Source organism: Mesoterricola sp. JemC181 (assembly GCF_055384585.1).
In genome coordinates this window covers 2,071,439-2,182,093 of the sequence record NZ_AP045076.1, presented here as the reverse complement: position 1 = coordinate 2,182,093, position 110,655 = coordinate 2,071,439, and the positions used below count along the sequence as shown (strand labels likewise).

Genomic DNA, 110,655 nt, shown 5'->3' with positions numbered 1-110,655 from the left:
ATGGCGGCGGGGAAGTTCAGGGCGTTCATGGCCGGCAGGTTCACGGCGTTGACGGTCTGGGGGGTCATGACCCATTCGCCGCGGTCCACGGGCCTGCCGAGCTTGGCGAGGTTCCGGCGGTACTCGAACAGGTCGGCGCGCTCGGCGTTGCCGAAGGCGTCGCCGGGCACGACCTTGAGGCCGGCGTAGTCCGCCCAGCGGTCCGGGTAGCCCACCCCCACCTTCAGCACGGCGAGCTTGGCCTTGGCCTTGGCCTTGGTCCCGGGGGCCATCCACTCCAGGGCGTCGATGCGGCGCGCGAAGGCGGCCAGGATGTTCTTGACCATGGCCTGCGCCCGGGCCTTCTCGGCGGCGGGGAAGTGGCGCCTGACGTAGAGCTTGCCCACGGCCTCGCCCAGGGCCGCGTTGGTGGCGTCCACCCCGCGCTTCCACCGTTCGCGCAGCTCCGGCGTGCCCTGGAGCACCCGGCCGTGGAAGGCGAAGGACGCCTCCACGAAGGCCCGGGACAGATTGGGGGCGGCCTTCTCGATGGCGTGGAAGGCCAGCCAGTCCTTCCAGACATCGAGCGGCTCGGCCGCGACGAGCGCCGACAGCCCGATGAGGGCCGGGGGCTGCCACACCACGAACGTCCGGCGCCCTTCCAGCCCCGCGGCCCGGAAGAAGGCCTCCCAGTCCAGCCCCGGGGCCCGGGTGCCGAAGTCCTCCCGTTTCCAGTGGTTGTTCCCCTTCTGGACGTCGGCGGTGTCGAGGTTGTCCACGTGGATCCGGGCGATGCGCCCCTCCAGGGCCAGGATGCGCGCGGCCCTGGCGGCGGCGTCCTCGATCCCGGCCAGCCTCAGCATCGTCTCGATGTGGGCCAGGTAGTGGGACCGGGTCCCCTTCATGACCTCCGAGTCCGACAGGTAGTACTCCCGGTCCGGAAGGCCCAGGCCCCCCTGGAGGAGGAAGGGCGAATAGCGGGCGGGATCGTCCAGGTCCTGGGCCACCCACAGGCCCAGCAGGTTCGGGGTGGCGTAGTCGGAGTTGTTGAGGACGTCCACGTCGGCGCGCAGGGTGCGCCCCAGGGCCCCGGCCAGGGCCCGGGGGCCGTCCACGGCCCGGATGCGGGCCAGGGCGGGCTGGAGGGGCCTCGCGCCCAGCGCCTCGATGGCGGCCTCGTCCATGAAGCTGGCGTAGAAGTCGCCGATCTTGCGGGCCTCGGTGCCGGGCCGGGCCTTGACGGCCGCCTTGACGATGGCCGCGGTGCGCAGGGCCGTGAGCTCGGCCAGCTGGGTCCCGACGCCGGTGGAGCTGCGGTCGGGAGGGATGGCGGCGGCGCGCAGCCAGGCGCCGTTGGCGAAGGCGAAGAAGTCGTCGCCCGGGACCTTCGTGCGGTCCATGCCCTGGAGGTCCAGGCCCTGGGGCCCGGCGTAGGCCACGAGGGCCGGAAGCGCGGCGAGGACCGGGAGACGCACGGTCCTAGTCCCTCACGATGCGGGTGCCGACCTTGGCGTAGTCCTCCCGCTCCAGGGCCTCGGGGCTGGTGATCAGCACCTCGTGGCCGCCGGAGGCCAGGAAGGCCAGGGCGGATTCGATCTTGGGTCCCATGGAGCCGGCGGGGAACTGGCCATCCGCCAAGTGCTTGGCGGCCTCGGTGGCCGTGAGCCGGTCCACCCAGCGCTGCGTGGGCTTGCCGAAGTCCAGGGCGACCTTGGGCACGCCGGTGAGGATGACGTAGGTGTCGGCCTTGAGCTTTTCGGCCAGCAGGGAGGAGAGGCGGTCCTTGTCGATGACGGCCTCCACGCCCACCAGGTACCCCGAGGCGTCGCGGATGACCGGGATGCCGCCCCCGCCCCCGGCGATGACGCAGTGGCCGGCCTCCAGCAGGAGCTTGACGGCCTCCAGCTGGACGATCTCCACGGGCTTGGGGCTGGGGACCACCTTGCGCCACCCGCGTCCGGAGTCCTCCTTCATGTGCCAGCGCTTCTGGGCCTGCAGCTCCTTGGCGCGGTGCTCACGGTAGAAGGGGCCCACGGGCTTGGTGGGGTTCTGGAACCCGGGGTCGTCCTTGTCCACCACCACCTCGGTGAGGATGGTGGTCACGGGCACCTGGAGGTTCAGGAAGCCCAGGCGGTTGATGAGCATGCGCTCGATCATGTAGCCCATGGAGCCCTGCGTCATGGCGTCGCAGATGTCGAGGGTGTAGGGGGGGATGCGGTTGGCGGCCTCCTCCTGCTGGATGAGGATGTTGCCCACCTGGGGACCGTTGCCGTGCACCACGCAGAGGGCGTAGCCGGCCTTGATGACGTTGCCGAACATCTCCGCGGTCTGCCTCGCGTTCTCCAGCTGCTCCTCCTGGACTCCGAGCTGCTTCTCCTGCAGGAGCGCGTTGCCGCCGATGGCGATGAGAGCGATTTTGCGGGTCATGGTCATCCCAATGAAAACGTTGATTCTACTTAGGCCTTCCCAGGAAGCAAGGACCTAGGGCACAACCTCCCCGGGCCCGGGGGACATTCGCCCCTGACGGATCGCCGGATCCAGGGTAAAATCCAGGTTTTCTGCGGATTCCCATGCACATCCAAGAACTGATCCTCCGACTGCAGCGCTTCTGGGCCGACCGGGGGTGCCTCATCGGCCAGCCCTACGACCTCGAGAAGGGCGCCGGCACGATGAACCCCCTCACCTTCTTCGGCGCCCTGGGCGCCAAGCCCTGGAACGTGGCGTACGTGGAGCCCTCACGCCGCCCCAGCGACGGCCGCTACGGCGAGAACCCCTTCCGCCTCTACAAGCACCTGCAGATGCAGGTGCTCCTCAAGCCCTCCCCGGCGCGGGTGCAGGACCTCTACATCGAGAGCCTCGAGGCCATGGGCGTGGACCTGCGCAAGCACGACCTGCGCTTCGAGGAGGACAACTGGGAGGCCCCGACCCTGGGCGCCTGGGGCGTGGGCTGGCAGGTGATGCTCGACGGCATGGAGATCACCCAGTTCACCTACTTCCAGCAGGTGGGCGGCATGGACTGCCGGCCCGTGTCGGCCGAGATCACCTACGGCATCGAGCGCATCTGCATGTTCCTGGGCGGGCTGGACAACATCTACGACATCACCTGGGGCAACGTGAAGACCGACGACGGCACCTTCCCGGTGTCCTACGGCGCCGTGCGCCAGCGGGAGGAGTTCGAGCTCTCCGCCTACAGCTTCGAGCACGCCGACCTGGACCTGCACTGGAAGACCTTCGAGGCCTACGAGAAGGAGGCCTGGAGGCTCCTGGACGGCCACGGCCACTTCCTCTCGGGCTACGAGCAGGCCCTCAAGATGAGCCACACCTTCAACGTCCTGAACGCCCGGGGCGCGGTGTCCACCACCGAGCGCGCCGGCCTCATCAAGCGGGTGCGGGACCTCACCTGCGCCTGCGCGAGGGCCTTCGCCGCACATGAAGCGGCCGGGACGGAGGTGAAGGCATGAGAGAGCTCCTTCTGGAAATCCACTGCGAGGAGATCCCCGCGCGCTTCCTCTCCCCCCTCTCCACCGAGTTCGCCGACGGGCTCCAGGCCTGGATCAAGGAGAACCTGAAGGTCGAACTGCCCGTAGAGCGCTTCTATTCGCCCCGCAAGCTGGCCTGGCGCGTGCTCGAGCTGCCCGAGCTGCAGCCCGACCAGAGCGAGGTGCAGGTGGGCCCGCCCCAGCGCATGTGCGTGGACGCCGAGGGCCGGCCCTCCCAGACCGGCCTGAAGTTCGCCGAGAAGTGGGGCGTGGACTTCGGCGAGGTGAAGTTCGAGCAGCCCGCGGGCAAGAAGGAGCCCGTGGCGGTCGTCACCCTGGTCAAGCGGGGCCGGCCCACCATGGACCTGCTCGCCGAGGTCCTGCCCCGCCTCGTCGCGGGCCTCCACGTGCCCCGGGCCATGCGCTGGGGCTCCTCGGAGTTCGAGTTCGTGCGGCCCATCCGCAGCGTCGTCGCCCTCTACGGGCAGGACGTGGTCCACTTCGAGCTGGACGGCGTCAAGTCCGGATTCTCCACCTGGGGCCACCGGCTCTTCCACATGGACCACCCGGGCAAGGTGACCGTGGGCTGGCCCAAGGCCTACGAGGCCGTCCTCGAGGAGGCCGGCGTCGTGGTGGGCTTCCAGGAGCGCCGCGACCGCATGGCCAGGCAGATCGACGAGCTGGCCCTCGCGGCCGGGGGCCGCGTGGTGGCCGACGAGGAGCTGCTGTCCACCCTGGCGGAGATCGTGGAGTACCCGCGCATCGTGGCGGGCTCGTTCCCGGTGGACTTCCTGGACCTGCCCAAGGAGGTGCTGGTCGTCTCCCTCAAGGAGCACCAGAAGGCCTTCTGCGTGGAGGACGCCTCGGGCGCGCTGCTGCCCTGCTTCCTCACCGCCGCCAACCGCCCCGACGATCCCGACGGCTTCATCAAGAGCGGCAACGAGTGGGTGCTCCGGGCCCGGCTCTACGACGCCCGGTTCTTCTTCTCCGAGGACCGCAAGGCGCCGCTGCGCGACCGCATGGAGCGGCTCAAGCACCTCACCTTCCAGCGGGAGCTGGGCAGCTACTTCGACAAGACCCAGCGCATCGCGGCGCTCAGCTCGGCCATCGCCAGCGCCCTGGGCCTGGACGGCACCGACGGCCGGCTCGTGGCCGAGAGCTGCAAGTGCGACCTGGTGACCCTCATGGTCGGGGAGTTCCCCGAGCTGCAGGGCATCATGGGCGGCGAGTACCTCAAGCGCGAGAATGCCCACCCCAAGGTGTGGCAGGCCGTGAAGGAGCACTACCAGCCCATCTCCGCCGACGCCCCCATCCCCGCCTCCGACCTGGGCGGCGTGCTGGCCCTGGCCGACAAGCTGGACACGGTGGCCGGGTGCTTCTCCATCGGCATCATCCCCACCGGCTCCAAGGACCCGCTGGCCCTGCGCCGCGCGGGCCAGGGCATCGTGCGCATCCTCTTCGAGAAGGGCTGGAACCTCAACCCGGTTCGCGCCGCGGCCCTCGCCCTGGACGAGGTGGGCGCCAAGGCCACCCGGCCCAGGCAGGAGACCCTCGAGGCCCTGGAGAGCTTCTTCCGGGACCGCGTCGCCTACCAGCTGGAGCAGGCCGGCTACGCCGGCCCCGTGCGCCGCGCGGCGCTGGCCGCGGGCTGGACCGACCTGGTGGACCTCAAGGCCCGCTGCGAGGCCCTCGCGGCCTTCGGCGACGACCCCCGGTTCCTCAGCCTGGGCCAGAGCGCCAAGCGCATCGCCAACATCCTCAAGGACGAGACCCCCGGGGACCTGGACGCCGCACGGCTCCAGGAGCCCGAGGAGAAGGTCCTCGCGGCCACCCTGCCGGGCCTGGAAGGCGATCCGGACCACGCGTCCCTCCTGGCCGCCCTGGCCGGCCTGGCGGAGCCCCTGGAGGCCTTCTTCAACGCCGTGATGGTGAAGTGCGAGGATCCCGCCCTCCGGGCCGCGCGCCTCGCGCTGCTGCACCGCCTTCGCAGGGCCTTCCTGCGGGTGGCGGACTTCAGCCTCTGGCAATAGGCGCTTCCGCACGTCCCCAAAGCCGTCCTCCGGCCGGAGTGGAGTATCCTGGCTCCCCGGGGGAGGCTCCATGGCCCAGCGGAACAAGGCATTCCAGGAAAACGCCGCCGGCGCGATGTTCGTGGACAGTTCCTGCATCGACTGCGGCACCTGCTACACCTTCCTGCCGTCGGTCTTCCGGGACGCGGGGGAGCACAGCGTCGTGCACCGCCAGCCCGGGGACCCCGCGGAGCGCCACCGGGCCCTGATGGCCCTCCTGGCCTGCCCCACCGCCTCCATCGGCACGTCGGAGAAGGAGGGCATGGCCCAGGCCATGGCGGGCTTCCCCGACCCCGTGGAGGACGAGGTGTCCTTCTGCGGCTTCACCTCCGAGAAGAGCTTCGGCGCCTGGAGCTGGTTCATCCGCCGGGAAGCCGGGAACGTGCTCATGGACTCCCCCCGGGCCGTCCCCGCCCTCCTGGCGCGCCTGGAGGCCCTGGGCGGGGTGGACCTGATGGTCCTCTCCCACAAGGACGACGTGGCCGACCATGCGCTCATCCATGAGCGCCTGGGCTGCCGGCGGGTCATGCACCGCGCCGACCTGGCGACTCCCCTGGAGTGGCCCGTGGAGGGCGAGGACCCCGTGGCCCTGGCCCCCGACCTGCTCCTCATCCCCACCCCCGGCCACACCGCCGGGAGCGTCTGCCTCCTCTACCGGGAGACCTTCCTCTTCACCGGCGACCACCTGTGGTGGAACCCCCGCCGGGGCAGGCTGTCGGCATCGAAGTCCTTCTGCTGGCACAGCTGGCCCCGGCAGCTGAAGAGCCTGGAGCGCCTGCTGGACTTCCGGTTCCGGTGGGTGCTGCCAGGGCACGGGCAGAGCTACCGGGCGGAAAGCCCGGAAGCCATGCGCCGGGACCTGGAGACGGCCATAGGCCACCTGAAAAGGCTCTGATCACCTGGACAGGTCCGGCTATTCCTTGCGCTCCCGCTCCGCCTCGCCGTACACCCCGTGGGGCAGGTCGAACTGGACGATCAGGTACCCGGCGAGGCCCGCATCGGCCGCCACCAGCACCCGGCGGTCCATCACGGCGATCTGCCAGGGTCTCCGGAGGTTCGCGCAATCCCTGAGGGCCTTCTGCCGGGCGAACGCATGCAGGGGACCCGGGCGGTTGTATTCCAGGGGATTCCCCTGGTGGATCCTGTGGAGGGTCCGGTCCGCGAGGTTGAAGGCCAGGATCTGATCCCCCCTAGGCTGGCAAATATAGAGGATCCCCGCCTGGAAGGCGAGCCCCTGCGGGTTGTCGAGGCAAGGGACGCCCTCGGCGATCCGGGTGGGCGCCGGGGGCGCCGTCACGAACCGGCTGCCGTCCAGGGAGCTCAGGACGGTGGTCACGGCGCCATCCGGCCGGACCCGGCGGATCGCATTGATGTCGCTCACGTAGAGGTCGCCCGAGGCGGCGTCCAGGGCGGAGCCGGCGATCCAGCCGAAGCGGGCGCTGGTCCCGGCGCCATCCTGGGGCGCCAGGACCCCGTCCCCTCCGCCGGCGAGCAGGGTCACCCGCCCCTCCGGGTCGATTCTCCGGATCCGCTGGGGCTCCAGGACCAGGATGTTCCCCGCCGAATCCAGGACCGTTCGCGCAAGATGCGAGAACTGCATGGACGGTCCAGGCCCTTCGGGCGGCAGGCTGGGGCCGCTGAACAGGGGCTGGGAGCTGCCGGCGATGGGCCAGACGGTCCCGTCCGGGTCCAGGCCGCAGATATAGGTCTCCTCCTCCATTCCATGGACGCGGGTAAGGACCGCCACCATCCGCCTCCGGCCGCCGATGGGGCTCCCGGCTGGCCGGACGCTCACATCCACGCACCGGAACGCCTGGAACCCATCGGCCTCCATGGAGGGCAGCCCCGAGGCCAGCTGCCCCCGGAAGCGGATGGGGGTGAGGGACCCGGGCCCATCGATCCGGCAGAGGCGGTCCGCCGTGACGGCCAGGCTTTTCCCATGGAGTTCCCTCAAGGCGGGATCCGGGTCGCCCACCATCTCGATCTTCATGAGGCTCCCCAGATAGGACTTTTCCAGCAGGGAACCCTGCAACTGCCCCGCCACCCCCGTGACCGTGGGAACATCCACGACGGGTCCGAACACCTGGGGCTGGGCCAGGGTGTTCAGCCCCGTCTGGACCTTGTGCGGAACCCCTTCGCGCGGCAGGACCCTCAGGGTGTAGACGGCGCTTTCCCCCCGGGCGGGGTCCGTGACCCGCACATGGACCACCCGGGGCGCCAGGACGAAGGGCGCCTGGTAGGCCATGCGGGCCCGGCCCTGGCCGCTGACGAAGCGGCCCCCGTCGGGCTCATCCAGGGTCCAGTGCCAGGCGCGGGGCCTGCCGTCGGCATGGGCCGCCGTGAAGCCGCAGGTGAGCCTGGAGAGCACCTGGTTCGGCGCGTTCGGGCCCACGGGGACGCCCTTCTGGGTGGCCAGGGCGATGGTCACCTGGCCCCAGGCGGGGGAAAGCGCCACGAGGGCGCCGATGGCGGGGAGGAAGGATCTTGGGTTTCGCATGGTGAAGGTTTTCTCCGAAGTTCCGTTATAAATGCTTAGTATCGGAACCCGGTTCCCCCTCCCGCGAAAAAATCACTCCTCCCGGCGCACCTCCACGATCTCCCCGCTGGTGTCGGCCAGCAGGCGCTGGAAGGAGGGATCGGCCCGCAGCACGTCCTCGGGACGCTCCCGATTCTCGGTCTCATAGGTGATGGCGGTGCGCGTGAGGCCCGGCAGGACCTGGCGCAGGGCCTCCAGGAGGTGGGGGTTGGAAAGCTCCCGCTCCAGGTCCTGGGCCGTGTTGCGCACGTTGGGAGGGAAGAGCCACTGGAGGACGCCGTCCTGGAACGTGAGGGCCGTGGCCATGTGCGGCAGGGAACCCAGGGTGCGGGGAAGCCCGCCGGGGGCCTGGCGGAGGGCCTCGCCCACGCCCTTGCGCAACTGCTCGAGGTTCCCGGGGTCCTTCACGGGGGCCGGGGCTGCGCTGGGGGAGGGCGCGGCGGAGGGTGCCTCAACCTGCCCGGATGTCGGGGCGGCCGTCATGGCGGGCCGGGTGCCGGGAGCGGGCGACGGAGGGACCGGAGGCGTGGGCCGGGCAGCGGGCGTCTGAACGGAAGCCTGGCCGGAGCCGGGGGCAGGACGAACGGGCGGAGGCGGCGCCATGGGGGCGGCGGCCATGGCCGTGCCGGTCACGGGCAGCGGCCTGGTGCCGCCGGGGCGGGCGGCGGGGGCGGGCTGGCCCTTCACCATGGCGTCCAGGGGAGCCAGGTGGGGCAGCTGCGCGGCGGTGAGGAGGGCCAGTTCCACCACCACGTCGGGCAGGCTGGTGTCCCGCAGGTCCCGTTCCCGGGAAAGCAGCAGCTGGAGCATGCGGGCCCAGCGCAGGAGGTCCTGGGGGCCGGCCCCCTGGCGCACGTCGGCCTCCATGCGGTCCCGGAAGGCCATCATGAGCTCCCGCCAGAAGCTGATCCAGTCGGTGCCCAGCTCGGTGAGGGCCCGGCAGTTGTCCAGCACCGCCCCGCTGTCGGCCGCCAGCAGCGCCTCCAGCATGGCCTGCACCCGCACGGCGGGCACGATGCCCAGCTGTTCGCGGACCATGGCCTCGCCCACGTGGCCTTCGCCGGCGGAGATGACCCGGTCCAGGGTGGTGAGGGCGTCGCGCATGGAGCCCTGCCCCGCCTCGGCCAGGAGGCGCAGGGAGCCCTCCTCCCAGGTGACCCCCTCCTGCTCGCACACCCACCGCAGGCGGGCTTCCACCATGGCCACGGGAATGAGGCGGAAGGGGAAGATCTGCACGCGGCTCTTGATGGTGTCGGGCACGTCCTGCAGCTCGGTGGTGGCCAGGACGAAGACGGCGTGGCTTGGCGGCTCCTCCAGGATCTTGAGCAGCGCGTCAAAGGCGCTGCGGCTCATCATGTGCACTTCGTCGATGATGTAGACCCGGTAGCGGCAGAAGGCGGGCCGGGTCTGAACCTGCTCGCGCAGGGCCCGGGCGTCCTCCACGGAGGAGCGGGAGGCGGCGTCGATCTCCACGATGTCCATGTTCTGGTCCGGCTGCTCCGACGCCCTGCAGGAATCGCAGACGCCGCAGGGCTCGGCGGTGGGGCCCTCCATGCAGTTGAGGGCGCGGGCCAGGATGCGGGCGGTGGAGGTCTTCCCGGTGCCGCGGACGCCGGCGAACAGGAAGGCCTGGTGGTGGATGGCCCCTCCGCTTGCCTTGGCCTTCTTCAAGGCGTTGGCGAGGGCGCGGACGCTGGCCTCCTGCCCCACCAGGTCGGAAAGAATGCGGGGACGGTATTTGAGGGCGAGTGTAATCATGGAACCGTCATTCTCCCATGATCCCGCGTCGCGCCGACATCACATGCTCTCGAAAAGGCTGCGGTGGGCGGCGACGAGGGGGCGGCACGGCGGCACGACCCGGGTTTCCTTGGCCTCCCGCCTCCGGGACCGCGGGAAGGTCGCCTGGAGGACGCCCGCCACCTGCGCCACGTAGTCCCCATCCAGGATGAACAGCCAGTCGTTGCGGGCCAGCACGTCATAGAAAGGGTCGTCCTTGAGCAGGCGCAGGCCGCCCACCCAGGCCCCGGAGGCCCCGCTGTCCTTGGCCCGGCGGGCGAAGGCTTCGGGGTTGTGCACGGGCATGAGGGGGGCCACGGCCAGGTTGACTTCGATCCCGGCCTTGGCCAGGCGCTCCATGGCGGCCCAGCGGGAGGGGATGGGCGGGGACCGGGGCTCCACCACCTGGCGCACCGTGTCGTCGTCCGTGGGGATGGAGAAGCCCACCCGCACCCGGGGCCCGAAGGCCTTGAGCAGTTCCAGGTCCTGCAGCACCAGGGGGGAGCGGGTGTGCACCAGCACGCGGGTGGTGGGGCACTTCAGGAGCACTTCCAGGCAGGCCCGGGTGAGGCGGAACTCCCGCTCCAGGGGCTGGTAGGGGTCGGTGGCGGAGGCGAGGAACACCGTCTGGCCGTGCAGGCGGTGACGCTGGTTCCAGAGGAGTTCGGGGGCGTTCAGCTTGGGCACGGCCCAGGTGCCCCACAGGGCCCGGTCCACGGGCTTCCCCTTCTCCCCGGGCAGGGCCTGGGGGTAGTCCCGCACGTAGCAGTAGCGGCAACCGTGCTCGCAGCCCCGGTAGGGGCTGAGGGCGAACCCGAAGCCGTAGCGGTCGTCCTTCTGGGGCCGCAGGATGCTCCGGGCCTCCTCGGGCTCCACCTGGAGGTCGTGGAACAGCTCCCTGGGATGCTCGAGGGCGAGAAGCGGCGGCGTCATACCTGTATGATTCGCCTTTTTTTCGTGGCGTCAAGGGTGCATTCCGTCACGACCCCCGCCAGCCCGTTGACGCGGCCCCCTCCAGGCAGCCTAGACTTCCTTAAATCATTATCCAGTTTGCGATTACCGGAAGGATGGCCCATGCGTCAACTCAAAGGCAAAGCCGTGGTCGCCCAGGGGGGCGGTCCCACCGCCGTCATCAACCAGAGCCTGGTGGGCCTGGTGATCGAGGCCCGGAAATGGCGCTACATCACCAACGTCTACGGCGCGCGGTTCGGCGTGAGCGGCATCATCAACGAGGACTTCCTCGACCTCTCCCAGACCACCACCCACAACCTCGAGATGGTCGCCGCCAGCCCCTCCTCGGCCCTGGGCTCCACCCGGGTCAAGCCCGACGAGGCCTACTGCGCGCGCATGGTGGAGGTCTTCCAGAAGCACGGGGTGCGGTACTTCTTCTACATCGGCGGCAACGACTCCGCCGAGACCTGCCGCATCGTGGCCACCTACGCCAGGCTCGTGAACTACGAGCTGCGGGTCATCCACATCCCCAAGACCATCGACAACGACCTGGCGGTGACCGACCACTGCCCGGGCTTCGGGTCCGCGGCGCGCTTCGTGACCTCGGCCTTCGCGTGCCTGGACCTGGACAACTTCGCCATCCCCGGCGTCTTCCTGGGCGTGGTCATGGGGCGTCACGCGGGCTGGCTCACGGCGAGCTCGGTCATGGCCCGGCGCGACCCCAAGGACGGGCCGCATCTCATCTACGTGCCCGAGCGGGTCTTCGACACGGACCGCTTCCTGGACGACGTGGAGCGCGTCCATTCCGCCTACGGCCGCTGCGTGGTGGCGCTCTCCGAGGGCATCGTGGGCGCCGACCACCGGCCCGTGCTCACGCACCTGCAGCCCGAGTCCGAGTTCGACGCCTTCGGCAACGTGCAGCTCTCCGGCCGCGGCACCCTGGGCGACGCGCTCTCCGACGCCATCAAGCAGCGCCTGGGCATCAAGCGCGTGCGGTGCGACACGTTCGGGTACCTCCAGCGCTCCTTCCTGGGCGTCATCTCCGACTCGGATTCCAGCGAGGCCCGGGACGTGGGGGAGACCGCGGTGCACTTCGCCTTCAACCGCCAGGTGAACGGTTCGGTGGCCATCCGCCGCACCGGGGACTACTCCGTGGACTACTTCCTCACGCCGCTGGAGACCGTCGCCGCCCACACCAAGCTGCTCCCGCCCGAGTACCTCAAGGGCGACAGCGACATCGACGAGTCCTTCCGCGACTACGCCCGGCCCCTCATCGGGACCATCCCGCACTTCGACCGCATCATCGCGCCCAGGGTCGATCCCGCGAGCGCCGAAGCCTGAAGGAGTCCGCCATGATCCGCCTGTCCCTCGCCCTCTGCGCCGCCCTCCTCGCGGGCGCCCAGGAACCCCTGAGCCTCCCGGCCGTCCCGGCCGAAGGCCCCTCCCTCGCCTCCGCCCTCAAGGGCCGCGCCACGGTGCGCCTCCTGGCCGGACCCGCGCCCGCCCTGGCCGAGGCCGGCCAGCTCCTGTGGGCCGCCCAGGGCGAGAACCGTCCCGGCAGGCGCACCGTCCCCTCCGCCAAGGCGAAGTATCCCCTTGAGCTCTATCTCCTCACCGCCGATGGGCCGGGGATCAAGGCGGGCTTCTACCACTACCTCCCCGCGGGCCACAGGCTGGCCCGGCTGGGCGACGCCGCCCCGGAGGTCCTGGGCCGGATCAAGGGCATGCAGCCCTGGATCAAGGACGCCCCCGCTGTCTTCGTGGTGGCGGGCGATCCCACCCGCCTCGAGAAGTCCGGCACGGGCCCCGCCCTCGCCTTCACCTACTACGAGGCCGGCTCCGCCGCCCAGGCCCTCCTCCTCCAGGCCACGGCCCTGGGGCTGGGCGCCGGCACCGCCGCGGGCGTGGATCTGGCGGCCGTGGGGGCCGAGCTCAAGCTGCCCGCGGGGATCCAGACCCTCATGCTCCTGCCTGTGGGACATCCGAAGCGCTGAGCGCGCCCAGGCGCTCCTGCAGTTCCTCCATGCTGAAGGGCTTGGACATCAGGGTGACCCGGGGCCAGGCCTCGACCAGATCCAGGGCGGTCTGGTCCACCCGGCCCGTGGCCAGCAGCACGGGCACGTCCGGCCTGAGGGCCCGCAGGAGCGGGAGGGTTCCGGCCCCGCCCAGCCCGGGCATGTTCATGTCCAGGATCACCACGTCGGGGCTGCTTGATTCAAGCAGGGCCAGGGCCTCCTCGCCGCTGCGCGCGGCGGCGATGCCGTGGCCCAGGATGCCCAGCAGGATCCCGGTGGACGTCTGGATCAGCTCGTCGTCGTCCACCAGGAGCACCTGGAGGGTCCCCTGGCCGGGGCGCGCCGCGGACGCGCCGGAGGCGGCGGAGGGCGCGGGCGCGGCCTCGCAGGCCGGGAATCTCATCGCCACGAGGGTGCCCTGCCCCGGCCAGCTCTTCAGCTCCAGGACGCCCCGGTGGGCCTTCACGGTGCTGTAGACCAGGGACAGGCCCAGCCCGGTGCCCTTGCCCACGCCCTTGGTGGTGAAGAAGGGATCCAGGGCCTTCTCCAGGACCTCGGGGGCCATGCCGGTGCCGGTGTCCTCCACCTGGACCTCGATCCAGGCGTCGCCCACGTTGCGGGTGCGCAGGGCCAGGGTGCCGCCTTGGGGCATGGCGTCCACGGCGTTGACGCAGAGGTTCATGAACGCGTGGGCCAGGGCGCCGGGATCCCCGCGCATGGGCCTCAGGGCGGGCGCCAGGGCCAGTTCCAGCTGCACCCGGGAGAGGGTGGTGCGCTCCAGGATCCGCACGTTGTCCATGAGGACCGCGTTCACGTCCAGTTCCGTGTCCTCCGCGAGGCTGCGCCGGGCGAAGGCCAGGAGGCTCTTCACCAGCTCCCGGCCCCGCACCGCGGCCCTGGTGATGGTGTCGAAGGCCTGGTGGGCCGGGCTCTCCGGGGGCTGGACCTCCAGGTGGGCCGTGGCCAGGCCCAGGATCGCCCCCAGGACGTTGTTCATGTCGTGGGCAACGCCTCCCGCGAGGCTGCCCAGGCTTTCCATCTTTTGGGCCTGCTGGAGCTGGGCCGACAGGACCTGGCGCTGGGCCTCGGCCTGGCGGCGCTCGGTGATATCCAGGATCAGGGCCACGAAGTAGTCCACCCCGCCCCCGGGCGTCCTCACGCAGCGCACCGCCAGTTCCGCCTCCAGGATCCCTCCGTCCTTCTTCAGGAACCGCTTCTCGAGGGCGTAGCCTTCCAGTTCGCCCCGCATGACCTGCTCGAAGCGGACCTGGTCCGCGGCGAGGTCCCCGGGATGGGTGAGATCCGCCCAGCTCCTGCCCTTGAGCTCCTCCCGGCCGTAGCCCAGCATGTCGCAGAGGTGGTCGTTCACCTCCAGCCACCCCTTTTCCGGCGAGGTGATGCAGATCCCGATGAGCGGGAGGTCGAACCAGGCGCGGAAGCGCGCCTCGCCCTCCCGGGCGGCCACGGCCTTGATGCGCCGGGCGGTCTCCCGCTCCAGCTCGCGGGTGGACGCCTGGAGCTTGTCGGTCATGGCGTCGATGGATCCGGCCAATTCCCCGAACTCGTCCATGGGGCCGGCGCCGAAGCGGAAGTCCAGGTCGCCGTCGGCAACCCTCCTCACCCCCGCGTGAAGCGGCTCGAGGCGCCTCCGGATGAGCCGGGCGAGATGCGTGGCCGCGAGGCTGGTGACGACGGCCAGGGCGGACGCGAACAGGCCGATGATGATGGCGAGCCGCCGGTAGGCTTCCTCCACCCGGGCCCCGGTGCCCCTTTCAAGGTTCGCGGCGAGACCGTTGTAGGTGGCGGCCTTGAGGAGCATCTGGCTGTAGAGCCTTTTGTCGAGCTCCTCCAGGATCTCCCGGTTCCCGCCGGCCCTCTGCAGGGCGCCGGTGTTGGCCACGATGCGCTGGAAGATGGAGGCGTTCTCCTTCAGGATCACGCGCAGTTCCTCGATCGTGCGCGCATCCCCCTCCTCGCGGAAGAGGGCGCCGGCCTTGGCCAGCAGCGCCTCGCCCTCGTCCAGGTGAAGGAACCACTGGCGCCTCGCGCGCTCCTCCCGGTGCAGGAAGTACTGGTCCCGGGCCGAGTTGCGCTCAAGGAAATTGACCTTGACGGCGTTGGCCAGGAGGTATTCGCTCTTGGCGCGCCGGAAGGCCAGCAGGGACCCCGCCACCACCGGCACCATGAGGAGGAGGGCCGCCAGCGTCGCGGCGGAGATGAGCCTCAGGCGGGACGCGATGCGCATGCCGGGCTACCGCGTGAACCGCACGGCCTCGGGCCGCACCGCCCGGAGGCTGTCGAGGTGGATGTAGTCCCGGTAGTCCGGCATCGCCTTCCGCTCCGCGAGGTTGTTGTTCATGGCCCACCGCGTCTCGTCCTCCAGGGTGATCAGGAGGGTCTGGTCCAGGAGGACCCGGTAGCGGAAGCTGTTCCACACCTCCCGCACCAGCTCCGGGGCCGTGCCCGTGGCCTTGGCCACGATGGCCTGGGCCTCCCCGGGATGCTCCTTGACGAAGCCTTCCGCCCGGATCAGGGCGCGGAGCAGGCGCTCCGCCGCCGCGGGGTTCCGGCGCACGAAGGCCTGCTGGGCGGCGATGTTGAACGTCTCGGTGAAAACCTCCCGGTCGAAGATCAGGATCCCGTTGGCGCCCAGCCGCCGCTTGATGATGGCCAGGGGGTAGTTCCAGGTGCAGGCCGCGTCCACCCGCCCCTCCACCAGCGCCCGCTCCATCTCGTCGGGCGCCATGGGCACCCCGTGGATGCCCGTCCTCGGGAGCCCGACGGCCAGGAGGATGGCGTCCATGAAGACCTCGGACGTGGTCCCCGGCGTGAAGGCGATGCGCTTGCCCCGAAGGTGCGCGGGTTCGGAGATGCCCGCGTCCCGCCGGGCCACCACGGCATTGTTCATGGTGGAGGCCTCGATGTTGGCGATGACGGTGATCCTCTCGCCCTTGAGCACGCTGAACATGAAGGGCGTCTCGGCGACGGTGGCGAAATCGGCCTTCCCGTCCACCACGTCCTGGAGGCAGGCCTTGCCGTAGCTGTGGATGACCGGGCTGACCTCGAGGCCCTCGGCGGCGAAGTATCCCTTGGCCGCGGCCACGTTGACCAGGGTGCTCTGGGGCTGGACCGTGTAGGCGAGGGTGATGCGGTTCCCCGGACCCCCGGCCGCGGACCGCCGGCACCCCGGGGCCGCGCACGCGAGAAGGCCGCAGATCAGCAGGAGGGCGTGGGAGAGGACGGTCCGGAGGGCCATGGGCTGCCTGTAAAGTGTTGAGCAGCCTGGATTATGAACTATCTTTTTGGTCCAGAAAGGGGAAAGTTGAGTTTTCCAAACGGGGAACCGCCCCGCCTTTCCGGCGGGTCATGGGAAAGCCGGGGATCGCCCGGGACCCCGCGGATGCGTTCAAGAACCCGCGGGTGCCCCCGGATCATCCCCCTCCGGGCGGATCAGGCCCAGGTCATCTCGGCCGTGAAGTGCCGCAGGTACTTGGTCTGCTTGGCGATGCGCACGCCGCGCACCTCGTGGGCCTTGGCCTTGAGTTCGCAGATCACCTCGGCGGCGAAGTCGAAGTGGCTCTGGGTGTAGACCCGGCGCGGGAAGGCCAGGCGCACCAGCTCCATGGGGCCGTAGTGCTCCACCCCGTCGTCGTCGCGGCGCCCGAACATCACCGAGCCGATCTCCACGCCCCGGATGCCGCCCTCCAGGTAGAGGGCGTTGGCCAGGGACCAGGCCGGATAGTCCTGGGGTCCCAGGTGGGGCAGGAACGCCTTGGCGTCGATGTAGACGGCGTGGCCGCCGGTGGGCTCCACGATGGCCACGCCCCCGGCCAGGAGCTTCTCGCCCATGTACTCGGCGGTGCGCAGGCGGTAGCGCAGGTAGTCCTCCTGAAGGACCTCCTCCAGGCCCACGGCCAGGGCCTCCAGGTCGCGCCCGGCCAGGCCCCCGTAGGTGGGGAAGCCCTCGGTGAGGATGAGGTTGTTGCGCGCGGCCTCCACCCAGCGTTCGTCCTTGAGGGCGATGAAGCCCCCGATGTTGACCATGCCGTCCTTCTTGGCGCTCATGGTGCAGCCGTCGGCGTACCGGAACATCTCCTGGGCGATGCTCTCGATGGTGCGGTCCTGCATGCCCTCCTCGCGGAGCTTGATGAACATGGCGTTCTCGGCGAAGCGGCACACGTCCAGGATGAGGGGCTTGCCGTAGCGCTTGAGGAGCTCGCTGTAGGCGCGGATGTTGGCCATGGACACGGGCTGGCCGCCGCCGGAGTTGTTGGTGATCGTGAGCATGCCGAAGGGAACGCGGTCCCCCTTGGTCTTCAGCAGGTCCTCCACCTTGCCCAGGTCGATGTTGCCCTTGAAGGGGTGGATGGTGCGGGGCTGGGTGCCTTCGGGGATCACCAGGTCCGCGGCCTCGACGCCGCCGAACTCCAGGTTGGCGCGGGTGGTGTCGAAGTGCGTGTTGTTGGGGACGATGTCGCCGTTCTTCGTGGCCACGCCGAAGAAGATGCGCTCGGCGGCGCGGCCCTGGTGCGTGGGGATGATGTGGGGGTAGCCGGTGAGCTTCTGCAGCACGGCCTGGAGGCGGAAGAAGCTGCGCGCGCCGGCATAGCTCTCGTCGCCCTCCATGATGGCGCCCCACTGCCTGGCGCTCATGGCGCCGGTGCCGGAGTCGGTGAGGAAGTCGAGGATGACGTCCTGGGCGCGGAGCTTGAAGACGTTGAGTTTCGCGTCGGCCAGGAGCACGTCGCGCTCGGCGCGGGTGGTCATGCGGATGGGTTCGACGCTCTTGATGCGGAAGGGTTCGATCATGGTCTTGGGCATGGGTACCTCGGAGGGTGGGTTCGTGGAGGAAGGGGGGACGCGGCTGCTCAGAGCGCCCTATCCTCGCACGCGGAGCGCGCTTCGTGCTCCGCCCTCCGCTGCTTGCTCCGGCACCCAGGAATCATTCAAGCCTCCGCGAGGATCCGGAGGCCCTGGAGAGCCTTTTCCATGGTCAGGAAGACCGGCAGGCCGGCCTTCATGAGCGCTTCGCGGTACGGTTCGTAGAGGGCCCCGCCCTCCACCGCCACACCCACGCGCTTGCCCGATTCCCGCGCCAGGGTGGCCAGCGCCCCGGCGAAGGCATCCATGCCGGCGGGATCCGTGGTGTCCAGGCGCCGCGTGAAGGGCACCAGGCCGATCACCAGGGTGTCGGCGGCGGTGGCCGCCACCAGGCGCGCCGCGGCAAGGTACGCCGCCTCGTCGGCCATGGGCGTGACGTCCAGGGGGAGCCTGGGGTTCACCAGCTCCGAGAGCTTGTGGGCCTCCAGCAGGGCCTTCAGGGACACCACCTCGTTCTCCGCCAGGACGTGGCCCGTGACGGCCCCCTCCAGCAGGTCCGCGCTCGCCACGCTCTCGTAGCCGGCGTTGCTGATCACCGCCACCCGCGCGGGCTTGCCCGCGGGGAAGGCCGACACCCACGCCAGCGCGGCGTCGAAGACGCCCATGCTCTCGCACACGATGATCCCCGCGCGCTTGAGGAGGGCCTTCTGCAGGGCCCAGTCCCCGGCCAGGGCCCCGGTGTGGCTGCTGGCGGCCTTCTGGCCCTCGCTGCTGCGCCCGCCCTTGTAGAGCACCACCCACTTGCCCTTGGCGATCACCTCGCGTGCCGCCAGGGCCGTGGCCAGGAGATCGCCGGGCTGGAAGCCCTCCACGTAGGTGGCGATGACCCGGGTCTGTTCGTCCCCGCCCAGGGCCGCGATGAAGTCCGAGAGGCGCACGTCGATCTGGTTGCCGATGGACACCGCGTAGCGCAGCGGCAGCCCCGGCGCCGAGGACAGGCGCGAGATGAGGAAGGCCCCGCTCTGGCTCACCAGGGAGAGGGAACCGCCCCTGGCCTCCACGGGCAGCTTCTCCTGGGGGATGAACAGGGTGTTCACCCTGCCGTCGCTGCTGAGGAAGCCCAGGCCGTTGGGTCCCACCAGGGCCGGCGTCCACAGGCCCCGGGCCCGGCGCCGGGCCAGGAGGTCCGTGAGGAAGGCGCCGCGGCCTTCGGTGTCGGCGCCGTCGCCCACGCCGCCGGGGACCAGGTACACCACCTGGGCGCCCCCGCCCTGCTCGCAGAGCTGCTGGATGGCGGCCACCGTCTGGGCAGCGGGGAGGCAGAGGATGAGCATGTCCACGGGCCGCGCGGCCAGGTCCTCGATGCCCCCAAGGCAGGGAAGGCCGTCGATCTCGGCGGTGCCGGGCTTGATGGGGAGGATGGCGGCGCGGTCAAGGGTGGAGGTGAGGAGGTTGTCGAGGATCATGCGCCCCGGAGTGCCGGGCCGGGCGGAGATGCCGGCCAGGGCGACGGTGCGGGGCTTGACCAGCAGGTCCAGGAGGTGGGCGGGAGGCAGGCCCTTCGGGGCGGCCGGAGCGGCCTCGCCGAGGCTCCCCACGCCGTCCAGGGCCACGGGCCGGCCCTCGGGATCCAGGACCACGGGGTTCATCTCGAGGAGTTCGGCCCCGCGGCTGTCCAGGAGGTCCGCCAGCGTCCACAGGCCGCGCAGGTAGGCGAGCACGGCGCCCTCGGTGGTGAGCGCCTTGCCCTGGCGCAGGGTGCCCAGCCAGACCCGGCCCAGGTAGTGGGCCTTGAAGTCGGCCAGGGCCTGCTCGGGGGTGACCAGGGCCAGCGGCCACAGGCAGGGGCGGATCTCCTCGGCCCAGGCGTTGGTGTGGAGCCCGCCGATGCCCAGCACCACGGTCCACCCGGCCTCGGGGGTGCGGCGCAGGGCCACCAGGGCCTCCGTGGGCAGGCCCGGCACCTTGCGGAAGTCAACCATCTCCACCACCAGCATGCCCACCCAGGGCCCCCCGGCGGTCTTCTCCATGTCCTGGGCGTGGGCCCACGCCGTCTCCGCGTCGAAGGCCTCGAACCGCACCAGGCCGATATCCGACTTGTGCCACACGTCCTGGGCGACGCCCTTGAGCACGACCTTCTCGCCGGCCTTGAAGGGCAGGCGGTCCACGTCCTCGCGGGTCCGGACCAGACCCCGCCGCAGCCCCGGCAGGCCTGCCAATTCCAGCAGGTCGTAGGCTTCCAGCTCGTGGATGAAGGTGCTCATGAAGACTCCGGGCAGCAAACGGGATTATCCCTGGCCCGGCAAGTGCAGGGGGTCACGAACGGGCCTGCGGCTTCGCCCCGGCTGTCCTCTGCTCCAGGTCGTCGAGGAGGTCCTTGTAGTAGCTCGCGTCGGTGTCCGTCTCAACCCCCGCGCCCGTGATGGAACCCGTCGTCGTATCCATCCATTCCTGGTGGATCAGCATCCGGACCACGGCGGTGCCGTCGGGCTGGGGCGTCACCAGCATGGATCCGCCCACCTTGACGATGTGCTTCGAATCGGAGGTCCGGCCTTGAAAGACCCGGGCGAAGCTGATGATGCCCAGGGAACTCTCGGCGGACCGGATGACGTACTGGTGGTCGAGGAGGACCTCGATGGCCCTGGTCATGAGCCCGGCCGCAGGCAGGGTCCGGCAATGGGCCTGCAGGGTGGGAGGCGGCGCCCCGGCCAGGGCGGCGGGGTGGGAAAGGGCGATTCCCAGGGCCAGGAAGGCGTGCAGGGGGAGGCGGGTCATGGGACACCTCGTTCCGGGAAGGATCGTTGAAGGGTAGACCCCCGCCGGCACTGAAGGTTGACTAGCCCCCGAAGCTGACCCACCCGGCCCGGCCCGGGATCTCGATGCGGGAGAGCTCCCGCGCGGGAGGATTCGCGGCCTTCAGCTCCGGCACCCAGTCCGCGTGCGTGCGCACCCGCACCTCCCGGTCCCGCAGGCCCTGGAGGAAGGCCTCGAAGGTGCCGGCCAGGGCGCCCCCTTCCACCTCGGTGTGGAGGGCGTAGACGTTGAGCGCGTCCTCCCGCAGCAGGGACCAGACCTTCTCGTTCACGTCGGCCGCGGTCATGCCGTCCAGGCCCAGGTACTCGTCCAGGGTGGGCAGCGTGGTGGGCACCTGGAGGGTGGCCAGGGTGCGGCCCTTCACCACGGGGTAGAAGGGCGACAGGCCCCGGCAGTCCCCGGCGTAGTCCAGCCCGTACTGCTCCTGGATCTCCAGGGTGGCGTCGTTGCAGCGCCAGGCGGGGCTCACCGCGCCCCGGGCGGCCTCGCCGAAGACCTCCCGGAAGGCGGCGTGGGCGTCCCGGAACCAGGCTTCCAGCCACGGCCGGGACTTGCGGTCCAGGAGGTCGTGGTACTGCACGTGGTCCCAGCCGTGGATGGCCACCTCGTGCCCGGCCTCGCGGGCGCTGCGGATCTCGGCGGCGGCGCGCTTCCAGATGATGGGGGCCGGCAGCAGGACCCCGTACATCATGGTCTTGAAGCCGTAGAGCTTCGCCCCGCCGGTGCGGCGCATCTTCTCCAGGAAGCCCTTGCGGAAGATGCGGCGCAGGGCCTTGCCGGAGTTGTCCGGCCCGAAGCTGAAGTAGAAGCTGGCCTGCATCTTCTGCTTGTCCAGCATCCGCAGCAGGGCGGGAATGCCCTTCAGGGAGCCCTCGAGGGTGTCCACGTCCACGCGCAGCGAAATCGTCTTCATGGGATCGATTCTACGCCGCCGAACCCTCTTTGAGGATCTCTTCGAAGCGCCGGAACAGGTGGGCCCGGGGGCCCTCGGGCACCTTCTTCAGGCGCATGCCGGCCTGGTCCGGGGTCCTGCCGCCCTTGTACTGGTTGCAGGGGAGGCAGCAGGCCACGAGGTTCTGCCAGGTGGAACGGCCACCCTGGCACAGGGGGACGATGTGGTCGATGGTGTCGGCGCGGTTGTGGCAGCCCTCGTACTGGCAGGTGTAGTGGTCCCGCCGCATCACCCTGCGGTCCAGGCGGCCCATGAGGAGCTTGCTCTCGGAACAGGCCTGGGCGTGGGGGAAGATGATCAGGAAGATGGCCCCGAACGGGTCCACGGAGCGGTCCAGGTTGGCGGGGTTGAGCACCTGGGCGCGGCCGGCGGCCACGGCCCGGATCGCCTTCCTGCGGGCAACCTCCATCATGGGCACGTAGTTCCTGTCCACGGCGATAATGGTGTTTGTAAGCGCTTTAGGCTGCAACGCTTGCCCCCGTTTCCTATCGTTTTATTCCTGGCCGGCTCCTGAACTAGTAATCCGATTACCCCGGTTGCCCGGGATGGTATGTGCCTGACCTAGTCTATCCAAAAGGGCACGGCCGGGATACGGCAGTCTTCCTGCGGGGGCGGTATGCTTCGGGAATGGGGATCTTCAATTTCATCTACCGGACCCGTCTCTCCCGAACCCTCCGCCTGATCCGGGTGGGAAGGCCGCCCACCGCGGACCCCCGCGGCCTTCCGGCCATCCCGGTCCCCGCCGCCCGGGTGCGGTGCCTCCTGGAGCCCGCGGCGCTGCGGACCGCGCTCCTGGAGGGCATCGCCGCGGCCCGGCGGCGCATCTACATCACGGCCCTGTACCTCCAGGACGACGCCGCGGGGCGGGAGATCATGGATGCCCTCCATGCCGCGGCCCGCGCCCACCCGGGCCTGGAGATCCGGGTCCTGGTGGACTGGCATCGCGCCCAGCGGGGCCTCATCGGCAAGGCCCGGAGCCGGGGCAACGCCGCCATGTACGAGGCGTATGCGGCCCGGGAGGGCTCCGGCGTGGCGGTCCTGGGGGTGCCCGTCCAGACGCGCGAGGTCTTCGGCGTCCTGCACCTCAAGGGCTTCATCCTCGACGACACGGTGATCTACAGCGGGGCCAGCCTCAACGAGGTCTACCTGAACACGTCGGGACGCTACCGGCTCGACCGCTACCACGTGATGGAGAGTCCGGCCCTGGCGGACTGCATGGTGAACTACCTGCGCCGGGTGGTGGCCAGCCCCGCCGTGACCTCCCTCACCCAGCCGCACCCGCCCGCCACCCGGAGCCTGCGGGGCGCCATCCAGGCCTTCCGCCGGCACCTGCGGGGCGCCCGCTACGAATTTGCCGCGGCCCGGCCCGGCCCCGGGGAGGTCGGCGTCACGCCCCTCTCGGGCTTCAGCCGCTCGCGGAACCCCCTCAACGACACGCTGATGGCCCTGGTCCAGGCCACCGAGCGCAGCCTGACCCTCTACACGCCCTACTTCAACCTGCCCCGGCCCCTGGCCCACGCCGTCTCCCGCCTGCTGGACCAGGGCCGGGAGGTCACCATCGTGGTGGGGGACAAGACCGCCAACGACTTCTACATCCCGCCCGGGGAGCCCTTCCGGTTCATCGGCCTGGTGCCCTACCTCTACGAGGCCAACCTCCGGCGCTTCACCCAGAAGCACCGGGAGGCCCTGGAGAGCGGGCGCCTGATCATCCACCTCTGGCGGCACGACGGGCATACCTTCCACGCCAAGGGCCTCGCCATCGACGGCCGCATCGCCGTCCTCACCGGCAACAACCTGAATCCCAGGGCCTGGAACCTCGACCTGGAAAACGGCCTGGTGATCCGGGACCCCGAGGGCCTGCTCGCGCAGATGCACGCCCTGGAACGGGAGACCATCCTGGCGCACACCACCCGGCTCCGCTCCAGCCAGGACCTGGAAACCCTGGCCAGCTATCCGCAGCCCGTGCGCAAGGCCCTGAAGCGCCTGAACCGGATCCAGCTCGACCGGTTCGCGAACCGGCTCCTCTGACCCCGGGCGCCCCCAATCTGATGGAATGCTCGCCCCGGCCCGGATTCGGAAGCGACTAAGGGTTGGGATCAATCAAAATAGACCCTGGCATCATTCCTGCTCCCTGGAGGGTTCCCATCGTTCCACGTCCCGGTGGGCGAACCAACGACCCCCCAAGGAGACACCATGCCGCTCATCAACCTCGTCATCATCCTGTGCGTGGTCGGAGTCCTGCTCTGGCTCATCAACACCTACATCCCCATGCAGTCGACCATCAAACGGATCATCAACATCGTGGTCATCATCGCGGTCGTGATCTGGCTGCTGTCGGTCTTCGGGATCATCTCCAACATCGGGGATGTGCGGGTGGGACATTCCGGGCGTTACCGCTAGCATTTCAGCTTCGCTTCACCGGCGCCGGCATGGCCGGCGCCGGTTCTGTCCCGGAAGGAATCGAGGGCGGTCAGGGACCGGGTTCCGGCTTAGGCTTGGTCTTCCGGGAGAGGAGGACCGGTTCCGGTTCCTCGGCGAGGGGATCCACGACGGACAGGTACCTGGGAAGCCGGAGAGGGGCCTGGGGCGCCTCGGGGAACCCATGGGCCCCCGTCTTCGGGTTTGGCGGGATGGCGTGGAGGCTCCCCGGGGCGACGGCGACGGCCGGGTCCGAGGCCGTCATGGGAAGGCACAGGAGGAGAAGCAGGTGATGGGTGCGCATGGGGACCTTTCCTGGATGGATCGCCGGGTGATCGGGACGGCCCCTTTCTTCCTGGGCCAGGCAGGGATCGCACCTTTCGGGCCACATGAATAAGTTCTTTATTTGCATTTTTTAATGCAGAATGCCCCGCCGGCGGGAGGTCGTGTCCTTCAATTCGGAGCCCCGCCCCTTTCACATTGATCGACCCGCCCGGGAAACGGGGTCTTCGGGTCGGCATAAATTATTGGATAAGGACAGGTTGGACCGATGGCACGGCACGTGCTCCTCCAGGGTCTTGGCAAAGGAGCCACCATGAAGAAGACCCTTCTGCGACTCGCCCTTCCCGCGGCGCTGGCGATTTTCGCCTGCGCGCCCGGATACACCCTGGTGCCGCAGCCCCAGGGCGACGAGGGCGTGCGCATGTCCCACGACGCGCCGCCCCGGGCCAGGCGGGAAACCCGCCCCGTCCGCCCCGGCCGGAACCACATGTGGATCAACGGCTACTGGGAACGCCAGAACGACCAGTGGGCCTGGGCCGGCGGCCGATGGGAGGAGCCCGCCCGCAGGGGCTCCAGGTGGATCAAGCCCAGGTACCACCATGAGAAGGACGGCTACCGCTACGAAGCAGGACGCTGGTCCAAGTGATCCATCCCCCCATGGAAGGCAGGCAATCCCCATGCGGGTCCTGTACCCCCTGATCCTTTCGGCCGGACTCCTGTGCGCACAGGCCCCCTCCGCGGACAGGAATCCCCCGTCGCCATCCCCTCCCGGGGCAACGGGCCCCATCGACCGGCCCTCGAACCTTCCCAGGCTGCTCCTGTCGGACACCCGGCGGGTCCTGGGCTCCAGGTGGGACCACCAGGACTGGCTGCTGGCGGGGGCTGGCGCCGCCGCCATCCTCGGCACGGCCCTCCTCCTGGACCATCCCCTGGACCGGTCCATGGCCCGCTCCGGCAGTCTCCACGACTGGGACCGCGCCGCCAAGGCCGTGGAGCCCCTCGGCAGCGCTCCGGGCGCCCTGATGGCCATCGGCGTCTACCTCGCCGGCACCGCCTTCCATGCTCCCGAAGTGCGGGCCACGGGCACCGACGCCATGCTGGCCGTCGCGATCTCGGAACTGGCCTTCGTGGTCCCGCTCAAGCTCCTGGCGGGCCGCTCCAGGCCCAGCGCCAACCGGGGAACCCATGACCTCCATCCCTTCTCCGGGGGAGCCTCCTTCCCTTCCGGGCACACGACCGTATCCTTCGCGCTGGCCTCCGTCATCGCCGGGCATGCGGACCGGCCCTGGGTCTCCTGGACCGCCTACGGCCTGGCCGGCCTGGTGGGCGTGGCCCGCATGGAGCAGCGCAGCCATTTCCTTTCGGATGTCACGGCGGGCGCCCTGGCCGGCGCCTTCGTGGGCAAGGTGGTCGTCGCCCACAACCAGGGGCTGCGGCATCCCGGAATCACGGTGTCCCTGGCGCCCGCCCTCCTCCAGGGGGGCTACGGGATGACCCTTGCGGCCCGGTTCTGATCACCGGGTCGCGCCGAACCCCGCGAAGCCCAGAAGGCTGTACACAAGGGCCACGGTCCCCACCGTCTGCCGGCTGTCGACGCGGTCCGGGTAGTGGGCGTCCCGCCTGGAGGCGATGTACTGGATGCCCAGGGCATGGCGGTGGTAGATCCGGAAGGTGAGGCCGAGGTTGAGGCGCTCGATGGCCTCCCGGCCGCCGGGGTCGTTGCCCCCGGTGCCGGTGATGTAGTAGCGCCGCCCCGTCAGATCGAACATCACCACGTCGCCAAGGATGAACCGGAAGGCGGCCAGGCCCTGGGGCGCGATTCCGAAGTGGTAGTCCCGGTCCCCCACCTGGGCGACGTTGCCGGCCGCGGCGTAGCCGAAGCCGCCGAGGAGGGAGCCCTGGAAGGAGATCGCCGGGGCCGGTTGCCACTGGAGGGTGGTGCCCACCGAGACCGAGGTGCTCGCCACCCGGAAGATGGTGGGCGCGATGTAGTCGTAGCCCCCGTAGAGTCCCCAGATGCCCTGCAGGTCGTCCCCCAGCTCGTAGCCGGTGCCGTAGAGCAGGCCCCGGATCATGATGCTGTCGACGGGATTGCTCATTTTGCCGAGGGTGCGGAACTCGAACTGGAAGTAGTCGAAGGGCCGGTCATAGGTGTACGTCCCCTTGCCGGGCAGTCCGTAGTCCAGGGAGAAGTCCAGGGTGGCCTCGTTGCGGCGGGTGGTGGTGGCCACGCCCTGGCTGACCAGGTTCGAGTGGAGGCTGCCGCCCAGCTGCAACCGCCACCGGAGGGCGGGATTGTTGCTGGGGAACACCGGCTTGAACCGGGTGCCGAAGGCGAAGCGGTTGATGGCCGCCGCCGGGGCCAGCAGCGCGGCGGCGGTCCGGTTCCAGAACCCGGGGTCCCTGCCCTTGCTCTCCAGCATGAGGTTGGAGAGCCGGAAGAGCACCTCCCCGAAGAAGCTCCCGCCGATGCCCGTGGCGATCTGGTCGTTGTAGGACGGCTTGGTGGTCTCCCCTCCGGTCTCCCACAGGAAGCTCCCGGCCTGGTCGTAGAGGAGCGCCTCCCAGTAGGTGAGGCCCGAGGACCGGGCGAAGGTGTGGTAGACGGTGCCCGTGTAGGGATGCATGAACTGGTTCATGGCGAAGGCGTCGGTGTCCACCACCCAGGGTCCGTGGAAGGCGTGGTCCCGCATGGAGGTGAAGGTGGAGCTGTAGACCCGCTTGCCGTCCTCGCGGTCGTTGGGGTGGGCGAGACGGTCGAAGCCGTTGAGCGCAAGGAGGAAGGACGGGATTTCCAGGGCCGGTACGAGGTAGCTCTTCCGGGCGCCGGTCTCCCAGGACATGGCCCCGGGGACGGTACGGCCCTGTTCCTTGAAGGCGCCCTGCCGGGTGATGGAGATGTCCTGCCGGTGGTCCGGCGCAGACTCGGTCAGCTCGATGACGTCGCCGGCCTTCAGGTCGGCATAGCCCTCCTTCGAGACCACGACGGTGAACGAGCCCGGTCCCGGGAGGCGCACGGTGTAGCGGCCCTCCGCATCCGTGGTGGCGGTGCCCCCCACCGCGCTGGTGCCCGCGGGCATGACCGTGACCAGGGCGCCCGCCACCGGGGCCTGGCTGGACCGGTCCTTCACGTAGCCCGTGATGTCCCCGGCCCGGGCGGCGCTCCAGGCCGAGAGCGCCACCGCGGCGTGGAGCACCGGGATGAGGAACCTGCGTTCGATCCGTCTGGTTGGCATGCCTCGACCTTCCCGCCCTCGGGCCCGGCTCATGCCGACCCAGGGGGAGAGCAGGTTCCATGCCAGCGGGAAACCGCGCTGTGGCGGGCTTCCACGATCGATGATCAATCACATTGACGGGGCGCCGCCTTCATTTCGAGAGAGGGAGGCTCCAGGTGGCGGTACGCTCGTCCCCTTCTCCGTCCAGCTCCAGGTCGGCCACCCAGTCGGTGGGCCAGGGGCCGGGGCCGCCCGCCCATTCCACCACCAGGTAGTCGGCCGGCGTCACGGTCTCCTCCAGGCCCAGGGTCCAGGCGCCGGCCTCCCCAAGGCGGTACAGGTCCAGGTGATGGATCTGCGCGCCGGGGCAGGCGTAGCGGTGGAGCACGGCGTAGGTGGGGGAGGCCACCTGGTCGGGGTCGCCCCCCAGGCCGGCCACGAAGCCGCGGGTCCAGGTGGTCTTGCCGGCGCCCAGGGGGCCCCGCAGGAGCCACGTGCCGCCCGGGGGCGTCAGCCGGGCCAGCTCGGCCCCCAGGGCCTCCGTGGCCCCTTCCTCCCGCAGGAGGCGTGTCTCAGGCATGGTCGTCCTCCGAATGGATGTCCCGCAGCAGCGCGGCCAGGGACGGGCCCAGGTCGCGGATGAGGATGGGCCCCGGCCCCAGCCGGTCCGCGGCGGCGCCGTGGAGCCAAACCGCGTCCGCCGCGGCCTGGCGCAGGGTGCGCCCGGCGGGGTTCCGGCGCCAGGCCGCCGCAGACGCCGCCACCATGCCGGCCAGGAAGTCCCCGGAGCCGCCCGTGGCGAGGCCGGGATGGCCCGTGGGGTTCACCCAGACCTCGGCCAGGCCGCCGCCGGCCACGAGGGTCTGGGCGCCCTTGAGGACGAGGACTCCCGGCCCCAGGGCCACCTCCCGGGCCCGGACCGTCCGACTGCCGCCGGGCCCGAAGAGCCGCTCGAATTCGCCGGGGTGGGGCGTGATGACGGTGGATTCCCGGTCCATCCAGCGCGGGCCCTCCCCGGCCTTGAGGGCCGAGGCGTCCACCACCAGGGGGCCGTCCCAGGCGGGCACGTCCGCCACGCCCCCGGGACCCGCGAGCAGCGTGTCGACGCCTTCGGGCACGGCGCCGTCCCAGGCGCGCACCATGGCCTCCGGCACCTGGCAGGCCACCTCGGCGCGCACGGCGGCGTCGGTGAGCACCGTCACCAGGCCCGCCCCCATGCGCAGGGCGCCCAGGGCCGCCAGGACGGCGGCCCCCGACATCCCCGGGGTGCCGGCGCGGATGGCAACATGGCCGAAGTCCCGCTTGTGGCCGTCCCAGCGCGAGGGACGGGGCCGGGGGCGCTCCAGGAGACGCATCCCGGCCTCGGGGGCGCCGTGCAGGGGGATGGGGACGAGGGTGATCTCCCCGCAGAAGTCCCGGGCCGGGCGAAGGCCGTGGCAGATCTTCAGGTGGCCGAAGGCCGCGGTGCGGGTGGCCCGGATGGCGGGGCCGGCGGGTTCTGCCGAGCCCGGGTCGAGGCCCGAAGGCAGGTCCAGGGCCAGCACCCGGGCCCCTTCCAGGGCCTCCACCCAGGCGCGGGCGGGACCCTCCAGCGGCAGGCGCGTGCCCAGGCCGAAGAGTCCGTCCACCACCCAGCCCCGGAAGCCGGCGGCGGCCTCCCGCGGGTCGGCGGCGTGGCGGAAGGTACCGCCCAGGCCGGTCCACAGGCGGGCCTGGAGAGCCGCGTCGCCCTTCCAGGCGGGTGCGGGGTCCAGCGTCCAGACCTCCACCTCCCGGCCGCGGAGCCGCGCCAGGCGCGCCAGGGCCAGGGCGTCGCCGCCGTTGTTGCCGGGACCGGCCAGCACGTGGAGGGGACCGCCGGCGGGCAGCAGCTCCAGCGCGCCCAGGGCCGCGTGCTCCTGGAGCACGAGGGAGGGCACGCCCCAGCCCTGGATGGACCTGTGTTCCAGGTCCCTCATTTCCTGGGCGGTCAGAAGCGGGATCATGCGGGTCTCCAGGATGAGCTAGGATAGATCCACAATCCCATGGAGACCAGCGTGCGAAAAGTCCTGACCGTCCTCTTCCTGGCCCTGCCCCTCCTCGCGGCCAAGCCCAAGGTGGAGATCACCACCACCGCCGGCGCCTTCACCGTGGAGCTCGAGCCCGACGCGACGCCCGTGACCGTGGCCAATTTCATGAACTACGTGAAGAAGGGCTTCTACCCCGGCACCATCTTCCACCGGGTGAAGAAGTCCGCCCCCGCCATCATCCAGGGCGGCGGCCACACCCCCGACCTGGCCAAGAAGCCCACCGACGCCTCCATCAAGTGCGAGGCCGACCTGGCCAAGGCCAAGGGGCTCAGCAACGTGCGCGGCACCATCGCCATGGCCCGGGAGAGCCTGCCCGACAGCGCCAAGGCCCAGTTCTACATCAACGTGAAGGACAACAAGGCCCTGGACTTCAAGGCCCGCAACCTCGCCGACTTCGGCTACTGCGTGTTCGGCAGGGTCATCAAGGGCATGAACGTGGTGGACAAGATCGCCGCCGCCAAGACCAGCACCCAGAAGACCATGACGGACGTCCCCGTGAACCCCGTGACCATCACGGCGGTCAAGGAAGTGCAGTAATCCGTCACAAGTGTCCCGCCGCCGGCCCCCCGCGGACCCGGGGGTAAACTATAATCCAGGCATACGCTGGAGTTGAAATGGCCTCTTCCCCCATTCGTGTGATCATCGCCAAACCCGGCCTCGACGGGCACGACCGCGGCGCCAAGGTCGTCGCCCGGGCCCTTCGGGACGCGGGCATGGAGGTGATCTACACGGGCCTGCGGCAGACGCCCGCCCAGATCGTGGCCGCCGTGGAGCAGGAGGACGCGCAGGTCCTGGGGATGAGCATCCTCAGCGGCGCGCACAACCAGATCTTCCCCGAGGTCATGCGCCTCATGAAGGAGAAGGGCATCGACGACGTGCTGGTGTTCGCGGGCGGAATCATCCCCGACGAGGACATCCCCGCGCTGAAGGACCTGGGCATCCAGGCCATCTTCCAGCCCGGGACGAACACCGACGACGTGGTGGCCTTCATCAACAAGGCCCTTGCCTAGTTGTTGATCCACCGGGTCCCCGCGGGGGGCTTGAAGGTGAAGGTCGCCGCGTCGAAGGGCGCGGGCACGTGGGGCGACAGGAACTCCAGCACCTGGTTCGCCCCGGTGGGATCCACCCAGCTGATGCGCAGGGGCATGCCCCCCTTCCCTTCCAGCCGCACCTTGGGCAGCCCGGGCTTGCGGGGCTCCAGGGTGAAGGCGTCCGGCACGGATCCGGCCTTGATCGTGAAGACCTGGTCCAGGGCGGCGGGGTCCAGCAGGACGTACAGGAGGGGCGCGTCCTTGGCCGCGCTGCGCAGGTCCACCTTCTGGGCGGTGCGGGCCTCGGCGTCGTACTGGATGAGCTTGCGGCCGTCGGCCACGAGCAGGAGGCCCTTGCGGTACTCCACCCGAAGGCGACCGCCCTTGGCCAGGCGGAGGATGCCGGTGCGCTTGAGCTTGCCGAAGACGGCGCTGTCGGACTCCTGGACGAAGCCCGCCTCCACGCGGGGGGCGCCGGTGAAGGCCTTCCACCAGGCGGGGGGTTCCGCCGCCGCCAGGGCCTGGGCCCCGAGGAGGGCGGTCGCGAGGGCCAGCACTTGCCGCATGTCAGGACCTCTTGATTTCCACGGAGACCACTCCGGAGGCGCCCCACGCGGGGGCGGAGCGATGAAGGACCGCGGAGCCCACCTCGGTGCCGTTCTGGCGCACCGTCACCACCACTTCCACGTCGCCGTCCATGGCGAAGGGGGAGAGGGTGAGATGCAGGTCCGCATGGGGACGGGCCTGGGGCACCCGGGGCATGGCCACGGCCACGGGGGCCACGGGGGACGAGGCCTTGTGCGGGACCGGGGCTGACGGCGGCTTCAGGTGCACCCGCGGGGCCGCCGGAGCGCCCTTGCCCAGGGCGGGGGAGAGCTTCACGTGGAGGGGCGCCATCACCTGGACGGGCACGGTGCGCACCGGGGCGGCGCCGCCGGAGGTCTCGGCCTCGCCCAGGAGGTCCCGGGCCTGGGCCAGGTCCAGGGTGCTCAGCGCCTCCGGGGGGGCGCCGGACTCCCGGTATTCGTCCGGCATGGAGAACTCGGAGGTGTGCAGCGCCGTGGGTGCGGGCTCCGGAGGGAGCTTCACCCCCGCGGCCTCCACCAGGTGGAGGGCCTTGATGTTGGCCAGGGCGAGCTTCGTGATGCCCCGCAGGGTCTCGAAGACGCCCGTGCCGTCGGAGGCGATGGACTGGAAGCTGGTCTTGCCGTCCGGGTTGAGTTCGCGCTCCAGGACGTCCACGGGGATGATGTTCTTCAGGTCGCGCTTGTTCCACTGGAAGATCAGGGGGATGTCCTTGAGGTCCAGCCCCAGCTCGCGGAGGTTGTCCCGCAGGTTCTGGAAGCTCTCCCGGTTGGCGTCGAGCATGGCGGTCTGGCTGTCCGCCACGAACACGATGCCGTCCACCCCCTTGAGCACCAGCTTGCGGGTGGAGTTGTAGAAGACCTGCCCGGGCACCGTGTAGAGCTGCAGCTTGCTCTTGAACCCGCCCACCATGCCCACGTCCATGGGCAGCAGGTCGAAGAACAGGGTCCGGTCCGTCTCGGTGTTCAGGGACACCATCTCCCCGCGGGCCTTCTGCGACGTGCGGCCGTAGATCGTGTTGAGATTGGTTGTTTTCCCGCACAGGCCAGGGCCGTAATACACAATCTTCGTCGTCATCTGACGCGTGGCGTGGTTGAAAAACACCATTTTCTGGGACTCCGGGCTCAAGGTGAGTGTAACGAGAACCCTTCCCCGCCTTCAATCATTTAGGAAAATAGCTGGGAACGCCCGCCCCCGGCTGGCCGGAAGGCGGGCGTTGGGCCGTGCGACGCTTCAGCAGCTGCGCATGACTCCGACCAGGACACCCTGGATGGCGATGCGCTCGGGCGCGAAACATTTGGGCGAGAGATCGGGGTTGTGGGGAATGAGCCAGACGCCCTGGGGGTCCTTCCGGAACTCCTTCAGGGTGGCCTCCTCGCCGTCGATGAGGGCCACCACGCGGTCCCCGTTCCGGTAGTCGCCGCGGCGCTGGAGCACCACCAGATCCCCGTCCAGGATGGAGTCCTCCACCATGGAATCCCCGCGCACCCGCAGGACGAAAAGCTCCTGCCGTTCCCGGTGGATGCAGTTGGGCACCTCGAGGGGGATGGCCCGGGATTCGGGCAGGAGAGGCTGGCCGGCGGCCACGTCGCCGCAGAACGGGACGGACCGGGCGCGCTTCCCGTCGTCATGGCCCCACTCGCTGGAGGAGAGCTCCCGGGGCGCCGCGGCCGGTTCCTGGGCGAGGACGATGTTGTTGCCCTTCCCATGGCTGCGGTCCAGGAATCCCTTATCCATCAGGTGCTGGACATGTTTATGAATGGTGCTTACAGCGCTGGAACCGACACCCTCGGCGATTTCCTTGAGGGTGGGGCTCCGCTCTTCGGTTTCGAGAAACTTCCGAATGAACTGGAGCACCGCAAGTTGGCGTTTTGTAAGGTCCATTGGCTTCATAACCCATAAGATAGACGAAACCCCGACCCCCGTCAATCCCTTTTTTTTCGCCTCGATGTTCAAAAAAATTTCCATGCCCCCCTCAATCTAATCCGACCAATCTGGTAGTATTTACCGAGGCGCCACCCTGTAAATACCCAGGCGCGCGCCATTGTTCGAGCGTCACAATACCGAATCCCTTGGGGAGGTCGAACCATGCTCACGCAATCCGCCACTCTGGAAGCCGTCGACGGGGGAACCCTGGTCAACGATTTTTCGATCGAGGTGGCCACCGTCAATGGTTCCGGCTCCCAGACCGCGAACATCGTGCTCATGCGCACGATCTTCCAGATGGGCGTCCCGGTTTCCGGCAAGAACCTGTTCCCCTCGAACATCGCTGGCCTGCCCACCTGGTTCCAGATCCGGGCCAACCACAAGGGCTACAAGGCCCGCAAGGCCGGCATCGACCTGATGATCTGCATGAACCCCGAGACGGCCAAGGAGGACGTGGCCAAGGTGCGGCCGGGCACGCTGCTCATCTACGACGATCCGCTCAAGCTGGACGCCCTGAGGTCCGACCTCAGCTTCTGCGCCGTCCCCTTCCAGAAGCTGGTCGCCGCCGCCTGTCCCGAGCCCAAGCTCCACAAGCTGGTGAAGAACATGATCTACGTGGGCGTGGCCGCGCAGCTGCTGGGGCTGGACATGGACGAGGTGAAGGCCGCCATCGCCAAGCAGCTGGACGGCAAGCAGAAGGCCATCGACCTGAACCAGGGAGCCGTGCAGGCCGGCTATGACTGGGCCGCCGCCGAGGCGCCCCGCCAGACCCGCCTGAAGATCGTTCGCGACGACAAGACCAAGGGCCAGATCATCATCGACGGCAACACCGCCTGCGCCCTGGGCGCCATGTTCGCCGGCGTCACGGTTGTGGCCTGGTATCCCATCACCCCCAGCTCCTCGGCCATCGAGAACCTCATCGACTACGCCAAGGTCTACCGCAAGGATCCCGCCACCGGCAAGCTGAACGTCGCCATCGTCCAGATGGAGGACGAGATCGCCTCCGCCGGCGTGGTGGTGGGCGCGGGCTGGGCCGGGGCGCGGGCCATGACGGCCACCTCGGGTCCGGGCATCTCCCTCATGAGCGAGTTCATCGGCCTGGGCTACTTCGCGGAATGCCCCGGCGTCTTCCTGGACGTCACGCGCATGGGCCCCTCCACGGGCCTGCCCACCCGCACCAGCCAGGGCGACGTGGAGCTCTGCGCCAAGTGCAGCCACGGCGACACCCTCCACATCTGCCTCTACCCCGGCACCATGGAGGAGTGCTTCCAGTTCACGTACCAGGCCTTCGACCTGGCCGAGCGCTACCAGACGCCGGTCTTCGTGGTCTCGGACCTGGACCTGGGCATGCAGAACTGGGCCTCGCAGCCCTTCGCCTACCCCGAGGGCGACTTCGACCGGGGCAAGGTCCTGGACGAGGATCAGCTCAAGGTCATCCAGGACTGGGGCCGCTACAAGGATGTGGATGGCGACGGCATCTGCCAGCGCACCCTCCCCGGCACCCCCGGCGGCAAGGGGGCCTACTTCGCCCGCGGCACCGGCCACAACCCCTACGCCCTCTACTCCGAGAAGCCCGAGGAGTTCCTGGCGACGGTGGACCGCCTCAAGAAGAAATTCATGAACGCCCGGGCCTCCGTGCCGGAGCCCCTGCTCACCGGTCCCGGCGTGCAGCGCGGCATCCTGGCCTACGGGTCCAGCGATCCCGCCGTGGCCGAGGCCCGGGACCTGCTGACGGAACTCCACGGCAAGGACACCGACTACCTGCGGGTGAGGGCCCTGCCTTTCACCGACGCCGTGGAGGCCTTCATCGCCTCCCACGACGTGGTCTACGTCGTCGAGCAGAACCGGGACGGCCAGATGACGAACCTGCTGCGGGAGTTCTTCCCCCAGCACTCCACGCGGATGAAGAAGGTCCTGCACTACGACTCGACCGCCATCACCGCCCAGACCATCGTCGACCAGATCAACGCCTCCGAGAACTGAGGGCCCGACCATGACCACCGCCACCATCCCCACCAACAAGATCGGCCTCACCCGGCAGGACTACGTGGGCGCCAAGTCCACCCTGTGTCCCGGCTGCGGCCACGACGCCATCACCGCCCAGATCATCCAGGCCGCCTGGGAGATGAACCTCGAGCCCCACCGCGTCGCCAAGCTCAGCGGCATCGGCTGCTCCAGCAAGACCCCCACCTACTTCATGAGCCAGGCCTGGGGCTTCAACTCCGTCCACGGCCGCGCCGCGGCCGTGTGCACCGGCGCCGCACTGGCCAACCGGAGCCTCATCAACATCCTCGCCAGCGGCGACGGCGATTCCATGTCCATCGGGATGGGCCAGCTGGTGCACATGATCCGGCGCAACGTGCCGGTCGTGTACATCCTGGAGGACAACGGCGTCTACGGCCTCACCAAGGGCCAGTTCAGCGCCACCGCCGACGTGGGCTCCACCCTCAAGCACGGCGACGTGAACGAGATCACGCCCATCGATCCCTGCACCCTGGCCATGGAGCTGGGCTGCGGCTTCGTCGCGCGCAGCTTCAGCGGGAACCCCAAGCAGCTGGGCACCATCCTCAAGGCCGCGCTCGCCTACGAGGGCACCGCCCTCATCGACGTCATCAGCCCCTGCGTGACCTTCAACAACCACGACAGCTCCACCAAGTCCTACAAGAACGCCAAGGACCGGGAGATGCCCCTGCAGGAGCTGGGCTTCGTGCCCTACTACGACGCCGAGGAAGTGGAGATCGAGGCCGGCGAGGCCATGGAGGTGGGCCTTCCCGACGGGTCCCGCCTGACCTTCCGGGCCATCGACAAGGACTTCGACCCCACCGACCGCTTCGCGGCCATGAAGGCCGTGCACGAGGCCCACGACCGGGGCGAGTTCCTCACCGGCATCCTGCACATCAAGACCGGCAAGCCCATCCTCCACGACTTCACCCACACCGTGGAAGACGTCCTGGCCACGATCCCCCAGGGCCGGGTCAAGCCCGGCCCCGAGGTGCTGGCCGAGTGCATGCGGGAGCTGATGTAGCCCCTAGCGCCGCTTGGGCGCCGCGCTGATGGTGAGCGTGGACCTGCCCGTGACCCCGATGTGGATCCCGTCCCGGGCGAGCTCCGGATCGTCCACCTTCCGGAATCCGTTGTAGTAGACGGACGGCACGGAGGGCGGCCGCACGTCCGCGGCCGTCATCCCCATGAACTCTCCCAACTGCTGGGAGTTGGTGGTGCTGTTGGAGCCCATCACGAAGGCCTGGGTCAGCGAAGGCGCCAGATCCAGCCGGAACAGCCGCAGGCGCTCCTGCAGCGTGTCGCCCCACACTTCCACCTGGGCGGATCCCGCCAGCCGCGGTTGCCGGAGCCCCTTCACCCCCGCGACCCGCTTGGCGCGAGGCGCCGGCATTTCCAGGTACCACGGCGTCAGTCGAATCTCCCGGTACGTCGGAGGCCCTTCCGCCGGCGCCTGGAAAAATCCGCCGGCAACCAGCAGAAAGATCAGGAACTTGACAGGTGATTTTCTCATGACCCAAGTGTCCATTCCCGGACGGGCAAGGGCAAGCCCAACCTTTCCCACGCCAAGGCCGAAGCCCCCGCCTGCGCCCCCATTGACGAACCGGCCGCCCCCGGTAGAATGGAACCTCCTGGGGCTGTAGCTCAGCTGGGAGAGCGCCTCGTTCGCAATGAGGAGGTCGACAGTTCGATCCTGTTCAGCTCCACCAAACCTAAACCCTCTAAGTTAATAGCTTAGAGGGTTTTTCTTACCACGCCATGCCTTCCAGCCTGGAAGCCGTGGGGGAGATCAAGGACGTCCCCGCCGGCCAGCCCTCCCAGGTCCTCCTTCGCCGCCCCGCCATCCGCGCGGCCGCGTACCAGCTCATGGCCTCCCGCTACTCCGCGATGGTCAACCAGGTGGCGCTCTACAAGGCCTTGGCAGGCCAGATCCAGGTCCAAAACCGACCTTGGATATTCCCTGCTCCTCACATTTGTGGAAGGAAAAGTTCCGCCGTGAGCAAGCCCCCAGATCCGCCTGCCAGCAGGACCCGACCATCCTTGAGGAGGATGGAGAGGTGGTACGTGCGGGCGGCATTCAAGGGACCGAGTGCCTCCACGATTGAGAGAGCCGGGGCATATCGATAGCCGTTAGGGGTGCCGAGGCCGCCCGTAATCAGCACGGTCCCCTCCGGAAGGAGGTTCGCCCCGGAACCTGCCCCGATCGGATCCGGCAGGTAGCCGGCCCTGCTGAAGGTTCCCGTCTCCGGATCATAGAGTTCAAACAGGGAATAATCCTCAGGAGCTATCGTTCCCATGGCACCCCCGGCGAACAGGACCTTGCCGTTGGGCAGAAGAGTCGCAGTATGGTATGCCCGGCCCACGGCCATGCTTCCCGTACTCACCAGGGTGTCGGCGACGGGATCATAAAGATAGGCTCTCTCTGCGTCCCATGCGCCCCCCCCGGCGAGAAGGCAGCGGCCGTCCGATAAAAGGGTCGCAGAGAAACCCCTATAGCCACGGTAAACGATATTGCTCAATTTGAATGTCCCTGTCTCCGGATCGTAGAGCTCAGCGGTCCAAGGCGTGTACCCGGTTATCTGGCTTGAGATTCCGCCCGTGATGAGAACCCTCCCATCCTTCAACAAGGTGGTCATGGGGGCGCCATTCCGTGGGTCGTTCAAATCGCCGGTGCGGGTCAGGGCCTGGGTGGCAGGGTCGAAAAGATAGGCACGCTCGGAAAGAGGCCAGTGGAACATGTCCGTTGAATACGTCGATTCAGCCAACACCAGCACTCTGCCATCCTTCAGGCAAGTGGCGGCCACGCATGGAACCGGCAGGTCCGGACCTTGGCGAAAGGTGCCGGTGGCAGGGTCGTAGGTCTGTGTCTGGGTGGAAGACCTTCCCGCCACCCATACGTTCCCGGTGGGAAGGAGCACGCCAAAAAGGCTGTCGATCGCCATGGCCCCGGTTGGCACAAAGGGGGAGACCCCTGCGGTGGCCGTGGCCTGAACCCTGTCCCCGGCGGGGTTGACCACGCTGAGCGTGAAGAGGGTGGTGGCATGGACGGGCCCAACCGTAAGCCCGGGCAATCCGCTCGGAATGGGTCCGACGCCCTTATCCACTGCGCCTTCGCCCCCTTCATACGTGGCTTGCAATGTGACCATCCCTCCCGCCAGAACCTTGGCGGGTGTCGCCAGGAACCCGGTGATGCGGGGCGGGGCGACGACCTGGACAGCCACGGTCAGGATGGCGGAGTCCCCGGCACGGTTGGTGACCTTCAGGGTGTAGACGGTGTCCGAGCCGGGAGAAATGGAAGAGGAACCTCCATCGATCACTTCGCCAACACCCTGGTCGATGCTCCCAGTCCCGCCGCTGAATGCATAGGTCAAGATCGCGGCATTGCCGTTGGACAGGATTGGCTGGCTGACCTTGAACGTAGTGATCACGGGAGCGGGGACCACTTCCACCCTGGCCTCCCGGGAAACGGCTTGGCCGGATTGACTGGTTACCGTCAGGATGAAGGTGGTCGTGCTGGAAAGGGGACCCGAGGAATACTCCATTCCGCTTTGGACGGTTCCGATCCCGTTGCCAACCAGGCCGGTTCCGCCCGAGAACTGGGCGGTCAATGTGGTCGAAGCCCCGGCCGTGATGACGGCCTTGGCGGCCGCGAAGGACTGGATGATGGGCGGGGGCGGGGCCGGCGTCCTTCCTCCGCATCCAGTTGCCCAGAGAATCAACAATCCAGTGATGCCCGACAGAAGCTCGGCGGGTTTTATGGACTTCATTGCCAACCTCCAGAACAATCAGCGGGCCGGGAGGCGAACAGGGTCCGTTGGGATTATGAATTATAAACCTGCATGGCAAAATTCGGCAAAGCCTCCCAAGACCACCCTGGTTTACATTTTTTGGAGTTCCCTGCTCACGCTGCCCTGGGTGCTTTATCGGGGACGGCATGGACACTTGCCCTGTTTCAACCCAGCGCCCTCCTCCTCCAAAGCAGCAGGCCGCGAGGCGCACCATCGTCAGGGCGGCCGCAGCGGCGAGGGTGCCGCGCCAGCCCATGCCCAGGACCAGGACGCCCATGGCCACGGCCAGGCAGCCGATCTCCAGGGCCGTGGCCTCGGTGATGATGCGGGTGCGGCCCGCCAGGATCCAGCGGGTGCGCTGCCAGCTGGGGGCGTATTCCAGGACGGGGTAGGCCAGGAGCAGGCGGGAGGGGACCAGGACGAAGGGGAGAAGGGAGGCGTCCAGGCCCAGGATCTGGCGGTACCAGGTCTTCACCAGGGGCGTGAAGACGATGAGCGCCAGCAGGAGGGTGACGGCGCCGGCCAGGAGCCGGGCCGCGCGGCGAACCTGGGGGGAGGGCCCCCCGCCCGGCGCCTTCAGGGCCACGCCCACTTCCTGGAAGGCCACCCCGCCGCTCCGGAAGAAGAAGGGGAAGGACTGGACCACGGGCCAGGCAGCAAGGCACTGCACCGGATAAGCTCCCCGGCCCATGAAGAGGATCAGGATCAAAGGGCCTGGTTGATCCACGCCCTGATGATTTCAGCGACTTCATGGAGCTCCATTCGTTTTCCCCAGAACAAGGGGGCAATCGCCTGGTAGGCCTGCCTGATCAAGGCCCAGGTTGCTCCACCGCAGGGAAGGAAGGCAGGATCCCCGGCAAATTCAGTCGCTTAATGCAGCCGGGGCCGGGGTTCGAAGCCGAGCGCGAACGCGCCGACTCACACCGGCAAAAAAACGGGCCGGGGATGAACGGGGATGGGCGGTAAGACTGTTAGCTTAGTGATTTCGTGCATTTCCGTTCACCCAGGGTTCAGTCCTGATGGTGACGCAAGGCACCATTCGACGGGTTGGGCCCCGCTCTGAACGCTTTACTGTTGGCCAGGGCCTCGTTCTGCGTCATACGCCCCGGGGATTCTGTCGGTGTCGGCAGGGCATGACGCGTTCCTCAAGGAGTTCGTGCAACACCCTTTCGTGGAAGGCGGGGACGGCCCGAGGGGGGGAGAGACGCGATCTGCGTCATTTTCCGCTTGATCACTCTTACGGCATGGACGAACGATAGGCGATCCGGGTCGACCTCCCCCACCAGGGCCGCTTCGTGCATTAGGCCGCGAACGGCGAAATAGGCCATCATCAGCCCGTAGAATTCCTGTCGGACTAGGTCGGGGGTCTTGCTACGAAGGGTGAGCTTCCCGGCTCGGAGATGGGTCTTGAGCCCATCAAAGGCAGTTTCGATCTCCCATCGTTCGGGGTAAAGAGCTGCAAGTTCCGCAGCCGGGGCTCGCGTGGGATCCAGGATGGTCGTGATCAGGCGGTAGACCGGTTCCGGGTTCGGAACACCTGTCAGGGTGTAGTCCACCACCCGGACCACCACCCCATCGCGCTTCTGCTTCTGGTCATTCTGGGACTCATAGACGCGACTAAGGCAACTCCCGTCCTCCAGTTCCTTTTCCCGGGCGAGCACCAGGCTCTTCTTGACGCGCCAAACCAGCTCGGAGCCGGTAGCCCTGGCGGTTTTCCAGGTCCGGAAGCCGTAGAACCCCCTGTCCGCCATACAGAGCATGCCGGGCTGGAGCAGAGGGAGAACTTCTTCGGCCAAGGTCAATTCGCCGGTCAGATAGGGAGCCATCCGGCTGCCGAACAAAACCCGGGTGCCAGTCTCGACTAGGGATAGAAACCGGATGGCCGGAAAAGCACTGTCGCCCTTGGGTCCGGTCTGGACCCCAAAAGCCTCCCGGTTCTCCGCCTCATCAGGTACATCCATCGCGCTGCCATCAAGGCTCACCAGGCGCCATTCGCGAAACCAGGCACCTTGGGTTTCCTCGGTGGCGATGGGCTTGACCACCTCGTCATGGAGAAGCCGGACCGCCTCCCAGCCCAGCCGGGTGCGGGCTTGCGTGATGCTGGAAGGAGCGACGACCCTGGGCTCGGGATGCTTCCCCTGCAGCCATTGAATCCCTTCAAGGAGGCAGCGCAGTACTTCCCGATAGGAGACCTCCATGTATAGGCCAAGGGCGATCACGTAATACATGGCCACATGGGCTGGAAGGTCCCGCTGCCGGGCGCTGGCCTTCCCGGTCCTGTTGAGAACCTCCTCCACCTTGGCCCGGGGGAAGGTCTTGGCTACCACACCAAGACTGATGTAGTCCGCGATACGGCTCCCCACCGGGAGTTTTGCCTCGGTTCTCGCCATGGTCGCCTCTTCTTGAAAAACAAGCATCTATGGCGAATTGTCAATATCTGTACTAATAGTATTTGGATGGGCGGGGATGAAAAAGGGATTCAATCACCCGCAATTCGTCTCCTCCATCTCACCTCGACAGCGGGTGCTGGGGTGGGGACCTCCTACAAATCCAGGCCTTGGGACTTCAACTGCAGAATCCGGGCTTAGTGCGCAGCACTTGGCCTGGACGTAAAACGGGGGCGGTAGGTAGTTCCATCTCAGGGCCGCCCATCCTTCCTGGCAAGAGGATCCCGCCAACCCTCACCTGCGATGACCGCAGATCCCCGGACGCATCCGGGATGTCGGTGCTCTGGATCGGCCGGGTCCTTGAACGCGCCTTCTCCGGCGAGGCGCTCCTCAGCGTGGAGTTGCTCCCCCCGGCTTCGGCGCCGGGAGGTAGAGGACCCTATCCGGCTGTGTGGGCGCATAGGCGTTGCGCTGCGGGATCTCGACCCGCTGGAAGGGCCGGTAGTCCTTGATCGCCCCCACGCGGCCGATGCGCAGGGTTTCGCGGAGGATGCCGGTGCCGTTGTTCGCGTCGCTGAAGAGGTTCTGGCCGTAGCCCACGCCGGCGGAGCCATTGAGATTCGACGAGAAGTATTTGAGCCCGGTGATGTTCTTCCGGGCATCCCGGATCCAGTCGATGAATACGACCGCATGGCCGCCGGCCGGATGGGTGCTGTAGCTGAGGAAGTCGCCGGGGCGCGCCTCCTCCAGGTCCGTGATGGCGCGGCCCAGGCCGTAGCTGACGATGCCGCGCTGCTCGGAATCGCCCGGTCCTTCGATGTACCAGATCTGCAACAGGTTGAACAGATCGTGGAAGGTCATGCCGTTGAAGTCGTCCGGATCCAGGCCCTTCTGGATGTTGCGCAGCTTCATCGCCCGCATGAAGACTTCGAAGGTGAAGCCGCAGCAATAACTTACACGGGATCCGTCCGGATAGGCCTTGGCCACGACCATGCCCTTGAACCACTGGTCCTGGGTCACGCCGTTGTAGATGTCGTATTCCCGGGGTTCCCAGCCGCAGTGATAGGGGTAGGAACCATCGACGGGATAGCCGGAGATGACCTTCATCACGTAGGGACCGAGGGAGCCCTCGGCATCGTCCGCCACCTTCTCCTCCAGGGCGTAGGCCTTGGCCAGGGCCTTGTCCACGGGGGAGAAACCGCGCTCGTCCACGGGATAGGGGCGCGGGGTATAGGTGTAGCGGCGGGCGGCGGGACGTTGGCCGACCGGCTCGGGTTGCCGGCAGCCCAGGAAACCGAGGACGGCGAGGGTGGCGAGCAGGATGGACCCCCGGCCGGCGCGGGGAAGATGCGGAATCGAAGGGAGTCTGGCGTCCATCCGGTCACTTTACCAGCGGCGGCGGGATTGGGGATTCAAATGGCCCGTTTCAGAACCGGACGCCCGCGTAGATGCCGACCTGCGCCTTGGGACCCGAGGCCTTGGCCAGCGTGTCGTTGTTGGAGGTGGCGTCGCCGGCTCCGAGGCTCGTCGAGGTGAGGGGGAAGGCGAATTCCAGGACCACGAAGGGCTTCACGACCGGCGCGGGGAAGCTGAAGCCCGCATGGAGGCGGGCCCAGGGCCGCTGGTAGGTGCTGTCGCCATAGCGCACGTTCGCGCCCTCGAAGCGGTATTCCAGGCCCGCGCCCAGGTCCAGGGGGGCCCGCAGGCGGAGCATGGCTCCGGCCGCATAGTACCCGGCCTTGGAGTTCACGACCTCCGTCGCGTGGGTGGCGGTGTTCGTGTAGGTCTGCTGGGCCGAGACCTTGGGCTGGTAGGCGGCCGTGAGCTGGAGGCTGGCCGGGCCGAAGCCGAGGACCGTGTACCCGAACCTCGCCGCCACGACCGTGGCGGATTCGGTGCTGTAGTTGACCGAACCGGAGGGGGTCGTGTTGGTGAAGGAATATCCTGGACTTTTGTACGTCTGCTGGCCTGCGAAGAGTCCCACTTCGAAGTTCTGGGCCGAAAGGGGGCTGATCGCGAGAAGGGACGCAGCCAGGATGAGCGGAATCTTCATTGATGCCTCCGGATCAGGGGTGGATTCTCGAGTTTTGCACGTTCACCCGCATGGACCCGGGCATTCCCTGAACGGTTGAAAAGGTGGGTTGAACGGAAATCCCCGGGGGCGGAGTATCCTCAATTCAACCCTTGTAAAGGAACCGACATGAGCTTCGATGGAACCTGGGACCTGACCGTCAATTCCCCCATGGGCGCGAAAACCTTCCGCATCGCCCTCACCACGGAGGGCGGGGCCGTCGCCGGGACCGTGACCGCGGACGGCCAGTCCACGCCCCTGGTGGACCCCGTGCTGGAGGACGGCCACCTCCGCTGGTCCATGAAGCTGCCCCGGCCCATGAACATCATGCTGGACCTGGACCTCACCTGCGGGGGGGACACCCTGGCCGGCTCGGCCAAGGCGGGACACCTGGCCATGGGGGTCACCGGGCAAAGGGCCGTCTAGGGAACTTTTGATCAAGGTCCGTACCCCCCGTGGGAAAATGGGGGGACGCAAAGGACCCCAGCCATGACCCACGCCACCGAAGCCCCCGTGATCCGCGCCCCCCACGGCACCCACCTGCACTGCAAAGGCTGGGTGCAGGAGGCGGCGCTGCGCATGCTCATGAACAACCTGGACCCTGACGTGGCCGAGCGCCCCGAGGACCTCATCGTCTACGGCGGCCTGGGCAAGGCGGCGCGGAACTGGGACTGCTTCAACGCGCTGGTCAAGGAGCTCAAGCACCTCGGCGACGAGGAGACCCTCCTGGTGCAGTCCGGCAAGCCCGTGGGGGTGATGCGCACCCACGCCGACGCGCCCCGGGTGCTCATCGCCAACTCCAACCTGGTGCCCAAGTGGGCAACCTGGGAGCACTTCCGGGAGCTGGACCGGAAGGGGCTGATGATGTACGGCCAGATGACGGCGGGCAGCTGGATCTACATCGGGAGCCAGGGCATCGTGCAGGGCACCTACGAGACCTTCGCCGAGGCGGCGCGCCAGCACTTCGGCGGGACGCTGGCAGGCACCTGGACCCTCACCGCGGGCCTGGGCGGCATGGGCGGGGCCCAGCCGCTGTCGGTCACCATGAACGGGGGCGTGGCCCTCTGCGTGGAGGTGGACCGCACCCGCATCGACAAGCGCCTCCAGACCCGCTACCTCGACGAATGGACCGACGACCTCGACGACGCCCTGGCCCGGGTGGAGCGCTACGTGCGCGAGAAGAAGGCCGTCTCCATCGGCCTCCTGGGCAACGCCGCCGAGGTGCTGCCCGAACTGGTGCGCCGGGGCGCGCGGCCCCATCTGGTCACGGACCAGACCTCGGCCCACGACGAGTACAACGGCTACATCCCCGCCGGCCTCTCCCTGGAGCAGGCCGCGGCCATGCGCAAGGACGAGCCCGAGGCCTACGTGCAGCGGGCCCTGGCCTCCATGCGCGCCCACGTGGAGGCCATGCTGGCCTTCCAGGAGGCGGGCTCGGTCACCTTCGACTACGGCAACAACATCCGCGCCCAGGCCCAGCGCGCCGGCTGCGGGAACGCCTTCGCCTTCCCCGGCTTCGTGCCGGCCTTCATCCGGCCCCTGTTCTGCCAGGGCATCGGACCCTTCCGCTGGGCCGCGCTCTCGGGCGACCCCGAGGACATCGCGGTGACGGACCGGGCCATGATGGAGCTCTTCCCCGAGAACGAGGGCATGATCCGCTGGATCAAGGCCGCCCAGGAGAAGATCGCCTTCCAGGGCCTGCCCGCGCGCATCTGCTGGATCGGCGCCGGCGAGCGCCACCTGGCCGGGCTCAAGTTCAACGAGCTGGTGCGGGAGGGCAAGCTCAAGGCGCCCATCGTCATCGGCCGCGACCACCTGGACTCCGGCAGCGTGGCCTCCCCCAACCGCGAGACCGAAGGCATGAAGGACGGCTCCGACGCCGTCTCCGATTGGCCGCTCCTCAACGCCATGACCGCCTGCAGCGGCGGCGCCTCCTGGGTGAGCTTCCACCACGGCGGCGGCGTGGGCATGGGCTACTCGCAGCACTCCGGCGTGGTCATCGTGGCCGACGGCACGGAGCGCGCGGACCGGTGCATCCGGCGGGTGCTGTGGAACGACCCTGCCATGGGCGTCTTCCGCCATGCCGACGCCGGGTACGAATCCGCGAGGGAGCACGCCGGGAAGATCGGGCTGCACGTGCCCATGGGCTGAGCTACCGCGTCAGGGTGAAGTGGTCCAGGACCGCTCCGTCCGTGCCGACCTGCCTGAAGTCCACCTTGTCCCCGGTGATGTCCAGTTGCGAGAAGCAGGTGGTCCGCCAGCGGAGATGCACGGGGTAGGGCTTGGGCGGCGTCTGGCCGGGGTAGTCGGGGTGGCCCGGCGGGTAGGGGTAGTCCTTGGGGTTGGCCCCCCCGGCGCCGGTGACGATGTGGATGACGCCGTTGGCCTTGGTCGCGCCGTTCTGGCCGGTGAAGGCCGTGTCCTCCACGAGGTTCGCGGGGTTGCCGAAGTGGGCCCTTTCGGTGGCGCCGGCGGGCCTGGGCGTGAAGCGCAGGGGCCGGGTGCGCTGGTAGCTGTGCAGGTGGCCCGTGAAGACCAGGGAGACCCGGCGCTTTTCCAGGATGGGCCAGATCTGGCGCATCCATGTCTCGGTGTACTTCCAGCCCGCTTCGTGGCCCACGTTGAACGCCGGGTGGTGGAACACCACGAAGCGCCAGTCCGCGCCTTGGGCGGCCTCCAGGTCCTTGTCCAGCCAGTCCTTGAGCTGCTGCACCAGGACGTCCGCCTCGGGGGTGCGGTCCTGCCAGTGGTGGGCCGGCAGGGTGCGGTGGGAATAGGCCCACTGGGAGTACAGGTTCGAGTCCAGGAAGGTCCAGTGCACGCCCCCCGAGTCGAACGAGTAGTTCGCCATGGCGGGGAAGCGGTCCCTGGCGGCGGCCAGGAACCCCGCGAAGAGGGAGGGCGGGCTCAGCACGGGGGTCATCATCTTGTGGGCGTTGGCGGGGTCGTGGTTGATCCCGAACGTGGGCCCGTTCAGGGGCTGGCTGAAGTAGTAGTAGTAGGCGAGGCCGTTGGGCCTGGGCGTGAAGCTGAGGTGGCCGTTCCTGAACTCGAAGACGCGGTCGGTGTCGTTGTTCCCGAGGCACGCGGCCGTCACGGTGTTGCGCAGCACGGTCCCGCCCGCGGAGGCGCCGGGATCGGCGTTGAGGTTCGGGAAGAAGAGCTCCCGGTACTGGCCGGCATGGCCCTCCATGTTGACGATGTCCCCCGGGACCACCAGCAGGTCCGGATGGGCGGCGGCCATCTGCCGCGCCAGGGCGCGGAAGGCATCCTGGCTTGCAGGGCTCGTCGTGACCAGGTCCCCTGCCACCACCACCCGCTGGGGCTGGCCTTTCGCCTTCAGGGCCGTGCCGTGGTCCTGGAAGACGGCATGTCCGTCCCGGGTGACCTGGTAGGCGAACTTCGCCCCCGCCTCCAGCTTCGTCAGATCGGCCGTGTACACGCGGTGGTGGGGTTCGGAGGGCACGTCGACCTTCACGAAGGAGACCGGGCCCGCGGACCGCCACTGCCCCTTCCGGAGCACGTTCACGGCCCACGCCGCATCGGCGTCCCGGGTCTGCCAGAGCAGGGCCAGCCGGTTGGGGGACGGGGCCGGCCCCAGCTGCAGGTAGGGGGGCACCAGGAAGGCCCCGGGCACGGTGAGCACGGGAATGTCGCTGGGCTTGGGATGCGTGGCCGGCGGGGTCCCGGGGGTCCGGGGGTTACCGGGGGTCTGGGGAGTCCCGGGAGTCTGGGGAGGCTCGGGGGTCGGGGGAGGCTCGGGAGTCTGGGGAGGCTCGGGGGTCGGGGGAGGCTCGGGGGTCGGGGGAGGCTCGGGAGTCCTGTGAGTCTGGGGGTCCCGGGTCGCGCGGGAACCACCTCCGCCGCAGGCGGAGGCAAGGAGCAGAAGGGAGAGGGGGAGGAGAAGGCTCTTCGACATAATAAATTATTATTTTTATGTTGAGTGCGGGTCAACCCTTAAAATTTATTATTTTGCCTTATTATTGTAATTATGTATTGAGATTACCATCACCGATGCATGAATAGATTAAGCATATGCTTGGACTACCTGCCGCCGGAGAATGAAGGCCACACCCGGAGCCGCCATGATCATCCCCGACATCGACGACCTGATCCTGGAGCACGACGACGAGTCCGGCATCGAGGAGCTGGGCCGGCGCGTCCTGGCCCGGGGGCCCTGGACCACGGTGGCGTTCCTCGTGCGCACCCGCGCGCCGGAAGGCGCCTGGGAGGGGCCCCACCTGTGGCTGCACCGCTACCAGAAGGCGGCCCAGGGCTGGAAGCTGGTGAGCCGGTTCCGCACCACCGAACCCGAGCAGCTGGATGCCCTCCTGGGCGCGCTCGAGGGCTGGCGGGAGCTCATCGCGTCCCGCTGAAGGGGCCCCTTCCCCCTTCCCAGGTGAAGCCCGCGCCGCCTCGTGCGATGCTGGAGGGTTCAGGAGTCTCCATGGCCGTCGCCCTCAGTCTCGTCAAGGTCACCAAGCGCTTCGGCGCCCAGCCCATCCTCGAGGGGCTGACCTTCGGCCTGCAGATGGGGGAGAAGGTGGGCCTCATCGGGCGCAACGGGGCGGGCAAGTCCACGCTCTTCAAGCTCCTGGCCGGGGAGGACACACCCGACGAGGGCGAGGTGGTCCTCACCCAGGGGCTGCGGGTGGCCCACCTGGCCCAGGACCCCCACTTCGCCCCGGACGCCACGGTGCGCAGCGCCCTGGAAGCGGCCCTCCGGGACCACCGGGCCCTCATCGCCCGCCACGGGGAGATCCACGAGGCCCTTCAGGCCGCCACCCCCGACCAGGCCGAGCGGCTCCACATGGAGCTGGACGGCGTGGAGCACCACCTCCACCACATGGGCTGGGACCTGGAACCGCGGCTCAAGGAGGCCCAGACCACCTGGGGCCTGCTGGACCTGGAGGCCACGGTGGAGTCGCTCTCCGGCGGCTGGCGCAAGCGTGTGGCCCTGGCCCAGGCCTGGCTCCAGGACCCGGACGTCATGGTGCTGGACGAGCCCACCAACCACCTGGACCCCGAGCAGGTGGAAAAGCTCGAGCTCTGGCTCCAGGGATTCGGCGGCGCGCTGCTGCTCATCACCCACGACCGCCACCTCCTGGACGGCGTCGTGGACCGCATGCTGGAGCTGGAGAACGGCGGCGTCACCAGCTACGACGGCTCCTACAGCGACTACCTCCTGGAGCGCAGCGACAAGGAGTTCCGGGAGGCCCGGCTCACCGAGCACATGCAGAACCGCCTGCGCCGGGAGCTGGCCTGGCTCCGCCGCGGCGCCAAGGCCCGCACCCGCAAATCCAAGCTGCGCATCCAGGACGTGCTGGACCTGGGCGACGAGGTGAAGGACCGCACCCGCCTGGAGCAGCGCACCAGCCTCACCTTCGCCGGAGGCGCCAACCGCTCCGATTCGCTCCTGTCGGCCGAGAACATCCGCTTCAGCTACCCGGGCGCCGGGGTCGAACTGGCCGGGGGCATCGACCTGGTGCTCCAGCGCCGCCAGCGCATCGCCTTCCTGGGCCCCAACGGCTGCGGGAAGTCCACGCTCCTGAAACTCCTGCTGGGCGAGCTGGAGCCCACCTCCGGCACCATCCACCGCCACCCCAAGCTCTCCATCTCGGCCATCTCCCAGGGCCGGGGCGAACTGCGGGCGGACCTCTCCGTGGCCGACAACATCGCCGAGCGCGCCTCCATGGTCAAGGTGGGCGGGCAGGAGCTGCTGGTGCTGGTGTACCTCACCCGCTTCGGCTTCCCCGCCGACCAGCAGAAGCGCATGGCCGGGACCCTGTCGGGCGGCGAGCGCAACCGGCTCCTGCTGGCCAAGGCCATGCTGCTGCCCTCGGACCTGCTGGTGCTGGACGAGCCCACCAACGACCTGGACATCCCCACGCTCCAGAACCTGGAGGAGGCGCTCCTGGACTACCCGGGCTCGCTGCTGCTGGTGAGCCACGACCGGTTCTTCCTGGACCAGGTGGCCACCCACACCCTGGCCTACAACCCCGAAGGCGAGCCCCGGTGGGAGATGTACGAAGGCAACCCGTCCTCCGTGCGCCGCCTGCGCGCCGAGCGCGCCCAGGAGGCCCCGAGGGCGGAGGCCCCGGGCAAGGCGGCCCGGGCCGAGACCCGGGAGGCCGGCAAGCGCAAGGCGGGCCTCTCCCAGAAGGAGGAGCGGCGCCTGGCGGAGGTGGACGCCGCCATGGCCGCGCTCCACGCCCGCATCCAGGAGCTGGAGGCCGCCATGGCCGACCCCGCGGCCTTCATCACCGCCGAGGCCCCCGGCCACAAGGCGCTGCGCGACCGGGACGAGGCCAAGGCCCGCCTGGAGGAACTGGAGCTGGAGTGGCTGGAGCTGGAGGAGAAGCGGGGCTGAAAATCGCCCGCCTTTTCCGATTCCGCGCATGATGGAGGAACGAAAGGCCACCATGCCCCTGCCCCTCCTCCCCGAAGACATCCGCGCGGATCTCGCCGAAGCCGCACTCAAGGGCTTCTTCCTGGTCACCGCCCTGTGGCGCCTGGACCAGCGCCAGGAGATGGCCCTGCTGGGCCAGCCGCCCCGCGCCACCTTCTTCGCCTGGAAGGAAGGCGGCCGGGCCGCCCTCGGCCGCGACACCCTCCAGCGCATCTGCTGCATCATGGCCATCTGGAAGGGCCTGAAGCTCCTCCTCCCCGAACCGGCCCGGGCCCTGGCCTGGATGCGGGAACCCAACGCCAGCCCCCTCTTCGAGGGCCTGGCCCCCCTGGACCTCATGACCCGCGGGCGGGTCCTGGACCTGGCCGACGTGCGCCGGCTCCTGGACGCCCACATGGGCGTCGGATGACCGACCACGTCGCGCTCCTGCGCGGCGTCAACGTGGGCGGCAAGCATCCGCTGCCCATGAAGGACCTGGCCGCGCTCTTCGCCGGGGCGGGGTGCGCCGACGTTCGCACCTACATCCAGTCGGGCAACGTGCTCTTCACGGCGGAACCCGCCCTGGCGGCGGAGCTGCCGGAGCGCATGGCCGCCGCCATCCTCGAACGCTTCGGCATCCCGGCCCCCGTGATCCTACGCACCCGGGACGAGCTCCTCGACGTGGTGCGGCACAACCCCTGGCCCGGCGACGAGGCGATCCTCCAGGTGCTGTTCCTGGCCGGGGCGCCCCGGCCCCTGGACTCCGGCTCCAACGGGGAGGACAGCTTCGCCCTGCGCGGCCGGGAGGTGTACCTCCGCCTGCCCAACGGCGCCGCCCGCACGAAGCTCACCAACGCCTGGTTCGACAGCCGCCTGGGCACCACCTCCACCGGCAGGAACTGGCGCACGGTGACGAAGCTGCTGGAGCTTTTCTAGCGCCCGCAGGGCCTCCCGGCGCCGGTTCCCACGTAGGCGCAGGACGTGTCGTCGCAGCAGGTCATGCACACCCGCTTGCAGGCCTCGAAGCCCGTCAGCTCCACGTCCGGGGACAGGAAGCCCGGCTTCGCCGGCTCCTCCCGCATGAGGTCGGTGCTGAGATACTTCTTGTTGTCGTCGGAGAAGACCGTCACCACCACGGCGTCCGGCCCCAGCTCCTCCTGCACCTTGAGCGCCCCCAGGAAATTGGCCCCGCTGGAGATGCCCACGCCCAGGCCCAGGCGGCCGGCCAGCAGCTGCGCCATGAGGATGGCGTCGCCGTCGTCCACCGCGATGATGCCGTCCAGGTCGCCCAGCTTGACGATGGACGGGATGAACTCGTCGGAGATGCCCTGGATCCGGTGCTTGCCCACCTTGTGGCCGGTGCTCATGGTGGGGGAGTTGGCGGGCTCCAGGGGGTGGAGCTTCACGCCGGGGTGCATCTCCTTCAGGAAGGCCCCCACGCCCATGATGGTGCCGCCGGTGCCCACGCCCGCCACGAAGGCGTCGGGGGTGAGGCCCTGGAACTTCAGCTGCCACCAGATCTCGGGGCCCGTGGTGGTGCGGTGGGCCTCGACGTTGTCGGTGTTGGAGAACTGGCAGGGGAGGAAGCAGCCCGGGGTGGAGGCGGCCAGTTCCTCGGACAGCCGGATGCTCCCCAGGAAGCCGCCCTCCTCCTTGCTCACCAGGCGGATGGCGGCGCCGAGGCTGCGGATGAGGTCCTTGCGCTCCTGGCTCATCCAGTCCGGCATGAAGATCGTCACCGGGTGCCCCAGGGCCCGCCCCAGGGCCGCGAAGGAGATGCCCGTGTTGCCGCTGGTGGCCTCCGCGAGGGCCGCCCCCGGGGCCAGCACGCCGCGCTGGTAGGCCATCTTCAGCACGTGCAGGGCCATGCGGTCCTTGATGCTGCCGGTCATGTTGAGGTTCTCGGCCTTGGCGAAGATGCGCCGGGGCCGGCCCTTGTACGTGAAGTGCACGGCCAGCAGGGGGGTGTTGCCCACCAGGTGGCCCAGGTCGTGGATGCGGCGGGGGATGTCGAGTGGGATCACGGTGGCCTCGGGCTTCCAGCGTCCCAGGGAAACAATCGGAATTGCCATGCACACAATGCAGTAAAAATTGCCGCTTTCTTTTCGTTTTTTTTGCGCCATATTTAAGCGCTCGGAGGTCGAGCGTGCTGGCGATGTGGGTTCCCGAAATGCCGTTCCAGATGGCCTGTCAGGCGGACGCAGGCCTGAAGGAGCGGCCTTTGGCTTTTCTCAGCCCCGGCGCCCAGCGCACCCCCTGCCTCTGGCTGGTGAACCGCCTGGCCCGGGCCGAGGGGGTGGCCCCCGGCGAGCCCATGGACCAGGCCCTGCGGCGCCTGCCCGGCCTGCGGGTGCTGGACCCGGCCCCCCAGACCTGGTGGGAGGCCCAGGGGCTCCTGGGCGAGTTCCTGCAGCACTGGAGCCCCCAGGGCCTCCTGGGGCGCATGGGCGAGGCCCTGGTGGACCTGCGCGGCACCGCCCGCCTCTACGGCGGGCCCCGGGACGCCGCCAGCCGCATGCAGCGGGACCTGGCGCAGTCCATGGGCTGGACCAGCCAGGGGGGGCTCTCCCAGAGCGCCACGGCGGCGCGCCTGGCCACCCGCACCCCGGAGGCCCTGGCGGAGGTGCCCGACGGCTCCGAGCAGGTCTTCCTGGCGCCCCACCCCCTGGGCCGCCTGCCCGACATCACCCCCCGGGTGCGCTACCGGCTCCAGCGCCTGGGGCTGGCCCGCTTCGGGGACCTGCAGCCGGTGCCCCTGCCCACCCTCAGCCAGATCATGCCCGAGCCCGACGCCCGCCTGGCCCTCTCCCGGGCCCGGGGGGAGGACCGGCCCCGCCTGCCCATGCTGGCCGATCCCCTGGGGGAGTCCCGCCACCCCTGGCGCCTGGAGCCCGCCTGCCTCCCCGAGGAGGTCCCCCTGGCCTTCTGGTGCCTGGAGCGCTTCTGGAACGACGGCCGCTCCCCCCGGCAGCTCACCCTGCGCTGGTGGGACGTGGACGGCGTGGCCCACCGCTGGCAGGCCCCCGCCGAGGCCCTGGCCGAGCCCGCCATGCTCCTGGCCCGCCTCGTGGAGGCCGCCTTCCGCCAGGGGGCCGAACGCCGCATCCTCGTGCACCGGCTGGAGCTGCACATGGCCTGGGGGCTGGGGCGGAGCCGGGGGCTCTTCGAGGCGCCGCTCACCCGCAAGCTGGGCGCCCTGGAGAACACCCTGACCCGGCTCCGCAGGCGCTTCCCCGACAAGCCCGTGCTGCCCGGCTGGGCCCTGGAGGAGGGTGAATCCGCATGACCTTCCTGCTCGCCGTGACCGACTTCTCCACCGGGGAAGGCGTCTACCCCGCGCCCATGGCCGTGGCGCTGGCCCGGCGCCTGGGCTACGGCTGCGTGGCCTCCTGGGACCACGGCCTCCACGGGTGGCCGCGCCTGCGGGAGGAGGCCCTGGCCGCGGGCCTCGCGCCCCTCCTGGCCTCCCGCTTCACCTGGCGGGGCCTGGACTTCGGCGCCCTGCCCCACACCGACCGCGGCTACGCCGAGCTGTGCCGCCTCCTCACGGACCAGGCCCACGGCCGCGAGGGGGACCCGCCCCGGGACTGCGTGCTCCTGGCCGAGACCCTGGAGGGCCAGGAGTACCTGGCCCGGGAGGGCTTCGCGCCCTATCTCCTCGCCCACGCCCGCAACCGGATGGAGGCCATGGCCGCCGCCTCCCGGGGCCTCCCCGCCGCCGCGCCCCAGGTGCTACGCTTCCGCCGCGAGGCCGGCCTGGAGCTGCACCGCCTCAAGCGCGCCATGGCCGAGCGCTCCACGGTCACCCGCGTGGAGCCTCTGTGGGAGCCCCGGGACGCCGCCGTCACCCGGGCCTCCTGGGAGACCCGCTTTCCCGGCGCGGACCCCGCCATCACCCGGGCCTCGGAGGGGATCCTGGAGAAGGTGCGGGCCTGGCGCATGCACTGGGGCGACTGGGTCATGCCCCGGCCCATGTGCGCGCCCGACCTGGACCTGGACGAGGAGCTCAAATCCAGGCTCCGCCAGGGCATCCCGAAGCGCTACGCCGCGCCGCCCCCGGAGCTGGAGGCCCGCATCGACCTGGAGCTCGACCTCATCCGGCGCAAGCGCTTCGCAGGGTACTTCCTGGCCGTGCACGACATCATCCGCGAGGCCAGGGCCACGCGCACCTGCGGCCGGGGCTCGGGGGCGGCCTCCATCGTCAGCTACCTCCTGGGCATCACCAACGTGGACCCCATCGCCACCAACCTCATGTTCGAGCGGTTCCTGTCGGATGCCCGCGTGGACCCGCCGGACCTGGACGTGGACTTCGCCTGGGACGAGCGGGACGAGGTCATCGCCTCCGTCTTCCGGCGCTACGGGCAGGAGCGGGTGGCCATGGTCTCCAACCACGTGTACTTCAAGCCCAAGGGCGCCCTGCGGGACGTGGCGCTGGCCCACGGGCGCCCCGAGGCCGAGCTCAAGGTCCTGGCCCGCTTCATCCGCGGCTGGGACGAGGGGATGCAGGGCATCCAGGACAACCCCGCCTGGGCCCCCATCCTCGCCCAGGCCGAGGCCCTGCGCGGCCACTTCCACCAGCTCTCCGTGCATCCCGGCGGCACCATTATCGCCCCGGGGGCCCTGTGGCACCACGTGCCCTTCCAGCCCGCTCCGGCCAAGGAGGGGGTGTCGATCACCCAGTGGGACAAGGACGGCGTGGAGGACTACGGCCTGGTGAAGATCGACCTCCTGGGCAACCGCAGCCTCTCCGTGGTGCGCGACGCCCTGGAGGTGCTGGGGGACCGGGCGCCGGCGCCGCTGCACTGGAACCCCCGCCTGGACCCCGCCACCCAGGGCCTGCTGGCCAGGGGCGACTCCATGGGCGTCTTCTACGTGGAGAGCCCCGCCACCCGCCAGCTGCAGCAGCGCGTGGGCAAGGGCGACTTCGAGACCCTGGTCATCCACAGCTCCCTCATCCGCCCCGCGGCCAACCGCTGGATCGACACCTACGTCCGGCGCAGCCGCGGCGAGGAGGCCTACGCGCCCAGCCACCCCGTGCTGGGGTCCCTGCTGTCGGACAGCTTCGGGGTGCTGGTGTACCAGGAGGACGTGGTGCGCGTGGGCATGGCCATGGCGGGATGGAGTCACGAGGAGGCCGACAAGCTCCGCAAGGTCCTGGGCAAGGACGACTGCTCCGTGAAGCTGCCGCTGTTCGAGGCGCGGTTCCGGGAGGGCTGCGCCGCCCAGGGCATCCCCCCGGCCGTGGTGGACGAGGTGTGGGACATGGTGCGCACCTTCCGGGGCTACTCCTTCTGCAAGCCGCATTCGGCGTCCTACGCCCAGGTGAGCTTCGAGAGCGCCTGGCTCAAGGCCCACCACCCGGCGGTGTTCTTCGCGTCGGTGATCACCAACCAGGGCGGCTTCTACGCCCCCATCGCCTACCTGGGCGACGCCCGGCGCCACAACCTGGTGGTGCGCGGCCCCGACGCCAACCTGTCGAAGTGGGAATTCGCGGCCGAGGGGGACCGCGGCCTGCGGGTGGGCCTCATGGCCGTCAAGGGCGCCCAGCGCGGCGAGGTGGAGGCCCTGCTGGAGGACCGGGAACGCCGCGGGCCCTATGTGAGCCTGGAGGAGCTCCTGGAGCGCGTGAGCCTCTCCGTGCCCACCGTGGAGGCCCTGGGTTCGGGCGGCACCTTCGACCGCTGGGCCCCCGACGGCGACCGCACGCGCCTCCTGTGGACGCGCCTGGGCGGCATCCCCGAGGGCGTGCGGCCCCGCCCCACCGACCCCTTCGACCGCGCCTCCCTGGAGCTGGAGCTCCTGGGCCTGACCCTGGAGATCCACCCCGCCGCCCTCCAGCGGGCCCGCCACGGCGGCGCCCCCCACCGCGCCGCCGACGTGGCCCGCCCCGGCCACCAGCTGCGCTTCTGGGCCCTGGTGGTGGCCGAGAAGACCGTGCGCACCGAGAAGGGCGACCTCATGCAGTTCGTCACCTTCGAGGACGAGACGGCGCTGTGCGAGGCCGTGGCCTTCCCGGACGCCTACCGCAAGCGGAGAAGGCCCTTCCGCGTGGGGGACATCCTGCCGGTGGCGGGGAAGAGCGTGCGGCAGGACGGGCTGGTGGTGCTGGAGGTGGCGTAAACGCCCGGGTACCATGGAGCATGGAAAACGCCCACGCCCCCTATGAACTGTCCCTGGACGTCCTGCCTGAGGACATCGACCAGCTCAACCACGTGAACAACGTCGTGTACCTGCGCTGGGTGCAGGAGGCCGCCATCGCCCACTGGACCGCCAAGGCCTCCCGGGAGGCCCAGGAGGCGCTCTTCTGGGTGGTGGTGCGCCACGAGATCGACTACAAGCGCCCCGCCCTGCCGGGCGACGGCATCATCGCCCGCACCTGGGTGGGTCCGGCCAGCCAGCGCACGTTCGAGCGCAACACGGAGATCCTCCGGGCCGGCGACCGCACCCTCCTGGCCCGGGCCCGCACCCTCTGGTGCCCCATGGACCTGCGCACCGGCCGGCCCACCCACGTGAGCGACGAGGTGCGGGCGGCCTTCTCCGTGGAGCCGGCGGCCGGGATCTGAGCCCGGCGGGTCATCGCCTGGGTGGAGCGGCCTCCGGGAGCAGCGCCATGGGGCGGCTCTTGAACCGGACGGCCTCCTGTTTCCAGGTGGCCTCGTCCACTTCGGTGAACTCCGGCGGGCTGGCCTTGAAGTTGGCCTTCCACACCCGGAAGAACCGCGCCAGCTTCCGGGGTTCGTCGATTTCCACGGTGACGCCGTATTCGCTGGCCTCCTGCTGGACGTTCAGGGTGTGCCGGCCCGCGGGGATCACCAGGTCCACATAGCCGTCGTTCTTGAGGATCGCCGCCTTCCGCCCGTCCAGCCAGACCTCGTAGTTGCCCAGCGAGAAGTTGATGGTGTTGGGCCGCCGGTAGACGGTCAGCCTCATGGCCTTCCTGAGGACCGGGGCCGCCTGGAGCCAGGCGCCGGCCTCGATCCTTATGTTCTGCCGGGATGCGATGTGCCCCGGGGCTTCCACCAGCAGGAGGGACTCGCCCGGGACCAGGCCCGGAAGGTCCAGCGGCGCACCGGGGCCCGCGGTCCCCTTGAACTCGCCGTCCAGGTAGACCTTGGCCTCGGGCGCCTCCACGGCCACCTGGAGGCCGCCCTGCCGGGGGGAGGCGGCCGGCAGGGGCCTCGCCGGAGCCGGGACGGGCGCCGCCGCCGGGGCCGAACCGGGGCGGAAGAGGAATTCCCCCGTGAGCGAGCTGCTGTCCCAGGGGATCTGCTGATCGGCGGAATCCCGCTTCACCCCCACGCGCACCCGCTTGAAGACCTGCTCCACGGTCTGGCCGGGCTCCCGGAGCGCCTCCAGGAGGTGCTGGGTGTACAGGCCGTTCCCGCCCAGCCCGTCGTTGGCCGTGCTGCCCGGAGCCGTGGCATAGGCGACGAAGCTGCCGGCGGGCGCGTCCATCTGGGCCAGGCCCCGGCTGGAGGACCGGAAGGTCCGGGCGAAGGGGTTGTTCCGGCAGGCGTCCAGGACGAGGATGTTCACCCGGTTCCGGGCCGCCTCCATCCAGCCCAGGACGAAGGCCACGTCCAGGGCCTGCACCGGCACCTCGTGCTCCGCGGCGATGTCGGCCCCCACGGGGATCAGGTAGTTGGAGCCCCGCACGGCCATGCCGTGGCCCGCGAAGTAGAACAGGCCGACGCCGCCGCCGGCGATCTTCCGGCCGAATTCGCGCACGGCCGCGGACATTCCGGCCCGGTCGGCATCCAGGACCAGATCGACCTGGAAGCCGCAGGAGCGCAGCGCCTCCGCCATGGCCCGGCCGTCGTTGACGGGATTCCGCAGGGGCCCCTCCCGGTAGGCGCCGTTGCCGATCACCAGGGCGATGCGCGGTTCGTCCTGGGGCGCCGCCGGGGGCCGGATGGCGATAGCCCGATCGACCGATTGCTGGGCGAAGGCCAGGGACGCGACCAGGAGCAAGGCCAGGGCCCGGAAGCGGAGCATGGTCACCTCGGAGGGAAGGGGATGGCTCCAGCTTAGTCCACCCGGCAAAAAGATGGCCATCCGTCCGTTTTTGTTCATACTTGTTGCTTATGCAACTCCTGATCCCCTGGGAAGAAGCCAGCCTGCCCCTCATGCTCACCGTCGTCCGGAGCCGGCTCCGGCAGGTCACCTGGCGCCTGCTGGCCCCGCATGGCATAACGCCGCAGCAGTACCAGGTGCTCCGGGTGCTCTCGGACGCGCCGGGCCTCTGCCACGGCCAGCTGGCCGGGGCGCTCGGGCTGGACAAGCCCACCGCCACCCGCATGGTCCAGGCGCTCGTGCGCAAGGGCTGGGTGGACGTGCTGCCCCACCCCAGCCACGGGCGCAAGACGCGCCTGGAGCTGAGCGCCGGGGGACGGGCCAAGGTGGACAGCCTCGTGGGGTTCCGGACCGCCGTCCGGGAGGGCCTCGAAGCGGGCCTGGACGATGGGGAGCGCAAGGCCGTGCGGGCGCTCCTCCACAAGCTGAAGAACAACCTGGACCACCTGGACGGGGCCCCGTCCGAACTGAGGTAACGCCCCCATGTGGATCGTCCGGCTCGCCCTGCGCCGTCCCTACACCATCGCCGTCATGTGCATGCTCTTCCTCCTCATGGGCGCGCTCTCCATGCGGCGCATGCCGGTGGACATCTTCCCGGCCATCGACATCCCCGTGGTCACGGTGGTGTGGAGCTATTCCGGCCTGAGCCCCGAGGAGATGGAACGCCGGGTGGTCAACGTGAGCGAACGGGCCATGTCCACCACGGTCAACGGCATCGAGCGCATCGAGTCCCAGAGCATCCAGGGGGTGGGGGTCCTGCGGGTGTACTTCCAGCCGGGCACCGACATCGGCGGGGCCATCGCCCAGATCGGCTCGGTGACCAACGCCATCCTGCGCATCCTGCCCCCGGGCATGACGCCCCCCAACATCATCCAGTTCAACGCCAGCAACGTGCCCGTGGTGCAGCTGACCGCGCGCAGCGAGACCCTCTCCGAGCAGCAGATCTACGACCACTCCCTCAACTTCATCCGCATCCGGCTCTTCACCATCCCGGGGCTGTCCACGCCGGCGCCCTTCGGCGGCAGGGGCCGCCAGATCTCGGTGGACATCGACCCCGCCAAGCTCGCGGCCCGGGGCCTCGGCCCCGCCGACGTGGTGACCGCCGTCTCCTCGGAGAACGTCATCGTCCCCGCGGGCCTGGCGCGCCTGGGCGCGCGCGAGCTGCCCATCCTCACCAACTCGAACCCCTCGAGGATCGAGGACCTCAGGAACATCCCCCTCAAGCTGGTGAACGGGTCGCCCGTGTACCTGCGGGACGTGGCCCAGGTGTACGACGGCTTCACGGACCAGACCAACATCGTGCGCATCAACGGGAACCGGGCCACCTACCTGGCCATCCTCAAGAAGGCCGACGCCAGCACCCTGGCGGTGGTGGACGCGGCGAAGGAGATGCTGCCCGTCATCAAGGCCGCCGCGCCCAAGGGCCTGGAGCTGAACTTCGACTTCGACCAGAGCCAGTTCGTGCGCGGGGCCATCTCGGACGTGGTGAAGGAAGGCTTCATGGCCTCCCTGCTGGTGTCGCTGATGATCCTGTTCTTCCTGGGGTCCTGGCGGGCCATGCTGCTGGTGTGCACCAGCATCCCGCTGGCCATCTTCGCGGGCATCATCGGCCTGAAGCTCTCGGGCCAGACCATGAACATCATGACCCTGGGCGGCCTGAGCCTGGCCATCGGCATGCTGGTGGACGACGCCACGGTGGAGGTGGAGAACATCCACCGCAACCAGGCCATGGGCAAGCCGCTGACGGTGGCCATCCTGGACGGCGCCAGCCAGATCGCGGTGCCGGCCATCGTGGCCACCCTGGCGATCTGCATCGTGTTCTTCCCGGTGGTGCTGCTGGTGGGGCCGGCGAAGTACCTCTTCACGCCCCTGGCCATGGCGGTGGTCTATTCCATGCTGGCCTCGTACCTCCTCTCCCGCACCCTGGTGCCCACCCTGGCCCGCATGCTGCTGGAGCACGACCACCACGCCCCCGGGACCCGCCTGGGGCGCTTCAACGCTTGGCGCGAGCGGGGCTTCACGCGCTTCCAGGACGCCTACGGGCGGCTCCTGGACCGGGTCCTGCACCACCGGGTCTTCGTGCTGGGCCTGGCGGTGGCCTTCGCCGTCCTCAGCGTGGGCCTGCTGGGGGTGCTCGGGCGGGACTTCTTCCCGGCCGTGGACGTGGGCCTCATGAAGCTCCACGTGCGCGCGCCCTCGGGCACGCGCCTGGAGGAGACCGAGCGCGTCATCGCCCAGGTGGAGGACGCGGTGCGCGACCTGGTGCCGGCCCGGGAGCTGGCCACCATCAACAGCAATATCGGCGTGCCCAGCGCCTTCAACATGGGCTTCATCCCCACCGACAACGTCACCAGCCAGGACGCGGACGTCTCCATTTCCCTCAAGCACGGGCACCGGCCCACCGCCGCCTACATGAAGGCCCTGCGGGAGGAGCTCCCCAAGCGCTTCCCGGGCGTCGGCTTCTACTTCCAGTCCGCCGACATCGTGAGCCAGGTGCTCAATTTCGGCATCCCCGCCGCCATCGACGTGCAGGTGGAGGGCCCCAACCTGGCCGCCAGCGCCGAGGTGGCCCGGCGCCTGGAGGCCGGCATGCGCCAGGTGCCGGGCGCCGTGGACGTGCGGCTCAAGCAGGTGGTGAACGCCCCCGGCTACCGGGTGGACGTGGACCGCCTGCGCGCGGCCCAGCTGGGCCTGAACCAGCAGGCCGTGGCCAACGGCCTCCTGGTCTCGCTCTCGGGCAACGGCCAGCTGGCGCCGTCCTACTACCTGGACCCCGTCACGGGCGTGAACTACACCGTGGCGGTCAAGACCCCCCTGTCCCGCATGGCGACCCCGCGGGACCTCATGGCCACGCCCTTCAGCCTCCCGGGGGGCTCGGCCCTGCTGCAGACCACGACGTTCCAGGGCGCCGGGCCCGCCTCGCAGCCGCCCTCGGAGCCCCTGTCCAACTTCGCCTCCCTCAACAGGATCAACGTCGCCAGCGAGATCAACCACTACACCGTGCAGCGCGTGCTGGACGTCATGGCGGGCGTGGAGGGCCGCGACCTGGGCTCCGTGGTGGGCGACATCCGGACCCGGATCCGCGACCTCGGCCCCCTGCCCCCCAACACCCGGATCCGCATCCGCGGCCAATCCGAGGTGATGGTGGAGGCCTTCGTGAACCTGGCGGGGGGCCTGGTCATCGCCATCGCCCTGGTGTACCTCCTGATGGCCGTGCTCTACCAGAGCTGGCTGGACCCCTTCATCATCCTCTTCGCCGTGCCGGGCGCCCTGGTGGGGATCCTCTGGATGCTGGCCTTCACGGGCACCACCCTGAACGTGGAGTCCCTCATGGGCGCCATCATGGCCGTGGGCATCGCCACGTCGAACTCCATCCTCCTGGTGAGCTTCGCCAACGACGTGCGCGTGGCCCATCCGGAGATGACCGCCCTGGAGGCGGCCTTCGCCGCGGGGCGGACCCGGCTGCGCCCGGTGCTCATGACCGCCCTGGCCATGATCCTGGGCATGGTCCCCATGGCGCTGGCCCTGGGCGAGGCCGGCAGCCAGAACGCGCCCCTGGGCCGGGCCGTCATCGGCGGGCTCCTGATGGCCACGGTGGTGACGCTGTTCATCGTGCCGGTGGTCTACAGCCTCTTCCGCAAGAAGCCCCCCACGGCCCACCTCCTGGACGAAAAGTTCCACACCGAGCAGCAAGGAAGTGAAGCATGAGCAACGATCCGACCTTCTCCCGTTTCCGCCTGGGCGGCATCGCCATCCTGCTGGTGAGCGCCTCCGCCATAGCCGTGCTGTGGGGCGTGCAGCGCACCGGTGTTCGCCACGAGGCCCGGCGCCTGCGCTCGGACCAGGAGGCCGGTCCCCGCGTGCGGGTGGCCCTGGCCGGGGGGGACGGCGACGCCCGCACCCTGGAACTGTCCGGAGAGGCCCTGCCCTACCTCTCCACCACCGTCTATTCCAAGGTGGCCGGCTTCCTGCGCGAGATCCGGGTGGACAAGGGCTCCCCGGTGAAGAAGGGCCAGGTGATCGCGGTGATCGAGTCCACCGAGGTGGACAGCGACTTCCAGGCCCTCAAGGCCGACGCCCGGAACAAGCGGAGCTATGCCGGGCGCCTGCGCCAGCTGGGCGCCCAGGGCATCGTCAGCGCCCGGGACCAGGACGACGCGGAGGCCGCGGCCCGCATCGCCGAGGAGAAGCTGGCCAGCCAGGGCGTGCTGCAGGGCTACCGCAACGTCACGGCCCCCTTCGCCGGCGTGGTGACCCAGCGCTTCGCCGACCCCGGCGCCCTCATCCAGAACGCCAGCAACAGCACGTCCTCCCAGCCCCTGGTCTCCCTGGCCCAGGTGGACCACCTGCGGGTGGCATTCTACCTGGACCAGCAGGTGGCCTCCCGGATCCGGGTGGGCCAGGAGCTCACCGTGCGCCCCGCGGACCGCCCCGACCTGGCCCGCGCCGTCAAGGTGGCGCGCTTCTCGGGCGCCCTGGATCCCCGCACCCGCACGCTGCTGGCCGAGGCCGACCTGGACAACCGGGACGGCGCCTTCGTGGCCGGCGGCGCCGTGCGGCTCAGCCTGGGTCTCGCCAGGGAGTCCGGGAGGCTGGAGATCCCTTCCGAAGCCGTGCTCCTGAAGGCGGAACGGACCTACGCGGCCGTGGTGGGCCCGGATTCCCGGGTGGCCCTGCGTCCCGTGGTGCTGGGCGAGGACTCGGGCTCCCGGGTGCGCGTCCTGGCCGGCCTCAAGGCGGGTGAGAAGGTGGTGCTGAACCCTTCCGTCACCCTGGCGGACGGGGACCAGGTGCAGGCGGGGGAACCGGCCGCCCCGAAGTAGCCTCCCCGTCCGGGGCCGGCGCGCTTTCCGCCAGGTTCTGATTGAACCAGGCGTGAACAATCCCATCCAGGGGTTGAAGCCGAAGGGCCAACGAGATGTGGTCCTCCCCCGGAACGATGAGCAGTCGGCTTCCGGCCGGGGCACCCGCACTCAACCGGCGGCTGTGGTCCGGCGGAACCATCGCATCGTCCGCCCCGTGAATGAAAAGGATGGGGCCGTTGACGGCCGCCGCGGCCTTGGGCACATCCACCTCGGCCCAGGTGAATCCGGCCTTCCCGGGTGCCTCCTGGATGGCCTTCCGGATCGTACTCTCCGACGCCCACCAGAGCAGCCGCCTGAAAGGAGGGAAGGCGTGGACCATGGTCCCGATCGCGGATTGGGGGTCCGCAAAGGGCTCGATGGCGACAACCGTGGCGATCCTGGGATCGGCCCCGGCCCACTGGAGCGCCACGCTGGCTCCCAGCGACACCCCGATCACGCCTGTTCTCCCCGCCACCAGCCGGCGCGCGACCAGGGCTTCCAGGACGGACCGCATGTCCTCCACCTCGAAGGCGCCGAAGCCGATCCATTCCCCCGACGACCCTCCATGCCCCCTGAGATCCACCATCACGCATCGAAAACCCTGCTGGGCCAGCGAGAGGGCCCAAGGGAGCATCTGCTCCTTCTGCTGCCGGTACCCGTGCAGAAGGATCACGGTCCCCTTGGGCCGGGCCATGAAGACGTCGGGTTTGTCGAAGGACATCTGGAGGTTGGCTTCGAACGCCTTCTTCGTCTTCTCCACGGAACAGCTGTAGGAAAGATGCCAGTCTCCGGGCTCGACGACCTGCGCATTCAGGAGAACCCCGGGCGTTCGGCTGGGCACCGACACGTCCGTGAAGGCACTGGCCAAGGCGGCCGATTGGAGGGACGGCGCCGATTGAAGATTCGGTGCCCGGACCAACCGCCGGGCCAGGGTGGTATGGGTGCACCCGGTGCCAGCCAGGGCGAGCATCACGAGCAGGAGATGACGGTTCATGACCCCATGCTAGTGTAGGCCGCCAGAAGAACAGGTAACACCTTGTCCCCCCCCCTTCGCCTCGGGTCCAGTTCAGGGCTTGGTATTGACGAGTCGCTTGATGCCCCCGTCCTCGAGGGGCCAGTTATGAAAATTGATCAGCAGGCCCACTTCGAAATTTGCAAAGTGGAGGCAGCTATTCAGTTGGGCGAAGTCGGCCTCCGAAAACTTCGCAATGGCCTTCGCCTCGACGACCACCTTGTGGTCCACCACGATATCCATGATGTAGGCATTCTCGACGCACAATTCCTTGTAGGTGATGTCGAGGTGAACCTCGCGTAGGGCCTCGTGTCCGGCCAACCTGAGTTCATGGGCGAGGCAAGCCTTGTAGGCATTTTCCAGGAGTCCAGGCCCCAGAACTATCTGCACCCTGATGGCAGCGAGGATGATGGCTTCGGTGATATCTCGATGGGGATAGTTGTCGCCCCAATCTTCGCCCCAATGCCGACCCATGACTTCCTCCTTCGGGTCAGGAGTGCGCTCAATCACGCCGGGACGTTCAGGCCAGAATTCTTTCCTCGGTATCCTCGGCCTCCTCGGCGCCTCGGCGATGGGCTTTTCGACGGGTGCTTCGGCGCATGTAATCTTTGCGCCAACTGATACTTGAGAAAGCCATCGCCGAGGCGCCGAGGAGGCCGAGGATACCGAGGAAAAGAAAAAGGCAGGTTCGCCGTCAACCCTTGGCAGAGGCCGTCCGAATGGCCGCGAGGGCCTGCCGTGCTCGTGTCACCTTGGCGAGGATATCGTTCGCGGACGCGGTCCAAACAAATGGTTTCGGAGCGGCATTGTGTCTCGCGATATAGGTGTGGATCGCTGCTTCGAGTTCCGGGACGGATCTGAAAATACCCCTTCGGATGCGGTTCTCCGTGATGTCTCGGAAAAATCGCTCCACCATGTTCAACCACGATGAACTGGTGGGGGTGAAGTGAACGTGGACCCTCGAATGGCCTTTCAACCAGCTTTTGACCGCCGGATGTTTGTGGGTGGCGTAGTTGTCGCAAATGATGTGCAGAGCGAGTCGCTTCGACGTACCCCGCTCAAGCCGCTTGAGGAACTTCAGCCACTCCTCATGGCGATGACGTGGCATCGTGGCCGAGATCACCGTACCATCCAGCGTGTTCATGGCCGCAAAGAGGGTGGTCGTTCCATTGCGCTTGTAGTCGTGCGTCATGGTGCCGCAGCGACCCTTCTTCATCGGTAGGCCAGGCTGAGTCCGGTCCAGGGCCTGAATCTGGCTCTTCTCATCTACGCTCAGCACGATGGCATGCTCCGGAGGGTCCAGATACAGGGCCACGATGTCCACCAACTTCTCTTCGAAATGAGGATCGTTGCTTAACTTGAAACCAACGGTGCGGTGCGGCTTGAGGCCATTCTGACGCCAAATGCGTCCCACCGTGCTCTCGCTCACCCCGGTGGCCTGCGCCATGGAGGCCCGGCTCCAGTGCGTGGCATTGACGGGCTGTTCCTGCGTCGTCTTATGGAGCACCTCTTGCCCCTTCAAAGCAATCACCCAAGACTTCCGGCCTCGACCTGGGCGTTCCCTCTCGAGGCCATCGAAGCCCGCTTCCTCCCATCGCTTGAGGCATTGCCAAGCAGTCCGATGATCACAGCCCAAAGCCTGGCCGATGTCACGAAAGGACTCGCCAGAAGCTCGATGAAGAACAATCTTGGCCCGCAGGACGCTGCGCGCAGGCAAGGTCCGGCTCCGCGCCATTTCCTCAAGGCGTCTGAATTGCTCCACAGTTAGATCAACTCGCCCCACTTGCGCCAAAGTTCTCACCTGCCGCTTGGATGCGACGAGCTGTATTGGCGTTACAGGTATTTCTGGCGGCCTACACTAGCCTGGGACCCGCGTTCGGCACCGGCCGATCGGCCCGGGACCCATCCTTTTCGCAGGCCTTGAAGGACTGCGCTAACCCAGCGCCGCCTTGAGCGCGCCCAGCGCCAGCTCCGCCGAATGGTAGGAGGCGTCGTCGCTGTCGCCCAGGGCCTCCAGGACGTCCTCGACGTCCAGGGCGGCGGCCTCCGCCAGGGTACGGCCTTGTACCAGGTGGGCCACCAGGCTGCCGCAGATGACGAAGGACTCGCAGCCGTCCGTGGTGAAGCTCCCGGCGGCGACCCGGCCGTCCTCCAGCTTCAGCCATAGGTCCATGGCGTGGCCACAGCCGCCCTCCTGGGCCCTCCCATGCCGGTCCGCCCCTTTCATGGGGGAGAAATTGCCGGGGACCAGCCGGAAGCCGATGGAGGAGGGAAGCACCTTGCGCATCCATCAAGTGTGATGGATTTGTTGGGAAAAGCAGCACCAAACGATGGAACGGCCCGTTCCATATTCCTATTTGGGCATTCAGTGCTTTTGTGGGAAAATGCCAAGGCCCGGCACTTTGAAGGCGAGGAAACCATGGACCAGCCCAAGCGCATCGTCATCGTTGGTGGAGTCGCGGGAGGCGCCTCGGCGGCCGTCCGGGCACGCCGGCTGTCCGAGGGAGCGGACATCGTCCTCTTCGAGCGGGGGCCCCACGTCTCCTTCGCCAACTGCGGCCTGCCCTACCACATCGGCGGGGTCATCCCCGAGCGGGGCAAACTCCTGGTCCAGACACCCCAGAGCCTCATGGCCCGGTTCAACCTGGACGTGCGGGTGGACACCGAGGTCCAGTCCATCGACCCCGGGGCCCGCACGGTGACCGTGCGCAACCTGAAGACCGGCAAGGTGCGGGAGCAGCCCTACGACGCCCTGGTCCTGAGCCCCGGCGCCGAGCCGATCCGGCCGCCCCTGCCGGGCATCGGGGACCCGCGGATCCTCTCCCTTCGCAACCTGGACGACATGGACCGCATCCTGGCCGCCATGTCGGGCGCCACCCGGGCCCTGGTGGTGGGCGCGGGGTACATCGGCCTGGAGATGGCCGAGGCGTTCCGGGAGCGGGGCCTGGACGTGGTCATGGTGGAGAGGCTGGACCAGGTCATGGCCATCGCTGACGCCGACATGGTCACGCCTTTGCACGGGGAAATCCGGCGCAACGGCGTGGACCTGCGCCTGGGCACGTCGGTGGAAGGCTTCGAGCCGGGCCCGGACGGCCTGGTGGCGAAGCTCTCCGACGGTTCCGAGGTGGCCTGCGGGCTGGCCGTGCTGGCCATCGGCGTGCGCCCGGAGACCGCCCTGGCCCGCGCCGCCGGGCTGGCCCTGGGCTCCACCGGGGGGATCCTGGTGGACGAATACATGCGAACCAGCGACCCCGCCATCTGGGCCGTGGGCGACGCCGTGGAGGTGAAGGACACCGTCCTGGACGGGCCCGCCCTCATCCCCCTGGCCGGCCCCGCCAACCGCCAGGGCCGCATCGCCGCCGACAACATCCTCGGGCGGCCCAGCGTCTACAAGGGCACCCAGGGCACGGCCATCTGCAAGGTCTTCGGCCTGGCTTTCGCCATCACGGGCCAGTCCGAGAAGGTGCTCCGGCGCAAGGGCGTGGCCCACCACAAGGTCTACATCCACCCCGCCGACCACGCCACCTACTACCCCGGCGCGCAGAGCATGTCCCTCAAACTCCTGTTCGACGCCGAGGGCCACATCCTGGGCGCCCAGGCCGTGGGGGCCGCGGGCGTCGACAAGCGCATCGACGTCATCGCCACCGCCATGCGCGGGGGGCTGACGGTCTACGATCTGGAGGATTCCGAGCTCTGCTACGCGCCGCCCTACGGCAGCGCCAAGGACCCGGTGAACATGGCCGGGTTCGTGGCCGCCAACGTCCTGCGCGGGGACACCGCGCTCTGGGAGCCCGAGGAGCTGGAAACGCTGCGCGGGGACCAGGTGCTGCTGGACGTGCGCACCCTCCAGGAGTTCCAGGCCGGCACCATCCCCGGGGCCGTCCTGGCCCCCGTGGACGAATTGAGGGACCGCCTGGACGACCTGGACAAGGGCAAGGAGCACCTGGTCTTCTGCCAGGTGGGCCTGCGGGGCTACCTCGCCGGGCGGATCCTGTCGCAGCTGGGCTACAAGGTGCGCAACCTCTCCGGCGGCTACCGGCGCTACAAGATGTTCGCGGGCCAGGCCTGACCGTGGAGGACACCCGGCTCCTCCCCAGAATCGTCTGGCCCCTGGCCGCCGCCCTGACCCTCCTGCCCTGGTGCGGGGCCGCCACGGCCCTCCTGGGCGGCGTCATCCTGGCCGTGGGCCTGGGCAACCCCTACCAGGCCCTCTTCAAGCGGTGGACGGGACGGCTCCTGCCGTGGTCCGTCATCGGCCTGGGGGCCGGCATGGACCTGCGGGTCGTCATCCAGGCCGGCATCCACGGCCTGGGCTACACGGTGGTGAGCATCTCCCTCACCCTGGCCCTGGGGCTCTGGCTGGCCCGGCGCATGGGCGTGGCGGGCAACACCGGCCTCCTGGTGAGCGTGGGCACCGCCATCTGCGGCGGCAGCGCCATCGCGGCGGTGGCCCCCGTCATCAACGCCGAGGAGCACGAGACCTCCGTGGCCCTGGGCACGGTCTTCCTGCTCAACGCGGCGGCCCTGGTGATCTTTCCCTTCGTGGGCCACGCCTTCCGCCTCTCCCAGGAGGGCTTCGGCCTCTGGGCGGCCCTGGCCATCCACGACACCAGCTCGGTGGTGGGCGCCGCCCTGTCCTACGGGCGGCAGGCCCTGCAGATCGCCGTCACCGTGAAGCTGGCCCGGGCCCTGTGGATCGTCCCGGTGGCCTTCGGCATCGGCCTGGCCACGAAGCGGGAGCCCGGCGCGGCCAAGGGCAAGCGCCCCTGGTTCATCCTCGGCTTCCTCATCGCGGCCGCCCTGGCCACCTATGTGCCCATCCTCCACGTCCCCGCCCAGTGGGTGGCCAGGGGCGCCAAGCAGGGCCTGGTCCTCACGCTCTTCCTCATCGGGGCCGGACTCACGCCCGCGACCCTGCGCAAGGTAGGGGTGAGGCCCTTCCTGCACGGGCTGCTGCTGTGGGTGATCATCGGCTCGGCGAGCCTGGGGGCGGTGCTTGCCGGGATCCTGAAATAGCTAGACCAGCGAGGCCAGTGCCTCCCGGTGGAAGGGGCTCAGTTCGGAATAGCGCCCCTCCATCACTTTCCTCGCCCAGTCGGGATCGACGATCAGCGCCCGCCCCACGCCCACCAGGTCGAACTCGTCCCGCTCCAGGCGCTCCAGGAGGGTCCCGATGGAGGCCGGCTCGGAGCTCTGGCCCTTGAAGGCCGCCAGGAACTCGCCCGAAAGGCCCACGGAGCCGACGGTGATGGTGGGCCGGCCCGTGAGCTTTTTCGCCCAGCCGGCGAAGTTCAGGTCCGAGCCTTCGAACTCGGGCTCCCAGAAGCGGCGCTGGGAGCAGTGCAGGATGTCGGCGCCCGCGTCCACCAGCGGGGCCAGCCAGCCTTCCAGCTCCGCGGGGGTGCTGGCCATGCGGGCGGTGTAGTCCTGGCCCTTCCACTGGGACAGGCGGAGGATGACCGTGAAGTCCTCGCCCACGGCCTTTCGCACGGCCCGGACGATCTCGGCGGCGAAGCGGGAGCGCTCGGGCAGGGTCGCGCCGCCGTAGCGGTCGGTGCGGCGGTTGGTGGCCTCCCAGAAGAACTCGTCGATGAGGTAGCCGTGGGCGCCGTGCAGCTCCACCGCGTCGAACCCCAGGCGCCTGGCGTCGGCCGCCGCGCTGGCGAAGGCGGCGATGGTGGCGTCGATGTCCTCGTCGCGCATGGGCTCCCCGGCCTCGCGGCCGGGGGCCATGAGGCCCGAGGGGCTGTCGATGCGGCCCGGGCCGCGCGCGCCCTTGGCGCCGGAGACGGCGCCCACGTGCCAGAGCTGGGGCGCCATGACGCCGCCTTCGGCATGCACCGCGTCGATGACCCGCTTCCACCCCGCCAGCTCCGCCTCGCCGTGGAAGCGGGGGGCGTTCGGGTCGTTGAGGGAGGCGCTCCGGGCGACGCCGGTGCCCTCCGAGACGATGAGGCCCACGGAGGCGCGGCGCGCGTAGTAGGCCGCCACCTCCTCCGTGACCACGCCCCCCGGCGAGAAGGACCGGGTCATGGGGGCCATGACGATGCGGTTCTTCAGCTTCAGGGACTTCACTTCGAAGGGGCGGAACAGGGCGCTGGCGGACATGGCGGCGTCTCCTTGTCCTTTCATTCTAGAGCGTCTGGGTGACGGCTTCCGGAGTTACTGCCAGCGCAGCCCGGGCCCAGCTGAACTTGGCCTTCATGACGTCGAAGTCGGGACCGGAGGCGATGAACGCCGCCCGGCCCTTGATGAGGAACCCGGTGCCCGGGCCGTGCTGGCCGGGGACCTTGGAGGAGCCCAGGGTCACCAGCACCTGGTCGTTGAAGGCGACGTTGGCCTCGGTGCGGGTCATGTAGCCGGCGGGGATGAGCAGGCGCCCGTCCTCGGTGGCGCGGACGTAGCTGTTCCACGTATTGACCATGTGGGGGCCGTCCTGGCCCAGGGTGGCGATGGCGACGACGCCGTCCTTCGTGAGCACTTCCAGCAGTTTTTCGGGCATGACCATGTCGGCCTCCTGAGTGGGGGGGTTGATCGTCCAGTCCTGAGGGCTGGCTAGGTTGTTTGGGTCCGGGCCTGCTTGCGGGACTGGAACCAGGTGCCGGTGCCCGCGAGGAATTCGTCGGGAGCCTTCTTTTCGAATTCGCAAATCAGGTCCGCCAGGGTCCTGGATGCCAGGTGGTCCTGGAGGACCTGCTCGGCCTTCAGCATCACCGCGTGGATGCGGCAGGTCCCGGCCGTGGCCCACTCGGGGGCCGTTGCGCCGAACAGGGCGCAGTTGGCGCGGATCTCGCCGCAGGCGAACAGCTTGCGGTCCGGGTCCACGGCCGCGAGGACCTCCATGACGGAGATCCGGTCCGCGGGCCGGGTCAGGGAGAAGCCCCCCGCGATGCCTTCGCGGGCCGCCACCAGGCCGGCCTTCCTGAGCCGGGTGAAGAGCTTGGCCAGGAAACGCTCAGGGACCTTCTGGAAGGTGGCGAGGTCCTTCACCGAGGCCGGCTCCGGCCGGGTGGCCAGGATGAGCAGCGAGTGCAGGGCATACTCGGCGCCGGCGCCATAAAGGGACGAACTCAAACTAACACCTCACGAGGAGTAGTTTCCGACAACGCCGCACCCCCCGTCAACCCATTTCCACAGAACCTGTTTCAGATTCCGAGGCGTTCCTTCAGTTCCGCAAGGTAGCGCCGCGTCACCGGCACCTGCTGGCCGGACCTCGTCCTCAGCACCACCGAGGCCGGGTCCCCCTTCCCCACGACGTCCACGTGGTCCAGGTTCACCAGGAACTGCTTGTGGACCCGGGCCATGCGGGGGACCTTGGCCTCCAGGAGGCTGAGGGTGAGTTCGGTCAGGTACTCCGCCCTGGCCGTCACCAGGTGCACCCCGGTCTCGCTGGAGCGCACGAATTCCACCTCCCCGGCGGCCACGAGCTTCGTGCCCTGGGCGCACACGCAGGGGATGCGCTCGATGGCCGGGCTCTGGAAGACCGGCTTGCGGCCCTCGCCCAGGTAGCGGCGGACCTTCTCCACGGTGCGGGCGAGGCGCTCGGCCTGCACGGGCTTGAGGAGGTAGTCCACGGCGTTCTCCTCGAAGGCCTTGAGGGCGTACTCGTCGTGGGCGGTCACGAAGACCACGCAGGGCATGAGCTCGGGCTCGATCATGGACACCAGCTGGAAGCCGTCCACCTTGGGCATGTGGATGTCCACGAAGAGCACGTCGGGGCGCGTGGCCCGGATGGTGCGCAGGGCCTGGATGGCATTGGGGCAGGCCCCCACCACGGCGATCTCGGGCACCTCCCCCAGCAGGGCCTCCAGCTCCTCGCGGGCGTTCTGCTCGTTGTCCACCACCACGGCGCGCATCATGCGGCACCCGTCTCGGCGGGGACGGCGATGGAGACGCGGGTGAGCCGGTCGGGATCGCAGTGGACGGTGAGCCCCTTGCAGCCCCGCACCAGGGTTCGGACCCGCCTGTCCACGATGCTCATGCCCAGGCCGCCCCCGGGGCCGGCGGCGGCGAAGTTGCCCCCGTCGTCCTCCACGTCGATTCGCACGCAGGCGCCGTCCGCGTAGGCGTGGATGCGCACGGTGCCGGGCTCGAGCATCTCGGCGATGCCGTGCTTGATGGCGTTCTCCACCAGGGGCTGGAGGGTGAAGGTGGGGAGCTTCACGTGGAGCAGCGCCGGGTCCACGTCGACCTCCACGGTGAGCTGGTCCTCGTAGCGGGCCTTCTCGATCTCCAGGTAGGCGTTGACGTGGGCCAGCTCCTCCTGGAGGGTGGAGAGGCCCGAGTTGCGCTTGAGGTTCATGCGGAAGAAGTCCGCCAGGTGGTCCAGGAGGGCCCGGGCCCGCGGGGCGTCCCGGCGCATGATGGCCTGGATCGCGGCCAGGGAGTTGAAGAGGAAGTGCGGGTTGATCTGGGCGTGGGCGAGCTTGAGCTCGGCGAGCACCAGCAGCTCCTTCTGCTCCTGGTAGTGGGCGCGCACCAGCTGGCTGGCCAGGAGGTTGGCGAGACCCTCGCCCAGGGTGCGGTTGATGGTGAGGAAGCGCTTGTGGGCCTTCTCGTAGAGCTTGATGGTGCCGATGACGTCGCGCCCCACCAGGAGCGGCACCACCAGCACCGACCCCAGGGGGCAGTCCTCCTGGATGCTGCAGTGGTAGGGATCCCGCACCCCGTCCAGGAAGACCACCTCGCCGTTGGCGATGGCCTTGCGGGTGGAGTCGGACATGATGGGCGTGCCGGGGCGGTGGTGGTCGGAACCCGGGCCGGTGAAGGCCAGGACGCTCTCGCGGTCCGTGATGGCCACGGACCCCACGCCGGTCTCCTCCTGGATGATGGTGGCCAGGCGCGGGGCCACCTCCGGGCTGAAGCCCTTGGCCAGAAGGTCCAGGGTGCGTTCGGCGATGCGCAGGGTGCGCCGGGTGGAGGCGTTGCCGGCCAGGTCGTAGATGTCCCGGCGGTCCCGCAGGATGCTCATGAACAGGGCCGCCCCGCAGGAGTTGGCCAGGATCATGGGGAGGCCGATGACCTTCACCAGGGCCCAGGCCTCCGCGAAGGGGCGGGCCAGGACCAGGATGACGACCATCTGCAGGACCTCGGCCACCAGCATGGTGAGCCCGGCGGTGACCGGGCTCAGGGCCCGGTCCTGGAAGGCGGACCGGGCGCAGTAGAGGCCCACGAGCCCCCCGATGAGGCCTTCCATGGTGGTGGAGACCCCGCAGGCCACGGCCGTGAAGCCGCCGAAGGTGAAGCGGTGCAGGCCGCTGAGCAGCCCCACCGCGGTGCCCAGGAAGGGCCCGCCGATGAGCCCGGCCAGCACGGGACCGATGGCCCGGGCGTTGGCGATGGCGCCGTGGACCTTGACCCCCATGTAGGTGCCGCCCACCGAGATCAGCGTGAAGAACACGAACAGGGCCGCCTTCTGCCCGAAGCCCAGGGGCTCGGCCTTCCGGAGGCGGTAGGCGGGGGACTTGCAGTAGACGTAGGCCACCAGGAGGAAGAACGACACCACCTGGATGAGGGGGAACAGCAGCTTGAGCACGGGCAGGCTCCGCAGGATTGTCGGTCAGGGCGGAAAAACGACCGGATACCGCCTCGATTTGTCGCCTGGGACCCTTGGCGGGTCCCCGGGCCGGGGAGGCCTCCATTATGGACTCATCCGTCTTCAATTCCATTCCCATAAGGAGGAGCCGATATGAATGCCCTGACCCTCGTGTTCGTTACGCTGTGCATCTTCGCACTGGCGTACCGGTATTACGGGATCTTCCTGGCCACCAAGGTCCTGAACGTGGACGCCGACCGCGTCCCGCCCGCCATCGCCCTGGCCGACGGGCACGACTACCACAAGACGAACAAGTTCGTCCTCTTCGGGCACCACTTCGCGGCCATCGCGGCCGCCGGGCCGCTGCTCGGCCCCGTCCTCGCGGCCCAGTTCGGCTGGCTGCCGGGCACCCTGTGGATCATCATCGGCTGCGTGCTGGGCGGCGCCGTGCACGACATGGTCGTGCTGTTCGCCTCCGTGCGCTACAAGGGCAAGAGCCTGGCCCACATCGCCGAGAACGAGATCGGCCGGCGCGCCGGCACCGTGGCGGGCTTCGCCATCCTCTTCATCCTCATCCTGACCCTGGCCGGCCTCTCCATCGGGGTGGTCAACGCCCTGTTCAACAGCCCCTGGGGCACCTTCACGGTGCTGATGACCATGCCCATCGCCCTCTACATGGGCGTGCACATGTACATCCTGCGCAAGGGCGACGTGCTCGGCGCCAGCATCATCGGCGTCGTGGCCCTGTTCCTCACCCTCCTGGCCGGCCCCTACGTGGCCGCCAATCCCACCCTGGCGCGCTGGCTGACCCTCACCAAGAACCAGCTGGGCATCATCATCCCCGCCTACGGCTTCATCGCCTCGGCCCTGCCCGTGTGGCTCCTGCTCTGCCCCCGGGACTACCTGTCCACCTACCTGAAGCTGGGCGTGATCATCATGCTCGTGGGCGGCATCGCCTGGGTCCACCCGAACCTGGTCAACGCCCCCGTCACCCAGTACATCCACGGCGGCGGCCCCATCATCCCCGGCACCGTCTACCCCTTCATCTTCATCACCATCGCCTGCGGCGCCCTGAGCGGCTTCCACGCCATCATCGGCACCGGCACCACCCCCAAGATGATCGCCAGCGAGAAGGACATCCTGTTCGTGGGCTACGGCGCGATGCTCGTGGAAGGCGTGGTGGCCATCATGGCCCTGATCGCCGCCAGCGTCCTGATGCCCTCCGACTACTTCGCCATCAACGCGGTGCCCAAGGCCTATGCGGCCCTCCACATGACTCCCGTCCACCTGCCGGCCCTGAGCCAGGCGGTGGGCGAACAGCTCCAGGGCCGCCCCGGCGGCGCCGTCTCCCTGGCGGTGGGCATGTCCTACATCTTCTCCTCCATCCCCTTCATGAAGCACCTGGCCGCCTACTGGTACCACTTCGCCATCATGTTCGAGGCGGTCTTCATCCTCACCGCCGTGGACACCGGCACCCGCGTGGGCCGCTACATGCTGCAGGAGATGCTGGGCAAGGTCTGGCCGAAGTTCGACGAGAAGAAGTGGATGCCCGGCATCATCGTCACCAGCCTGCTCTTCACCACCGCCTGGGGCTACCTGGTCTACACCGGCGACATCTCCACCATCTGGCCCCTGTTCGGCATGGCCAACCAGCTCCTGGCCACCTGCGCCCTGATCGTCGGCACGACCATGCTCATCCGCCACGGCAAGGCCCGCTACGCCTGGACCACCGCCGTTCCCGGCCTGTTCATGGTCCCGGTCACCTTCATGGCCGGCGTCCAGAACATCCTCTACAACTACCTGCCCAAGGGCCTCTGGCTCCTGGTGGTGTTCTCCGTCGTGCTGATGGTCCTCATGGCCATCGTGTTCGTGGAGGCCTTCATCAAGTGGTTCCAGCTCCTGAACGTCAAGGACTTCATCAAGGACCGGCACGGCGTGCTGGTGCTGGCGGAGACCGAGGAATAGCGTGAAGCCAGGGGGCCCGGAAGGGCCCCCTGGTGTATCCTGGGTCTCCCATGGAACCGCAACTCACGAGCACCTGGAAGGTCAGCCGCAGGGCCTGGTCCCTCAGCCACGAGATGTACAAGGCCAACCGGCGGAAGTTCAAGCGGAACCTGCGGTGGGCGGTGACGGCGGCGGTGCGCCAGGCGGTCACCCGGCCCTGGTTCGAGTTCCTGGCGACCCCTGGCATGGCACCCTTCGTGCACGCCAACCCGCGCCTGGCCTTCCGGCCCATGAACACCTACATGTCCAAGGCCTGGTCCTGGGAGCGCCGCACCAAGGTGGTCCTGGAGACCTATGAATTCATCAACTCCATGAAGGGCGTCCTGCGGGACGCCATGCTCCGGCCGGAAGGGCGGATCCTGGCGGCCGTGGACCTGGGCAAGGGGCTGGAGGCGCGGTTCCGCCTGGGTTTCGATCCCAAGTTCCGCAAGGAGGGCGAGCTGTGCCTGTTCCTGGAGCTGTCGGCCTTTGAGGGGCCGGTGATGGGCATGGCCCTCTCCCTGGAGCACCTGGCGGGCAGCCGCTGGGTGGCCTACGTGGGCGCCATCCAGGGGCGCCTGGGCGGCGGGGAGGACGTCGTGAAGGTGGCCACCAAGGCCATGCACGGCCTCCGGCCCAAGTTCCTCATGGTGTTCCTGGCCCAGGAGATGGCCCGCGCGCTGCGGGTGGGGCGGCTGCTGGGGGTGGGCAACCGGATCCAGGTGTACCGCGCCAACCCGTTGCGGATCCTGCACGCCTCCAAGGACGTCCGCTTCGACTACGACGCGCTGTGGAAGGAGGCGGAGGGAGAAGCGGCCGAAGAGGGGTGGTTCCAGCTTCCCCTGCGCACCCCGCGGCGGGCTGAGGAGGACTTCCCGTCCAACAAGCGCGCCATGTACCGGAAGCGTTATGCCCTCATGGACGAGCTGAGCCGCCAGATCAAGATCCAGCTGGCCCCCTTCGGAGCCTGAAGATCCCTGCCCGCAAAACCGGCCAAACAGGGCATCATGGTAGGTTCTCAAGGAATAAAGTGACCCCGAAGCCCTCGACCCCCATCCGCGCGGCCGTCCTTTTCGGACTGGCGGGATGCGCGTTGGGGGCCCAGGGGGTCCTGGCGCCCATCGGGATCATCCTCTCCGAGCAGTCCCGCACCGCCTTCAGCGTGCAGGGCGCGGGGGCCCGGGCCCTGGGCCTGGGCGGGGCCTTCATCGGGGTGGCCGACGACGCCACGGCGGTGACCTTCAATCCCGCCGGGCTGGCCCAGATGGTGAAGCCCGAGATGAGCTTCGTGGGCCAGGGCTTCAACCGGCGCGGGGCCTTCCAGGACGCCCAGACCCTCTCCGGCAGGCGCACCCTGGTGGTGGACGACTCCCTGGTCTCCAGCACCCGTTTCGACCCTCTCCTGCTGTCGGGCACCCTCCCGCTGCGGGTGGACGGGAGGACCCTGGCCATCCAGCTCTCCATCCAGCGCCTGATCCCCCTGCGGGAAGGGAATTCCCGGGCCATGCAGGAACGGCCCCAGGACGGGTCGGCCCCCGTTCAGCTGCACCAGAGCATCGACCAGACGGGGCAGATCGACCTCTACTCCTTCGCCACGGCCTACGAGGTGTCCCAGCGGATCCTCCTGGGCTTTTCCGTGAACTACTGGCGGGGCGACTGGAACCTCGGCTCCAGCAGCACCAGCGCGTCGGCCGGCACCACCAGCTTCGTGCACTACACCCAGAGCAACCACATGGAAGGCTCGAACGTCACCCTGGGCCTCCTGTGGCGCTGGGAGACCTGGAGCCTGGGGATCAACCGCAGCACGTCCTTCCACGCGGACTACACCTACAGCGCCTCCTACCTCTCCAGCGCCACGCCCCAGGTCACCGCCCCCCCCTACACCACGGGCCTCCACTGGCCCTCCACCACCGGGGTGGGGCTGGCCTACCGCCCCGCGGACGGCTGGCTCGTGGCCCTGGACCTGGTGCGGACCCCCTGGTCCGAGGCCCGCTACATGAGCGGCCGGGAGAACCTCAACGGCCTCAACTTCTTCGACATGTCCAAGGGGAACCGGACGCCGGACGCCACCCAGTTCCACCTGGGGGTGGAGCGCATCCTCCTGGCCCCCTCGGGCAACGTCATCCCCCTGCGCTTCGGCTATTCCCGGGAACCCCAGCCCGTCACGGACCGCCTCACGGGGCAGCAGCGGGTCATGCAGGGCGTGAGCGCCGGGTCCGGCCTCAAGCGGGGGCGCTTCACCTTCGATGCGGCCTACCGGTACGGATGGGGCAGGCGCCGGGCCTCCCAGTTCCTGGACGCCGACCAGCTCCTCACCAACAGCCACGCCAAGTCCCTGGGCACGGAGAACATCACCGAGCACCGGCTGGACTTCAGCTTCATCGTCCAGTTCGAACGGCGCCCCGTGCAGGACTTCCTGCGCCACCTGTTCGTGGGGGGCTGAGTGCACCCCTGCCTCGTCCTGCCCGCCCTGGTCCTGCTCCAGACCCAGCCCACGTTCTACGCGGCCTGGGAGGACGGCCGGGACGCCGAGGCCGCCCGGCACTTCGAGGCGGCCCTGGCGGCCTATCAGCGGGCGGCCGAACTTCATCCCCGGTCCGCCCGGCAGGTGATCATCTACGGCAACAACGTGCTCCAGGGCTTCTATCCCTACACGCGCATCGCCCGGTGCTGCATCGAGCTGGGCCGGTGGGATGCGGCCGACCAGGCCCTGGCCCAGGCGGAACGCGAAAGCGAACCCAGGGAGGAGCGCCAGGCCCTGGCCGCGCGCGTGCATCGTCCCCGCCCCGCCGAGGTGGCCCCGTCCGCGCCCCCGGCACCCGCCCCCGCGCCCGTGAAGGCCGCCGAACCCGCCCCGGCCCCGCCGCCGGCGGTGGCCGCGCCTCAGCCCGCGCCCCCGCCTGAACCTCCCAGGACGGCGGAGCCGCGCCCCGTGGAGCGCCCCCCGGCATCGGTGCAAGCCCCTCCCGCCCGGCCCGTTCCCGAGCCGCCCAGGGCCCCCGAGATCCAGATCCGCCAGCGCCACGGCGTCTATCCCTGGCTCCTGGGCGGGCTGGCCGCGGCGGTGCTGGGCCTGTGGCTCGCCGGTCGACGCAGGCGGCCGGCCCTTGACGAGGCCTTCCGCCAGCCGGCGCAGGTGGGCCCGTACCACATCGAGCGGCTGCTGGGACGGGGCGGGTTCGCGTCCACCTACCTGGCCCGCAAGGAGGGCGACAAGCGCCCGGTGGCCCTCAAGCTCCTCCACCCCTTCCGCCAGGACGATCCCGAGTTCCTGGGACGTTTCCGGCAGGAGGCGCGCCTGGGCTCGCTCCTGGACCACCCCAACATCGTCCGTCTCCTGGACCAGGGCCCCCGGGACACCACCCCCTGGCTGGTCATGGAGTACGTGGAGGGCCAGCGCCTGGACGTCTACCTCAAGGAGCGCGGGCAGCTGCCGCTCGCCAAGGTCCTGGACCTGGCCCGGCAGGTGGCCTCGGCCATGGCCCACGCCCACGGCCGGGGCGTCACCCACCGGGACCTGAAGCCCGGGAACATCCTGATGCTGGGGGACCAGGTCAAGGTGATGGACTTCGGCATCGCGCGGATCCTGGACTCGGCCACCCTCACCACCACCTACGCCTTCCTGGGCACCCCCTCCTACGCCGCCCCGGAGCTCCAGCTCAAGACCCAGGTGGGTCCGGCCGCGGATCGGTATTCCTTCGGCATCCTGCTTTTCGAACTGATCAGCGGGCAGACCCCCTTCCGGGGCGAGACCCCCTTCGAGATCCTGGACCAGCACCGCAGCGCCGAACTTCCGGACCTGGCCGCCCTGCGCCCCGACGCGCCCCGCCCCCTGGTGGACCTGGTGCGCCGCCTGGCCCGGAAGAATCCTGACGAACGCCCAGGCGATGACGAGGTCTGCGAGATCCTGGATGCCCTGGCCGGGGCGAAAATTTGAAGTTGCGAACAAATCTCTTGACCGGGGCCCGATCAGAGTTAAATTATACATCGAATAAAATTCCGCTTACGGAGCGGAGTTCCTCATCGTTCAGGTAACAGACCTGCAAGTTGGAGGCGCAGATCCTGCCACCCCCGGGTGGTTGGTCCCTGCGCCTATTGTGTATTCACGCGAGCCCGGGATTCCCTCGCCTTCCCGGTTCCAAGCCCCAGGAGATTCCACCATGGCCATCACCACCCTCGATTCCGACTCCAACGGCGCCCTCGCGACCCTGGGCGACCGCATCAAGTCCGTGCGCCGCACCTGGAAGTGGTCCCAGCAGGAGATGGCCGAGGCCCTCCGCGTGGACCAGGCCTCCATCTCCTTCTGGGAACGCGACAAGATCCGGCCTTCCGGTTCGGCCATCGTCGCCCTGGCCTCCCTGTTCCGCACGAGCGTGGACGCCCTGGAAGGCGGCAACGAGTTCAACATTCCCGATTCCCCTTCCCTGCCCGGCTCCACGGACCGCGAATTTCCCCGGAGCGTCTGCCTGCCCATCGGCAGCAAGGAGATGGTCATGGTCGTGGACCTGGCGGACGGTTCCTCCAAGGGCGATCCCGTTTCCGAAGCCATGATGACCCTGGCCATGGGGGTCAAGGCCAACCGGCGGGTGTGGGTCGTCATCGAATAGAGGTCAGAGGGACCGCCGGAACAGGAGGGTTCCGGCGGCCAGCGCAACCGACCCGATCGCGCAGAGGATCAGGAAGTCCGGCAGCGCGACCAGGACCGGGGCGTCCCTGACGATGAGGGAGCGGAACCCGTGGACGGCGTAGGTCATCGGATTGACCCGCGCCAGGAGCCGCAGCCAGCCGGGGAAGGCCTGGACGGGGTAGACCGCCCCGCTGGAGAAGAACAGCAGGGTGTTCAGGAGCCCGGCCAGCACCTTGGGCAGCATCACGTCGTCCACCCGGGCGAACATGGCGATGGAGAGGGTGTTGAAGGCGAAGGCCGTGGCCGCCATGAGCGCCAGGACGGCCAGGATCGTGACGGGGTGCAGGAGGAGATCCAGCCCCGCCAGCAGGGAGCCCAGGGCCGCGAAGAGGCCGCCGCAGATCATGGCCTTGGCCGAACCGGCCAGGACCATCCCGAGGACCAGCTCCAGCCGCGTGATGGGCGTGACCAGGAAGCCCTCATGCACCCCCCGGTTCTTGTCCTCCATCCAGAGCATGACCCCGCCGAACAGGACCGAAAGGAAGATGGCCAGGGTCAGGGTCCCGGGGAACAGGTACTTGATGTAGGCGATGTAGGGGTAGAGCTCGACGCTCTCCAGGGCCAGGGACCCGCTCCCGTGGAGGGGCGCCGGCGGGGCGGCCAGGGCGGCGGTGATCCCGGCGAGCTTTCCCGACAGGGCCGCGCTCACGGCCTGGTCCGAGTTGTCCAGCAGGATCCCCACGTGGGGGTTGTCGCCGTTGAAGACGCGCCGGCTCAGGTCCGCGGGCAGGATGACCGCCGCGTTGAGGCTGCCCGCCTGGATGGCCTCCCGGGCCGCCTTCTCGTCGGCGAACGGCAGGGTGGTGAACATCCCCGTGCCGCTGGACGTGGCGGCCAGGGCCTCCCTGAACCGGAGCGCGTGGGGGCCGTGGTCGCGGTCGACGACCCCGATCCGCGTGCCCGTGATGGGCCCGCCGAAGACGTTGCCCATGATGAGCAGCTGGACCAGCGGGCCCAGCACGACCACGAAGATGAGCACGGGCGCGTGGAAGAACTTGCGCAACTCCCGGCCGGCGATGGCGGCGATGCCGTTCATGGCCGCGCTCCTTTCAGGTCGTGGCCGGCGTAGCGCACGAAGACGTCGTCCAGCGTGGCGCCGTCGCCCACGCTGCGCTTGAGGCTGGCCGGGGTGTCCAGGGCCGCGAGCCGGCCCTGGTCGATGATGGCCACCCGGCCGCAGAGGAAGTCGGCCTCGTCCATGTAGTGGGTGGTGATCAGGAGGGTGATGCCCCGCTCCGCGTTGATGCGCCGGAGGAGCTCCCAGACCCGCACCCGGGACACGGGGTCCAGTCCGGTGGTGGGCTCGTCCATGAAGAACACCTTCGGCTCGTGGATCAGGCCCCGGGCGATCTCCAGCCGCCGGCGCATGCCCCCCGAAAGGGCGCGGGTCATGGCCCCGCGCCACTCCGTGAGCTCGACCGCCTCGAGCAGGTCCCCGATGCGGCGTTCCCGGTCCGCACGGCCGACGCCGTAGAGCTGGGCGTAGACGATCAGGTTCTCCTCCACCGTCAGGTCCAGGTCGCTCGTCATGGCCTGGGGCAGGACCCCGATGCTCCGGCGGACGTCATCGGGCCGTCGGGCCAGGTCGTGCCCGTTGATGCGCACGCGCCCGCTGGTGAGGGGAATGAGCGTGGTCATCATGCGGATCAGGGTGCTCTTGCCCGCGCCGTTGGGCCCCAGCAGGCCGAGTACCTCCCCGGAACCCACCTCGAAGCTGATGCCCTTGACGGCCTCGAAGGCGCCGTAGCGCTTGACGACGTCCTCCACCTGGACGGCCGTCATCGGGGCCTCCCCGGCACGATCACGTCGGCGGACATGCCGGGCACGAAGACGCTGCCCGGGTTGTCGATGCCCAGCTTGAGCCGGACGGCCCGGATGTCCCGCCGGCTGGAGCCCGTGTCGCGCTGGGTGGCGAAGTCCGCCTCCGCGGCCTTCACCAGGATCCGCCCCGTGACCTGGCTCCCGGAGGGCATCCTCACCTCCAGCCGGTCCCCGGCCTTCAGGGCGCCCGCCCGGGTTTCCGGAATCGCCGCCAGGACCCAGGTCTGCCGGAGATCCACCAGCGTCGCGATGGCCCCCCCGGCCGCCAGGATCTCTCCCTGCCGGACGGCAAGGATGCCGATCCTCCCGTCGCTGGGCGCCAGGACGCGGGCGTAGGCCAGGCGGGTTTCAGCCCCGGCCGCCAGCGCCCGGGCCGAGGCCAGCTGGCCCAGGGCGGACCGCACGTTCTCCCGGGCCGCGACGCCCTGGTGGGTGCGGGCCTCGGCGCTGCGCACCGCCGCCTCGGCCTGGGCGACGCCGTTGCGGGCAGCCTGCTCCCTCGCCTCCGCGGCCTCCTGGCCGCGGAGGGCGTCGTCCCGGTCCTGGGCAGAGACGGCGCCCGCCTGGGCCAGGACGAGCATGCGCCGGGCCAGGTCCTGCTGCTTCCGGCCATTGGCCGCCGCCTCTGCGAGGGTCGCCTTCGCCATGTCCAGAGCCGCCTGGGCGCCGGCCAGGCCGTGCCGGGCCTCCCCCGCCGAGCTGGCCGCGGCCTCCCGGGCGGCGTCCACCTGGCTCTCCAGGCTGCTGGCCTGGGCCTGGAAGGACCCCAGGGAGGCCGCCAGCTCCGCCGGGTCCAGGAGGGCGATCACGTCCCCTGCCCTCACGTCCTGGCCTTCTTCGACGAGCAGCTTCGCCACCCTCCCGGCCGTCTGGGAACTGATGAGGATCTGGTTGGCGTCCACGGTGCCCGCCAGCACGAGCGGTGCCGGGGCCACGCGCGAATGGATGGAAACCCCCGCGCCCACCGCCAGGAGGGCAGCGAAGGCGGTCAGGATCCGCCGGGTGGTTCTGGAAAGACTCATGGTGTTCCTCTCAAGGCAGGCTCCCGCCCGCCGGCAAGCCGGGTGGTCGATTCGTTGGGTGTGAAGGTTAGGGCCTCAGGCTCCGGAGAACCCGGTCGAAGACCAGGCGGAGGGTCGGGTCATCCAGCTTCAGGGGGCGGCCCTGGCCGGGTCCCCGGGCCTCCCCCTTGGCCTCAAGCCTCAACAGTTCATAAAGCGGAGCGTAGGCCAGGGACCAGAAGATCCCCTTGGGGAAGTTCGCCTCCCCGGCGGCCCCCATGCCGAAGTCGGACAGCTCCCCGCGGGCGATGGCGGTGGTCACGAAGGTCCCCATCGCCTCGAACAGCGGGATGTTGGGCAGCTCGCCGTAGGTGGCCATGAGGGCGGAGTGGCGCACCTGCTCCAGGAACCGCCAGGCGAGCTGGTGCTCCCGGAAGAACCGGATCCGGTTCCGCCACTGGATCCAGAGCCCCTCCTCGAAGGGGGCCAGGGGGTCGAAGTCCTCCAGGAAGGCGTCCGTCAGGGCCTGGTTCTGCTCCACCCACAGCTGGTACAGCAGGTCCTCCCGGTCCTTGAAGTGGATGTAAAGGGTCGCGGGGGACACGCCGGCGGCCCGGGCCAGCTTCTGCATCGAGAAGCCGTCGATGCCTTCGACGACCAGCATCTCCACCGCCATCCTGCGGATCTTCTCGGCCTTGCCCGGGTCCCTGGGTCGCATCGTCACCTCAGGATCAAAAGTAAACGAACGTTCATTTATGGTCAAGGGGCCCGATTGAATTTTCTGCAATGCCGGGTTGACAGGGTTCAGAACTCTATTATTCTATGGTTGTATAGATAAAGGATGAACCAGTTGACTCTCACCCAGCCCATGATCAGCGACGTCAGCAGGCTCTTCGCCGCCCTGGGCGACGAGTCCCGGCTCCGGATCCTCAAGGTCCTCGTGGATGCCGGCCAGCCCATGTCCCAGGGCGCGGTGGCCGAGGCGGCGGGCCTTTCCCAGGCCAACGCCAGCAAGCACCTCATCCACCTCGCCCGGGTCGGGCTCGTGAACCGGGAGCCCAGCGGCAACCTCGTGCTCTTCACTCCCGTCTCCCCCCTCGTTCCCGACGTCTGCGACCTGATGTGCGCCCACGTGGCCGCGCGCGTCAAGGCCGCCTATTCCTCCATCTCCTAGGAGTCCCGTTCCATGTTTGCACTCGCGAAACGGCTCGTTCCGTCCCTGGTGGCCCTGGCGGCGACCGCCCAGCAGCCCCTCACCATCCAGGACGCCATCCGCAAGGCCTGGACGGGCCAGGCCGGCCTCCAGGCCGGCGAAGCCCTGGTGGACCGCGCCCGCGGGGAGGCCGAGGCCCTGCGCGCGCTCAACCTCCCCACCGTCAGCCTCGGCGCGGGCCTCACGCGCACCACCGAGCCCATGATGGTCTTCGGCATGCACCTCAACCAGGCCCGCATCGCCCAAACGGATTTCATCCCCGACCGCCTCAACCACCCCGACGCCGCCACCGGTTTTGGCGCCACCCTGACCGTCACCCAGCCCCTCTATGCCGGCGGGCGCCTGGACGCGGCCGCCCGGGCCGGCGCCGCCATGGCAGGCAGCGAGGCGGCCTCCCAGTCCCACCGCCGCCAGCAGGTGGCCTTCGCGGTGGCCCAGGCCTACTTCGGCGCCCAGGTGGCCGAGCAGGGCCTGCGCTACGCCGAGGACACCCTCAGGCAGGCCCAGGAGACCGAACGGTTCGTGTCCGCCCGGGTGGACCAGGGCCTGATGCTCCGTTCCGAAGGGGACCGCACCCGCGCCTTCCGCGCCCAGAGCGAGGCCGGCGTCGCCGAGGCCCGCAACCGGGTGGCCTCGGCCCGCTCCGGCCTGGCCCTGCTCATGGGCGGGGAGGCCGCGGGCCCCCTGGCCACCGCCGTGGACGCGCCCCTTCCGGCCCTGCCCGCGGCTCCCGGCCGCCGGGGCGACCTGGAGGCCCTGAAGCTCCAGGGGCAGGCCGCCCGCGAAGGCGTGGCCGCCGCCCGCGGCAGCCTGAAACCCGAAGTGGGCCTCAGCCTCGCGGCCGGCACGGCCCGCTACGCCGTGGGCGAAGGGGGGAACTGGACCACCGCCTCCCTGGGGGCGAAGTGGACCTTCTCCTTCTCCGACACGAAGCGGGTGTCTTCCGCCAGGGCCCAGGCCCGGGCCGCGGAGCTGGGCCTGAAGTGGCAGGAGCAGCAGGCCTCGCGCGAAACGGACGAGGCCCGGCGCTTCCTGGAAACGGCCCAGGCGAAGATCGCCTTCGCCAAGGTGGCGGTGGAGGCCTCGGAAAGCGCGAGGACCATCCGCATCGCCCGGCACCGCGAGGGGCTCGTGCCCCTGGTGGAGGTGCTGGACGCGGAGGCCGGGCTCTCCGGCGCCCGCACCCTCCTCCTGAACAGTGAACTGGAATGGCGCCTGGGCGGAGCCCAGCTCGCCCTGGCCCTCGGACAACCCATTGAAGGCGTCACGGAGTAGATGATGAAACGCACCCTGATCCTGCCCATCACCGCCCTGCTGGCGGGCCTCGCCTGCGGCAAGCACGAGGCCCCCCAGGCCCCCCCCATGCCCGCGGCCAAGGTGCGCCTGGCCGCGGTGGACCCCGCCGGCGACGCCGGCTGGATCGCCGCGACCCTGACCGCGACCCGCCGGGCCACCCTTTCCACCCGCATGGCGGCCTCGGTCACCCGGGTCTTCGCCAACGAAGGCCAGCACGTGGCCGAAGGCGCCCTCCTGGTGAGCCTCTCCGACGGGGACCTCCAGGGCGGGCTCAAGGCGGCCGAGACCGCCGTGGCCGCCGCCCAGGCCCACCACCGCCGGATCGAGGCCCTCTCGAAGATCAACGCCTCCACCCCCAGCGAGCTGGAGATGGCCGCCACGAACCTGGCCCAGGCCCAGGCCGGCCTCGCGGGCGTGAAGGCCAACCTCGCCTACACCCAGATCCGCGCGCCCTTCGCGGGCATCGTCCAGAGCCGCATGGTCAACGAGGGCGCCTTCGTGGGCCCCGGCCAGCCCCTGGTGGAGCTCGAGGGCCAGGGCGCCCTGGAGCTGGAGGGCACCGTGTCCGAACAGGAGGCCAGGAGCCTGCGCATCGGCCTGAAGGTGCCCTTCGAGGCCGACGGCAAGCCCGGCACGGCCGAGATCACGGCCCTGTCCACCGGCGGGGACCCCGTGTCCCACCGGGGCACGATCCGGGCCCGCATCCTGGGCGCCACCGGATTCCGGTCCGGCGCCTTCGCCCGCATCAAGTCGCCGGGCGCGGCTCCCGAAGGGCTCTCGGTCCCCAGGTCCGCCCTGGTGGTCCGCGGCGAGCTCTCCGGGGTCTTCGTGGCCCGGGACGGCAAGGCCGAGCTGCGCTGGCTCTCCCTGGGCGATGCGCGGGGCGCCGCGGTGCCGGTGCGCGCGGGCCTGAAGGCCGGTGAGCAGGTCATCGACAATCCCGGCACCCTCGTGGACGGCCAGCCCGTCGAGGTGTCCAAATGACCGACGCTCCCAAGCTGGGCCTCGCCGGCAGGATGGCCAAGGGCTTCCTGCGCAGCAAGCTCACCCCCCTCATCGTCCTCGCCTCGCTCATGCTGGGCGTCATGGCCGTGGTCCTCACGCCCCGCGAGGAGGAGCCGCAGATCATCGTCCCCATGGTGGACCTCTACGTCCCCTTCCCCGGGGCCAGCCCCCGCGAGGTGGAGGCCCAGGTCACCACGCCGCTCGAGAAGCGCCTCTGGGGCATCCCGGGCGTCGAGTACCTCTACGGCACGAGCCGGCCCGGCATGGCCCTGGTCACCGTGCGCTTCAAGGTCAACGAGCCCCAGGAGCCCAGCCTGGTGAAGGTCCACCAGGAGCTGGCCGCCCACCCCGAGATCTTCCCCGCCGGGGCCATGAAGCCCATCGTGCGCCTGCAGACCATCGACGACGTGCCCTTCCTCACCCTCACCCTGCACGGCGAGGGGCAGACCCCGGGCCAGCTCAGGCGCATGGGCGAGGTGCTGGCCCGCGAGCTCTCCACCGTGCCCGACACGGCCCAGGCCCGGGTCATCGGCGGGGCGCGGCGCATGGTTCGCATCGAGCCCGACCCCGACAAGCTTCGGGCCCTGGGCATGTCCCTGGCCGAGCTGCAGCCCGCGCTCCAGAGCGCCGAGGCCCAGCTGCCGGCGGGCGCCCTGGTGGACCACAACCGCCGCACCACCCTCGAGGCCACCGGCTTCGTCCTGGAGGCCCGGGAGCTGAACCGCCTGGTGGTGGGCGTGCGCAACCAGAAGCCCGTCTACCTCGCCGACGTTGCCGCGGTCTCAGACGGACCCGACCCCGAACCTCCGGTCGTGCTCTACGGCGCCAAGGGAAGCCTCGAGAACGCCGTCACCGTCGCCCTCTCCAAGCGCGCCGGCTCCAACGCCACGGCGCTGTCCCGCCTGGCCCTGGACAAGGTCGAGGCCCTGCGCGGCTCCGTCCTCCCCCGGTCCCTCAAGGTGGACGTCACCCGCGACTACGGCGAGACCGCCGGCGACAAGTCCAACGAGCTCATCGAGCACCTCCTCATCGCCACCCTGTCGGTCATCGCGCTGATACTTCTCGCCATGGGCTGGCGGTCGGCGGTGGTGGTGGGCGTGGCGGTGCCGGTGACCCTCGCCCTCACGCTGCTCCTCACCTACCTCCTGGGCTATACGCTCAACCGGGTGACGCTCTTCGCCCTCATCTTCTCCATCGGCATCCTGGTGGACGACGCCATCGTGGTGGTGGAGAACATCCACCGGCACATGCACCTGCCCGGCCCGCGCAAGTCCTTCGCCACCACCGTGGTGGAGGCCGTGGACGAGGTGGGCAACCCCACGATCCTGGCCACCTTCGCCGTCATCGCCGCCATCCTGCCCATGGCCTTCGTGCGGGGCCTCATGGGGCCCTACATGCGCCCGATCCCCATCGGCGCCAGCCTGGCCATGATCTTCAGCCTGGCCATCGCCTTCGTCATCAGCCCCTGGGCCGCCCTCAAGATCTTCCGCAAGGAGGCCCACCTGCCCGAGGTGGACGAGACCGGCCTGCACCCGGCCACCGACGAGAACGAGCCTCCCGAACCCGACCACGACCACAACATCGCCCCCGAGGACCTCAGCACGCGCATCTACCGCAAGGTGATGCGGGCCCTCCTCACCAGCGGCAAGGTGCGCCTGGGCTTCCTGGTTGCGGTTCTCGCCATGCTGGGCGGCGCAGGGGCCCTGGTGGGCACCGGCGTGGTCAAGGTCAAGATGCTGCCCTTCGACAACAAGTCCGAGTTCATGGTCCAGCTGGACCTCCCCGCGGGCACCCCCCGCGAGGATTCCCTGGCCCTGGGCCAGCAGCTGGCCAGGAGGCTCATGCAGGAGCCCGTCGTCAAGGACGTGCAGGTCTACGCCCAGGAGGCCGCGCCCTACACCTTCGTGGGCATGGTGCGCCACAGCTTCCTGCGCCAGGACGCGAGCCAGGTGGACATCCAGGTGAACCTGGTCGCCAAGGGCGACCGCAAGGAGCAGAGCCACGCCATCGCCACCCGGCTGCGGCCCGAGCTGGAGAAGTACACCGTTCCCGCCGGCGCCCGCATGAAGGTCGTCGAGATCCCCCCCGGGCCTCCGGTGCTGGACACCGTGGTGGCCGAGATCTACGGCCCCACCCCCGCCGAGCGCGCCCGGTACGGCGGCGAGGTCCTCAAGGCCTTCCGGTCCGTGGACGGCGTGGTGGACGTGGACTCGACCCTCAATCCCACCGATCCCAAGATCAGCCTCGTGCTGGACCGGGAGAAGGCCGCCCTCCACGGCGTGGCGCCCGCCCACGTGATCCAGACCCTCTCCATGGCCGGCCAGGGCTTCCCCGCCGGGAGCTTCCACGTGCTCGACGGCTCCTCCCAGGTGCCGGTGGTGGTCCAGCTGGCCTCCTCCCGCCGGCGAGACCTGCGCGACCTGCTCCAGCTCGCGGTGCCCGGCGCCAAGGGCATGGTGCCCCTCTCGCAGCTGGTCACGGTCCAGGAGGGCCTCGAGGAGGCCGACATCTTCCACAAGAACCTCATGCCGGTCTCCTACGTCTTCGGGGACCTGGCCGGGAGGATCGAGAGCCCCGTCTACGCGCTGGCCGCCCTCGGGAAGAAGATCGACGCCATCCCCGGCACCCAGGGCCGCCCCGTGGCGCGCCTGGGCCTCTCCCACCCCGCCGCGACCGAGGACCTGGTCATGAAGTGGGACGGGGAGTGGCACATCACGCTCGAGGTATTCCGGGACCTGGGGCTGGCCTTCGCCGCGGTGCTGGTGCTGATCTTCGTTCTGGTGGTGGGCTGGTTCGAGAGCTTCACCATCCCCTTCGTGATCCTGGTGCCCATCCCGCTCTCGCTCATCGGCATCATCCCGGCCCACGGGATGCTGGGGGCCTTTTTCACGGCCACCAGCATGATCGGCTTCATCGCCGGCGCCGGCATCATCGTGCGCAACTCCATCATCCTGGTGGACTTCATCGAGCTGAAGCTGTCCGAGGGCATGGCGCTGGAAAGCGCCGTGGAAGAGGCAGGCGTGGTGAGGTTCCGCCCCATGCTCCTCACCGCGGCGGCCGTGATGGTGGGCTCCTCGGTGATGCTGGCCGACCCCATCTTCCAGGGCCTGGCCATCAGCCTCATGTCCGGCGAAGTGGCCGCCACGCTCCTGTCCCGCCTCGCCGTGCCCGTGCTCTATTACCTCGTCGCCCGCCGGGGCCGCGCAGCGGAACTCCAGCGGAAGGCATCCAACGTGCAGGAGCTGTCTTGAAACACCTCGTCCCCGTCCTCGCCGCCGCCGCCTTCCTGGGCTGCGGATTCCTCCCCAAGGCCGCCTCCAAGGAGCCCGCCGTGTCCAACGTCGTCACCCTCACCGCCTCCGCCTTCCCCGCCGTCAAGGCCCAGGGCAAGCCGGTCCTCATCGATTTCTGGGCCCCCTGGTGCGGCCCCTGCCGCACCCAGGGTCCCATCGTGGACCAGGTCGCCAACCAGATGGGAGATCGGGCCATCGTCGCCAAGCTCAACGTGGACGACGAGCGGAACCTCGCATCGCAGTTCGCGGTCCAGGCCATCCCCACCCTCGTCGTCCTGAAGGACGGCAACGTCGTGCAGCGCTTCGTGGGCGTGCAGAGCGCCGACGTCCTCAAGAACGCCCTCGAATCCGCCAACTAGGGAGACCCCATGAACGTCGACCGCATCGTCCACATCTTCGCCGGAAGCATGATCATGATCAGCCTGGCCCTGGGCCACTGGGTGAGCCCCTGGTGGTTCCTGCTCACCCTCTTCGTGGGCGTCAACCTCTTCCAGAGCGGCATCACCAACTGGTGCCTGATGTCGCGCATCCTGGCCAAGGCGGGCGTGCCCACCCAGGGAAGCTGCGGCCTCTGATGCTGACCCTCCTCCTCGCCAAGCGCCTGGCCCTGGGAATCCTCATCGGAGGCGGCCTGGGCCTGGGATACTGGAAGCTCATCGGGTGCTCCACCGGCACCTGCCCCCTCACCGCCACCCCCCTGCGGGCCATGCTCTACGGTGCCGTCATGGGCACCATCTGGGCCCTGGGCGGCTCCTCCCGGTCCTGACGCCATGCCCCAGCTTTCCCACGCCGAGTTCACCCTCCTGGCCGCGCTCCTCGTGGGCCTGGCCTGGTTCCTCCTCCTGCGCAACCGCAACCGCCAGCCGCCGCTCACCCAGCAGCAGGTGGCCGAACTGCGCAGGCGGGGGGCCCTGATCCTGGACGTGCGCTCCGTGGGGGAGTTCTCCCAGGGCCACGCCAAGGGCGCCCGGAACATTCCCCTGCCCCTCCTCAAGGACCGCCTGGGGGACCTGGACCGGAAGAAGCCCATCCTCGCCTGCTGCGCCTCCGGCGCCCGCAGCGCCTCGGCCTGCCGGATCCTCCTGAAGGCGGGCTTCCAGGACGTGCACAACGTCGGCTCCTGGACCGCCCTGAAGCCCTGAAAAACAAGGCCCTTCGCCTGGACAGGCCGGGATCCCGACAGTATGCTTGTATGCGTAAACTGGAGATTGAATGGACCATCCCCCCTTGAGCGACCCCATGATCGAGGAAGTGAGCCGTCTCTTCCTGGCCCTGGGGGATCCGTCCCGGCTCAAGATCCTCCGGTGCCTCCTGGAAGCCAAGGACCCCATGAGCCAGGGCGCCATCGCCGAGGCCACGTCCCTTTCCCAGGCCAACGCCAGCAAGCACCTCGCGTTCCTGGTGCGGGTGGGCCTGGCGAACCGGGAGCCGCAGGGGAACGTGGTGTTCTTCACGCCGGTGATGCCCCTGGTGGGGGACGTGTGCGACCTGGTGTGCGGGCATGTGGCGGAGCGGGTGAAGGCCGCGTACCACGCGCTGGGCTGAGGCGTTTCTTATTCAGGAACCAAGGGCGGCCTGGTGACATGGGATTCCTCAAACAGGGGCGGCATGGATTGTGCCCGCCTCATCCGAGGAGAACCAAGATGTACGCTGGAATCAGCCTCCATAAACGAAGTGACGCCGAATTGGGAGCCGTTCACGGCGGAATGTTCGCAAGTTCCATGGGATACGGCAGGCCGCTGGCATCTCCGGCCTGCCCTCCCACGTTCACCTCGCGTGGCCTGGGGACAGCAATGGGTCAGGGAGCCATTGGCGGGGCCGCGAAGGGAGCCCTATCTGGAGGTCCCGGAGTCCTTGGTGGTGCTGTCAGTGGAGGCCTTGCGCCCGGAATCGGCTACAGCGCCACCCATCACGGAGGAATGGCTTCCATGCCTTCTTCGAACATCAATTCCTGGATGGTTCAGGGCCGCTGGAATTCCCACCCGCAGTCCATGTGATGACAAATCCGAATCACCTCCATGGCCTCATTTGGGCACTGGTTGGTGTTGCTGCAGCATCCATGTTCCTGCCCCGACCCACCTGCCCGCGTTGCGGGAGAAGGAAACCTGTCCTGCAAGGATTCCGCAGCTTCCGGAACTGGATCATGGGAAGATGGCATTGCCCGAACTGCAATGCACTCATCTCCCACAGAGGCCGCATCCTCCCATGAGGGGCGGAAGGCGCCGCGGTGTCAACGGGAGGCGCTTTCCGGCAGGAACCGCCCCAGGTCCCCCACCGTCAGCCGGGTAAGTTCCGAAGTCATCCGCTCCCGCACCTCCCGGCAGCAGGTCCATGCGGCGCAGTCCACCCGGCCCGTGCATTCGCCGATGCCCAGGAGGCAGGAGCTCCGCCATTCCGGTCCGTCCAGCACATCCACCACCTCGGCCAGGTGGATCTCGCCGGCGGGGCGCGTCAGCCGGAACCCGCCGTTGCGTCCGCGAACGGACTGCACCAGGCCGGCCTTCTGGAGGACCTGGAGCACCTTGCCCAGGAAGGGACGGGGCGCGCCGGTGCGGGCGGAGAGGTCCCCTACCAGCCGCAGGTCCCCCGGCGGTCCCTCCAGGAGAGCCATGGACCGGAAGGCGTAGTTCACCGAATGGGAGAAGGAATGCATGGGGTCACCCGAGGAGATCGGCGCAGAGATCCGTCGCGCCGGCGAGGACCTCTCCGACCGCTGCGTAGAAGGGGTGAACGCCGGGCCTGCCCAGTTCCAGGGCGACGCTGCCCGCAAGGGGCTGGAGGTGGCAGGTGAAGAGGCGGCCCGTGGGCAGCTCCGGCTCCTCGGCCCGGCGCAGGAGGTGGCCCAGGAGGAGGAGCAGCACGCCCAGGTGGTCCGGCGGGACGCCGGGGTCGGGGTGGATGCCGGCGGCCTCGAAGATGCCGTCCAGTTCCAGGAGCACGCCCTCGTCCCGCAGCTGCCCGGTCCTGACCGCCGAGAGCTCCAGGCGGATGCCCCGCCCCGCCAGGAAGAGCCCGGCGTAGGCGACGTCCAGCTCGCCGGAAGGAGCCGCGGCCAGGGCCTCCAGCCCCCGGCGCAATCCGGGCGGCGCCCAGGGCGCTCCGGCGAAAGCCGCCCAGTCCGCGGTGGCGCCGGGAACCAGGAAGACCTCGCCCAGCGTCTCCAGGAGGTCGGGGAAGGCCGTCACTTGAACCCGCTGGCCTGGCCGGCGAAGACGAAGACGTAGCGCAGGACGTAGCCGCCGAAGATCACCAGCCCCGCGGCCGTCATGGCCAGGCGGTGCGTGATGTGCAGGGTCCCCTTGCCGAGGAGCACAGGCTTGAACTCCCACAGCTCGATGGCCAGGGGCAGCAGGAGGCCCGCGCCCATGAAGAGCACCCAGAAGACGAAGGTGAAGGGGCCGCCGAGGACGAGGGCGAGGGCCTCGCGAACGGCCAGCACCGAGAGCTCTCCGTGGATCAGGTACGGCACGACAATGAAAAACTCCAGCAGGATCAGGCAGATATCAAGGGTGTACAGGAACCGGAACTCGGCGACATCCTTGGGGCCCTTCTGCACCACCCGCGCCAGGATCAGAACGGCGGTGCCGGTGCTCAGGGCGCTGAAGAGGAAGAGCTGGGCCACGAGGTTGGTGTTCCAGAAGGGCCGGGCCTGCACCGCGCCCAGCAGGACGCCCGTGTAGATGCCGACGCCGATGGCGAAGGGGAAGCCCAGCATGGCCAGGCGCCGCTTCCATGCGCCCAGGTCGCGGTTGAGGGCCAGGAGCCGGGGCCGCCAGGGGGTCTTCGCCGGGATGCGCGCGAAGAGCCGGTTGCGCTCGTCCTCCGTGAGCCAGGCGAAGAGGTTCACCAGGGTGATGCCGGTGAAGACCAGAAGCAGCCAGGACCCGATGGACATGGGCGACTCCCACCGGAAGGTCACGAAGAGCTTCCAGAAGCGCCACCACTTCCCCAGGTCGAAGACCAGCAGGAAGGACCCCAGGGCCACGGGCCAGGGCGCCAGGAGGGCCCCGATCCGGGCGATGCGCGTGTAGGCGGGGACGCCGTCCACCTGCAGCCAGGTGCAGAAGGCGGACACGAAGAAGATCCCCGCGGAGAGGCCGCCGAGGAACAGGTAGTTGACGATGAGGAATTCCCAGACAGGTTCATGCATGGTTGGCTCCTACAGGAGGTAGTACAGCTGGGGGCCGTTGCCCGTCTGGGGTTTGAGGACGCGGTACCGCCGGCTCTCCAGCAGCGCGTGCAGCGCGCTCCCGGAGTCGTTGAGGTCGCCGAAGGTGCGGACCTTGCTGGGGCAGGTCTCCACGCAGGCGGGGAGCTCGCCCCGGTCCACCCGGTGGGAGCAGAAGGTGCACTTGTCCACCACCTTCGTCTCCTCGTTGAAGAACCGCGCGTCGAAGGGGCAGGCGATCATGCAGTACTTGCAGCCGATGCAGTCGGCCTCCCGCACCTGCACGATGCCGTCCTCGCGCTGGAAGCTGGCCCCGGTGGGGCAGACCCGCACACAGCTGGGGTTGTCGCAGTGGTGGCACTGCTCGGGGTCGAAGGAGGACCGCAGCCGGGGGTAGGCGCCGCCGTGCTCGGCGTTGATGCGGTTGCGGAAGACGCCCAGGGGGACGTCGTTCTCGGCCTTGCAGGCGACGATGCAGGCCTTGCAGTCGATGCATTTCCTGGAGTCCAGGACCATCGCGTAGCGCTTGACGGGATTCTTGGCCATGATCACACCTTCACCACGTTGACGAACGTCTCGTGCATGGCGGCGTTGCCGCTCACCTTGTCCCAGGCGGTCTCCAGCAGCACGGCGTCGGCCGCGCCCACGTTGTGCACCAGCTTGAGCCAGGGGGACCTCTTCCCGAACCCGTGGAGCATGAACACGCAGTCCGGGCGGATCTCCTCGGTGGCCCGGGCCTTGATGCGCACGGTGCCGGCGGTGCTGGTCACCTGGACCAGGTCCCCGGTGCGGATTCCCAGGCGGGTGGCCTGGTCCTGGTTGATCCAGAGGTCGTTCTCGGGGACCTGCTCGTGGAGCCACGGCAGGCCGGCCAGGGCGGCGTGGGTGATCGTCGCCTTGCGGCCCAGGATCATGCGGAACTTCCCGGAGGGGGGCTGGGCGGGGGAGGCGTAGACCGGCAGGGGGTCGTGGCCCGCTTCCGCCAGCCGCTCCGAGAAGATCTCGATCTTCCCGCTCTTGGTGACGAAGCGGTAGGCGGCGTTCCGGGTCGTGCCGTACTTGGGCTCGCTGAAGGCCACCACGCCGTGCTTCTTCATGTACTCGAGGCCGTTCTCCACGGGGAGTTCCTTGGCCTCGGCCTCGATCCACTGGTCGATGGTGTAGTCGAAGTAGTCCGCGAGCCCCAGGCGCCTGGCGAGGCCCTGGGCGATGTCCAGCATGGGCAACGTGTCGTGGATCGGCTTGATGACCTGCTGGCGCAGCACGGCGGCGGGCCAGATGCCGGGCATCACCTCGATGGGATCGGTGCGCTCCAGGTAGTGGCTCTCGGGGAAGACCACGTCGGCGTACCAGGCGGTGTCGCTCATGGCGATGTCCACCACGCCGATGAAGTCCATGCCCTCCATCATCTTCAGCGTCTTCCCCTGGTCCGGCACGGCGTTGAGCGGGTCCTGCTTGTAGATCATCCAGGCCTTCACCGGGTAGGGCGCGCCCTTGAGGACGTTCTCCCGGGTCTGGAGGTAGACGCCGTCCTTCGCGGAGGCCAGGGGGAAGTTCTTCTCCACCTCGTCCACTCGGCCGGCCTTGGGATCGTCCCAGGGCAGGAACATGAACTCGCCCTTGGCGACCTTCCGGTTGGGCACCATGCCCCCTTCCCGGTCCCAGTTGCCCACGATGGTGTTGAGGATGGCCTGGGCGCGCCGCATCTGGAAATCGTTCTGGTACCAGCTGGAGCGGCGCCCCGCGTAGAACACGGCCCGGTGGCCGGCGTCGGCGAACTCCCGGGCGATGCGGGTGATCTCCCGGGCGGGGATGCCGGTCTCGGCCTCGGCGAATTCGGGCGTGTAGGGCAACACGTGCTCCACCAGCCGGTCGAAGCCCAGGGTCCACTGGTCCAGGAAGGCCTTGTCGCAGCGGTCCTCGCGGATGATCACGTGGATCATGGCCAGGATGAAGGCCATGTCGGTGCCGGGCTTGATGGGGTACCACTCGTCGGCCTTGGAGGCGGTGACGGTGAAGCGCGGGTCGAGGTAGACGAACTTCGCCTTGCGCTCCATGACGCCGCCGATGAGGTCCATGGTGTCGGGGGTGATGATGCTCTCGAAGCGGTTGGCCCCGGCCATGATCACGTACTTGGCGTTCTGCAGGTCGAAGCTGGGCACCGTCCCGAAGGTCATGGAGTAGGCCAGGTTCACCGAGGCCAGGCAGAGCGAGGGGTGCCGCAGGATGTTGGGGCTGCCGAAAGCCAGGCCCAGGTTTTTGAAGAACACTTCCTGGAAGCCCTCGGTGCTTGACCAGAGGGTCCCCTCGGGGCCGTGCTTCGCCTTGGTCTCGGCGAGCTTTTTCGCTGCGAAGTCGAAGGCCTCGTCCCAGGACACGGGCTTCCACTTGCCTTCGCCCCGCGCTCCGGCGCGGATCAGGGGCTGCTTGAGCCTGTCGGGGTCGTACACCTGCTGGATGGCCGCGTTGCCCCTCGCGCAGAGCATGTTGCGGGACTTGGGGTTCTCGGGATTGGGGTTCAGCTTGTGGATGCGGCCCTTGCGGACGGAGGCCAGGACCGAGCACTTGTTGGGGCACAGCTCGCAGGTGGTCGGGATCCCCAGGGGGACCGGGGGTTCCGCGGCGCGCCTGCCCTTCCCGAAGAATTTCGGGCAGGCGATGCTGGTGGCGGCGAAACCGCCGGCGCCGACGATCTGCAGGAACAGACGGCGATCCATGGGAGCTCCTCAGGGAATGCCTTTCCCGGCGATCCTCGAAGGAGGATCGCCGGGAGGAAGATCAGAACTTCACTTCAAGGGAGACGTAGGTGTTCTTGATGCCCGAAGGCGCCGCGTACTGGAGCATCGGGTTGTTGTTCAGGTCGTACGCGTTCTCCCAGGTGCCGGACATGGGGGCGGGGGCGATGTGCCAGCCGCTGAAGGCATGGGTGTACTTGTAGTCCAGGTAGCCCACGCGCAGGGCCACGTTCTTCACGAATTCCCAGTGGACGTAGGCCTCGATCACGTCGCCGCGGGTGGAGAGCTTCTCCGTGGCCTCGCCGGTGGCGGGGCTGTAGGTGAACCATTTGGGCGAGCCGTGGTTGAACTCCAGGCCGAAGCCCAGGTTGTCCTTCACGTCCCAGCGGGCGCCCACGTAGTAGGCGGTGGCGGTCTGGCTCTTGTTCGCGTCGCCCAGGAGGCCGCCGAAGCCGGTGAGCTGGTAGTTGGCGCCGCCCATGGCCGCGGGCATGTCCCAGTAGGCGCCGTACTGGCTGGTCCTGCCGTTGGGGTTGCTCTTGATGCTGCCGAAGCTGGCGAAGTAGGTGAAGCTGTCGCCGATCTTGTGCTTCCAGGTGGCGGTGACCTGGTCCATGTCGCCCAGGTTGTTGGTGGCCGTCACGTACTGGATGCTGGGCATGCCGCCCATGCCGGGCTGGGCGGGCACCGGGAAGTTGTTGAGCTCGCCGAAGGGGATGTCCGTCATGTTCCCGAACCGGTTGAAGCCCAGGTAGAAGTTCGCGCTGTGCACGGTGCCCAGGCCCTCGAAGAGGAGGGGGATGTCGAGCATCGCGCCCAGGACGGTGCTGTCCTTGAGGTTGCCGATCCGGTTGACCTGCATCGCGGCGCCCGCGGGGTTGGCCATGGTCGCGTTGGTGAAATTGAAGCCCACGGGGGCGTAGGTGGACTTCACCAGCCCGCCGCCGCCGAAGCCGCTCTCGTAGCCCACGCCGTAGCACAGGCCCAGGAGGGAGTGCTCGGGGAAGCCCAGCTTGTCCAGATGGAACTTCCAGCCGATGCCGTCGACCATGGCGTTGACGGCCAGGGCCTGGGGCGTGGCCTGGCGCTCGCCGCCTTCGCGCACCTCGAACGGAGGCCCGTCGGAGGTGTTCTGGCGGCCGATGGACAGCACGCCCAGGGCGGGCCAGTCGTACACGAAGCTGGCGCGCTCCACCTTGAGGGTGTCGTTGCCGGGCACCTTGCCGCTGTTGAAGGAGTTCTGCACGGTGTTGGGCGAGCCGTTGAAGATGGGCACGTCGGCGCCGCCGTGGATCTTGTACATGGTCAGCCGGCCGAAGATCTTGCCGTGTTCGCCGATGGCCATGCCCATGCGCAGCCGCAGGCGCGTGGACCACTGGGTGGAATTGTCGTAGTCCTGCTCACCCACCTGCTGGGCCATGGGCATGAAGGGGTACGGGTTGGAGGCCGATGGGGAGGGGTTCTGCACGAACCCCATGAACTGCTGGTAGGGCTTGAAATGCCACTTGGCGCTGTCGAAGCGCGTGCGGAGATCGCCGCCCCAGGAGATGTTGTCCTGGGCGACCTTGGTCTCCACCTTGACGAGGGTCTTCTCCTGGTCCCTGGATTTCTCCTCCAGGACGGCCACCTGCTTCTTGAGTTCGTCGAGCTGCTTCTTCACGTCCTCCTGGGCGGCAAGACCCATGGGAGCGAGGACGGCGAGGGTGAGGGCGATTCGGGAAATGCGCATGGTTCGGCTCCAGAGCAGGGGAGGATCAGCCGCCGCAGGTTTCGGGCTGGGGGGAATCGGAGGCGTGGTTGATCAGGAAGGTCTTGATGTCCAGGATCTGTTCGGGGGTGCCGTACTTCGGCGAGAAGCCCTCGCCCGTCCTCCCGTGCTTGCCGGCGTCGAAGACCTTGCGCCACTGGGCCTGGGTCTTGGAAAGGGGGGTCACCACAGCGGCCTTCCCGTTCTCCACGTGGCAGGACTTGCAGTTCTTCTTGAAGTAGAACTTCCCCTTGGTGTCGCTGCCCTTGGGCTCCGCGGCGAGGGGGGCCGCCAGGAGGGCGGCCAGCGTGAAGATCGATAGTAATTTCATGAGTTTTCCTTTCTTCCGGGCGCCGAAGCGCGTGTTGGGGTAGAGGTAACCCAAGGACTCGAAGGGAGGCCTTGTGGTGAAAGATTTCGGATCCGCGTGAACGCCCGTGGGCGTCGGCGATTCGATATGGATTGCTCGATTGAAAGGATTCACACCTGCGTCGGGAAGGCTCGCACCTTCCGGAATAGAAGATCGCGCCATCGTGTTTATAGCGCAAGAATATTTTTTTATTAAATTGTATAACTAGATAGTTATGCTTCTTCGCCCGGAAGGCTCCGCCCCACCAGCCGCCGGACCTCCTCCAGCAGCTCCCCGCGCCCGTAGACGCCCTTCTGCAGGGCCTTCACGACCCCGGCGTTGCGCAGCGCCACCCGGTCCGCGGCGGTGAGCTCCCGCGCCGTAACGGCAACAAGGGGAATGTCGGCCCATTCCGGACGCTCCTGCCGGGCCACCAGGAACTCGAAGCCGTCCATGTTCGGCATCATGAGATCCAGGAGGATGGCCTCGGGCCTGCGCTCCGCCATGCGTTCCAGGGCCTGGAGGCCGTCCCCGGCGGTGGCGGTCTCGAAGCCCTGGGACCGGAGGATCCGGGCCATGGCCTCGCGGGTGGGCGGATCGTCCTCCACCACCAGCACCGAGGCCGGGGGTTCCGGGGCCAGATGCCGGGCCAGCACGCGCCGGAGGCGGTCGCGGTCCAGGGGCTTGTTCAGGTAGTCCACGGCGCCCAGGGAGAGCCCCTTCTCGGCTTCGTCCAGGATGGTGAGCATGACGACGGGGATGCCGGCCAGTTCGGGGTCCGCCTTGAGGGCGGCCAGCACCTCCCAGCCGTCCATGCGCGGCAGCAGGACGTCCAGGACGATGAGCCCCGGCCGGAGCTCCCGGGCCAGGGCGAGGCCTTCCCGCCCGTCCCGGGCGCACCGCGCCGAATAGCCGTCCCTCGCCAGCAGCCGGGACAGGGAATCCAGGAGGGACGGATCGTCGTCCACCAGGAGGACGGTGCGCCCCCGCTGCTGCGGCGGCGCCCCGGGCTCATTCCGGAGGGACTCCCGGGTGGGCCGCAGGGGCAGCAGGATGGTGAAGGTGGACCCCTGCCCGAGGGCGCTCTTCACGCGGACGTCCCCGCCCATCATCTGACAGAACTTCCGGCTCAAGGACAGGCCCAGGCCCGTTCCGCCGAAGCGCCGGGTGGTGGAGTCGTCCCCCTGGATGAATTCGTTGAAGATGCGCTCCACCTGCTCGGGGGCGATGCCGATGCCGGTGTCGGTCACGGAGAGGCTCAGCCAGTCGCCCTCCAGGCGCCCATTCACGTGGATGGCGCCGCCCCGGGTGAACTTGCAGGCGTTGCTCAGCAGGTTCAGGAGCACCTGGCGCACCTTGGTGGGGTCGCCCACCATCCCGTCCAGGCCGGGCCCGCAGTCCAGGCTCAATGCGTTTCCGTTCTGGGCGGCGAGGCTCGACACGGTGCCCAGGACCTCCTCCAGCAGGTCGCGCACCTGGAACGGCTCGTTCACCAGCGTCATCTTGCCCGCCTCGATCTTGGCCAGGTCGAGGATGTCGTTGATGAGGTGCAGGAGGTGGCGCCCCGCCTGGTCCACCCGGGCCGCGTCCTCGAGGATGTCGGCGGCGCCCGCGTCCTCGGCCTCGTTCTTGATGACCTCGCTGTAGAGCAGGATGGCGTTCAGCGGCGTGCGCAGCTCGTGGCTCATGTTGGCCAGGAAGGAGCTCTTGGCGCGGCTGGACGCCTCCGCGCGGTCCTTGGCGACCTGGAGCTCGCTGTTGGCCTGCACCAGCTCCCCGGTGCGCAGGGCCACCTCCCGCTCCAGGTGGTCCCGGTGGCCGGCGAGCCTGGCGTCCTGGTCCTGGATGCGGGCCAGCATCGTGTTGATGCTCTCCGCCAGCAGGCCCAGCTCGTCGCCGCTCCCCTTCAGGGCCCGCAGGCCGTAGTCCTGGCTCGACGAGACGCGGGTCACGACCTCCACGAGGCCCAGGATGGGCCGGGTGAGCACGCCCTGGAACCGGGACGCGAACAGGAAGGTGGCGACGCCCATCAGGAGCGTGATGGCCGCGAGCACGATCCCGGCCCAGACGATCCGGCTGAGGAACTCCCCCTGGTCCGATTCCAGGTACAGGACCCCGATGGGGTGGCCCTCCTCGCTCCGGATGAAGCAGGTCATGGCCAGGTTCCCCGAGGCGGTGGCCTTCACCTCCTCCCGGGCGCCGGCCACCGGCAGGAAAGGCTCGTACAGGGGGGACCCGGCAGGATAGCGGGCCAGGACGGACCCGTCGGAGCGGTGGATGCGGGCCGTCGTGAGGTGCTTGTGCTCCTTGAGCACGCCCAGGATCTTGGAGGCCGGGGTGGGCACGTCGAAGGCGACGGAGGGGCTCGCGTTGTAGGAGATGATGCTCCCCAGGCTCCGCAGGTCGCCGGCGGCGGCGGCCCGCAGGGACCAGGCCTCGAAGGCCAGGAAGCACAGCGCCGACAGCACCATCGCCAGGCCCGCCGTGAAAAGGAGCATCAGGGTGACCCTGCTGCGCAAGGACTGGGGAGCGAGGAATTCCATGGGACCTCGAGGGTGGGCGTCACGGAAATGGGCTTTGAGGGATAATCTAGTCGGAAAGGGGCGCCGTGGACAGCCCTTCCGGAGATGCCGTGCTCAAGCTCGAATCCTTTGCCGTAGGCCCCCTGGGCTGCAACTGCACCCTCCTCTGGAATCCCGGGACCGCCCAGGGCGTCGTGGTGGATCCCGGCGGCGAGGGGGCCCGCATCGCCCTCAGGGTCCAGGCCCTGGGCTTCAAGGTGGCCGCCCTCCTCCACACCCACGCCCACTTCGACCACGTCGGGGCCACCCGGGAGCTCCAGGAGCTCTGGCAGTGCCCCGCCCTGCTCCACCCGGCGGATCTCTTCCTCCTGGACGCCCTGGACATGCAGACGGGGATCTTCGGGATGGACGCCATCCCCCGCCCCGACACCGCGCCCCTGGCCGAGGGCGACGTGCACGGCGGCCTGGCCACACTGCATACGCCAGGGCACACGCCCGGCTCCTGCTGCTTCCACGGCGAGTTCGAGCGCGGGGGCGTCGTGCTGGCCGGGGACACCCTCTTCCAGGGCGGCGTGGGCCGCACCGACCTGTGGGGGGGCAGCTGGGAGCACCTGGAGCAGAGCATCCAGCGCGAGCTGTACGCGCTGCCGGACGCCACCCTCGTGATCCCGGGGCACGGCCCGGCCACCACCATCGGGGAGGAGGCGGCGGGCAACCCGTACGTCCGCCGATGAAATAGGCGCCGGCCCTCGCCGGCCCTGCGAGAATGGTGTGAACAAGGAGGTTCACATGCCCGCACAACTCGCAGGTCTCGGCTGCACCTTTCCGATCATCCTGGGCGTCATCTTCTGGCTGGCGTCCTGCATCCGGGTGATCAACGAGTACGAACGGGCGGTGATCTTCACGCTCGGCAAGGTGGGAGCCGTGCCCAAGGGCCCGGGACTCATCTTCGTCCTGCGCCCCTTCCAGCGCGCGGTGGTCGTGAGCCTTCGCACCGTGGTCCTGGACGTGCCCAGCCAGGACATCATCACCCGGGACAACGTGAGCCTGAAGGTGAGCGCGGTGGTCTACTTCAAGGTCCTGGACACGAAGCAGGCCATCATCGGCGTGGAGAACTACTACTTCGCCACCAGCCAGATCGCGCAGACCACGCTCCGGTCGGTGCTGGGCGAGGTGAGCCTCGACGAGCTGCTGGCCGCCCGCGAGAAGCTGAGCGTGCGCCTGCGCGAGATCATCGACCGCTCCACGGAGCCCTGGGGCGTGGAGGTCACCAGCGTCGAGCTGAAGTCCGTGGACCTGCCCGAGCAGATCCAGCGCGCCATGGGCAAGCAGGCCGAGGCCGAGCGCGAGAAGCGCGCCAAGGTGATCGCCGCCGAGGGCGAGCTCATGGCCTCCACCCAGCTGCTGGAAGCCGCCGACAAGATCAGCCAGAACCCCGTGGCCATCCAGATGCGCTACCTCCAGACCCTCACGGAGATCGCCGTGGAGAAGAACAGCACCATCGTCTTCCCCCTGCCCATGGAGCTCATGAAGGCCTTCGAGAAGTTCGCGGCGAAGTAGGGGATACGTGGCGCTTTCCGCTTCCGCCCTCGTCGCCGTCGTGGACACCGAGACCACGGGCCTCTACCCTTCCCGGGACCGCCTCGTGGAGATCGCCGTGGTGCTGCTGGAAGTGGAGACCGCCACGGGGCGCCTGCTGCGCACCCTGGACGCCTACCAGGAACTGAACGACCCCGGCATGCCCATCCCCGCCATCGCCACCTCGATCCACGGCATCACCGACGCCATGGTCCGGGGCCGGCGCATCGACCCGGCCCGGGTGGCCGCGCTCCTGGCCCGGGCCGACCTGGTGGTGGCCCACAACAGCGGCTTCGACAAGGGCTTCGTGCGCCAGGTGATGCCCCAGGCCGACACCCTGGTGTGGGGCTGCTCCTGCCGCGGCATCCCCTGGCGCAGGCTCCACCCCGCCCTGGAGAGCACCCGCCTCCAGCACCTGGCCGAGCGGCTCCGGATCCCTTCGGGCACGGCCCACCGGGCCATGGGCGACGTGGAGACGACGATCAACCTCGTGCTGCTGCCGGACGGTGACGGAAATGCGCACCTCCTGCACCTCATCACCCGCAAGCTGGCGCCGATCCGGTCGCCGCGAAGCTTGAGGACAGGCCCGCCAGCCTAGCTCTTCCTCGGCGAACCTCGGCCACCTCGGCGATGCCTTTCTTCCCTCGGCTCCTGCGGCGCATGGATTCGAAGCGCCGCAGGGTTGTTGAATCAGAAGGCATCGCCGAGGTGGCCGAGGTTCGCCGAGCAAGGAGCTGGAAGGATCAGTGTTCCGTCACGAGCTGGCCGGCCTCCCTCGGATCGAAGTCGATCTCGGCCCGCTGGCAGGCGGCGATGAAGGACTCGCGGTCGTGGCAGCGCAGGTAGGCCTCCATGGGGTCCACCTTGCCGGACTGGATGAGCGCCACCAGCGCCTCGTTGTGGGAGGTCTGGCCGTAGCGGCTCTGCTTCATGGCGTCGGCGAGCTGGCCGAGGCGGTCGCCGCGGATCAGGGAGGCGATGCCGGGATTGTTGAACAGCGTTTCAAGGGCCACCACCTGGCCCCCGCCGGCCATGGGCAGGAGGGTGTGGCCCAGGATGGCCGTGAGGGTCTCCGAGAGCCGGGCCAGGACGCGCCGGCGCTGGTCCGGGGGGAAGAAGCCCGCCAGGGTGGACAGGGTCTCCTCCTGGGTGGCGGTGGCGAGGGTCGCGATGACCATGCGCCCGGTCTGGGCGGCCTGGAGGCACAGGTCCAGGGTCTGGCCGTCCCGGATCTCGCCCGCGGCGAGGATGTCCGGCGCCTGGCGCAGGGCGGCGCGCAGGGCCTGCTTCTGGCGCACGGGGTCGCAGCCCACTTCCCGCTGCCGGATGAGGCAGGCCCCCGGGGGGAACTCGAACTCGATGGAGTCCTGGATGGTGACGGCGAAGCTCTTGCGGCTGGCGTTGGCCAGGGCCAGGAGGCAGGCCTGGGTGGTGGACTTGCCGCTGCCCATGGGGCCGGTGAGCAGGATCAGGCCCTTGTTGAGCCCGGCCAGGCGCCGCACGGTGTCGGGCAGGCCCAGGCTGTCGGGGTCGGGCACCTCCCGCGGGATCACCCGCACGGCGATGCTGGGGCCGGCGTGGCCATGGAAGAGGCTCACCCGCAGGCGGCAGGGGAGGCCCGGGTCGGTGCGTGCGAATTCCGTGTCCTGGCCGGCCAGGAAGGCCTCCCAGACCTTGGGCGGAACCCAGGTCTGCACCAGTTCCTGGAGCCGCTTGGCGGAGAGCTTCCCGTAGTCGCCCAGGGACTTCACCTCGCCGCCCATCCGGACCAGGGGGGGCTCGTCCGCGCCGAGGTACAGGTCCGAACCGCCGCCGGTGAGCAGGGTCAGGATGAGCGGATCGAGGCTGTCCAGGGCCGTGGCCACCGCGCCGGTCTCCGCGGCCGAGCGGAACCGCGCCACCACGAAGCGGGTGCCCAGGCTGGTCCGGCAGAGGAGCACCTGGAACCTGACGCCCTCCATGACGTAGTCGAAGCTGACGTTCTCCCCGCGCAGGTAGGCGGTGGAATGGTCCTCGGGCAGGATCTCCTTGGCGAGGCCGTCCAGCACGGTCCCAAGAAGCTCCTGGGAGCTCAGCGCGATGCGGTGGCCCCCCGCCACCTCCACCACGGGGGAATCGCCCGGATCCAGCCGCAGCACCGCCGCGCCCTTGTTCACCATCTGCATCAGGAACTTGTCGATTTTTGCCATGGCGACCGCCGTAAACCGTTGGAAGGTCCGCCCATGATACTAGTTTTCAGGAGCCGCCGCAGGGGTTGATTCCGGGAGGCTGAGGGCCTCGACCGTGCCGCAGGGGGAGCAGCGGCGGAAGTACTGCCCCCGGGTGGTGGAGCGGATGATGCGCATGGGCTGCCCGCAGCCGGGGCACAGGCCCGGTTCGGGCAGGCCCTCGGGCTGGTCCGCGGCCCAGGAGCCGCACAGCACGCACACCTTCGAGCCGGCCTTGGTGGTGCGCAGGGGGCCCTGGCACAGGCGGCAGGTCTGGGCGGGCTTGCCGTCGGCGGAGGTCTCGTAGGCCACGCGGCACTCCGGATCCTTGGAAGCCGCGCATTTCACGTAGTTGCGCCCTTCCCACGCCTTGAGGTGAAGGGGGGACCCGCAGCGGGGGCAGGCGCCCACCACGGGGCCCGAGGGAGGCCGCGCCGAAGCCGCGGGCGCCGCGGCCTTGATCTGCCCCACCACGTCCTTGACGAAGTCCCGGATGCCCTGCATGAAGGCGTCCCTGCTGGCCTCGCCGCGGCGGATGCGCTCCATCTGCGCCTCCCATTCCCCGGTGAGCTGCGGGCTGCGCAGGGGCTCGGCCCGGATGCTCCTGATCAGGTCGATGCCCTTGGGCGTGGGGGCCAGGATGTTGCGCTTGCGCTCCAGGTAGGCGCGCTTGAGGAGGGTCTCGATGATGTTGGCGCGGGTGGCGGGCGTGCCCAGTCCGCAGTCCTTCATGGCGCCCTTGAGCTCGTCGTCGTCCAGCTCCTTGCCGGCGCTCTGCATGGCGCCCAGCAGATCGGCCTCGCTCATGCGCTTGGGGGGGGAGGTCTTGCCGGCCTTGGGGAAGAGTTCCTTCGTCTCCACGGCCTCGTCCTTGGCGACGGCGGGAAGGGTTCCGGCCTCCTCCTCCTCCTCGGGCTCCTCGCCCTCCTCGGCCTTGGCCTCCTTCTTCGGGCGGGAGTGGGGCGGATCCACCTCGGACCATCCCAGGGCCTTGACCACGGTGCCGGTGGTCTTGAAGGACTCCTTCTCGATCCTGGTGACGATGGTGGTCTTGGCCTCGACCCGGTCCGGCCAGAAGGCCGCCAGGAAGCGCCGGGCGATGAGCTCGTAGATGCGGAGCTTGTCGCCCGTGAGGTTCTTGGCGGGGTTCTCGGTGGGAACGAGCGCGGTGTGGTCCTCCACTTCCTTGTCGTTCACGAAGCGCTTGTCCAGCTTCTGGGGCCACCGTTTGCGCAGGTCGTCCACGAAGGGCCGCAGGGCCTCCAGCTGGCCCGTGGCCAGGGAGCGGATCCAGGCGGGGATCTTCACCGCGTCGGCCTCGGTGAGGCACCGGGAGTTGGTGCGGGGGTAGCTGATGAGCTTGGCCTCGTAGAGCTCCTGGGCCACGGCCAGGGTGTGCTCGGCGGTGAGACCGAAGCGCTTGTTGGCTTCCTTCTGCAGGTTGGTGAGGTCGTAGAGGAGCTCGGGCTTCTTCTTCTCGGTGCGCGCCGTGACCGACGCCACGCGCCCCGGTTTGCCCTTGAGGGCCTCGGCCAGGGCCCTGGCGGCCTCCTCGGTGTCGAAGCGGTCCTGGTCCCGGCCGTCCTCCTTCCGGAACCACTTGCCCTTGTAGGCGCCTGCCCCGGCCTGGAACACGGCCCACAGGGTCCAGAAATCCCTGGGCACGAAATTCTGGATCTCCAGTTCCCGGTTCACCAGGAGGGCCAGGGTGGGAGTCTGCACGCGGCCGATGGAATAGACGCCCTCGCCGCCGGCCTTCTGCTGCACCAGGGTCTGGGCCCGGGTGCAGTTGATGCCCACGAGCCAGTCCGCCTCCTGGCGGCAGCGGGCCGCGTCCCGAAGGCCCGCGTAGGCGTCGCCGGGCTTCATCCGCCCGTAGGCCTCGCGGATGGCGTCGTCGGTGAGGCTGGAGGTCCAGAAGCGGTGCACGGGCTTGGTGGCCCGGGCCAGCCGGTACACCAGGTCGAAGATCAGCTCCCCTTCCCTCCCGGCGTCGGTGGCGTTCACGATGTCGCCGACGTCGTCCCGGTTCATGAGGCGTTCCACCACATCGTACTGATCCTTGGTGGAGGCGATGGGCGCGTAGCGGAACTCCGGGGGGAAGAAGGGCACGCTGTCCATGCGCCAGCGCTTGAGGGCGGGATCGTAGCCTTCGGGGTCCAGGGCCTCCACCAGATGACCCACGCACCAGGTGACGATGACGCCGTTGCCCTGGATGAAGCTCCGCCCCGTGCCCTGGATCCCCAGCGCGGCCGCGATGGCGCGGCCCATGCTGGGTTTTTCGCTGACGATGAGGCGGATCGGAGTGGCCATGGTCTACCATTCTATGTCGAAGGTGTAGACTGGTGCAGAGGTAAGGGCGAATGGCATTCACTCCCGGTTCCAAGCGCGGCCAGATGGCGGATATCAACATGACGCCGATGATCGACGTGATGCTGGTGCTTCTGATCATCTTCATGGTGGCCGCCCCCATGCTCACCACCGGCGTGGACGTGAACCTCCCGGAGAGCCGCACCGGGAAGAACCTGGAATCCGAGGCCCTGGTGGTGACCCTGGCCCGGGACGGCCGCATCGAGTTCGAGAAGCACTTCGTCCAGGAGGGCGTCCTCAAGGCCCAGCTGCGCCAGCGCGCCGCGGAGAGCCGCAAGCGCCCCGTCATGGTCCGGGCCGACCTCAACATCCCCTACGGGCGCGTCATCACGGTGGTCGACGCCATCCGCGAGGCGGGCTTCACCCAGGTGGGCTTCGTCACCTCGGCCTCCACCGCCCCCGCGGGATCCGAGCCCATGGAACGCTGAGGCGCCGGTGAGCCAGGAACTCTACGCCTACCTCCACGAACGGGCCCTGCTGGGCAAGCAGGGGCTCAGCCTGGGGATCGGCGTGAGCGTCGCCGTCCACGTGCTGGTGGTGGGCGCCATCCTCTTCACCCCCAAGGCGCCCCCCCCGCCCGAAGAGACCAAGGTCACCTGGGTGCGCCTCCCCGCCGCCGGCGTCGAGGGCGTGGCCGGAGGCGAAGGCCCCCTGGAGCAGGGCAAGGAGGGCGAGCGCCAGCGCCGGGTGGAGGAGGTGGCCCCCAAGCGCAGCGAGCCCACCGGCTACAACGCCTCGCCCAACGCCTTCGGCACCAAGGCCTCCAAACCCCTCCAGGGCACCAGCACCAATCCCGACAGCATGGGCAAGGCCCCCGTGGCCTCCAAAGGCAAGACCCCCAGCCTCAACCCTTCAACCGGAGCCTCGGGCTCGGGCGGGGGGGGCGGCATCGGCGCGGCCACGGGCATCCCCGGCCTCAAGGCCTCCAACGGCGTGGCCGGAGGCACCGGCCTGGTGGGGGAGCTGGACGGCGACTTCCCCTTCATGTGGTACCTCCAGCAGGTGCAGAGCCGGATCACCGGCAACTGGAACCGCGTCACCTCCAGCCAGGGCCGGGTGCAGATCTACTTCCGCATCCGCAGGGACGGCGGCCTCGACGGCGCCCGCATCGAGATCCCCAGCGGGAACGCGAACATGGACCAGAGCGCCCTGATGGCCGTCCGCCGGTCCGATCCGTTGCCCAGGCTTCCGGACGGGTTCGAGGGGAGTTCCCTGGGCGTGAGGTTCTGGTTCACCTACCTGGGCAACTGAACCTTCAGTTCGCCTCTGCCGCATGATCGGCTGTTCGCCGTAGCTTCACCAACAGGAGGGTGCTGCCGCCGGCATCCGTCTCCATCACCACCTGGTCCATCACCTGCTTCATGAAGAACACCCCCCGGCCGCAGGGCTTCAGGAGGTTCTCGGGCAGGTTGGGGTTGGGCAGGGCCGCCAGGTCCACCCCCTTTCCGGTGTCGCGGATGCGGATCTCCAGCCGGTTGGCCTGGGGGGTGAAGGTGACCTCGATGTTCTTGCGCTTGTCCAGCTTGTTCCCGTGGCGCATGGCGTTGCCGATGCCCTCCTGGATGGCCAGCCAGACGCGTTCCCCATCCTCGTGCGAGAAATTCATATGTTTGAGCAATTCCGAGCCCACCACCTGAATCAGGTCGATGAACCTCAGATCCGTGTTGCAGGTGAGGGAGACGGGAAGCAGGGGAGCAGCGGTCATGTACAAATATCCTTGGGCATCGGGAACCCTTGCTTCAAGTTAATTGGAAAACCCGGAGAAATGCCAGGAAATAACACCTGCCCGGCGGAGGCGGGGAACGGTAGACTGGAACCCTGACCGGATTGGTCTGGATTGGAGCAGGGCAGATGAAGGTGATCGTGGCCAAGACGGCGGGGTTCTGCTGGGGCGTGCGCAGGGCCATGGATGCGGTGCTGGAGGCCTCCACCCGCAGCAGCTCGGGCCCCGTCCAGACCCTCGGCCCCCTCATCCACAATCCCCAGGCCCTGGAGCTCATCGGCCGCCGGGGGGTGTCCGTGGCCGCGGCCCCGGAGGAGGTGGCCTCGGGCACCGTGGTCATCCGCGCCCACGGCATCCCCATCCAGTCCCTGCGTGGCCTCAAGGAGCGCCAGCAGCGGGGGGAGCTCACCATCGTCAACGCCACCTGCCCCGAAGTGGCCAAGGTGCACAGCAAGATCAAGAAGTGGAGCCCCAAGGGCTACTTCACCGTCATCCTGGGCACCCACGGCCATGCCGAGAGCGTGGCCCATCAGAGTTTCGCCGACAGCGGCAGCGCCATCGTGGCGAACATGGACGAGGCCCGGGCCCTCCCGGACGAGGTGCTGGAGAAGGTCCTGGTGGTGGCCCAGACCACGTTCACCACCAAGGACTTCCAGGAGATCTCCGAATACATCCGCGGGCGCTCCAAGGAGTGCATCGCGGAGAACACCATCTGCGAGGACACCTGGACCCGCCAGGAGGAGGCGCGCAACCTCGCCCGCACCGTGGACTACGTCATCGTCGTGGGTGGCAGGGCCTCCTCGAACACCAAGCACCTGGCGGAGCTGGCCGTGCACTACGGCAAGCCCGTGCAGTACGTGGAGACCGCCGCCGAGCTGGACCTGGACCGCTTCGACGGCATCGCCACCGTGGGCGTCATGGCCGGGGCCTCCACCCCCACCTGGCTGGTGGAGGAGGTGGTGGACATCCTCGAGCAGCACGGCAAGGGCCCAGAGCGCTATACCAAGCTCCTCGACGCGGCCTTCGGCACACCCATGAAGCTCGCCGTGGGCGCGGCCGCCCTGACCCTGGGCGTCCACGCCTGGACCGGCCTGCCCCCCTCCTGGAAGTACGCCGCCATCACCGCCCTCTACGTGCTGACCATGTTCCTGCTGGCCCCGTACCTCAACCCCCTGGGCCTGGGCTCCAAGGGCCCGGCCCGGGCCCGCATCCTGGAACGGAACCGCACCCTCATGGTGGGCACGGCCCTGGCGGCCCTGACGGTGGCCCTGGTGCTGGCGGCCACCCTGGGCCTGGGTTCCCTGCTGGTGGTGGCCGCGGCCTCGGTGTTCGGCATGGTCTACAAGCGCAAGCTCCAGCTGGGTGACATGACCGTGAGTATCCAGGCCATCCCCGGCTCCAAGGACATCCTCGTCCCCGCCGCCCTGGCCGTGGTGGCGCTGGCGCTGCCGCTCTGGCACCACGGCCTGGCCTGGGGCCCCCGGGTCTGGGCCGGCATCCTCCTGGTGGCCGTCCTGGGCTTCGCCCGCACCACCCTGTTCAATCTCAAGGACATGCAGAACGATCAGATCCTGGGCAAGGAGACCCTGCCCATCGTCTTCGGCCGCCGCACCACCAAGATCCTCCTCCTGGCCGCCCTGGCCCTGGCCGGCGTCGCCGTCCTCGCCGCCACCATGAGCGTCCCGTCCCGCCACGGCTGGATCCAGGCGGGGATCATCCTGGTGTGCCTGGCCTACCCGGTGGTCCACCTGTGGCTCTTCCAGGAGCGGTTCTCCGCGGGCAAGCCCCGGTTCGAACCCTGGGTGGAGCTGAGCTTCTACATGGCCGGCCTCCTGGCGCTGTTCTAGTGCTGGAACGGCTCCTCGCCTCGGTGACGAGCGCCGCGGTGCAACTGGCCCTGCTGGCGGCGCTCTGGGCCGGGGGCATCCGGGGCGGATTCC

Annotated in this window: 99 protein-coding genes, 1 tRNA gene and 1 pseudogene (2 of these 101 only partly in view); 50 read left to right on the top strand and 51 right to left on the bottom strand. The window is 69.1% G+C overall.

What is annotated here, in order from left to right:
- Together ACZ5MC_RS09505 and arcC are read right to left on the bottom strand one after the other, a co-directional pair.
- Nucleotides 1-1,454, bottom strand: the 5' portion of a protein-coding gene (locus ACZ5MC_RS09505; protein WP_464517617.1) for a M13 family metallopeptidase. Its footprint begins 565 nt before the window's first position; 1,454 of the gene's 2,019 nt are visible here — the first part of the coding sequence; its start codon is at nt 1,452-1,454; its stop codon lies off the left edge, out of view.
- A gap of 4 nt (nt 1,455-1,458) precedes the next feature.
- The gene (gene arcC, locus ACZ5MC_RS09500) at nt 1,459-2,406 is read right to left on the bottom strand and encodes a carbamate kinase (protein WP_306600093.1); all 948 of its coding nucleotides are present in this window, start codon (nt 2,404-2,406) and stop codon (nt 1,459-1,461) included.
- Between the two features lie 143 nt (nt 2,407-2,549).
- Here arcC and ACZ5MC_RS09495 point away from each other — a divergent pair, with 143 nt between their 5' ends.
- From ACZ5MC_RS09495 to ACZ5MC_RS09485, 3 genes are all read left to right on the top strand, one after another.
- Nucleotides 2,550-3,440, top strand: coding sequence for a glycine--tRNA ligase subunit alpha (locus ACZ5MC_RS09495; RefSeq protein WP_306600092.1), 891 nt, complete (start codon nt 2,550-2,552; stop codon nt 3,438-3,440).
- On the top strand, nt 3,437-5,488 hold the full coding sequence (glyS, locus tag ACZ5MC_RS09490; protein WP_464517616.1) for a glycine--tRNA ligase subunit beta: 2,052 nt from the start codon (nt 3,437-3,439) through the stop codon (nt 5,486-5,488). The genes ACZ5MC_RS09495 and glyS overlap by 4 nt, the downstream gene beginning before the upstream one ends.
- 70 nt (nt 5,489-5,558) lie before the next feature.
- Nucleotides 5,559-6,422: an MBL fold metallo-hydrolase gene (locus ACZ5MC_RS09485; protein ID WP_464517615.1), complete on the top strand. Its 864-nt coding sequence runs from the start codon at nt 5,559-5,561 to the stop codon at nt 6,420-6,422.
- Between the two features lie 18 nt (nt 6,423-6,440).
- On the opposite strand, the gene ACZ5MC_RS09480 is transcribed toward ACZ5MC_RS09485, so the two are convergent.
- The 3 genes from ACZ5MC_RS09480 to ACZ5MC_RS09470 form a co-directional block, all read right to left on the bottom strand.
- Nucleotides 6,441-8,024 carry an NHL repeat-containing protein gene (locus tag ACZ5MC_RS09480; protein WP_464517614.1) on the bottom strand — a complete coding sequence of 528 codons (1,584 nt, stop codon included), beginning with the start codon at nt 8,022-8,024 and terminating at the stop codon, nt 6,441-6,443.
- A gap of 72 nt (nt 8,025-8,096) precedes the next feature.
- Complete coding sequence (dnaX, locus tag ACZ5MC_RS09475) at nt 8,097-9,821, bottom strand: DNA polymerase III subunit gamma/tau (protein WP_464517613.1); 1,725 nt, start codon at nt 9,819-9,821, stop codon at nt 8,097-8,099.
- Between the two features lie 39 nt (nt 9,822-9,860).
- Nucleotides 9,861-10,772 carry an SPL family radical SAM protein gene (locus tag ACZ5MC_RS09470; protein WP_464517612.1) on the bottom strand — a complete coding sequence of 304 codons (912 nt, stop codon included), beginning with the start codon at nt 10,770-10,772 and terminating at the stop codon, nt 9,861-9,863.
- A gap of 141 nt (nt 10,773-10,913) precedes the next feature.
- Between ACZ5MC_RS09470 and ACZ5MC_RS09465 the strand changes: the two genes are divergently transcribed.
- Both ACZ5MC_RS09465 and ACZ5MC_RS09460 read left to right on the top strand, forming a co-directional pair.
- Complete coding sequence (locus ACZ5MC_RS09465) at nt 10,914-12,131, top strand: 6-phosphofructokinase (protein WP_306600086.1); 1,218 nt, start codon at nt 10,914-10,916, stop codon at nt 12,129-12,131.
- Between the two features lie 11 nt (nt 12,132-12,142).
- Nucleotides 12,143-12,784, top strand: coding sequence for a SagB/ThcOx family dehydrogenase (locus ACZ5MC_RS09460; protein ID WP_464517611.1), 642 nt, complete (start codon nt 12,143-12,145; stop codon nt 12,782-12,784).
- Here the strand turns inward: ACZ5MC_RS09460 and ACZ5MC_RS09455 are convergent.
- The 7 genes from ACZ5MC_RS09455 to ACZ5MC_RS09425 form a co-directional block, all read right to left on the bottom strand.
- Nucleotides 12,750-15,050, bottom strand: coding sequence for a PAS domain S-box protein (locus ACZ5MC_RS09455; protein ID WP_464517610.1), 2,301 nt, complete (start codon nt 15,048-15,050; stop codon nt 12,750-12,752). The two genes, ACZ5MC_RS09460 and ACZ5MC_RS09455, sit on opposite strands and share 35 nt — an antisense overlap.
- Nucleotides 15,051-15,056: 6 nt before the next feature.
- Nucleotides 15,057-16,061: an ABC transporter substrate-binding protein gene (locus ACZ5MC_RS09450; protein WP_464517609.1), complete on the bottom strand. Its 1,005-nt coding sequence runs from the start codon at nt 16,059-16,061 to the stop codon at nt 15,057-15,059.
- Nucleotides 16,062-16,255: 194 nt separating this feature from the next.
- A complete protein-coding gene (locus tag ACZ5MC_RS09445; protein WP_306600082.1) occupies nt 16,256-17,626 on the bottom strand; it encodes a tryptophanase in 1,371 nt (456 codons plus the stop codon).
- Nucleotides 17,627-17,751: 125 nt separating this feature from the next.
- Nucleotides 17,752-19,890 (bottom strand): acetate--CoA ligase family protein, encoded by a 2,139-nt coding sequence (locus ACZ5MC_RS09440; RefSeq protein ID WP_464517608.1) that lies wholly within the window; start codon nt 19,888-19,890, stop codon nt 17,752-17,754.
- Between the two features lie 52 nt (nt 19,891-19,942).
- Nucleotides 19,943-20,401, bottom strand: a complete 459-nt coding sequence (locus tag ACZ5MC_RS09435; protein ID WP_464517607.1) for a hypothetical protein — start codon at nt 20,399-20,401, stop codon at nt 19,943-19,945.
- Nucleotides 20,402-20,462: 61 nt separating this feature from the next.
- Complete coding sequence (locus ACZ5MC_RS09430; RefSeq protein WP_306600079.1) at nt 20,463-21,353, bottom strand: polysaccharide deacetylase family protein; 891 nt, start codon at nt 21,351-21,353, stop codon at nt 20,463-20,465.
- A gap of 10 nt (nt 21,354-21,363) precedes the next feature.
- Nucleotides 21,364-21,825, bottom strand: a complete 462-nt coding sequence (locus ACZ5MC_RS09425; RefSeq protein WP_464517606.1) for an HNH endonuclease — start codon at nt 21,823-21,825, stop codon at nt 21,364-21,366.
- 194 nt (nt 21,826-22,019) lie between these two features.
- Here ACZ5MC_RS09425 and pssA point away from each other — a divergent pair, with 194 nt between their 5' ends.
- Both pssA and ACZ5MC_RS09415 read left to right on the top strand, forming a co-directional pair.
- Nucleotides 22,020-23,420 carry a CDP-diacylglycerol--serine O-phosphatidyltransferase gene (pssA, locus tag ACZ5MC_RS09420; protein WP_306600076.1) on the top strand — a complete coding sequence of 467 codons (1,401 nt, stop codon included), beginning with the start codon at nt 22,020-22,022 and terminating at the stop codon, nt 23,418-23,420.
- Between the two features lie 165 nt (nt 23,421-23,585).
- Nucleotides 23,586-23,792: a Thivi_2564 family membrane protein gene (locus ACZ5MC_RS09415; protein ID WP_306600075.1), complete on the top strand. Its 207-nt coding sequence runs from the start codon at nt 23,586-23,588 to the stop codon at nt 23,790-23,792.
- Between the two features lie 70 nt (nt 23,793-23,862).
- On the opposite strand, the gene ACZ5MC_RS09410 is transcribed toward ACZ5MC_RS09415, so the two are convergent.
- Nucleotides 23,863-24,114 carry a hypothetical protein gene (locus tag ACZ5MC_RS09410; protein WP_306600074.1) on the bottom strand — a complete coding sequence of 84 codons (252 nt, stop codon included), beginning with the start codon at nt 24,112-24,114 and terminating at the stop codon, nt 23,863-23,865.
- 291 nt (nt 24,115-24,405) lie between these two features.
- Here ACZ5MC_RS09410 and ACZ5MC_RS09405 point away from each other — a divergent pair, with 291 nt between their 5' ends.
- Complete coding sequence (locus tag ACZ5MC_RS09405; protein WP_464517605.1) at nt 24,406-24,738, top strand: hypothetical protein; 333 nt, start codon at nt 24,406-24,408, stop codon at nt 24,736-24,738.
- A gap of 31 nt (nt 24,739-24,769) precedes the next feature.
- Nucleotides 24,770-25,606 carry a phosphatase PAP2 family protein gene (locus tag ACZ5MC_RS09400; protein ID WP_464517604.1) on the top strand — a complete coding sequence of 279 codons (837 nt, stop codon included), beginning with the start codon at nt 24,770-24,772 and terminating at the stop codon, nt 25,604-25,606.
- Here the strand turns inward: ACZ5MC_RS09400 and ACZ5MC_RS09395 are convergent, their stop codons facing one another.
- The 3 genes from ACZ5MC_RS09395 to ACZ5MC_RS09385 all read right to left on the bottom strand — a co-directional run bounded on the left by ACZ5MC_RS09395 (nt 25,607) and on the right by ACZ5MC_RS09385 (nt 29,292).
- Nucleotides 25,607-27,328 carry a DUF3943 domain-containing protein gene (locus ACZ5MC_RS09395; protein ID WP_464517603.1) on the bottom strand — a complete coding sequence of 574 codons (1,722 nt, stop codon included), beginning with the start codon at nt 27,326-27,328 and terminating at the stop codon, nt 25,607-25,609.
- A gap of 130 nt (nt 27,329-27,458) precedes the next feature.
- Nucleotides 27,459-27,887 (bottom strand): tRNA (adenosine(37)-N6)-threonylcarbamoyltransferase complex ATPase subunit type 1 TsaE, encoded by a 429-nt coding sequence (tsaE, locus tag ACZ5MC_RS09390; protein WP_306600070.1) that lies wholly within the window; start codon nt 27,885-27,887, stop codon nt 27,459-27,461.
- The gene (locus ACZ5MC_RS09385; RefSeq protein ID WP_464517602.1) at nt 27,880-29,292 is read right to left on the bottom strand and encodes an NAD(P)H-hydrate dehydratase; all 1,413 of its coding nucleotides are present in this window, start codon (nt 29,290-29,292) and stop codon (nt 27,880-27,882) included. Before ACZ5MC_RS09385 ends, tsaE begins: the two co-directional genes overlap by 8 nt.
- 51 nt (nt 29,293-29,343) lie before the next feature.
- Here ACZ5MC_RS09385 and ACZ5MC_RS09380 point away from each other — a divergent pair, with 51 nt between their 5' ends.
- Both ACZ5MC_RS09380 and ACZ5MC_RS09375 read left to right on the top strand, forming a co-directional pair.
- Nucleotides 29,344-29,913 carry a peptidylprolyl isomerase gene (locus tag ACZ5MC_RS09380; protein ID WP_306600068.1) on the top strand — a complete coding sequence of 190 codons (570 nt, stop codon included), beginning with the start codon at nt 29,344-29,346 and terminating at the stop codon, nt 29,911-29,913.
- A 77-nt stretch (nt 29,914-29,990) separates the two neighbouring features.
- The gene (locus ACZ5MC_RS09375) at nt 29,991-30,386 is read left to right on the top strand and encodes a cobalamin B12-binding domain-containing protein (RefSeq protein WP_306600067.1); all 396 of its coding nucleotides are present in this window, start codon (nt 29,991-29,993) and stop codon (nt 30,384-30,386) included.
- Here ACZ5MC_RS09375 and ACZ5MC_RS09370 read toward each other — a convergent pair.
- From ACZ5MC_RS09370 to lexA, 3 genes and pseudogenes are all read right to left on the bottom strand, one after another.
- Nucleotides 30,383-30,973 (bottom strand): LolA family protein, encoded by a 591-nt coding sequence (locus tag ACZ5MC_RS09370; protein WP_464517601.1) that lies wholly within the window; start codon nt 30,971-30,973, stop codon nt 30,383-30,385. The genes ACZ5MC_RS09375 and ACZ5MC_RS09370 overlap by 4 nt on opposite strands.
- 550 nt (nt 30,974-31,523) lie before the next feature.
- Nucleotides 31,524-32,099 (bottom strand): annotated as a pseudogene (locus tag ACZ5MC_RS09365) (GTP-binding protein); the annotation flags it as partial.
- A gap of 126 nt (nt 32,100-32,225) precedes the next feature.
- The gene (lexA, locus tag ACZ5MC_RS09360) at nt 32,226-32,876 is read right to left on the bottom strand and encodes a transcriptional repressor LexA (RefSeq protein WP_306600064.1); all 651 of its coding nucleotides are present in this window, start codon (nt 32,874-32,876) and stop codon (nt 32,226-32,228) included.
- A 204-nt stretch (nt 32,877-33,080) separates the two neighbouring features.
- Between lexA and ACZ5MC_RS09355 the strand changes: the two genes are divergently transcribed.
- Both ACZ5MC_RS09355 and ACZ5MC_RS09350 read left to right on the top strand, forming a co-directional pair.
- The gene (locus ACZ5MC_RS09355; RefSeq protein ID WP_306600063.1) at nt 33,081-34,901 is read left to right on the top strand and encodes a 2-oxoacid:acceptor oxidoreductase subunit alpha; all 1,821 of its coding nucleotides are present in this window, start codon (nt 33,081-33,083) and stop codon (nt 34,899-34,901) included.
- Between the two features lie 10 nt (nt 34,902-34,911).
- Complete coding sequence (locus ACZ5MC_RS09350; RefSeq protein WP_464517600.1) at nt 34,912-35,943, top strand: 2-oxoacid:ferredoxin oxidoreductase subunit beta; 1,032 nt, start codon at nt 34,912-34,914, stop codon at nt 35,941-35,943.
- Between the two features lie 3 nt (nt 35,944-35,946).
- Here the strand turns inward: ACZ5MC_RS09350 and ACZ5MC_RS09345 are convergent, their stop codons facing one another.
- Nucleotides 35,947-36,312 (bottom strand): hypothetical protein, encoded by a 366-nt coding sequence (locus tag ACZ5MC_RS09345; RefSeq protein ID WP_464517599.1) that lies wholly within the window; start codon nt 36,310-36,312, stop codon nt 35,947-35,949.
- A gap of 240 nt (nt 36,313-36,552) precedes the next feature.
- Between ACZ5MC_RS09345 and ACZ5MC_RS09340 the strand changes: the two genes are divergently transcribed.
- Nucleotides 36,553-36,628, top strand: a tRNA-Ala gene (locus tag ACZ5MC_RS09340).
- Nucleotides 36,629-36,886: 258 nt separating this feature from the next.
- Here ACZ5MC_RS09340 and ACZ5MC_RS09335 read toward each other — a convergent pair.
- Nucleotides 36,887-38,686, bottom strand: a complete 1,800-nt coding sequence (locus ACZ5MC_RS09335) for a Kelch repeat-containing protein (RefSeq protein ID WP_464517598.1) — start codon at nt 38,684-38,686, stop codon at nt 36,887-36,889.
- A gap of 275 nt (nt 38,687-38,961) precedes the next feature.
- Here ACZ5MC_RS09335 and ACZ5MC_RS09330 point away from each other — a divergent pair, with 275 nt between their 5' ends.
- Entirely contained in the window at nt 38,962-39,099 is a 138-nt protein-coding gene (locus ACZ5MC_RS09330; protein WP_306600059.1) for a hypothetical protein, read from the top strand.
- A gap of 753 nt (nt 39,100-39,852) precedes the next feature.
- Here ACZ5MC_RS09330 and ACZ5MC_RS09325 read toward each other — a convergent pair.
- From ACZ5MC_RS09325 to ACZ5MC_RS09315, 3 genes are all read right to left on the bottom strand, one after another.
- Complete coding sequence (locus tag ACZ5MC_RS09325) at nt 39,853-41,097, bottom strand: IS4 family transposase (RefSeq protein WP_464517597.1); 1,245 nt, start codon at nt 41,095-41,097, stop codon at nt 39,853-39,855.
- Between the two features lie 387 nt (nt 41,098-41,484).
- A complete protein-coding gene (locus ACZ5MC_RS09320) occupies nt 41,485-42,471 on the bottom strand; it encodes a hypothetical protein (protein WP_306600057.1) in 987 nt (328 codons plus the stop codon).
- Between the two features lie 49 nt (nt 42,472-42,520).
- Entirely contained in the window at nt 42,521-43,147 is a 627-nt protein-coding gene (locus ACZ5MC_RS09315) for a hypothetical protein (RefSeq protein ID WP_306600056.1), read from the bottom strand.
- A gap of 147 nt (nt 43,148-43,294) precedes the next feature.
- Here ACZ5MC_RS09315 and ACZ5MC_RS09310 point away from each other — a divergent pair, with 147 nt between their 5' ends.
- Complete coding sequence (locus ACZ5MC_RS09310; protein ID WP_306600055.1) at nt 43,295-43,591, top strand: hypothetical protein; 297 nt, start codon at nt 43,295-43,297, stop codon at nt 43,589-43,591.
- Between the two features lie 63 nt (nt 43,592-43,654).
- A complete protein-coding gene (hutU, locus tag ACZ5MC_RS09305) occupies nt 43,655-45,316 on the top strand; it encodes a urocanate hydratase (protein WP_464517596.1) in 1,662 nt (553 codons plus the stop codon).
- A gap of 1 nt (nt 45,317) precedes the next feature.
- On the opposite strand, the gene ACZ5MC_RS09300 is transcribed toward hutU, so the two are convergent.
- Nucleotides 45,318-46,811 carry a metallophosphoesterase family protein gene (locus tag ACZ5MC_RS09300; RefSeq protein WP_464517595.1) on the bottom strand — a complete coding sequence of 498 codons (1,494 nt, stop codon included), beginning with the start codon at nt 46,809-46,811 and terminating at the stop codon, nt 45,318-45,320.
- A gap of 439 nt (nt 46,812-47,250) precedes the next feature.
- Between ACZ5MC_RS09300 and ACZ5MC_RS09295 the strand changes: the two genes are divergently transcribed.
- The 4 genes from ACZ5MC_RS09295 (at nt 47,251) to ACZ5MC_RS09280 (ending at nt 50,489) form a co-directional block, all read left to right on the top strand.
- The gene (locus ACZ5MC_RS09295) at nt 47,251-47,541 is read left to right on the top strand and encodes a hypothetical protein (protein WP_306600052.1); all 291 of its coding nucleotides are present in this window, start codon (nt 47,251-47,253) and stop codon (nt 47,539-47,541) included.
- Between the two features lie 71 nt (nt 47,542-47,612).
- On the top strand, nt 47,613-49,535 hold the full coding sequence (locus ACZ5MC_RS09290) for an ABC-F family ATP-binding cassette domain-containing protein (protein WP_464517594.1): 1,923 nt from the start codon (nt 47,613-47,615) through the stop codon (nt 49,533-49,535).
- Between the two features lie 52 nt (nt 49,536-49,587).
- Nucleotides 49,588-49,983, top strand: coding sequence for an MbcA/ParS/Xre antitoxin family protein (locus tag ACZ5MC_RS09285; RefSeq protein WP_306600049.1), 396 nt, complete (start codon nt 49,588-49,590; stop codon nt 49,981-49,983).
- Complete coding sequence (locus ACZ5MC_RS09280) at nt 49,980-50,489, top strand: DUF1697 domain-containing protein (RefSeq protein WP_306600048.1); 510 nt, start codon at nt 49,980-49,982, stop codon at nt 50,487-50,489. The genes ACZ5MC_RS09285 and ACZ5MC_RS09280 overlap by 4 nt, the downstream gene beginning before the upstream one ends.
- Here ACZ5MC_RS09280 and ACZ5MC_RS09275 read toward each other — a convergent pair.
- On the bottom strand, nt 50,486-51,577 hold the full coding sequence (locus ACZ5MC_RS09275) for a PLP-dependent cysteine synthase family protein (protein ID WP_306600047.1): 1,092 nt from the start codon (nt 51,575-51,577) through the stop codon (nt 50,486-50,488). The two genes, ACZ5MC_RS09280 and ACZ5MC_RS09275, sit on opposite strands and share 4 nt — an antisense overlap.
- 131 nt (nt 51,578-51,708) lie before the next feature.
- Between ACZ5MC_RS09275 and ACZ5MC_RS09270 the strand changes: the two genes are divergently transcribed.
- Genes ACZ5MC_RS09270 through ACZ5MC_RS09260 form a run of 3 tightly spaced genes read left to right on the top strand, consistent with a single transcriptional unit; the run spans nt 51,709 to nt 56,116 of the window.
- Complete coding sequence (locus ACZ5MC_RS09270) at nt 51,709-52,839, top strand: Y-family DNA polymerase (RefSeq protein WP_306602323.1); 1,131 nt, start codon at nt 51,709-51,711, stop codon at nt 52,837-52,839.
- Nucleotides 52,836-55,673 (top strand): helix-hairpin-helix domain-containing protein, encoded by a 2,838-nt coding sequence (locus tag ACZ5MC_RS09265; RefSeq protein ID WP_464517593.1) that lies wholly within the window; start codon nt 52,836-52,838, stop codon nt 55,671-55,673. Before ACZ5MC_RS09270 ends, ACZ5MC_RS09265 begins: the two co-directional genes overlap by 4 nt.
- A gap of 20 nt (nt 55,674-55,693) precedes the next feature.
- Entirely contained in the window at nt 55,694-56,116 is a 423-nt protein-coding gene (locus ACZ5MC_RS09260; RefSeq protein WP_464517592.1) for an acyl-CoA thioesterase, read from the top strand.
- Nucleotides 56,117-56,126: 10 nt separating this feature from the next.
- Here ACZ5MC_RS09260 and ACZ5MC_RS09255 read toward each other — a convergent pair whose 3' ends face one another.
- Nucleotides 56,127-57,548: a caspase family protein gene (locus ACZ5MC_RS09255; protein ID WP_464517591.1), complete on the bottom strand. Its 1,422-nt coding sequence runs from the start codon at nt 57,546-57,548 to the stop codon at nt 56,127-56,129.
- 89 nt (nt 57,549-57,637) lie between these two features.
- Here ACZ5MC_RS09255 and ACZ5MC_RS09250 point away from each other — a divergent pair, with 89 nt between their 5' ends.
- Genes ACZ5MC_RS09250 through ACZ5MC_RS09240 form a run of 3 tightly spaced genes read left to right on the top strand, consistent with a single transcriptional unit; the run spans nt 57,638 to nt 62,449 of the window.
- Nucleotides 57,638-58,102, top strand: a complete 465-nt coding sequence (locus tag ACZ5MC_RS09250) for a MarR family winged helix-turn-helix transcriptional regulator (protein ID WP_464517590.1) — start codon at nt 57,638-57,640, stop codon at nt 58,100-58,102.
- A 7-nt stretch (nt 58,103-58,109) separates the two neighbouring features.
- On the top strand, nt 58,110-61,334 hold the full coding sequence (locus ACZ5MC_RS09245; protein WP_464517589.1) for an efflux RND transporter permease subunit: 3,225 nt from the start codon (nt 58,110-58,112) through the stop codon (nt 61,332-61,334).
- The gene (locus ACZ5MC_RS09240; protein ID WP_464517588.1) at nt 61,331-62,449 is read left to right on the top strand and encodes an efflux RND transporter periplasmic adaptor subunit; all 1,119 of its coding nucleotides are present in this window, start codon (nt 61,331-61,333) and stop codon (nt 62,447-62,449) included. Before ACZ5MC_RS09245 ends, ACZ5MC_RS09240 begins: the two co-directional genes overlap by 4 nt.
- On the opposite strand, the gene ACZ5MC_RS09235 is transcribed toward ACZ5MC_RS09240, so the two are convergent.
- From ACZ5MC_RS09235 to ACZ5MC_RS09220, 4 genes are all read right to left on the bottom strand, one after another.
- Nucleotides 62,394-63,440, bottom strand: coding sequence for an alpha/beta hydrolase (locus tag ACZ5MC_RS09235; protein ID WP_464517782.1), 1,047 nt, complete (start codon nt 63,438-63,440; stop codon nt 62,394-62,396). The two genes, ACZ5MC_RS09240 and ACZ5MC_RS09235, sit on opposite strands and share 56 nt — an antisense overlap.
- Nucleotides 63,441-63,536: 96 nt before the next feature.
- On the bottom strand, nt 63,537-63,956 hold the full coding sequence (locus ACZ5MC_RS09230; protein ID WP_306597912.1) for a GxxExxY protein: 420 nt from the start codon (nt 63,954-63,956) through the stop codon (nt 63,537-63,539).
- Between the two features lie 220 nt (nt 63,957-64,176).
- Nucleotides 64,177-65,217: an IS630 family transposase gene (locus ACZ5MC_RS09225; RefSeq protein WP_306597910.1), complete on the bottom strand. Its 1,041-nt coding sequence runs from the start codon at nt 65,215-65,217 to the stop codon at nt 64,177-64,179.
- 198 nt (nt 65,218-65,415) lie between these two features.
- The gene (locus tag ACZ5MC_RS09220) at nt 65,416-65,760 is read right to left on the bottom strand and encodes an iron-sulfur cluster assembly scaffold protein (RefSeq protein ID WP_464517587.1); all 345 of its coding nucleotides are present in this window, start codon (nt 65,758-65,760) and stop codon (nt 65,416-65,418) included.
- 141 nt (nt 65,761-65,901) lie between these two features.
- On the opposite strand from ACZ5MC_RS09220, the gene ACZ5MC_RS09215 reads away from it, so the two are divergent.
- Nucleotides 65,902-67,551, top strand: coding sequence for an FAD-dependent oxidoreductase (locus ACZ5MC_RS09215; RefSeq protein WP_464517586.1), 1,650 nt, complete (start codon nt 65,902-65,904; stop codon nt 67,549-67,551).
- Between the two features lie 2 nt (nt 67,552-67,553).
- Nucleotides 67,554-68,498 carry a YeiH family protein gene (locus ACZ5MC_RS09210; RefSeq protein ID WP_306600037.1) on the top strand — a complete coding sequence of 315 codons (945 nt, stop codon included), beginning with the start codon at nt 67,554-67,556 and terminating at the stop codon, nt 68,496-68,498.
- On the opposite strand, the gene ACZ5MC_RS09205 is transcribed toward ACZ5MC_RS09210, so the two are convergent.
- From ACZ5MC_RS09205 to ACZ5MC_RS09185, 5 genes are all read right to left on the bottom strand, one after another.
- Nucleotides 68,499-69,590 (bottom strand): NADH:flavin oxidoreductase, encoded by a 1,092-nt coding sequence (locus ACZ5MC_RS09205; RefSeq protein ID WP_464517585.1) that lies wholly within the window; start codon nt 69,588-69,590, stop codon nt 68,499-68,501. It abuts the gene before it with no gap.
- Between the two features lie 25 nt (nt 69,591-69,615).
- On the bottom strand, nt 69,616-69,990 hold the full coding sequence (locus tag ACZ5MC_RS09200; protein ID WP_306600035.1) for a pyridoxamine 5'-phosphate oxidase family protein: 375 nt from the start codon (nt 69,988-69,990) through the stop codon (nt 69,616-69,618).
- A 47-nt stretch (nt 69,991-70,037) separates the two neighbouring features.
- On the bottom strand, nt 70,038-70,556 hold the full coding sequence (locus ACZ5MC_RS09195; RefSeq protein WP_464517584.1) for an RrF2 family transcriptional regulator: 519 nt from the start codon (nt 70,554-70,556) through the stop codon (nt 70,038-70,040).
- Between the two features lie 71 nt (nt 70,557-70,627).
- Complete coding sequence (gene btsR / locus ACZ5MC_RS09190; RefSeq protein ID WP_306600033.1) at nt 70,628-71,341, bottom strand: two-component system response regulator BtsR; 714 nt, start codon at nt 71,339-71,341, stop codon at nt 70,628-70,630.
- Nucleotides 71,338-73,017 carry a sensor histidine kinase gene (locus tag ACZ5MC_RS09185; RefSeq protein WP_306600032.1) on the bottom strand — a complete coding sequence of 560 codons (1,680 nt, stop codon included), beginning with the start codon at nt 73,015-73,017 and terminating at the stop codon, nt 71,338-71,340. The genes btsR and ACZ5MC_RS09185 overlap by 4 nt, the downstream gene beginning before the upstream one ends.
- A 153-nt stretch (nt 73,018-73,170) precedes the next feature.
- Here ACZ5MC_RS09185 and ACZ5MC_RS09180 point away from each other — a divergent pair, with 153 nt between their 5' ends.
- The 5 genes from ACZ5MC_RS09180 (at nt 73,171) to ACZ5MC_RS09160 (ending at nt 79,607) form a co-directional block, all read left to right on the top strand.
- A complete protein-coding gene (locus tag ACZ5MC_RS09180; protein WP_306600030.1) occupies nt 73,171-74,982 on the top strand; it encodes a carbon starvation CstA family protein in 1,812 nt (603 codons plus the stop codon).
- A gap of 50 nt (nt 74,983-75,032) precedes the next feature.
- A complete protein-coding gene (locus ACZ5MC_RS09175; RefSeq protein WP_306600029.1) occupies nt 75,033-75,971 on the top strand; it encodes a VirK/YbjX family protein in 939 nt (312 codons plus the stop codon).
- A 59-nt stretch (nt 75,972-76,030) separates the two neighbouring features.
- Nucleotides 76,031-77,443 (top strand): OmpP1/FadL family transporter, encoded by a 1,413-nt coding sequence (locus ACZ5MC_RS09170; protein WP_306600028.1) that lies wholly within the window; start codon nt 76,031-76,033, stop codon nt 77,441-77,443.
- A complete protein-coding gene (locus ACZ5MC_RS09165) occupies nt 77,444-78,937 on the top strand; it encodes a serine/threonine-protein kinase (protein WP_306600027.1) in 1,494 nt (497 codons plus the stop codon).
- A gap of 223 nt (nt 78,938-79,160) precedes the next feature.
- Nucleotides 79,161-79,607 (top strand): helix-turn-helix domain-containing protein, encoded by a 447-nt coding sequence (locus ACZ5MC_RS09160; protein ID WP_306600026.1) that lies wholly within the window; start codon nt 79,161-79,163, stop codon nt 79,605-79,607.
- A gap of 3 nt (nt 79,608-79,610) precedes the next feature.
- Here the strand turns inward: ACZ5MC_RS09160 and ACZ5MC_RS09155 are convergent, their stop codons facing one another.
- The 4 genes from ACZ5MC_RS09155 to ACZ5MC_RS09140 all read right to left on the bottom strand — a co-directional run bounded on the left by ACZ5MC_RS09155 (nt 79,611) and on the right by ACZ5MC_RS09140 (nt 83,227).
- On the bottom strand, nt 79,611-80,723 hold the full coding sequence (locus tag ACZ5MC_RS09155) for an ABC transporter permease (protein ID WP_306600025.1): 1,113 nt from the start codon (nt 80,721-80,723) through the stop codon (nt 79,611-79,613).
- A complete protein-coding gene (locus tag ACZ5MC_RS09150; RefSeq protein WP_306600024.1) occupies nt 80,720-81,469 on the bottom strand; it encodes an ABC transporter ATP-binding protein in 750 nt (249 codons plus the stop codon). Before ACZ5MC_RS09150 ends, ACZ5MC_RS09155 begins: the two co-directional genes overlap by 4 nt.
- Nucleotides 81,466-82,530 (bottom strand): HlyD family secretion protein, encoded by a 1,065-nt coding sequence (locus ACZ5MC_RS09145; protein WP_306600023.1) that lies wholly within the window; start codon nt 82,528-82,530, stop codon nt 81,466-81,468. Before ACZ5MC_RS09145 ends, ACZ5MC_RS09150 begins: the two co-directional genes overlap by 4 nt.
- Nucleotides 82,531-82,597: 67 nt before the next feature.
- Nucleotides 82,598-83,227, bottom strand: a complete 630-nt coding sequence (locus tag ACZ5MC_RS09140) for a TetR/AcrR family transcriptional regulator (RefSeq protein ID WP_306600022.1) — start codon at nt 83,225-83,227, stop codon at nt 82,598-82,600.
- Nucleotides 83,228-83,350: 123 nt separating this feature from the next.
- On the opposite strand from ACZ5MC_RS09140, the gene ACZ5MC_RS09135 reads away from it, so the two are divergent.
- The 9 genes from ACZ5MC_RS09135 (at nt 83,351) to ACZ5MC_RS09095 (ending at nt 90,861) form a co-directional block, all read left to right on the top strand.
- A complete protein-coding gene (locus tag ACZ5MC_RS09135; protein ID WP_306600021.1) occupies nt 83,351-83,683 on the top strand; it encodes an ArsR/SmtB family transcription factor in 333 nt (110 codons plus the stop codon).
- A gap of 12 nt (nt 83,684-83,695) precedes the next feature.
- Nucleotides 83,696-84,997, top strand: a complete 1,302-nt coding sequence (locus ACZ5MC_RS09130; RefSeq protein ID WP_464517583.1) for a TolC family protein — start codon at nt 83,696-83,698, stop codon at nt 84,995-84,997.
- A gap of 3 nt (nt 84,998-85,000) precedes the next feature.
- Entirely contained in the window at nt 85,001-86,002 is a 1,002-nt protein-coding gene (locus tag ACZ5MC_RS09125) for an efflux RND transporter periplasmic adaptor subunit (RefSeq protein WP_464517582.1), read from the top strand.
- Complete coding sequence (locus tag ACZ5MC_RS09120; RefSeq protein ID WP_464517581.1) at nt 85,999-89,274, top strand: efflux RND transporter permease subunit; 3,276 nt, start codon at nt 85,999-86,001, stop codon at nt 89,272-89,274. Before ACZ5MC_RS09125 ends, ACZ5MC_RS09120 begins: the two co-directional genes overlap by 4 nt.
- Nucleotides 89,271-89,675 (top strand): thioredoxin, encoded by a 405-nt coding sequence (trxA, locus tag ACZ5MC_RS09115; RefSeq protein WP_464517580.1) that lies wholly within the window; start codon nt 89,271-89,273, stop codon nt 89,673-89,675. Before ACZ5MC_RS09120 ends, trxA begins: the two co-directional genes overlap by 4 nt.
- A gap of 9 nt (nt 89,676-89,684) precedes the next feature.
- Nucleotides 89,685-89,891, top strand: a complete 207-nt coding sequence (locus ACZ5MC_RS09110; RefSeq protein ID WP_306600017.1) for a YgaP family membrane protein — start codon at nt 89,685-89,687, stop codon at nt 89,889-89,891.
- Nucleotides 89,891-90,082 carry a DUF6132 family protein gene (locus ACZ5MC_RS09105; protein ID WP_306600016.1) on the top strand — a complete coding sequence of 64 codons (192 nt, stop codon included), beginning with the start codon at nt 89,891-89,893 and terminating at the stop codon, nt 90,080-90,082. The genes ACZ5MC_RS09110 and ACZ5MC_RS09105 overlap by 1 nt, the downstream gene beginning before the upstream one ends.
- 4 nt (nt 90,083-90,086) lie before the next feature.
- Nucleotides 90,087-90,458 (top strand): rhodanese-like domain-containing protein, encoded by a 372-nt coding sequence (locus tag ACZ5MC_RS09100; RefSeq protein ID WP_306600015.1) that lies wholly within the window; start codon nt 90,087-90,089, stop codon nt 90,456-90,458.
- Nucleotides 90,459-90,528: 70 nt separating this feature from the next.
- Complete coding sequence (locus ACZ5MC_RS09095; protein ID WP_306600014.1) at nt 90,529-90,861, top strand: ArsR/SmtB family transcription factor; 333 nt, start codon at nt 90,529-90,531, stop codon at nt 90,859-90,861.
- Nucleotides 90,862-91,546: 685 nt separating this feature from the next.
- Here the strand turns inward: ACZ5MC_RS09095 and ACZ5MC_RS09090 are convergent.
- From ACZ5MC_RS09090 to ACZ5MC_RS09055, 8 genes are all read right to left on the bottom strand, one after another.
- Complete coding sequence (locus tag ACZ5MC_RS09090; protein ID WP_306600013.1) at nt 91,547-91,969, bottom strand: RrF2 family transcriptional regulator; 423 nt, start codon at nt 91,967-91,969, stop codon at nt 91,547-91,549.
- 4 nt (nt 91,970-91,973) lie between these two features.
- The gene (locus ACZ5MC_RS09085; RefSeq protein WP_464517579.1) at nt 91,974-92,501 is read right to left on the bottom strand and encodes a molecular chaperone TorD family protein; all 528 of its coding nucleotides are present in this window, start codon (nt 92,499-92,501) and stop codon (nt 91,974-91,976) included.
- Nucleotides 92,498-93,466 (bottom strand): NrfD/PsrC family molybdoenzyme membrane anchor subunit, encoded by a 969-nt coding sequence (gene nrfD / locus ACZ5MC_RS09080; protein ID WP_464517578.1) that lies wholly within the window; start codon nt 93,464-93,466, stop codon nt 92,498-92,500. The genes ACZ5MC_RS09085 and nrfD overlap by 4 nt, the downstream gene beginning before the upstream one ends.
- 9 nt (nt 93,467-93,475) lie before the next feature.
- On the bottom strand, nt 93,476-94,030 hold the full coding sequence (locus ACZ5MC_RS09075; RefSeq protein WP_464517577.1) for a 4Fe-4S dicluster domain-containing protein: 555 nt from the start codon (nt 94,028-94,030) through the stop codon (nt 93,476-93,478).
- A gap of 2 nt (nt 94,031-94,032) precedes the next feature.
- On the bottom strand, nt 94,033-96,201 hold the full coding sequence (locus tag ACZ5MC_RS09070; RefSeq protein ID WP_464517576.1) for a molybdopterin-containing oxidoreductase family protein: 2,169 nt from the start codon (nt 96,199-96,201) through the stop codon (nt 94,033-94,035).
- Between the two features lie 61 nt (nt 96,202-96,262).
- Nucleotides 96,263-97,948: a DUF3373 family protein gene (locus tag ACZ5MC_RS09065; RefSeq protein ID WP_306600008.1), complete on the bottom strand. Its 1,686-nt coding sequence runs from the start codon at nt 97,946-97,948 to the stop codon at nt 96,263-96,265.
- 25 nt (nt 97,949-97,973) lie between these two features.
- Nucleotides 97,974-98,297 carry a c-type cytochrome gene (locus ACZ5MC_RS09060; protein ID WP_464517575.1) on the bottom strand — a complete coding sequence of 108 codons (324 nt, stop codon included), beginning with the start codon at nt 98,295-98,297 and terminating at the stop codon, nt 97,974-97,976.
- Nucleotides 98,298-98,548: 251 nt separating this feature from the next.
- Entirely contained in the window at nt 98,549-100,858 is a 2,310-nt protein-coding gene (locus tag ACZ5MC_RS09055) for a response regulator (protein WP_464517574.1), read from the bottom strand.
- Nucleotides 100,859-100,947: 89 nt separating this feature from the next.
- Between ACZ5MC_RS09055 and ACZ5MC_RS09050 the strand changes: the two genes are divergently transcribed.
- Genes ACZ5MC_RS09050 through ACZ5MC_RS09040 form a run of 3 tightly spaced genes read left to right on the top strand, consistent with a single transcriptional unit; the run spans nt 100,948 to nt 103,013 of the window.
- Nucleotides 100,948-101,571, top strand: coding sequence for an MBL fold metallo-hydrolase (locus ACZ5MC_RS09050; protein WP_306600005.1), 624 nt, complete (start codon nt 100,948-100,950; stop codon nt 101,569-101,571).
- 55 nt (nt 101,572-101,626) lie between these two features.
- Nucleotides 101,627-102,397: a slipin family protein gene (locus ACZ5MC_RS09045; RefSeq protein ID WP_306600004.1), complete on the top strand. Its 771-nt coding sequence runs from the start codon at nt 101,627-101,629 to the stop codon at nt 102,395-102,397.
- A 7-nt stretch (nt 102,398-102,404) separates the two neighbouring features.
- Nucleotides 102,405-103,013 carry an exonuclease domain-containing protein gene (locus ACZ5MC_RS09040; RefSeq protein ID WP_306600003.1) on the top strand — a complete coding sequence of 203 codons (609 nt, stop codon included), beginning with the start codon at nt 102,405-102,407 and terminating at the stop codon, nt 103,011-103,013.
- A 145-nt stretch (nt 103,014-103,158) separates the two neighbouring features.
- Here the strand turns inward: ACZ5MC_RS09040 and ACZ5MC_RS09035 are convergent, their stop codons facing one another.
- Together ACZ5MC_RS09035 and ACZ5MC_RS09030 are read right to left on the bottom strand one after the other, a co-directional pair.
- On the bottom strand, nt 103,159-104,604 hold the full coding sequence (locus ACZ5MC_RS09035; protein ID WP_306600002.1) for a type IV pilus twitching motility protein PilT: 1,446 nt from the start codon (nt 104,602-104,604) through the stop codon (nt 103,159-103,161).
- 39 nt (nt 104,605-104,643) lie between these two features.
- Nucleotides 104,644-106,935: a DNA topoisomerase 3 gene (locus tag ACZ5MC_RS09030; protein ID WP_464517573.1), complete on the bottom strand. Its 2,292-nt coding sequence runs from the start codon at nt 106,933-106,935 to the stop codon at nt 104,644-104,646.
- Between the two features lie 50 nt (nt 106,936-106,985).
- Here ACZ5MC_RS09030 and ACZ5MC_RS09025 point away from each other — a divergent pair, with 50 nt between their 5' ends.
- Both ACZ5MC_RS09025 and ACZ5MC_RS09020 read left to right on the top strand, forming a co-directional pair.
- Nucleotides 106,986-107,420: an ExbD/TolR family protein gene (locus ACZ5MC_RS09025; protein ID WP_306600000.1), complete on the top strand. Its 435-nt coding sequence runs from the start codon at nt 106,986-106,988 to the stop codon at nt 107,418-107,420.
- Between the two features lie 7 nt (nt 107,421-107,427).
- On the top strand, nt 107,428-108,243 hold the full coding sequence (locus tag ACZ5MC_RS09020; RefSeq protein WP_306599999.1) for an energy transducer TonB: 816 nt from the start codon (nt 107,428-107,430) through the stop codon (nt 108,241-108,243).
- A gap of 4 nt (nt 108,244-108,247) precedes the next feature.
- Here ACZ5MC_RS09020 and ACZ5MC_RS09015 read toward each other — a convergent pair whose 3' ends face one another.
- Nucleotides 108,248-108,697 (bottom strand): ATP-binding protein, encoded by a 450-nt coding sequence (locus ACZ5MC_RS09015; protein WP_306599998.1) that lies wholly within the window; start codon nt 108,695-108,697, stop codon nt 108,248-108,250.
- A 146-nt stretch (nt 108,698-108,843) separates the two neighbouring features.
- Here ACZ5MC_RS09015 and ispH point away from each other — a divergent pair, with 146 nt between their 5' ends.
- Together ispH and ACZ5MC_RS09005 are read left to right on the top strand one after the other, a co-directional pair.
- Nucleotides 108,844-110,562: a 4-hydroxy-3-methylbut-2-enyl diphosphate reductase gene (gene ispH / locus ACZ5MC_RS09010; RefSeq protein ID WP_306599997.1), complete on the top strand. Its 1,719-nt coding sequence runs from the start codon at nt 108,844-108,846 to the stop codon at nt 110,560-110,562.
- Nucleotides 110,562-110,655, top strand: partial view of a hypothetical protein gene (locus ACZ5MC_RS09005; protein WP_464517572.1) — the 5' portion only. The gene runs 482 nt beyond the window's last position; only the first 94 of its 576 coding nucleotides appear in the window; its start codon is at nt 110,562-110,564; its stop codon lies beyond the right edge, outside the window. Before ispH ends, ACZ5MC_RS09005 begins: the two co-directional genes overlap by 1 nt.

What these genes read in the sequence shown, in the direction of transcription:
- arcC (WP_306600093.1), bottom strand. Translation starts at nt 2,406, where the DNA reads ATGACCCGCAAAATCGCTCTCATCGCCATCGGCGGCAACGCGCTCCTG.
- ACZ5MC_RS09495 (WP_306600092.1), top strand. Translation starts at nt 2,550, where the DNA reads ATGCACATCCAAGAACTGATCCTCCGACTGCAGCGCTTCTGGGCCGAC.
- glyS (WP_464517616.1), top strand. Translation starts at nt 3,437, where the DNA reads ATGAGAGAGCTCCTTCTGGAAATCCACTGCGAGGAGATCCCCGCGCGC.
- ACZ5MC_RS09485 (WP_464517615.1), top strand. Translation starts at nt 5,559, where the DNA reads ATGGCCCAGCGGAACAAGGCATTCCAGGAAAACGCCGCCGGCGCGATG.
- ACZ5MC_RS09480 (WP_464517614.1), bottom strand. Translation starts at nt 8,024, where the DNA reads ATGCGAAACCCAAGATCCTTCCTCCCCGCCATCGGCGCCCTCGTGGCG.
- dnaX (WP_464517613.1), bottom strand. Translation starts at nt 9,821, where the DNA reads ATGATTACACTCGCCCTCAAATACCGTCCCCGCATTCTTTCCGACCTG.
- ACZ5MC_RS09470 (WP_464517612.1), bottom strand. Translation starts at nt 10,772, where the DNA reads ATGACGCCGCCGCTTCTCGCCCTCGAGCATCCCAGGGAGCTGTTCCAC.
- ACZ5MC_RS09465 (WP_306600086.1), top strand. Translation starts at nt 10,914, where the DNA reads ATGCGTCAACTCAAAGGCAAAGCCGTGGTCGCCCAGGGGGGCGGTCCC.
- ACZ5MC_RS09460 (WP_464517611.1), top strand. Translation starts at nt 12,143, where the DNA reads ATGATCCGCCTGTCCCTCGCCCTCTGCGCCGCCCTCCTCGCGGGCGCC.
- ACZ5MC_RS09455 (WP_464517610.1), bottom strand. Translation starts at nt 15,050, where the DNA reads ATGCGCATCGCGTCCCGCCTGAGGCTCATCTCCGCCGCGACGCTGGCG.
- ACZ5MC_RS09450 (WP_464517609.1), bottom strand. Translation starts at nt 16,061, where the DNA reads ATGGCCCTCCGGACCGTCCTCTCCCACGCCCTCCTGCTGATCTGCGGC.
- ACZ5MC_RS09445 (WP_306600082.1), bottom strand. Translation starts at nt 17,626, where the DNA reads ATGCCCAAGACCATGATCGAACCCTTCCGCATCAAGAGCGTCGAACCC.
- ACZ5MC_RS09440 (WP_464517608.1), bottom strand. Translation starts at nt 19,890, where the DNA reads ATGAGCACCTTCATCCACGAGCTGGAAGCCTACGACCTGCTGGAATTG.
- ACZ5MC_RS09435 (WP_464517607.1), bottom strand. Translation starts at nt 20,401, where the DNA reads ATGACCCGCCTCCCCCTGCACGCCTTCCTGGCCCTGGGAATCGCCCTT.
- ACZ5MC_RS09430 (WP_306600079.1), bottom strand. Translation starts at nt 21,353, where the DNA reads ATGAAGACGATTTCGCTGCGCGTGGACGTGGACACCCTCGAGGGCTCC.
- pssA (WP_306600076.1), top strand. Translation starts at nt 22,020, where the DNA reads ATGGGGATCTTCAATTTCATCTACCGGACCCGTCTCTCCCGAACCCTC.
- ACZ5MC_RS09415 (WP_306600075.1), top strand. Translation starts at nt 23,586, where the DNA reads ATGCCGCTCATCAACCTCGTCATCATCCTGTGCGTGGTCGGAGTCCTG.
- ACZ5MC_RS09410 (WP_306600074.1), bottom strand. Translation starts at nt 24,114, where the DNA reads ATGCGCACCCATCACCTGCTTCTCCTCCTGTGCCTTCCCATGACGGCC.
- ACZ5MC_RS09405 (WP_464517605.1), top strand. Translation starts at nt 24,406, where the DNA reads ATGAAGAAGACCCTTCTGCGACTCGCCCTTCCCGCGGCGCTGGCGATT.
- ACZ5MC_RS09400 (WP_464517604.1), top strand. Translation starts at nt 24,770, where the DNA reads ATGCGGGTCCTGTACCCCCTGATCCTTTCGGCCGGACTCCTGTGCGCA.
- ACZ5MC_RS09395 (WP_464517603.1), bottom strand. Translation starts at nt 27,328, where the DNA reads ATGCCAACCAGACGGATCGAACGCAGGTTCCTCATCCCGGTGCTCCAC.
- tsaE (WP_306600070.1), bottom strand. Translation starts at nt 27,887, where the DNA reads ATGCCTGAGACACGCCTCCTGCGGGAGGAAGGGGCCACGGAGGCCCTG.
- ACZ5MC_RS09385 (WP_464517602.1), bottom strand. Translation starts at nt 29,292, where the DNA reads ATGATCCCGCTTCTGACCGCCCAGGAAATGAGGGACCTGGAACACAGG.
- ACZ5MC_RS09375 (WP_306600067.1), top strand. Translation starts at nt 29,991, where the DNA reads ATGGCCTCTTCCCCCATTCGTGTGATCATCGCCAAACCCGGCCTCGAC.
- ACZ5MC_RS09370 (WP_464517601.1), bottom strand. Translation starts at nt 30,973, where the DNA reads ATGCGGCAAGTGCTGGCCCTCGCGACCGCCCTCCTCGGGGCCCAGGCC.
- lexA (WP_306600064.1), bottom strand. Translation starts at nt 32,876, where the DNA reads ATGGACCTTACAAAACGCCAACTTGCGGTGCTCCAGTTCATTCGGAAG.
- ACZ5MC_RS09355 (WP_306600063.1), top strand. Translation starts at nt 33,081, where the DNA reads ATGCTCACGCAATCCGCCACTCTGGAAGCCGTCGACGGGGGAACCCTG.
- ACZ5MC_RS09350 (WP_464517600.1), top strand. Translation starts at nt 34,912, where the DNA reads ATGACCACCGCCACCATCCCCACCAACAAGATCGGCCTCACCCGGCAG.
- ACZ5MC_RS09345 (WP_464517599.1), bottom strand. Translation starts at nt 36,312, where the DNA reads ATGCCGGCGCCTCGCGCCAAGCGGGTCGCGGGGGTGAAGGGGCTCCGG.
- ACZ5MC_RS09335 (WP_464517598.1), bottom strand. Translation starts at nt 38,686, where the DNA reads ATGAAGTCCATAAAACCCGCCGAGCTTCTGTCGGGCATCACTGGATTG.
- ACZ5MC_RS09330 (WP_306600059.1), top strand. Translation starts at nt 38,962, where the DNA reads ATGCCCAGGACCAGGACGCCCATGGCCACGGCCAGGCAGCCGATCTCC.
- ACZ5MC_RS09325 (WP_464517597.1), bottom strand. Translation starts at nt 41,097, where the DNA reads ATGGCGAGAACCGAGGCAAAACTCCCGGTGGGGAGCCGTATCGCGGAC.
- ACZ5MC_RS09320 (WP_306600057.1), bottom strand. Translation starts at nt 42,471, where the DNA reads ATGGACGCCAGACTCCCTTCGATTCCGCATCTTCCCCGCGCCGGCCGG.
- ACZ5MC_RS09315 (WP_306600056.1), bottom strand. Translation starts at nt 43,147, where the DNA reads ATGAAGATTCCGCTCATCCTGGCTGCGTCCCTTCTCGCGATCAGCCCC.
- ACZ5MC_RS09310 (WP_306600055.1), top strand. Translation starts at nt 43,295, where the DNA reads ATGAGCTTCGATGGAACCTGGGACCTGACCGTCAATTCCCCCATGGGC.
- hutU (WP_464517596.1), top strand. Translation starts at nt 43,655, where the DNA reads ATGACCCACGCCACCGAAGCCCCCGTGATCCGCGCCCCCCACGGCACC.
- ACZ5MC_RS09295 (WP_306600052.1), top strand. Translation starts at nt 47,251, where the DNA reads ATGATCATCCCCGACATCGACGACCTGATCCTGGAGCACGACGACGAG.
- ACZ5MC_RS09290 (WP_464517594.1), top strand. Translation starts at nt 47,613, where the DNA reads ATGGCCGTCGCCCTCAGTCTCGTCAAGGTCACCAAGCGCTTCGGCGCC.
- ACZ5MC_RS09285 (WP_306600049.1), top strand. Translation starts at nt 49,588, where the DNA reads ATGCCCCTGCCCCTCCTCCCCGAAGACATCCGCGCGGATCTCGCCGAA.
- ACZ5MC_RS09280 (WP_306600048.1), top strand. Translation starts at nt 49,980, where the DNA reads ATGACCGACCACGTCGCGCTCCTGCGCGGCGTCAACGTGGGCGGCAAG.
- ACZ5MC_RS09270 (WP_306602323.1), top strand. Translation starts at nt 51,709, where the DNA reads ATGTGGGTTCCCGAAATGCCGTTCCAGATGGCCTGTCAGGCGGACGCA.
- ACZ5MC_RS09265 (WP_464517593.1), top strand. Translation starts at nt 52,836, where the DNA reads ATGACCTTCCTGCTCGCCGTGACCGACTTCTCCACCGGGGAAGGCGTC.
- ACZ5MC_RS09260 (WP_464517592.1), top strand. Translation starts at nt 55,694, where the DNA reads ATGGAAAACGCCCACGCCCCCTATGAACTGTCCCTGGACGTCCTGCCT.
- ACZ5MC_RS09255 (WP_464517591.1), bottom strand. Translation starts at nt 57,548, where the DNA reads ATGCTCCGCTTCCGGGCCCTGGCCTTGCTCCTGGTCGCGTCCCTGGCC.
- ACZ5MC_RS09250 (WP_464517590.1), top strand. Translation starts at nt 57,638, where the DNA reads ATGCAACTCCTGATCCCCTGGGAAGAAGCCAGCCTGCCCCTCATGCTC.
- ACZ5MC_RS09245 (WP_464517589.1), top strand. Translation starts at nt 58,110, where the DNA reads ATGTGGATCGTCCGGCTCGCCCTGCGCCGTCCCTACACCATCGCCGTC.
- ACZ5MC_RS09240 (WP_464517588.1), top strand. Translation starts at nt 61,331, where the DNA reads ATGAGCAACGATCCGACCTTCTCCCGTTTCCGCCTGGGCGGCATCGCC.
- ACZ5MC_RS09235 (WP_464517782.1), bottom strand. Translation starts at nt 63,440, where the DNA reads ATGCTCGCCCTGGCTGGCACCGGGTGCACCCATACCACCCTGGCCCGG.
- ACZ5MC_RS09230 (WP_306597912.1), bottom strand. Translation starts at nt 63,956, where the DNA reads ATGGGTCGGCATTGGGGCGAAGATTGGGGCGACAACTATCCCCATCGA.
- ACZ5MC_RS09225 (WP_306597910.1), bottom strand. Translation starts at nt 65,217, where the DNA reads ATGGCGCGGAGCCGGACCTTGCCTGCGCGCAGCGTCCTGCGGGCCAAG.
- ACZ5MC_RS09215 (WP_464517586.1), top strand. Translation starts at nt 65,902, where the DNA reads ATGGACCAGCCCAAGCGCATCGTCATCGTTGGTGGAGTCGCGGGAGGC.
- ACZ5MC_RS09205 (WP_464517585.1), bottom strand. Translation starts at nt 69,590, where the DNA reads ATGTCCGCCAGCGCCCTGTTCCGCCCCTTCGAAGTGAAGTCCCTGAAG.
- ACZ5MC_RS09200 (WP_306600035.1), bottom strand. Translation starts at nt 69,990, where the DNA reads ATGGTCATGCCCGAAAAACTGCTGGAAGTGCTCACGAAGGACGGCGTC.
- btsR (WP_306600033.1), bottom strand. Translation starts at nt 71,341, where the DNA reads ATGATGCGCGCCGTGGTGGTGGACAACGAGCAGAACGCCCGCGAGGAG.
- ACZ5MC_RS09180 (WP_306600030.1), top strand. Translation starts at nt 73,171, where the DNA reads ATGAATGCCCTGACCCTCGTGTTCGTTACGCTGTGCATCTTCGCACTG.
- ACZ5MC_RS09175 (WP_306600029.1), top strand. Translation starts at nt 75,033, where the DNA reads ATGGAACCGCAACTCACGAGCACCTGGAAGGTCAGCCGCAGGGCCTGG.
- ACZ5MC_RS09160 (WP_306600026.1), top strand. Translation starts at nt 79,161, where the DNA reads ATGGCCATCACCACCCTCGATTCCGACTCCAACGGCGCCCTCGCGACC.
- ACZ5MC_RS09155 (WP_306600025.1), bottom strand. Translation starts at nt 80,723, where the DNA reads ATGAACGGCATCGCCGCCATCGCCGGCCGGGAGTTGCGCAAGTTCTTC.
- ACZ5MC_RS09150 (WP_306600024.1), bottom strand. Translation starts at nt 81,469, where the DNA reads ATGACGGCCGTCCAGGTGGAGGACGTCGTCAAGCGCTACGGCGCCTTC.
- ACZ5MC_RS09145 (WP_306600023.1), bottom strand. Translation starts at nt 82,530, where the DNA reads ATGAGTCTTTCCAGAACCACCCGGCGGATCCTGACCGCCTTCGCTGCC.
- ACZ5MC_RS09140 (WP_306600022.1), bottom strand. Translation starts at nt 83,227, where the DNA reads ATGCGACCCAGGGACCCGGGCAAGGCCGAGAAGATCCGCAGGATGGCG.
- ACZ5MC_RS09135 (WP_306600021.1), top strand. Translation starts at nt 83,351, where the DNA reads ATGAACCAGTTGACTCTCACCCAGCCCATGATCAGCGACGTCAGCAGG.
- ACZ5MC_RS09130 (WP_464517583.1), top strand. Translation starts at nt 83,696, where the DNA reads ATGTTTGCACTCGCGAAACGGCTCGTTCCGTCCCTGGTGGCCCTGGCG.
- ACZ5MC_RS09125 (WP_464517582.1), top strand. Translation starts at nt 85,001, where the DNA reads ATGAAACGCACCCTGATCCTGCCCATCACCGCCCTGCTGGCGGGCCTC.
- ACZ5MC_RS09120 (WP_464517581.1), top strand. Translation starts at nt 85,999, where the DNA reads ATGACCGACGCTCCCAAGCTGGGCCTCGCCGGCAGGATGGCCAAGGGC.
- ACZ5MC_RS09110 (WP_306600017.1), top strand. Translation starts at nt 89,685, where the DNA reads ATGAACGTCGACCGCATCGTCCACATCTTCGCCGGAAGCATGATCATG.
- ACZ5MC_RS09105 (WP_306600016.1), top strand. Translation starts at nt 89,891, where the DNA reads ATGCTGACCCTCCTCCTCGCCAAGCGCCTGGCCCTGGGAATCCTCATC.
- ACZ5MC_RS09100 (WP_306600015.1), top strand. Translation starts at nt 90,087, where the DNA reads ATGCCCCAGCTTTCCCACGCCGAGTTCACCCTCCTGGCCGCGCTCCTC.
- ACZ5MC_RS09095 (WP_306600014.1), top strand. Translation starts at nt 90,529, where the DNA reads ATGGACCATCCCCCCTTGAGCGACCCCATGATCGAGGAAGTGAGCCGT.
- ACZ5MC_RS09090 (WP_306600013.1), bottom strand. Translation starts at nt 91,969, where the DNA reads ATGCATTCCTTCTCCCATTCGGTGAACTACGCCTTCCGGTCCATGGCT.
- nrfD (WP_464517578.1), bottom strand. Translation starts at nt 93,466, where the DNA reads ATGCATGAACCTGTCTGGGAATTCCTCATCGTCAACTACCTGTTCCTC.
- ACZ5MC_RS09075 (WP_464517577.1), bottom strand. Translation starts at nt 94,030, where the DNA reads ATGGCCAAGAATCCCGTCAAGCGCTACGCGATGGTCCTGGACTCCAGG.
- ACZ5MC_RS09070 (WP_464517576.1), bottom strand. Translation starts at nt 96,201, where the DNA reads ATGGATCGCCGTCTGTTCCTGCAGATCGTCGGCGCCGGCGGTTTCGCC.
- ACZ5MC_RS09065 (WP_306600008.1), bottom strand. Translation starts at nt 97,948, where the DNA reads ATGCGCATTTCCCGAATCGCCCTCACCCTCGCCGTCCTCGCTCCCATG.
- ACZ5MC_RS09060 (WP_464517575.1), bottom strand. Translation starts at nt 98,297, where the DNA reads ATGAAATTACTATCGATCTTCACGCTGGCCGCCCTCCTGGCGGCCCCC.
- ACZ5MC_RS09055 (WP_464517574.1), bottom strand. Translation starts at nt 100,858, where the DNA reads ATGGAATTCCTCGCTCCCCAGTCCTTGCGCAGCAGGGTCACCCTGATG.
- ACZ5MC_RS09045 (WP_306600004.1), top strand. Translation starts at nt 101,627, where the DNA reads ATGCCCGCACAACTCGCAGGTCTCGGCTGCACCTTTCCGATCATCCTG.
- ACZ5MC_RS09035 (WP_306600002.1), bottom strand. Translation starts at nt 104,604, where the DNA reads ATGGCAAAAATCGACAAGTTCCTGATGCAGATGGTGAACAAGGGCGCG.
- ACZ5MC_RS09030 (WP_464517573.1), bottom strand. Translation starts at nt 106,935, where the DNA reads ATGGCCACTCCGATCCGCCTCATCGTCAGCGAAAAACCCAGCATGGGC.
- ACZ5MC_RS09025 (WP_306600000.1), top strand. Translation starts at nt 106,986, where the DNA reads ATGGCATTCACTCCCGGTTCCAAGCGCGGCCAGATGGCGGATATCAAC.
- ACZ5MC_RS09015 (WP_306599998.1), bottom strand. Translation starts at nt 108,697, where the DNA reads ATGACCGCTGCTCCCCTGCTTCCCGTCTCCCTCACCTGCAACACGGAT.
- ispH (WP_306599997.1), top strand. Translation starts at nt 108,844, where the DNA reads ATGAAGGTGATCGTGGCCAAGACGGCGGGGTTCTGCTGGGGCGTGCGC.